Annotated in this window: 91 protein-coding genes and 2 tRNA genes (1 of these 93 cut by a window edge); 56 read left to right on the forward strand and 37 right to left on the reverse strand. The window is 65.0% G+C overall.

Annotation, left to right across the window (positions count from 1 at the left end):
- From U5A57_RS22840 to U5A57_RS22850, 3 genes are all read right to left on the reverse strand, one after another.
- A protein-coding gene (locus tag U5A57_RS22840) for an acetyl-CoA C-acetyltransferase (RefSeq protein WP_321913907.1) crosses the window boundary here: on the reverse strand, nt 1–982 show its 5' portion. 215 nt of this gene lie to the left of the window's left edge; the window shows 982 of its 1197 coding nt (coding positions 1–982); the start codon lies at nt 980–982; the stop codon falls past the left edge of the window.
- 63 nt (nt 983–1045) lie between these two features.
- Nucleotides 1046–2848, reverse strand: coding sequence for a bifunctional isocitrate dehydrogenase kinase/phosphatase (gene aceK, locus U5A57_RS22845; RefSeq protein WP_321913990.1), 1803 nt, complete (start codon nt 2846–2848; stop codon nt 1046–1048).
- Between the two features lie 31 nt (nt 2849–2879).
- Nucleotides 2880–3311 carry a MerR family DNA-binding transcriptional regulator gene (locus U5A57_RS22850; RefSeq protein ID WP_321913908.1) on the reverse strand — a complete coding sequence of 144 codons (432 nt, stop codon included), beginning with the start codon at nt 3309–3311 and terminating at the stop codon, nt 2880–2882.
- A 125-nt stretch (nt 3312–3436) separates the two neighbouring features.
- Between U5A57_RS22850 and U5A57_RS22855 the strand changes: the two genes are divergently transcribed.
- Nucleotides 3437–4507: an MBL fold metallo-hydrolase gene (locus U5A57_RS22855; RefSeq protein ID WP_321913909.1), complete on the forward strand. Its 1071-nt coding sequence runs from the start codon at nt 3437–3439 to the stop codon at nt 4505–4507.
- 71 nt (nt 4508–4578) lie between these two features.
- On the opposite strand, the gene lolA is transcribed toward U5A57_RS22855, so the two are convergent.
- Nucleotides 4579–5286, reverse strand: coding sequence for an outer membrane lipoprotein chaperone LolA (gene lolA / locus U5A57_RS22860; RefSeq protein WP_321913910.1), 708 nt, complete (start codon nt 5284–5286; stop codon nt 4579–4581).
- Nucleotides 5287–5367: 81 nt separating this feature from the next.
- Nucleotides 5368–7689, reverse strand: a complete 2322-nt coding sequence (locus U5A57_RS22865; protein ID WP_321913911.1) for a DNA translocase FtsK — start codon at nt 7687–7689, stop codon at nt 5368–5370.
- A gap of 416 nt (nt 7690–8105) precedes the next feature.
- On the opposite strand from U5A57_RS22865, the gene trxB reads away from it, so the two are divergent.
- Together trxB and U5A57_RS22875 are read left to right on the forward strand one after the other, a co-directional pair.
- A complete protein-coding gene (gene trxB, locus U5A57_RS22870) occupies nt 8106–9101 on the forward strand; it encodes a thioredoxin-disulfide reductase (RefSeq protein ID WP_321913912.1) in 996 nt (331 codons plus the stop codon).
- 201 nt (nt 9102–9302) lie between these two features.
- The gene (locus U5A57_RS22875; RefSeq protein ID WP_321913913.1) at nt 9303–10079 is read left to right on the forward strand and encodes a Smr/MutS family protein; all 777 of its coding nucleotides are present in this window, start codon (nt 9303–9305) and stop codon (nt 10077–10079) included.
- 99 nt (nt 10080–10178) lie between these two features.
- Here the strand turns inward: U5A57_RS22875 and U5A57_RS22880 are convergent, their stop codons facing one another.
- The 4 genes from U5A57_RS22880 to U5A57_RS22895 form a co-directional block, all read right to left on the reverse strand.
- Nucleotides 10179–11300, reverse strand: coding sequence for a sn-glycerol-3-phosphate ABC transporter ATP-binding protein UgpC (locus tag U5A57_RS22880; RefSeq protein ID WP_321913914.1), 1122 nt, complete (start codon nt 11298–11300; stop codon nt 10179–10181).
- A gap of 31 nt (nt 11301–11331) precedes the next feature.
- Nucleotides 11332–12189, reverse strand: a complete 858-nt coding sequence (locus tag U5A57_RS22885) for a carbohydrate ABC transporter permease (protein WP_321913915.1) — start codon at nt 12187–12189, stop codon at nt 11332–11334.
- Nucleotides 12179–13120 (reverse strand): sugar ABC transporter permease, encoded by a 942-nt coding sequence (locus tag U5A57_RS22890; RefSeq protein WP_321913916.1) that lies wholly within the window; start codon nt 13118–13120, stop codon nt 12179–12181. The genes U5A57_RS22885 and U5A57_RS22890 overlap by 11 nt, the downstream gene beginning before the upstream one ends.
- Before the next feature lie 133 nt (nt 13121–13253).
- Nucleotides 13254–14501 carry an ABC transporter substrate-binding protein gene (locus U5A57_RS22895; RefSeq protein ID WP_321913917.1) on the reverse strand — a complete coding sequence of 416 codons (1248 nt, stop codon included), beginning with the start codon at nt 14499–14501 and terminating at the stop codon, nt 13254–13256.
- A gap of 575 nt (nt 14502–15076) precedes the next feature.
- Here U5A57_RS22895 and zwf point away from each other — a divergent pair.
- The 3 genes from zwf to U5A57_RS22910 all read left to right on the forward strand — a co-directional run bounded on the left by zwf (nt 15077) and on the right by U5A57_RS22910 (nt 19238).
- On the forward strand, nt 15077–16546 hold the full coding sequence (zwf, locus tag U5A57_RS22900; protein WP_321913918.1) for a glucose-6-phosphate dehydrogenase: 1470 nt from the start codon (nt 15077–15079) through the stop codon (nt 16544–16546).
- A 93-nt stretch (nt 16547–16639) separates the two neighbouring features.
- The gene (gene pgl / locus U5A57_RS22905; protein ID WP_321913919.1) at nt 16640–17341 is read left to right on the forward strand and encodes a 6-phosphogluconolactonase; all 702 of its coding nucleotides are present in this window, start codon (nt 16640–16642) and stop codon (nt 17339–17341) included.
- Nucleotides 17322–19238: a bifunctional transcriptional regulator/glucokinase gene (locus tag U5A57_RS22910; RefSeq protein WP_321913920.1), complete on the forward strand. Its 1917-nt coding sequence runs from the start codon at nt 17322–17324 to the stop codon at nt 19236–19238. The genes pgl and U5A57_RS22910 overlap by 20 nt, the downstream gene beginning before the upstream one ends.
- Nucleotides 19239–19308: 70 nt before the next feature.
- Here U5A57_RS22910 and U5A57_RS22915 read toward each other — a convergent pair whose 3' ends face one another.
- On the reverse strand, nt 19309–20541 hold the full coding sequence (locus tag U5A57_RS22915) for a Bcr/CflA family multidrug efflux MFS transporter (RefSeq protein ID WP_321913921.1): 1233 nt from the start codon (nt 20539–20541) through the stop codon (nt 19309–19311).
- A 209-nt stretch (nt 20542–20750) separates the two neighbouring features.
- Here U5A57_RS22915 and U5A57_RS22920 point away from each other — a divergent pair, with 209 nt between their 5' ends.
- The 5 genes from U5A57_RS22920 (at nt 20751) to U5A57_RS22940 (ending at nt 26998) form a co-directional block, all read left to right on the forward strand.
- A complete protein-coding gene (locus U5A57_RS22920) occupies nt 20751–21380 on the forward strand; it encodes a hypothetical protein (RefSeq protein WP_321913922.1) in 630 nt (209 codons plus the stop codon).
- 178 nt (nt 21381–21558) lie between these two features.
- The gene (gene hemL / locus U5A57_RS22925) at nt 21559–22884 is read left to right on the forward strand and encodes a glutamate-1-semialdehyde 2,1-aminomutase (RefSeq protein WP_321913923.1); all 1326 of its coding nucleotides are present in this window, start codon (nt 21559–21561) and stop codon (nt 22882–22884) included.
- A 79-nt stretch (nt 22885–22963) separates the two neighbouring features.
- Entirely contained in the window at nt 22964–24082 is a 1119-nt protein-coding gene (ribD, locus tag U5A57_RS22930) for a bifunctional diaminohydroxyphosphoribosylaminopyrimidine deaminase/5-amino-6-(5-phosphoribosylamino)uracil reductase RibD (RefSeq protein ID WP_321913924.1), read from the forward strand.
- Between the two features lie 35 nt (nt 24083–24117).
- Complete coding sequence (locus U5A57_RS22935; protein ID WP_321913925.1) at nt 24118–24756, forward strand: riboflavin synthase; 639 nt, start codon at nt 24118–24120, stop codon at nt 24754–24756.
- A 406-nt stretch (nt 24757–25162) separates the two neighbouring features.
- Nucleotides 25163–26998, forward strand: a complete 1836-nt coding sequence (locus U5A57_RS22940) for an ABC transporter ATP-binding protein (protein WP_321913926.1) — start codon at nt 25163–25165, stop codon at nt 26996–26998.
- 28 nt (nt 26999–27026) lie between these two features.
- Here the strand turns inward: U5A57_RS22940 and U5A57_RS22945 are convergent, their stop codons facing one another.
- The gene (locus U5A57_RS22945) at nt 27027–27332 is read right to left on the reverse strand and encodes a HigA family addiction module antitoxin (protein WP_321913927.1); all 306 of its coding nucleotides are present in this window, start codon (nt 27330–27332) and stop codon (nt 27027–27029) included.
- An 11-nt stretch (nt 27333–27343) separates the two neighbouring features.
- Nucleotides 27344–27625: a type II toxin-antitoxin system RelE/ParE family toxin gene (locus U5A57_RS22950; RefSeq protein WP_321913928.1), complete on the reverse strand. Its 282-nt coding sequence runs from the start codon at nt 27623–27625 to the stop codon at nt 27344–27346.
- 235 nt (nt 27626–27860) lie between these two features.
- Between U5A57_RS22950 and ribBA the strand changes: the two genes are divergently transcribed.
- From ribBA to U5A57_RS22970, 4 genes are all read left to right on the forward strand, one after another.
- A complete protein-coding gene (ribBA, locus tag U5A57_RS22955; protein WP_321913929.1) occupies nt 27861–29027 on the forward strand; it encodes a bifunctional 3,4-dihydroxy-2-butanone-4-phosphate synthase/GTP cyclohydrolase II in 1167 nt (388 codons plus the stop codon).
- Between the two features lie 57 nt (nt 29028–29084).
- Complete coding sequence (gene ribH, locus U5A57_RS22960) at nt 29085–29600, forward strand: 6,7-dimethyl-8-ribityllumazine synthase (protein ID WP_321913930.1); 516 nt, start codon at nt 29085–29087, stop codon at nt 29598–29600.
- On the forward strand, nt 29597–30031 hold the full coding sequence (gene nusB, locus U5A57_RS22965; protein ID WP_028205233.1) for a transcription antitermination factor NusB: 435 nt from the start codon (nt 29597–29599) through the stop codon (nt 30029–30031). Before ribH ends, nusB begins: the two co-directional genes overlap by 4 nt.
- A gap of 83 nt (nt 30032–30114) precedes the next feature.
- The gene (locus U5A57_RS22970; RefSeq protein ID WP_321913931.1) at nt 30115–31308 is read left to right on the forward strand and encodes a pyridoxal phosphate-dependent aminotransferase; all 1194 of its coding nucleotides are present in this window, start codon (nt 30115–30117) and stop codon (nt 31306–31308) included.
- 81 nt (nt 31309–31389) lie between these two features.
- On the opposite strand, the gene U5A57_RS22975 is transcribed toward U5A57_RS22970, so the two are convergent.
- The gene (locus U5A57_RS22975; RefSeq protein WP_321913932.1) at nt 31390–32610 is read right to left on the reverse strand and encodes a lytic transglycosylase domain-containing protein; all 1221 of its coding nucleotides are present in this window, start codon (nt 32608–32610) and stop codon (nt 31390–31392) included.
- Between the two features lie 669 nt (nt 32611–33279).
- Between U5A57_RS22975 and U5A57_RS22980 the strand changes: the two genes are divergently transcribed.
- From U5A57_RS22980 to U5A57_RS22990, 3 genes are all read left to right on the forward strand, one after another.
- Nucleotides 33280–34857: a UbiD family decarboxylase gene (locus U5A57_RS22980; protein ID WP_321913933.1), complete on the forward strand. Its 1578-nt coding sequence runs from the start codon at nt 33280–33282 to the stop codon at nt 34855–34857.
- A gap of 172 nt (nt 34858–35029) precedes the next feature.
- On the forward strand, nt 35030–36502 hold the full coding sequence (locus U5A57_RS22985) for an NAD-dependent succinate-semialdehyde dehydrogenase (protein ID WP_321913935.1): 1473 nt from the start codon (nt 35030–35032) through the stop codon (nt 36500–36502).
- An 83-nt stretch (nt 36503–36585) separates the two neighbouring features.
- Nucleotides 36586–37260: a LysE family translocator gene (locus U5A57_RS22990; RefSeq protein WP_321913936.1), complete on the forward strand. Its 675-nt coding sequence runs from the start codon at nt 36586–36588 to the stop codon at nt 37258–37260.
- 127 nt (nt 37261–37387) lie between these two features.
- On the opposite strand, the gene U5A57_RS22995 is transcribed toward U5A57_RS22990, so the two are convergent.
- Entirely contained in the window at nt 37388–37702 is a 315-nt protein-coding gene (locus U5A57_RS22995) for a hypothetical protein (RefSeq protein WP_321913937.1), read from the reverse strand.
- On the opposite strand from U5A57_RS22995, the gene U5A57_RS23000 reads away from it, so the two are divergent.
- Nucleotides 37680–37982 (forward strand): hypothetical protein, encoded by a 303-nt coding sequence (locus tag U5A57_RS23000; RefSeq protein WP_321913938.1) that lies wholly within the window; start codon nt 37680–37682, stop codon nt 37980–37982. The two genes, U5A57_RS22995 and U5A57_RS23000, sit on opposite strands and share 23 nt — an antisense overlap.
- 148 nt (nt 37983–38130) lie before the next feature.
- Here U5A57_RS23000 and U5A57_RS23005 read toward each other — a convergent pair whose 3' ends face one another.
- Nucleotides 38131–38568, reverse strand: a complete 438-nt coding sequence (locus U5A57_RS23005) for a hypothetical protein (RefSeq protein ID WP_321913994.1) — start codon at nt 38566–38568, stop codon at nt 38131–38133.
- Nucleotides 38569–38894: 326 nt separating this feature from the next.
- Here U5A57_RS23005 and U5A57_RS23010 point away from each other — a divergent pair, with 326 nt between their 5' ends.
- The 5 genes from U5A57_RS23010 (at nt 38895) to trmB (ending at nt 41627) form a co-directional block, all read left to right on the forward strand.
- Entirely contained in the window at nt 38895–39215 is a 321-nt protein-coding gene (locus tag U5A57_RS23010) for an EthD family reductase (RefSeq protein ID WP_321913939.1), read from the forward strand.
- A gap of 105 nt (nt 39216–39320) precedes the next feature.
- Nucleotides 39321–39884 carry a YggT family protein gene (locus tag U5A57_RS23015; protein WP_321913940.1) on the forward strand — a complete coding sequence of 188 codons (564 nt, stop codon included), beginning with the start codon at nt 39321–39323 and terminating at the stop codon, nt 39882–39884.
- Nucleotides 39885–40003: 119 nt separating this feature from the next.
- A tRNA-Gly gene (locus U5A57_RS23020) sits at nt 40004–40078 on the forward strand.
- A 249-nt stretch (nt 40079–40327) separates the two neighbouring features.
- Entirely contained in the window at nt 40328–40537 is a 210-nt protein-coding gene (locus tag U5A57_RS23025) for a hypothetical protein (protein ID WP_321913941.1), read from the forward strand.
- A gap of 307 nt (nt 40538–40844) precedes the next feature.
- Nucleotides 40845–41627, forward strand: coding sequence for a tRNA (guanosine(46)-N7)-methyltransferase TrmB (gene trmB, locus U5A57_RS23030; protein WP_321913942.1), 783 nt, complete (start codon nt 40845–40847; stop codon nt 41625–41627).
- Nucleotides 41628–41688: 61 nt separating this feature from the next.
- Here the strand turns inward: trmB and U5A57_RS23035 are convergent, their stop codons facing one another.
- From U5A57_RS23035 to U5A57_RS23045, 3 genes are all read right to left on the reverse strand, one after another.
- Entirely contained in the window at nt 41689–42543 is an 855-nt protein-coding gene (locus U5A57_RS23035; protein WP_321913943.1) for an undecaprenyl-diphosphate phosphatase, read from the reverse strand.
- 87 nt (nt 42544–42630) lie between these two features.
- Entirely contained in the window at nt 42631–43218 is a 588-nt protein-coding gene (locus U5A57_RS23040) for a DUF1439 domain-containing protein (protein ID WP_415765252.1), read from the reverse strand.
- A gap of 79 nt (nt 43219–43297) precedes the next feature.
- Nucleotides 43298–43609: a YkgJ family cysteine cluster protein gene (locus U5A57_RS23045; protein WP_321913944.1), complete on the reverse strand. Its 312-nt coding sequence runs from the start codon at nt 43607–43609 to the stop codon at nt 43298–43300.
- Between the two features lie 244 nt (nt 43610–43853).
- Here U5A57_RS23045 and hemN point away from each other — a divergent pair, with 244 nt between their 5' ends.
- The 3 genes from hemN (at nt 43854) to U5A57_RS23060 (ending at nt 45862) form a co-directional block, all read left to right on the forward strand.
- Nucleotides 43854–45239 carry an oxygen-independent coproporphyrinogen III oxidase gene (gene hemN, locus U5A57_RS23050; protein WP_321913945.1) on the forward strand — a complete coding sequence of 462 codons (1386 nt, stop codon included), beginning with the start codon at nt 43854–43856 and terminating at the stop codon, nt 45237–45239.
- Between the two features lie 110 nt (nt 45240–45349).
- A tRNA-Leu gene (locus tag U5A57_RS23055) sits at nt 45350–45434 on the forward strand.
- 206 nt (nt 45435–45640) lie between these two features.
- On the forward strand, nt 45641–45862 hold the full coding sequence (locus U5A57_RS23060) for a hypothetical protein (protein ID WP_321913946.1): 222 nt from the start codon (nt 45641–45643) through the stop codon (nt 45860–45862).
- Between the two features lie 21 nt (nt 45863–45883).
- Here the strand turns inward: U5A57_RS23060 and poxB are convergent, their stop codons facing one another.
- Nucleotides 45884–47602, reverse strand: a complete 1719-nt coding sequence (gene poxB, locus U5A57_RS23065) for a ubiquinone-dependent pyruvate dehydrogenase (protein ID WP_321913947.1) — start codon at nt 47600–47602, stop codon at nt 45884–45886.
- Nucleotides 47603–47869: 267 nt separating this feature from the next.
- On the opposite strand from poxB, the gene U5A57_RS23070 reads away from it, so the two are divergent.
- Both U5A57_RS23070 and U5A57_RS23075 read left to right on the forward strand, forming a co-directional pair.
- Nucleotides 47870–48577 (forward strand): 16S rRNA pseudouridine(516) synthase, encoded by a 708-nt coding sequence (locus U5A57_RS23070; RefSeq protein ID WP_321913948.1) that lies wholly within the window; start codon nt 47870–47872, stop codon nt 48575–48577.
- A gap of 155 nt (nt 48578–48732) precedes the next feature.
- Nucleotides 48733–48921, forward strand: a complete 189-nt coding sequence (locus U5A57_RS23075; protein WP_321913949.1) for a hypothetical protein — start codon at nt 48733–48735, stop codon at nt 48919–48921.
- A 34-nt stretch (nt 48922–48955) separates the two neighbouring features.
- Here U5A57_RS23075 and U5A57_RS23080 read toward each other — a convergent pair whose 3' ends face one another.
- Nucleotides 48956–50041: an NAD-dependent epimerase/dehydratase family protein gene (locus U5A57_RS23080; protein WP_321913950.1), complete on the reverse strand. Its 1086-nt coding sequence runs from the start codon at nt 50039–50041 to the stop codon at nt 48956–48958.
- Between the two features lie 131 nt (nt 50042–50172).
- Between U5A57_RS23080 and U5A57_RS23085 the strand changes: the two genes are divergently transcribed.
- The 3 genes from U5A57_RS23085 (at nt 50173) to U5A57_RS23095 (ending at nt 53245) form a co-directional block, all read left to right on the forward strand.
- Nucleotides 50173–51204, forward strand: coding sequence for a CDP-6-deoxy-delta-3,4-glucoseen reductase (locus U5A57_RS23085; RefSeq protein WP_321913951.1), 1032 nt, complete (start codon nt 50173–50175; stop codon nt 51202–51204).
- A gap of 367 nt (nt 51205–51571) precedes the next feature.
- Nucleotides 51572–52756: an acetylornithine transaminase gene (locus tag U5A57_RS23090; protein WP_321913952.1), complete on the forward strand. Its 1185-nt coding sequence runs from the start codon at nt 51572–51574 to the stop codon at nt 52754–52756.
- Between the two features lie 18 nt (nt 52757–52774).
- Nucleotides 52775–53245, forward strand: coding sequence for a GNAT family acetyltransferase (locus U5A57_RS23095; protein WP_321913953.1), 471 nt, complete (start codon nt 52775–52777; stop codon nt 53243–53245).
- A gap of 95 nt (nt 53246–53340) precedes the next feature.
- On the opposite strand, the gene U5A57_RS23100 is transcribed toward U5A57_RS23095, so the two are convergent.
- The 7 genes from U5A57_RS23100 to U5A57_RS23130 all read right to left on the reverse strand — a co-directional run bounded on the left by U5A57_RS23100 (nt 53341) and on the right by U5A57_RS23130 (nt 59484).
- Nucleotides 53341–54057 carry an ABC transporter ATP-binding protein gene (locus tag U5A57_RS23100; protein ID WP_158758447.1) on the reverse strand — a complete coding sequence of 239 codons (717 nt, stop codon included), beginning with the start codon at nt 54055–54057 and terminating at the stop codon, nt 53341–53343.
- Nucleotides 54057–54833, reverse strand: coding sequence for an ABC transporter ATP-binding protein (locus tag U5A57_RS23105; protein ID WP_321913954.1), 777 nt, complete (start codon nt 54831–54833; stop codon nt 54057–54059). The genes U5A57_RS23100 and U5A57_RS23105 overlap by 1 nt, the downstream gene beginning before the upstream one ends.
- Before the next feature lie 15 nt (nt 54834–54848).
- Complete coding sequence (locus U5A57_RS23110; RefSeq protein WP_321913955.1) at nt 54849–56018, reverse strand: ABC transporter permease subunit; 1170 nt, start codon at nt 56016–56018, stop codon at nt 54849–54851.
- Nucleotides 56019–56034: 16 nt separating this feature from the next.
- Nucleotides 56035–56985 (reverse strand): branched-chain amino acid ABC transporter permease, encoded by a 951-nt coding sequence (locus U5A57_RS23115; protein WP_158758450.1) that lies wholly within the window; start codon nt 56983–56985, stop codon nt 56035–56037.
- 213 nt (nt 56986–57198) lie between these two features.
- On the reverse strand, nt 57199–57501 hold the full coding sequence (locus tag U5A57_RS23120; RefSeq protein ID WP_321913956.1) for a hypothetical protein: 303 nt from the start codon (nt 57499–57501) through the stop codon (nt 57199–57201).
- Nucleotides 57502–58051: 550 nt separating this feature from the next.
- The gene (gene ispH, locus U5A57_RS23125) at nt 58052–59023 is read right to left on the reverse strand and encodes a 4-hydroxy-3-methylbut-2-enyl diphosphate reductase (RefSeq protein WP_321913957.1); all 972 of its coding nucleotides are present in this window, start codon (nt 59021–59023) and stop codon (nt 58052–58054) included.
- Nucleotides 59024–59028: 5 nt separating this feature from the next.
- Nucleotides 59029–59484 (reverse strand): FKBP-type peptidyl-prolyl cis-trans isomerase, encoded by a 456-nt coding sequence (locus tag U5A57_RS23130; protein ID WP_201695416.1) that lies wholly within the window; start codon nt 59482–59484, stop codon nt 59029–59031.
- 189 nt (nt 59485–59673) lie between these two features.
- Here U5A57_RS23130 and radC point away from each other — a divergent pair, with 189 nt between their 5' ends.
- From radC to nadB, 4 genes are all read left to right on the forward strand, one after another.
- A complete protein-coding gene (gene radC, locus U5A57_RS23135; protein WP_321913958.1) occupies nt 59674–60495 on the forward strand; it encodes a RadC family protein in 822 nt (273 codons plus the stop codon).
- Between the two features lie 303 nt (nt 60496–60798).
- A complete protein-coding gene (gene rpmB / locus U5A57_RS23140; RefSeq protein WP_027794135.1) occupies nt 60799–61032 on the forward strand; it encodes a 50S ribosomal protein L28 in 234 nt (77 codons plus the stop codon).
- A gap of 10 nt (nt 61033–61042) precedes the next feature.
- Nucleotides 61043–61210, forward strand: coding sequence for a 50S ribosomal protein L33 (gene rpmG / locus U5A57_RS23145; protein ID WP_027817504.1), 168 nt, complete (start codon nt 61043–61045; stop codon nt 61208–61210).
- A gap of 282 nt (nt 61211–61492) precedes the next feature.
- Nucleotides 61493–63094 carry an L-aspartate oxidase gene (gene nadB, locus U5A57_RS23150; protein WP_321913959.1) on the forward strand — a complete coding sequence of 534 codons (1602 nt, stop codon included), beginning with the start codon at nt 61493–61495 and terminating at the stop codon, nt 63092–63094.
- Between the two features lie 90 nt (nt 63095–63184).
- Here the strand turns inward: nadB and nadC are convergent, their stop codons facing one another.
- The 5 genes from nadC to purN all read right to left on the reverse strand — a co-directional run bounded on the left by nadC (nt 63185) and on the right by purN (nt 69170).
- Complete coding sequence (gene nadC / locus U5A57_RS23155; protein WP_321913960.1) at nt 63185–64084, reverse strand: carboxylating nicotinate-nucleotide diphosphorylase; 900 nt, start codon at nt 64082–64084, stop codon at nt 63185–63187.
- A complete protein-coding gene (gene nadA / locus U5A57_RS23160; RefSeq protein WP_321913961.1) occupies nt 64085–65215 on the reverse strand; it encodes a quinolinate synthase NadA in 1131 nt (376 codons plus the stop codon).
- 175 nt (nt 65216–65390) lie between these two features.
- Nucleotides 65391–66587: an acyl-CoA desaturase gene (locus U5A57_RS23165; protein WP_321913962.1), complete on the reverse strand. Its 1197-nt coding sequence runs from the start codon at nt 66585–66587 to the stop codon at nt 65391–65393.
- Between the two features lie 535 nt (nt 66588–67122).
- The gene (locus U5A57_RS23170; RefSeq protein WP_321913963.1) at nt 67123–68514 is read right to left on the reverse strand and encodes an RsmB/NOP family class I SAM-dependent RNA methyltransferase; all 1392 of its coding nucleotides are present in this window, start codon (nt 68512–68514) and stop codon (nt 67123–67125) included.
- Entirely contained in the window at nt 68511–69170 is a 660-nt protein-coding gene (purN, locus tag U5A57_RS23175; RefSeq protein ID WP_321913964.1) for a phosphoribosylglycinamide formyltransferase, read from the reverse strand. Before purN ends, U5A57_RS23170 begins: the two co-directional genes overlap by 4 nt.
- 178 nt (nt 69171–69348) lie before the next feature.
- On the opposite strand from purN, the gene U5A57_RS23180 reads away from it, so the two are divergent.
- From U5A57_RS23180 to dut, 6 genes are all read left to right on the forward strand, one after another.
- Nucleotides 69349–70344: a bifunctional riboflavin kinase/FAD synthetase gene (locus U5A57_RS23180; protein WP_321913965.1), complete on the forward strand. Its 996-nt coding sequence runs from the start codon at nt 69349–69351 to the stop codon at nt 70342–70344.
- A 141-nt stretch (nt 70345–70485) separates the two neighbouring features.
- On the forward strand, nt 70486–73335 hold the full coding sequence (gene ileS, locus U5A57_RS23185; RefSeq protein ID WP_321913966.1) for an isoleucine--tRNA ligase: 2850 nt from the start codon (nt 70486–70488) through the stop codon (nt 73333–73335).
- Nucleotides 73335–73850, forward strand: coding sequence for a signal peptidase II (gene lspA / locus U5A57_RS23190; RefSeq protein ID WP_321913967.1), 516 nt, complete (start codon nt 73335–73337; stop codon nt 73848–73850). The genes ileS and lspA overlap by 1 nt, the downstream gene beginning before the upstream one ends.
- A 33-nt stretch (nt 73851–73883) precedes the next feature.
- Nucleotides 73884–75113 carry a bifunctional phosphopantothenoylcysteine decarboxylase/phosphopantothenate--cysteine ligase CoaBC gene (coaBC, locus tag U5A57_RS23195; RefSeq protein ID WP_321913968.1) on the forward strand — a complete coding sequence of 410 codons (1230 nt, stop codon included), beginning with the start codon at nt 73884–73886 and terminating at the stop codon, nt 75111–75113.
- A gap of 67 nt (nt 75114–75180) precedes the next feature.
- On the forward strand, nt 75181–76185 hold the full coding sequence (locus U5A57_RS23200; RefSeq protein WP_321913969.1) for an LLM class flavin-dependent oxidoreductase: 1005 nt from the start codon (nt 75181–75183) through the stop codon (nt 76183–76185).
- A 32-nt stretch (nt 76186–76217) separates the two neighbouring features.
- Nucleotides 76218–76664 (forward strand): dUTP diphosphatase, encoded by a 447-nt coding sequence (gene dut / locus U5A57_RS23205; protein ID WP_028205273.1) that lies wholly within the window; start codon nt 76218–76220, stop codon nt 76662–76664.
- Between the two features lie 54 nt (nt 76665–76718).
- Here the strand turns inward: dut and U5A57_RS23210 are convergent, their stop codons facing one another.
- The 3 genes from U5A57_RS23210 to clpS all read right to left on the reverse strand — a co-directional run bounded on the left by U5A57_RS23210 (nt 76719) and on the right by clpS (nt 80957).
- Nucleotides 76719–78134 (reverse strand): amino acid permease, encoded by a 1416-nt coding sequence (locus tag U5A57_RS23210; RefSeq protein WP_321913970.1) that lies wholly within the window; start codon nt 78132–78134, stop codon nt 76719–76721.
- A gap of 220 nt (nt 78135–78354) precedes the next feature.
- Entirely contained in the window at nt 78355–80646 is a 2292-nt protein-coding gene (gene clpA / locus U5A57_RS23215; RefSeq protein ID WP_321913971.1) for an ATP-dependent Clp protease ATP-binding subunit ClpA, read from the reverse strand.
- A complete protein-coding gene (clpS, locus tag U5A57_RS23220; protein WP_028213389.1) occupies nt 80643–80957 on the reverse strand; it encodes an ATP-dependent Clp protease adapter ClpS in 315 nt (104 codons plus the stop codon). Before clpS ends, clpA begins: the two co-directional genes overlap by 4 nt.
- Nucleotides 80958–81542: 585 nt before the next feature.
- Here clpS and cspD point away from each other — a divergent pair.
- Nucleotides 81543–81749 (forward strand): cold shock domain-containing protein CspD, encoded by a 207-nt coding sequence (gene cspD / locus U5A57_RS23225; RefSeq protein ID WP_017776809.1) that lies wholly within the window; start codon nt 81543–81545, stop codon nt 81747–81749.
- A gap of 79 nt (nt 81750–81828) precedes the next feature.
- On the opposite strand, the gene U5A57_RS23230 is transcribed toward cspD, so the two are convergent.
- Nucleotides 81829–83448, reverse strand: coding sequence for a multicopper oxidase family protein (locus tag U5A57_RS23230; protein ID WP_321913972.1), 1620 nt, complete (start codon nt 83446–83448; stop codon nt 81829–81831).
- A gap of 660 nt (nt 83449–84108) precedes the next feature.
- On the opposite strand from U5A57_RS23230, the gene U5A57_RS23235 reads away from it, so the two are divergent.
- Nucleotides 84109–84690: a lipid-binding SYLF domain-containing protein gene (locus U5A57_RS23235; protein WP_321913973.1), complete on the forward strand. Its 582-nt coding sequence runs from the start codon at nt 84109–84111 to the stop codon at nt 84688–84690.
- An 81-nt stretch (nt 84691–84771) separates the two neighbouring features.
- Here the strand turns inward: U5A57_RS23235 and icd are convergent, their stop codons facing one another.
- Nucleotides 84772–86028 (reverse strand): NADP-dependent isocitrate dehydrogenase, encoded by a 1257-nt coding sequence (gene icd, locus U5A57_RS23240; RefSeq protein WP_321913974.1) that lies wholly within the window; start codon nt 86026–86028, stop codon nt 84772–84774.
- On the opposite strand from icd, the gene U5A57_RS23245 reads away from it, so the two are divergent.
- From U5A57_RS23245 to U5A57_RS23300, 12 genes are all read left to right on the forward strand, one after another.
- Entirely contained in the window at nt 86027–86284 is a 258-nt protein-coding gene (locus U5A57_RS23245) for a hypothetical protein (protein ID WP_321913975.1), read from the forward strand. The genes icd and U5A57_RS23245 overlap by 2 nt on opposite strands.
- Nucleotides 86285–86463: 179 nt before the next feature.
- Nucleotides 86464–87045: a pseudouridine synthase gene (locus tag U5A57_RS23250; RefSeq protein WP_321913976.1), complete on the forward strand. Its 582-nt coding sequence runs from the start codon at nt 86464–86466 to the stop codon at nt 87043–87045.
- A 344-nt stretch (nt 87046–87389) separates the two neighbouring features.
- Nucleotides 87390–87590 carry a hypothetical protein gene (locus U5A57_RS23255; protein ID WP_321913977.1) on the forward strand — a complete coding sequence of 67 codons (201 nt, stop codon included), beginning with the start codon at nt 87390–87392 and terminating at the stop codon, nt 87588–87590.
- Between the two features lie 242 nt (nt 87591–87832).
- Nucleotides 87833–88351: a DUF192 domain-containing protein gene (locus U5A57_RS23260; RefSeq protein WP_321913978.1), complete on the forward strand. Its 519-nt coding sequence runs from the start codon at nt 87833–87835 to the stop codon at nt 88349–88351.
- Nucleotides 88352–88703: 352 nt separating this feature from the next.
- Nucleotides 88704–90812: an elongation factor G gene (gene fusA / locus U5A57_RS23265; protein WP_321913979.1), complete on the forward strand. Its 2109-nt coding sequence runs from the start codon at nt 88704–88706 to the stop codon at nt 90810–90812.
- Nucleotides 90813–90965: 153 nt separating this feature from the next.
- Nucleotides 90966–91484, forward strand: a complete 519-nt coding sequence (locus tag U5A57_RS23270) for a cupin domain-containing protein (protein ID WP_321913980.1) — start codon at nt 90966–90968, stop codon at nt 91482–91484.
- 31 nt (nt 91485–91515) lie between these two features.
- A complete protein-coding gene (locus U5A57_RS23275; RefSeq protein WP_321913981.1) occupies nt 91516–92535 on the forward strand; it encodes a HoxN/HupN/NixA family nickel/cobalt transporter in 1020 nt (339 codons plus the stop codon).
- 245 nt (nt 92536–92780) lie between these two features.
- On the forward strand, nt 92781–94457 hold the full coding sequence (locus tag U5A57_RS23280) for an ABC transporter substrate-binding protein (RefSeq protein ID WP_321913982.1): 1677 nt from the start codon (nt 92781–92783) through the stop codon (nt 94455–94457).
- A gap of 60 nt (nt 94458–94517) precedes the next feature.
- Nucleotides 94518–95519: an ABC transporter permease gene (locus U5A57_RS23285; RefSeq protein WP_415773912.1), complete on the forward strand. Its 1002-nt coding sequence runs from the start codon at nt 94518–94520 to the stop codon at nt 95517–95519.
- Between the two features lie 5 nt (nt 95520–95524).
- Nucleotides 95525–96436, forward strand: coding sequence for an ABC transporter permease (locus U5A57_RS23290; protein WP_415765267.1), 912 nt, complete (start codon nt 95525–95527; stop codon nt 96434–96436).
- Entirely contained in the window at nt 96433–98529 is a 2097-nt protein-coding gene (locus U5A57_RS23295; protein ID WP_321913984.1) for an ABC transporter ATP-binding protein, read from the forward strand. The genes U5A57_RS23290 and U5A57_RS23295 overlap by 4 nt, the downstream gene beginning before the upstream one ends.
- A gap of 547 nt (nt 98530–99076) precedes the next feature.
- The coding region (locus U5A57_RS23300; protein ID WP_321913985.1) for a hypothetical protein at nt 99077–99725 on the forward strand (649 nt) is incomplete at its 3' end.

The following is a 99725-nucleotide window of genomic DNA, read 5'->3' on the forward strand; positions in this document are numbered from 1 at the left end:
CCACGGCGAAGGCCTCGTTGATCTCGTAGAGATCGACATCGCTCGCTTTCCAGCCGGTCTTCTCGAACAGCTTCGTGATCGCACCCACCGGCGCGGTCGTAAACTTCGAGGGCTGTTGGGCGAAGGTGGAATGACCCGTCACGCGTGCGAGCGGCGTGAGGCCGAGCTGCTTCGCCGTCGATTCCCGCATCATCACGAGCGCCGCCGCACCGTCCGAGATCGACGACGAGTTCGCCGCCGTCACCGTGCCGGTCTTGCTGAACGCGGGCTTGAGCGTCGGGATCTTGTCGAGGTTGGCCTTGAACGGCTGCTCGTCGCGCTCGATGGTCGTTTCACCCGCACGCGAGGCGACCTTCACCGGCGCGATTTCCCACGCGAACGAACCGTCCTCGTTCGCACGCTTCGCGCGCTTGAGCGACTCGATCGCGAACGCGTCCTGGCGCTCGCGTGAAAAGTCGAACTCTCCCGCGCATTCTTCCGCGAACGTGCCCATCAGGCGGCCCTTGTCATAGGCGTCTTCGAGACCGTCGAGGAACATGTGATCGAGCACCTGGCCGTGGCCCATGCGCATGCCGGCGCGCGCCTTCGGCAACAGGTAAGGCGCGTTCGACATGCTCTCCATGCCGCCCGCGACGATCACATCGGCCGAGCCCGCCAGCAGCATGTCATGCGCGAACATCGCCGCGCGCATGCCAGAGCCGCACATCTTGTTGACAGTCGTCGCACCGGCGGCAAGCGGGAGCCCCGCGCCGAGCGCCGCCTGGCGCGCGGGCGCCTGGCCCTGCCCTGCGGGCAGCACGCAGCCCATCACCACCTCGTCGATCTGCTCAGGCTTCAGGCCCGCGCGCTCGACCGCCGCTGCGATCGCTGCCGCGCCGAGCTGCGGCGCAGTGAGCGACGCGAAATCGCCCTGAAAACCCGCCATCGGCGTACGCGCCGCCGAAACGATCACGATGGCGTCCTGCTTTTGTGTCTCACTCATGTTTCTGCTCCTTGATGAATCCGCTTGAATCCTTGTGAATCCGTTTTAATTCGTTAGCCACGCTCAAGCGACGCGCACCACCGGCGCGTCGTCACGCGTGAATCGTTCGGGGTAACGCACGCTAAACCGTATCGATGCGTCGTAGGGAAAGCAGTCCGGCACCTCGCCCGCGATGAGCTTCGCGCGGCTCTCCTGCCAGAGCGCGGGCTCGAAGAAATCTGCGTGATGCGCAAGAAATGCGCGCTTCACGCGCGGGTCGCCGAGCAGGAAGGTGCCGTACGTCTCGGGAAAAATATCGCGAGGGCCGACCGGATACCATGTCTCGCCCGATAATTCGTCTTCCTCATTACGCGGCGGCGGCACGGCACGCACGTTGCAATCGGTGAGATATTCGATCTCGTCGTAGTCGTAGAACACCACGCGGCCGTTGCGCGTCACGCCGAAATTCTTGTAGAGCATGTCGCCCGGAAAGATGTTCGCGCGCAGCAGGTCTTTAATCGCATTGCCGTATTCGCGAATGCCGTGCTCGACTTCGGCGTCGCTGCCGTTCTGCAGATAGAGATTGAGCGGCACCATGCGCCGCTCGATGTAGACATGGCGGATGACGAGGTTGTCGCCCTCGTACTCGATCATCGACGGCGCAAGCGTTTCCAGTTCGCGCACGAGCGCTTCGTCAAGGCGCGCAACAGGTAGCGCAACGCTCGAATATTCGAGCGTGTCGGCAAGCCGCCCAAGGCGATCGTGGCGCTTCACGAGCTGATACTTCTGCACCACCTGCTCGCGCGTGGTTTCCTTGGGAGCGGGAAAGCTGTCCTTGATGACCTTGAACACGTACGGAAACGAAGGCAGCGTGAACACGATCATCACCATGCCGCGTATGCCGGGCGCGATCATGAACCGGTCGCTCGAATGCCTGAGGTGGTGCAGCAAGTCGCGATAGAACAGGTTCTTGCCCTGCTTCTGCAACCCGAGCGACGTGTAGATCTCGCCCTTGGCCTTGCGCGGCATGATCGTGCGCAGAAACTCCACGTAGGCGGACGGCACTTCCATGTCCACCAGAAAATACGAGTGCGAAAAGCTGAAGAGGATGAGCAGTTGCTCGAGGCGCAGCAGCACCGTGTCCAACGCGAGCTTGCCCGCCTCCACGTGACGCACCGGCACGACGAACGGCGCAAGCAGATCGCCGTTGATGATGCGCCCGACGATATACGCGCCTTTGTGCCGGAAAAACAGCGACGAAAGCACGTGAATCTGGAAGTTCGGCTTGGGCTCGACTACGCCGAAGGTGTCGAGCATGGTCTGCATGATGCAGTCGACGTCGCGCCCGAGGTCTTCGAAGGGCGTTTCCAGCTGGAAGTTCGTGACGATGCGCTCGAGCGTCGCTGCGAGGCCGTCCTTGCCCGGATAGTACGCACGGTAGGTGGGCTTCGCGGCAGGTTCGTCGTTCTCGATGTATTCCGTCGAGATGGCAGGCCGCACGAAGATGAAATCGTTGTTGAAGTACGAGCGGTGCAGGATCTTGCAGCACACGGAGTTGAAGAACGTCTCCGCGCATTCGGGCTGCCGGTGCGTCGTAAGGAGGCCGATGTAGTGCAGTTTGATCTGCTGCCAGACTTCGCCGTCGATGCTCTCGGCGCCGTATTCGTCTTCGAGCACGACCACGCACTCCTTCACGCGTTCGTCATACGAAGCGATACGTTCGCGCGCGAGTTGCTGCAGCGCATGCCAGTCGGCGGCTTCGAAGAGCGTGCGCGCCCGCACGGCCGCTTCGCAGAAGTTGCGGTAGTGACGGTTGAAGCCGTCGAGCATGGTCTGCGCGACATCGAAGCCGATCTGCGAAGAGAGCAGTTTCGGGAAGTGTTTCATGGCGGCCATGCCCGTTTCGCAAGCGCGGGCGTCAGGTTTTCGCGGGAGCGCCGCTTTCGTGCGCCGCGCTCTCGTGCGCCGCATTCCGGTCGAGCAGCGCGCGCGCCTGGGTCTCGTACTGCGCGAGGTCTTCGAGCGTCGCGTCAAGGTCCGCGCGCTGGCGCTCGAGTATCTCGCGGTGATGGACCACCGTGTCGAGGAACGCCTGGAGCTGCGGGAGCGTGTCGGTCGGCGACTCGTAGAGGTCGAGCAGCGTGCGGATCTCCGAAAGCGTGAAGCCGAGCCGCTTGCCGCGCAGCGTCAGCTTGAGCCGCGTGCGATCGCGCCCCGAAAAGACGCGCTTCAGCCCCCCCGCGCCTTCGCGGCTCGGCGCAAGGAGGCCCTGGTCCTCGTAGAAGCGGATCGCGCGCGGCGTTACGTCGAATTCCCGGGCAAGTTCGGTAATCGTGTACTGGGTCGTCATGATGTGCGGAAGGCGGCTGGCCCGGCTGTGGTCTGCACGACAGCGCGAGGAACGATAGAATCGACGTTTACGTTATCGTCAAGTACGCGGTTGCGCAACCGGCGAGACAGGAGAAGACACCCACAATGAACGCCCTCGAACACCAACTCGACTATCCCTACGCCGACACCCTGCCGGAGCCTGGCCTTGCCTTCGACGTCGCGCCCGGCGTGAAATGGCTGCGCATGCCGCTGCCGTTCGCGCTCGACCACATCAACCTGTGGCTGCTGCGCGACGAGATCGACGGCCAGCAAGGCTGGACCGTGGTGGACTGCGGCATCACCAACGACACCATCAAGGAACGCTGGGAAGCGGTGTTCGAGAACCAGCTGGAAGGCCTGCCGGTGCTGCGCGTGCTCGTCACGCATTGCCATCCCGACCATATCGGCCTTGCTCACTGGATTTGCGCGGGCGGCGACAAGGCACGCTGGGACGTGCGCCTGTGGGCCACGCTCGGCGAATACATGCAGGCCCGCGTGATGGCCGCCGGCGACGGCTCGAACGCGGGCGGCGAAGGCGCGGCGCGCCATTTCGCGCGCCACGGCCTCACGGACGAAGCCTCGCTCGACAAGCTGCGCAACCGCCGCGGCTATTACGGCAGCCTCGTTCCCGCGCTGCCCACACAGTATCGCCGCCTGCGCGAAGCCGATACGGTGGCGATCGGCGGGCGCGGCTGGCGCGTCATCACGGGCTACGGCCATTCGCCCGAGCACTGCGCCCTCTTTTGCGAGGAAACCGGCGTGCTGATCTCCGGCGACATGGTGCTGCCGCGCATCTCGACCAATGTCTCCGTGTTCGACATGGAGCCGGAAGGCAATCCGCTCGGCCTGTACCTGGAATCGCTCGGCCGCTACGAAACGCTGCCCGAAAATACGCTCGTGCTGCCCTCGCACGGCAAGCCGTTCAGGGGCGTGCGCACGCGTATCGCGCAGCTGCGCGCGCACCATGACGCCCGCCTTGCCGAAGTGATGGAAGCCTGCGAGCGAGCGCCGCAAAGCGCCGCCGACATCGTGCCGATGATGTTCAAGCGCGAGCTCGACATCCACCAGATGACCTTCGCCATGGGCGAAGCGCTCGCGCACCTGAACTTGCTGTGGCTCGCGGGCAAAGTCACGCGCTCGACCGGCGCGGACGGGGTGATCCGGTTCGCCGCCTGATTACCTGGCGCACACAAAGTAAAACGGGCGGCCCGTAAGGAGCCGCCCGTTTTTACGTGGCGCGATGCGCGTTAGTTCGAGCCGCCCGTGATCAGATCGGCGCCTTGCGGCCGCACGAACTTGAAGGTCGAAGCCGGCAGCGACGGGTTCTTTTCGATGTTGGAGAACGTGAGCAGCGTCACGTTGCCGAACACATCGTGCAGTTCCATGGCTTCGAGGTTGCCGTCGCGAAAGCCGATGCCCACACTCTTGAACTGCGTGTCCTTCGACTTCGGAATCAGCTCCAGCCAGTCGATGCCGTTCTTCACGCCCGCATCCGAGAGCGTGAAGTTCTTGTCGAGATCGTTGCTGCCGAACAGGATCGCCGCCGGGCTCGCGCCGAGCGCGCCGCCGAGCTTGCGCTCGGTCACCTGGTTCAGGTCCTTGTCGTAGACGTAGAGGTTGTCGCCGTCCGACTGCAGCAGCTGCTGATACGGCTTCTCGTACGACCAGATGAACTTGCCGGGCCGCGCGAACACGAATGTGCCGCTCGACGTCTTGGCGTTCAGCGTGGCCGTGGCAATGGCGTCGCTGGCGTTCTTCGCACCCGAAGGCGCCTTCAGTTCGCGCTGCACGAAGCTGCCGCGCGCGGAGTGGACCTGCGAGACGAACTGCTTCAGTTGATCGGTGCCGCTCGCATACGCCTGCGAGACCATCAGGACCGACGCGCCAAGCGCAAGGAACAGCATGCGGCGCGCGGTGCGCGCAAAGCGGGTCGGAAGTCCAGCCGGATACTGCATCTATCGTTCTCCAAGAGGTGTGTCTTTGGCCGCCGGAAATGCCGGAAAGGTTGGCAAAGCGGCGGCCAGGCGCGGCGTGGCCTAGTCGGCGTCGCCGCGGTTGGGCACGAGGATCTCGCGGTTGCCGCTCGATGACATCGCCGAAACGAGCCCGGATTGCTCCATCTGTTCGAGCAGCCGCGCCGCGCGGTTGTAGCCGATGCGCAAGTGCCGCTGCACGAGCGAGATCGACGCGCGGCGATTCTTGATGACCACTTCGACGGCCTGATCGTACAGCGGATCGGACTCGTCGCCGGTGCCGCTGGTTCCCGCAGCCGTACCCTCGTCGCCCTCGCCTCCCACCGCGCCTTCGAGGATGCCCTCGATATAGTTCGGCTCGCCCTGCTCCTTGAGCTTCTCGACGACGCGGTGCACCTCGTCGTCGGAGACGAACGCGCCATGCACGCGCACGGGCATGCCCGAGCCCGGCGGCAGGTAGAGCATGTCGCCCATGCCGAGCAGCGACTCGGCGCCCATCTGGTCGAGAATCGTGCGCGAGTCGATCTTCGACGACACCTGGAACGCCATGCGCGTGGGCACGTTGGCCTTGATGAGACCCGTAATCACGTCCACCGACGGGCGCTGCGTCGCGAGAATCAGGTGAATGCCCGCCGCACGCGCCTTCTGCGCGATACGCGCGATCAGCTCTTCGACCTTCTTGCCGACCACCATCATGAGGTCGGCGAGTTCGTCGATCACGACCACGATATGCGGCAGCTTCTGGCACGGCTCCGGATCGTCCGGCGTGAGGCTGAACGGGTTCGGGATCTTCTCCTCGCGCTTGTTCGCCTCTTCGATCTTGTTGTTGTAGCCCGCGAGATTGCGCACGCCAAGCTTGCTCATGAGCTTGTAGCGGCGCTCCATCTCGGCCACGGTCCAGTTCAGCGCGTTGCCGGCCTGGCGCATGTCGGTCACGACCGGGCAGAGCAGATGCGGAATGCCCTCATAGACGCTCATTTCGAGCATCTTCGGGTCGATGAGGATCATGCGGACCTGCTCGGCGCTCGCCTTATACAGCAGCGAGAGGATCATCGCGTTGATCCCCACCGACTTGCCCGAGCCGGTCGTGCCGGCCACGAGCAAGTGGGGCATCTTGGCGAGATCGGCGCAAACCGGCTTGCCGCCGATATCCTTGCCAAGGCCCATGGTGAGCGCCGAAGGCGCGTCGGCATAGACCGCCGAGCCGAGAATCTCGGAAAGGCGCACGGTCTGGCGGCGCTGGTTCGGCAACTCCAGCGCCATGAAATTCTTGCCCGGAATCGTTTCCACCACGCGGATCGAGACGAGCGAGAGCGAACGCGCAAGGTCCTTCGCGAGGTTCACGATCTGGCTGCCCTTCACGCCCGTGGCCGGTTCGATCTCGTAGCGCGTGACGACCGGGCCCGGATACGCGGCCACCACGGCCACGTCCACGCCAAAGTCCTTGAGCTTCTTCTCGATCAGGCGCGAGGTGAATTCGAGCGTGTCGTCGGAGATGGTTTCCTGGGTGGCCGCAGCCGGGTCGAGCAGCGAGATTGCCGGCAGCGTGGAGTCGCCCGGCAGGTCCTTGAAGAGCGGCACCTGGCGCTCTTTTTCCACGCGCTCGGAGCGCTGCGGCGTGACCACCGGCGGCACGATCGTGACCGGCTCGTGCTCCTCGATCTTCACGCGGCCGCGCTCGACCTTGCCTTCGCGCTTCACGGCCGCCGCTTCGCCGAGCTTGCGGTCGCGGCCCGCCTCGCGGCGCAGTCTGGCCATGGTCACGGCGTTGATGATGGATTCGCCGACTTTTTCGGCAACCGAAAGCCACGAAAAGCGGAAATAGAGTGAAAGGCCGATCGCGAGCGCGAGCAACAGCGCGAGCGTGCCACCCGTGAAGCCGAGTGCGTGCGAAACGCCGCGCGCCACCGCCCCGCCCACCACGCCGCCGGGCGCCTGAGGCAATTGCACCTTGAGCGACCACATGCGCAGCGCCTCGATGCCGCAGCTCGACAGCATGACGAGCACGAACGACAAGGCTTCGGCGACCCAGCTGATGTCGCGCGGCTTGTCGTCGTCATCGTCGGCAATCGCCTCGTTGCGCGTGATGCGCTGATAGTTCGCCGAGATGAGGCGCGCGAGCAGCACGATCCACCAGTAGGCGGACAGGCCGAACAGCAGCAGCAGGATGTCCGAGACGCGCGCGCCGACGCGTCCCGCCCAGTTCGAGATGTGGTCGACCTGGGCCGCGTGCGTCCAGCTCGGGTCGTGGCGGCTGTAGCTGATGAGCGCCATCAGCAGGAACACGCCTAGCGCGACCTGCAGGATCCAGCGAATTTCGGTGAAAAGGCGCGACATGCGGTGAGGCAATGCCTGCGCCTGCGCGGAATAAGGAGCTTTGGCCATTGAATCCTGGGCTGATTCTTGATGCGTTTGCGGTCCGCCAGTGCTTCCGTATGCCCGAAACCCCGGGCAGACGGGCGCGGCCGCCGTCGTCCGATCCGGCCTATTGTAAACGCGTTGTTTCGGCCCCGGCGGCCCCACGCTGTAAATGACGGTAACTGACAACGGTGTGGGGGCGGCGTCAGGCTGCGCCAGATGCGGCGATCCGCCGCCCTGCGCGCGCCGCGACAGCACCCAGGCTATCGCTGCGATCAGTAAGCTTCATCGAGCGGCCGTCTTCCCCCGCCTTTATAATTGCGGGCTGATGCCCAACTACATGCGTGAGCCCCGCCACAACGCCGGGCGCGCCCAGGCCGGCCGCCCCTGAGCCGGCCGCCCGATATATCGCGCCACGCAGCGTCTTTCTACGGAATTCGATCATGTCTGCAACCAAACACGCCAAAGTTCTGATTCTCGGGTCCGGCCCCGCCGGCTACACGGCAGCCGTCTATGCGGCGCGCGCGAACCTTTCGCCGCTGCTCGTCACCGGCCTCGCCCAAGGCGGCCAGCTCATGACGACGACCGACGTCGAAAACTGGCCCGCAGACCCGAACGGCGTGCAAGGCCCCGAGCTGATGCAGCGTTTTCTCGAGCACGCCGAGCGCTTCAACACGGAAATCGTGTTCGATCACATCCACACGGCCAAGCTCAATGAAAAGCCCATCCGCCTGATCGGCGACTCGGCCGAGTACACCTGCGACTCGCTCATCATCGCGACCGGCGCGTCGGCGCAATACCTCGGCCTGCCGAGCGAAGAGCTGTACATGGGCCGCGGCGTCTCGGCCTGCGCGACCTGCGACGGCTTCTTCTACCGCAACCAGCACGTCGCCGTGATCGGCGGCGGCAACACCGCCGTTGAAGAAGCGCTGTACCTCTCCGGCATCGCGAAGAAGGTCACGGTCATTCACCGCCGCGACAAGTTCCGCGCCGAGCCGATCCTGATCGACCGCCTGCTGGAAAAGGAAAAGGAAGGCGTGGTCGACATCAAGTGGGATCACGTGCTCGACGAAGTGAAGGGCAACGAAGGCGGCGTGAACGGCCTGCGCATCAAGAACGTGAAGACGGGCGAGACCACCGACCTCGATCTGCAGGGTCTGTTCGTCGCGATCGGCCACAAGCCGAACACGGACATCTTCGAAGGCCAGCTCGAGATGAAGAACGGCTACATCATCACGAACGGCGGCCTGAACGGCAACGCCACCGGCACGAGCGTGCCGGGCGTGTTCGCGGCCGGCGACGTGCAGGATCACGTGTACCGCCAGGCGATCACGAGCGCGGGTACGGGCTGTATGGCCGCACTCGACGCGCAGCGCTACCTCGAGACCGTGAACGAGCTGGGTCAGGCGCATGTGATGAGCGCCGAAGCCGAACGCTAATTAGCGAACGGTGTGGCGCCCGACACTTCGATCGGGCGGTACGCAAACGCGCGGGGCGCCACGCCGCTAAAATAGCGGTCTGAAGCCCGGCGGCGCAGCAGCAACGAGGGCCGCGGCCAGCCAGCCGGCGGCCCTTTGCTTTTGCGACGGTTCGCGCGCAGCCAACGATTCACCCAGCCGATTTACCCAGCGTCTTTCGCCATGCCCAAGAACGTGCCCCATCCGGGCGAGCCCAAGCGCCCCGCCTCCGTACGCCCTACGCCGGCGCCCACGCCTGCCCCCGCAGCGGACGACGGCGTGCCCGGCAAGGCGGCTTCCGGCTTCGCCGGCCTCGGCAGCCTGCGCGACGCGCTTAAGGTGCAAACCCGTCAGCGCGAGCGCGAACGCGTGGCCGCGCAGGCGGCGCGCGTCGAAGCCGCCGCCGACAGCGACCTCTTTCGCCGCGAGATCGGCCAGATCGCGCCGCTCAAGCAGCCGGCTCGCGCGCAGCCGCGCCGCGAAGCCCCCGTGCCGCTGCCGCTGCAAACGCGCCTGGACGAGCAGGCCGTGCTGCACGAAGCGATCTCCGACGAATTCGACCCGGAAGCGCTGCTCGACACCGACGACTCGCTGTACTACCACCGCCCCGGCGTGACCGAAGAAGTCGTCAAGAAGCTGCGGCGCGGCACGTGGATCGTGCAGGCGCAGCTCGACCTGCACGGCATGCGCCGCGAAGAGGCGCGCGAGGCGCTGCAGAACTTCATCCGCGAAGCAGGCAAGCGCGGGCTGCGCTGCGTGCGCGTGATCCACGGCAAGGGCCTCGGGTCGGTCGGCAAGGAGCCGGTGCTCAAGGGCAAGGTGCGCGCGTGGCTCGTGCAGAAGGAAGAAGTGATCGCGTTCTGCCAGGCGCGGCCGCACGACGGCGGCGCGGGTGCGGTGCTCGTGCTGTTGCAGCCGCATCCGGTCGGGCACGGACAGCATCATCATCACGCGCCCTGACCGAACCCGTTATCGGCGTGTCGACATGAAAAAACCCCGTTGGCTGCGTGAGCAGCAACGGGGTTTTTTATCGCGCCAGCACTATCTGGCGAACGAAGATCAGGCGATGCGCGCTTCCGTCTTCGGGTCGAACAGCACGGCCTTCGAAACGTCGAACAGCAGCTCCATGCTGTTGAGCGGCTGCGGGTTCGAGCCCGGGTGCACGCGGCTCACGATACGCTTGCCGTTGACCTGCGCGAACACGAGCGTGTCCGGACCGGTCGGCTCGATCACGTCGACCTTCACCGAATGGCGCTGCAGTTCGTGGCCATGGCCGTCGTGCGAGCTGCGCGCGTCGGTGATGCGCTCAGGGCGCAGGCCCAGCACCACTTCCTGGCCGATGTAGCTGCGCAGCTTGTTCGCGTCGAACAGCGGCAGGTTCAGCACGTTGCGCGCCACGCCCGTGTCGAGTTCGATGCCGACGCCCGAGCCCTGCTCCACCAGCTTGCCTTCGATGAAGTTCATCGGCGGTGCGCCGATGAAACCCGCGACGAACAGGTTCGACGGCGAGTCGTAAATGTCCTGCGGCGCGCCGAACTGCTGCACGATGCCGTCCTTCATGACCGCGATACGGTCGCCGAGCGTCATCGCTTCGATCTGGTCGTGCGTCACATAGACAATCGTCTTGCCCACGCGCTGATGCAGCAGCTTGATTTCCGAGCGCATCTCGATACGCAGCTTGGCGTCGAGGTTCGAGAGCGGTTCGTCGAACAGGAACATGATCGGGTCGCGTGCGAGCGCGCGGCCCATCGCCACGCGCTGGCGCTGGCCGCCCGAAAGCTGGCCCGGCTTGCGGTCGAGCAGATGCTGGATCTGCAGCATGCTCGACACGCGGTCGACGATCTGTGCCTGTTCCGACTTCGGCACCTTGCGGATGTTCAGACCAAACGAGATGTTCTCGCGCACCGTCATCGACGGATAGAGCGCGTACGACTGGAACACCATTGCGATATCGCGATCTTTCGGCGAGAGGTTGTTCACCACCTTGCCGTCCATGCAGATCTCGCCCTTGGTCACGGTTTCGAGACCCGCGATCATGTTGAGCAGCGTCGACTTACCGCAACCCGAGCCGCCGACCAGAATCAGGAACTGGCCGTCTTCGATGTCGATGTTCACGCCCTTGAGGACGGGGACCCCGTTCGGGTAGGTCTTGTAGACGTCGCGAATGGAAAGGCTTGCCATGCTATGAATCCTTTTAATCGAATAGAGCTTCTTAGCCCTTCACCGCGCCCGCCGTGAGACCGCGCACAAAGTAGCGGCCGGCGATGACGTAGACGAGCAGCGTGGGCAGCGCGGCGATGATCGCGCCGGCCATGTCGACGTTGTATTCCTTCACGCCCGTGGACGTGTTCACGAGATTGTTCAGCGCCACCGTGATCGGCATCGAATCGACACCCGAGAACACGATACCGAACAGGAAGTCATTCCAGATCTGCGTGAATTGCCAGATCAGGCACACCATGAAAATGGGCAGCGAGATCGGCATCATGATGCGCGTGAAGATCATGAAGAAACCGGCGCCGTCGATGCGCGCGGCCTTCACGAGTTCAGCGGGCACGCTCACGTAGAAGTTGCGGAAGAACATCGTGGTGAACGCGATACCGTACACGACGTGCACCAGCACCAGACCGCCGATCGTGTTCGACAGGCCGAGGAAGCCTTCGAGACGCGCCATCGGCAGCAGGATGGCCTGGAACGGAATGAAGCAGCCCACCAGCAGCATCGTGAAGAGCGCGTCCGCGCCGCGAAAGCGCCAGTGCGTGAGCACGTAGCCGTTGAACGCGCCGATGATCGACGAGATCAGCACAGCCGGAATCACCATCTTCACCGAGTTCATGAAGAACGGCTGCATGCCGTCACAGCGTACGCCGGTACACGCTTCGCTCCACGCCTTGATCCACGGCGCGAAGGTCGGGCTCGTGGGCAGCGAGAGCATGGTGCCCGTGTGAATCTGGTCGAGCGACTTGAACGACGTCGACAGCATCACGTAGAGCGGGAACAGGAAGTACAGCGCGAACAGGATCAGCGCCGCGTACACGACCACGCGGCTCACAGTCATCTTAGGCTGCATTGCGCGTGCTCCTCGATTCCAGATACATGAGCGGCACGAGCACGGCCACGACAGTGGCGAGCATCATCATCGACGAAGCTGCGCCGACGCCGAGCTGCCCGCGGTTGAACGAAAACGTGTACATGAAGATGGCCGGCAGCGACGACGACGTACCCGGGCCGCCCGCGGTGAGCGCGACAACGAGGTCGAACGTCTTGATCGTGATGTGGCACAGGATCAGCAGCACGGAGAAAAACACCGGACGCATGCTCGGAATCACGATCTTGCGGTAGATCGTGGGCAGCGTCGCGCCGTCCACCTGGGCCGCCTTGAAGATTTCGCTATCGACACCGCGCAGGCCGGCCAGGAACAACGCCATGCAAAAGCCCGTGGATTGCCACACGGCGGCGACCACGATACAGAAGATGGCGCGGTCCGGGTTGTTGAGCCAGTCGAGCTGGAAGCTCGTCCAGCCGATGCTGTGCATCACCTGCTGAATGCCGAGGTCCGGATTGAAAATCCATTGCCAGGCCGTGCCCGTCACGATGTACGACAGCGCCATCGGATAGAGGAACACCGCGCGCAACGCGCCTTCCTGACGGATCTGCTGGTCGAGCAGGATCGCGAGGAACAGCCCGAGTGCCACGCAAATCGCGATGAACGGGATGCCGAACCATCCGAGGTTCTGCGCCGACGTCCACCAGACGTCGTTGGAGAACAGCTCGCGATAGCGGTCGAGACCCGCGAAGTCATAGCGCGGCATCAGTCGCGAAGTCGACAGCGACAGGTAACCGGTGATGAGGATAAAGCCGTAGACGAATACAAGGCTGATCAGAATGCTGGGCGAAAGCACCAGCTTCGGGATCCAGCGGTCTGCGAGCGCCGCCATCGGCGACGCGCGGCGGGTAGCAGGCGTAGCAGCCTTGCCGTTGCCGCTAAGAGAAGCAGTCACTGCGCAACTCCTGGTACGGTGCGAAAACATCTTCCGCACGATGATGGGGTTCAGAGGGTGAACCGTCATGCCCGGGGTGCGCCACGTGTGGCGCACCCCGTCTTACAGCACTAACCTTCTACGCTCACTTCGCTCACTTCGTCTTCGCAGCCTTCGCGAGCGCTTCCACCGCGCTCTTCGAATCCTGGTTCGAGTTCATGAACTTCGTCACGACGTCGGTGATCGCACCGGCCGTCGCGTCCGGCTGAGCCATACCGTGCGCGAGCGACGGCACATAGCCGCCGGCCTTGATCGCGGTTTGCTCATCCGCGTACGACTTCTTGGCGCAGTCGTCGAACTTGCTCATGTCCACGCCCAGGCGAACCGGGATCGAACCCTTGTACAGGCTGAACTGCTCCTGGAATTCCGGGCTCATGATCGTCTTGGCGAGCGCGAGCTGACCCGCCGTTGCAGCCTTCTGGCCCTTCTGCTGGAAGAACACGAACGAGTCGACGTTAAAAGTGTAGGCCTTTGCGGTGCCCGGCACTGCTGCGCAGACGTAGTCCGTGCCCGGCTGCTTGTTCGCGCTCGCGAACTCGCCCTTTGCCCAGTCGCCCATGAACTGCATGCCGGCCTTGCCGTTGATGACCATGGCCGTGGCGAGGTTCCAGTCGCGGCCCGTGCGGGCGTTATCCATGTACGACTCGATCTTGCGGACCGTGTCGAACACGCCGACCATCTGCTGCGACGTGAGGGTCTTCTGGTCGAGGTCGACGAGCGCCTTCTTGTAGAAGTCAGCGCCCTGCGAGAGGACCACGTCTTCCCACAGCGTCAGGTCTTGCCACGGCTGACCGCCGGCGGCGACCGGCTGGATGCCCGCGGCCTTGAACTTGTCAGCCAGTGCAAAGAATTCCGGCCACGTGGTCGGCGCCTTGCCGCCCACCTTGTCGAGCGCGGCCTTGTTGATCCACACCCAGTTCACGCGGTGCACCGAGAACGGTGCGCCGACATAGTGGCCATCCGCATGCATGATCTTGTCGATTTGCGGCGGGAGGTTGGCCTTCCAGTCGGTCGCGGCGGCGTCGATCGGCACCAGCACGCCCTGCTCCGCCCATTCCTGGATCAGCGGGCCCTTGATCTGTGCGGCCGTCGGCGCGTTGCCCGAGATCACCTGGGTCTTCAGTGCGGTCATGGCCGCCGCGCCCGCGCCACCGGCGACCGCGAAGTCCTTCCACACATAACCCTGCTTCGTCATGTCGTCCTTGAGCACGCCAACGGCCTTCGACTCGCCGCCCGAGGTCCACCAGTGCAGCACTTCGAGAGACTCGGCTGCTTGCGCCGTGGCGACGCCGCCCAACAGACCTGCTGCGCACAGGGCGCCCATGATCGCGCGGAATTTCATTGCTTATCTCCTCCAGACACCTGAACAAAAAACGATTGGCCCCTGATCGCCAGGGTGCGGTGGTTGGTCAAACAGGCAAAACAGGCAAAACACTGGACGGACGGGCGCCGGAGTGCCGCGCGCGCGTGCTTTTCGTTAGATGCGCGCGGGCCGCGTGCCGGTTACCGGCCGCAGGACGCTCAAGAGATGAGTGGATCTGAATGCAACTTGACTGTCTCCTCTTTTGATTTTCACCGGCCACCTGGCCGGCCGAGGCGCCGCTTGCGTCACACGGCCTTGAAGCCTCCGCACGCTGGGGAACCGGGCGCACGGCTCACTGGCAAGCCGGCTGAGTCCCGCGTGGTTCTCCGTTAACATGAGGGGGCATTCCGTCCGCTCGCGAATCCGCGCAAACCGCCTTGCTGGCTGCGTTTCACGCTTTTTTCATCGAATGAACGTTACCTCTTGATTTGGATTGTAGTTAAACTACAATTCAGTGTCAAAAAAAATTTTATCGGACTACGGCCGCCCGATCGCCCACATCGATGGACACCCGATGTACCCTGCAGCGGCCCCCAGGACTCTGACTGAGACTCATGCAAAACCAGATCGATTCAGGTTTCACGTTCGTGCTCTTCGGCGCCACCGGCGACCTGTCGATGCGCAAGATTCTCCCCGCCCTGTATGAAGCACACCGTTCAGGCATGCTCGCGGAGTCCGGCAAGATCGTGGGCGTCGCGCGCCACGAAGAGGATCGCGCGGCGTACATCCAGTGGGTCGACGAGCACGTCAAGCCGCATGTGACGAAGAACGGCGGCTTCGACGACAGCGCATGGGCCAGCTTCCTCGAGCGCATCGTCTATGTGAAGCTCGACCTCTCGCGCGCCGAAGACTTCACGCACTTGCGCGACGGCATCGCGTCGCTGCCCGGCATTCGTGTGTTCTATCTGGCTACGGGCCCGTCGCTGTTCGTGCCGATCTGCCGCGCGCTTGCCGCCGTCGGTCTGAACGAGAACTCGCGCATCGTGCTGGAAAAGCCGCTCGGCTACGACCTCAAGTCGTCCAATGCGATCAACGACGCCGTGGGCGAGATCTTCGCCGAAGGCCAGATCTACCGGATCGACCACTACCTCGGCAAGGAGCCGGTGCAGAACCTGCTCGCGCTGCGTTTCGGCAACGCGCTCTTCGAGCCGCTGTGGCGCCGCGAGTGGGTCGAGAGCATCCAGATCACGATTGCCGAGGAACTGGGCGTGGAAGCACGCGGCGATTTTTATGACAACACTGGCGCGCTGCGCGACATGGTGCAAAATCACCTGTTGCAACTGCTCTCGATCGTCGCCATGGAACCGCCGCATTCGATGGATTCGGATTCGGTGCGTGACGAAAAGCTGCGCGTGCTGCGCGCGCTCAAGCCGATCAACCCGCTCGACATCAGCAAGGTCGCGGTGCGCGGTCAGTATCACGCGGGCGTGATCCGCGGCCAGGCGGTGCCGGGCTATGCGACCGAGCATGGCGTGAAGCCCGAAAGCCACACCGAGACCTTCGTGGCGCTCAAGGTGGAGATCGAGAACTGGCGCTGGGCGGGCGTGCCCTTCTTCCTGCGCACCGGCAAGCGTCTTGCCGACCGCGTGGCCGAGATCGTCGTGAACTTCCGCCCGGTGCCGCATTCGGCGCTCGGCGCGCCGGCGCTGCGCCCCGGTGCGAACCGCCTCGTGATCCGCCTGCAGCCGAACGAGAACATCCGCCTCTACTGCCTCGCGAAGCAGCCCGGCGAAGGCATGAATCTCGCCAGCGTGCATCTGGATCTCGCGTTCGACCAGTTCTTCCGCGAAGGGCAGATGGAGGCTTACCAGCGCCTGCTGCTCGACGTGATCAACGGCCGCCTCGCACTCTTTGTGCGCCGCGACGAGCAGGAAGCGGCCTGGACATGGGTCGAGCCGATCCTGAACGAGTGGGCGGCTTCGCCGCGCGCGCCCAAGCCGTACGCGGCCGGCACGTGGGGACCCGCGGCGGCGAGCGCGATGCTCGCGCAGCACGGCACCTGCTGGCTCGAAGAAGAGAACTGATGGCATTGCATGGCTTCGCGCACCGCGAGCGCGAAGTCGGACCGGACAGATGAACGACCCTGTAGACCTACAAAAAAGCAGCATGGAGGAGAAGTGATCGAGCTTCACGTATTCGACGACCCGCGCGTCCAATCCGACGCGTTGGCGCGAGCCGTGGGCGACGCGCTACATGCGTCGCTCGCCGCTCAGCAAGCGGCGCCCGGTACTGCCGTGCGCCGTGCAACGCTTGCCGTCTCCGGCGGCACGAGCCCGCGCCCCTTCCTCGAGACCCTGTCGACGCACCGCTTCGACTGGGCGCACATCGACGTGACGCTCGTCGACGACCGCTGGGTGAGCGACACCGACTCCGCGAGCAACGCGCGCCTCGCGCGCGAGACGCTGCTCACGCACGAAGCGGCCAACGCGCGCTTCCTGCCGCTCGTCGATGTGGCGCAGGATCTCGACGCGCACGTCGCCGCGCTCAACGCCGACCCCGCCCGCAAGCTTCCGAACGTCGCCGTGCTCGGCATGGGCGAGGATGGCCACACGGCCTCGATTTTCGCCGACGCGCCAGAATGGCACGAAGCGATCACCACGGCGCGCCCGTTCGTGGCCGTGCATCCGCAGGCCGCGCCGCACGCGCGCGTTTCGTGGTCGATGCAGGCGCTGCGCCAGGTCGACCGGCTGTTCCTGCTGATCGCGGGACAGCGCAAGCTCGAAGTGCTGCAACAGGCCGCCGCGGCCGAACAAAACAACGCCATCTCGAAGCTGGCGAACGACAAGGGAGTGAGACTCGATGTCTACTGGTGCGCCTAATAAAAACGCCCCTGGCGCAGGCCAGCACGCCGACGGTCCGAGGCTGCTCGCCGACATCGGCGGAACCAACGCGCGCTTCGCGCTGGAAACGGGTCCTGGCGAGATCGGCCAGGTGCGCGTGTATCCGTGCGCGCAGTATCCGGGCGTTGCGGAAGTGATCCAGCAATACCTGAAGGACAACAAGATCGGCCGCGTGAATCATGCGGCCATCGCCATTGCGAATCCGGTCGACGGCGACCAGGTGCGCATGACCAATCACGACTGGACCTTCTCGATCGAAGCCACGCGCCGCGCGCTTGGCTTCGACACGCTGCTGGTCGTCAACGATTTCACCGCGCTCGCCATGGCGCTGCCCGGCTTGACCGACTCGCAGCGCGTGCAGGTGGGCGGCGGCCAGCGCCGCCAGAACAGCGTGATCGGCCTGCTCGGTCCGGGCACGGGTCTCGGCGTCTCGGGTCTCATTCCCGCCGACGACCGCTGGATCGCGCTTGGCAGCGAAGGCGGCCACGCCAGCTTCTCGCCGCAGGACGAGCGCGAAGACATCGTGCTGCAGTTCGCGCGCAAGAAGTGGCCGCATGTGTCGTTCGAGCGCGTATGCGCGGGGCCCGGCGTCGAGCTCATCTATCGCGCGCTCGCCGCACGCGACAAGAAGAAGGTGTCCGCGGACCTCAACCCGGCCGAAGTCGTGAAGCGCGCACACGAAGGCGAAGCGCTCGCGCTCGAGACCGTCGAATGCTTCTGCGGCATTCTCGGCAGCTTCGCGGGCAACATCGCGATGACGCTCGGCTCGCTCGGCGGCATCTATATCGGCGGCGGCGTGGTGCCGCGCCTGGGCGATCTGTTCACGCGCTCGTCGTTCCGTCAGCGCTTCGAGGCGAAAGGCCGCTTCGACACCTATCTCGCGAACGTGCCCACCTACGTCATCACGGCGGAGTATCCGGCGTTCCTCGGCGTGTCGGCCATTCTCGCGGAGCAGCTCTCGAATCGCGCGGGCGGCGGATCGTCGGCCGTGTTCGAACGTATTCGCCAGATGCGCGACGCGCTCACGCCCGCCGAGCGCCGTGTGGCCGACCTCGCGCTCAACCACCCGCGCTCGATCATCAACGATCCGATCGTCGATATTGCGCGCAAGGCCGATGTGAGCCAGCCCACGGTCATCCGCTTCTGCCGCTCGCTGGGCTGCCAGGGCCTCTCGGACTTCAAGCTGAAGCTCGCCACGGGCCTGACCGGCACGATTCCGGTGAGCCACAGCCAGGTGCATCTGGGCGACACCGCCACCGACTTCGGCGCCAAGGTGCTCGACAACACCGTCTCGGCCATCCTGCAACTGCGCGAGCACCTGAACTTCGAGCAGGTCGAGAACGCGATCACGCTGCTCAACGGCGCGCGCCGCATCGAGTTCTATGGGCTCGGCAACTCGCACATCGTGGCGCAGGACGCGCACTACAAGTTCTTCCGCTTCGGCATCCCGACCATCGCCTATGGCGACCTGTATATGCAGGCCGCTTCCGCCGCGCTGCTCGGCAAGGGCGACGTGATCGTGGCCGTCTCGAAGTCGGGCCGCGCGCCGGAACTGCTGCGCGTGCTCGACGTCGCGATGCAAGCGGGCGCGAAGGTGATCGCCATCACGTCGAGCAACACGCCGCTCGCCAAGCGCGCAACCGTGGCGCTCGAAACCGATCACATCGAGATGCGCGAGTCGCAGCTTTCGATGATCTCGCGCATTCTGCATCTGCTGATGATCGACATCCTCGCGGTGGGCGTCGCGATTCGCCGCGCTTCGCCCGATGCGGATCTCGGCAACGCCGTCGAAAAGGCGCGCGAACATGCCGACGACGACGCATCGGCCGTGCTCGACTGGCTGAGCCATGGCGCGTCGCCTACAGCGCGCGACTGAAGTCCGCTTAATCAAGCGATAAAAAATGGGACGCCTCGGCGTCCCATTTTCGTTTTGCGCTACGTCGACTTCACGGCGTGGCCGTTTGCACCGTGTCCGGCGCCGGCGTGCCGTGCCACTTCACAACGAGCGCGCGCCCCACCCACGTCATCAGGCCGCACACACCGATCGTCACGCCCATGCCGAACGGCGAGATACCCGGGAACCAGCCGACCACGGCGCTTGCGAGCGCGCCGAGGGCAAGCTGCGTCGCGCCGAATACCGCCGCTGCCGCGCCCGCGTTCTTCGGATAGCGGTACATGAGATCGGTCGCGCAGTTCGCGCCGAGCAGCCCCACCACGCTCACCACGAAGAAGAGGCCGAACACGATCGACCACAGGCCGCCCCAGCCGGTTACGCACATGAGCGCGACGAACAGCGACGCGACGATGCTCACGCCTGACGCCATCGACACCATGCGCAGCGTGCCGAGACGCCCGATGAAACGCGTGTTGAGGAAGTTGCCGAGCATGATGCCGAACACGTTCGCGCCGAAGAAGAACCCGTAGTGCTGCGGCGAAACGTGGAAATACTCGATGTAGACGAACGGCGTGGCGGAGATATAGGTGAACATCGAGGCGAACGCCATGCCGCCGCAGAGCATGTGCCCCCAGACGAGCGGATCGCGCAGCAAGCGTCCGTAAGCTGCGAACGAGCGCAGCACGGCTGCGCTTTCGCGCTTTTCCGGCGGCCAGGTTTCAGGCACGCGCAGGTAGGCCGCCACGGCGCACGCAAGGCCGAAGAGCGTGAGCACGACGAACACCACGCGCCAGCCGCCGATCAAAAGCAACTGTCCACCGATGAGCGGCGCGAGCAGCGGCCCGATCGCCGTGACGATCGCGACCATCGAGAGGACTTTGGCGGCGTCGGAAGGCTCGTGGGCGTCGCGCGCGATAGCCCGCGACAGCACCGAGGCCGCGCCCGCGCCGAGCGCCTGAAGGAAGCGGACGATCACGAGTTCGCCCACCGAGAACGAGAGCCAGCAGGCGATACTAGCCAGCGTGAAAAGCGCGATGCCGCCGAGCAGGACGGGGCGGCGGCCATAGGCGTCGGAAACCGGGCCGTAGAGCAGCATGCCGATCGAGAAGCCGGCCATGAAGCTCGTGAGCGTCGAGGCCGCGGCGGCGGCGCTCACGCCGAACGACTGCGCGATGGCAGGCAGGCTTGGCAAATACATGTCGGTGGCGAGCGGGCCACAGGCGGCGAGTGCGCCCAGCAACAGGATCAGCCGGCCATCGGGCCGGCGGCGCGGGGAATGGGACATGGTGTGTAGGGCGGCGGAGCGCGCGCGGCTCGCGCGTGCTCGATGTCATGGGCCGTTCTATCCGTCGCTGCGGGAGCGGACAAAACGGCAACGCAGTGCCGTCGAATTGTACCTGACGCCCTTTCTCCGCCCTTCGCCGCTCCCCATGCGGCATCGCCGCGGCTTTGCGCTAAGCTGCGCGCTTTCGCTCAACTTGCCACGTCGCCGACATGACAGCCTTCCTGCTCATCTGGAGCCCCAAGAAGTGGCCCTGGCCCGAACTGCCCGACTTCGCGCGCCGCGTGCGCGCCGGAGAAGCCGTCGCCGACACCTGGGGATGCGGTTTCGCGCGCGGCATCCTGCCGGGCGACCGGGTGTTCCTGCACCGCGTCGCCGCCGAGCCGCGCGGGCTCTTCGGTTCCGGCTACGTCACGCGCGCGCCCTACGAGGTGCCGGACGCCGCGTACAAGCGCGGCTACAGGCTGTGCATCGACTTCGTCTACGACTGGCTCGTCGACGCGGGCGAGGAAGTCGTCATCGCACGCGACGATTTACGTGCGCATCCGTTTTCAGTCCAAACCTGGGACGCACAGAGTTCGGGCACGGTCATCAAGCCGGTTGCCGAAGGCGCGCTGGAAAAGCGCTGGGCGGAGTTGACCGGGCGGCGGCCGATGCCGGTGCCGGCGCTCGCGGCCATGCAGGCGTGGCACGACGCGCACGCGGCATCGGCGGCGAACGATGCACCCGCACCGGGTGCAATTCGGCCCGCCCGCAAACGCGCAGCCGCCAAAGTCGAAGCGCGCGACACGGCGCCGCACCTCGTGCCGCCAGCGCGCAAACGCAGGCAGCCAACGCGCTGAATCCGGCCGCCCGGAGGTGCCCCGAGCCAACCCGGGGCTCCGGCCCGATCCGCGCGACTCCGGTACAATTTCGAGAGAACAGCCCCATCGCCCGCGCCCATGCGGCGCCGCATGGGTCCGTACGCCGGCCCCATTCGTCAGGGTCGCGCGCCACACCACTTTCGCAGGTCCAGCACTCATGTCCAGCACCCAGTCCAGCACGCAGAACCGCAACGAAGCCCTCTTCGAACGCGCCCAGCGCACCATTCCGGGCGGCGTGAACTCGCCCGTGCGCGCGTTCCGCTCGGTCGGCGGCACGCCGCGCTTCATCGAGCGCGCGCAGGGGCCGTACTTCTGGGACGCCGAAGGCAAGCGCTATATCGACTACATCGGCTCGTGGGGCCCGATGATCGTCGGCCACGTGCATCCGGAAGTGCTCGAAGCCGTGCAGCGCGTGCTCGCGAACGGCTTCTCGTTTGGCGCGCCCACCGAGGCCGAGATCGAGATCGCCGAGGAAATCTGCAAGATCGTCCCGTCGATGGAGCAAGTGCGCATGGTGTCGAGCGGCACCGAGGCGACCATGAGCGCGCTGCGTCTTGCGCGCGGCTTCACGAAGCGCGATCGCATCGTGAAGTTCGAAGGCTGCTATCACGGCCACGCCGACAGCCTGCTCGTGAAGGCGGGCTCGGGCCTGCTCACGTTCGGCAACCCGACTTCGGCCGGCGTGCCCGTGGACATCGCGAAGCACACCACGGTGCTCGAATACAACAACGTCGCGGCGCTCGAAGAAGCGTTCAAGGCCTTCGGCGACGAGATCGCCGCCGTGATCATCGAGCCGGTCGCGGGCAACATGAATCTCGTGAAGGCCACGCCCGAATTCATCCACACGCTGCGCGCCCTGACGTCGAAGCACGGCAGCGTGCTGATTTTCGACGAAGTGATGTGCGGTTTCCGCGTTGGCCTGCGTGGCGCGCAGGCGCTCTACGGCGTCGAAGCCGATCTGGTGTGCCTCGGCAAGGTGATCGGCGGCGGTATGCCTGCGGCCGCGTTCGGCGGCCGTCGCGAGATCATGGATCACCTCGCGCCCAACGGCACGGTGTACCAGGCGGGCACGCTCTCGGGCAACCCGATCGCGGTTGCGGCCGGTCTGAAGACGCTGCAGCTCATCCAGGCGCCGGGCTTCTACGAGCAGCTCACGGCGAAGACCGAACGTCTCGCGAAGGGGCTTACGGCAGCCGCGGGCGAAGCGAAGGTGCCGTTCGTGGCGGATTCGGTGGGCGGCATGTTCGGCCTCTATTTCGCGGACAAGGTGCCAGGCAGCTTCGCCGAAGTCACGAAGAGCGACATCGCGCGCTTCAACCGCTTCTTCCACCGCATGCTGGACGCGGGCGTCTACTTCGCGCCGTCGGCCTACGAGGCCGGCTTCGTCTCGAGCGCTCACGACGATGCGATCCTCGACGAGACGATCGCCGCGGCGCGCAGCGCGTTTGAAGCGGAAGCCGCGGCTGAAAACGTGACGCAGTAAGGCCTCACGCTATCGACAGCCGGCGCGCCACGCGCCCGCCGGCCCACCACCTGACCGCCGCCCGAGAGAAAGCCTGACGATGTTTTCGCAATCCGATTTCGTCCACATGGAGCGTGCACTCGCGCTCGCGCAGCGCGGCCTGTACACGACCGACCCGAACCCGCGCGTGGGCTGCGTGCTGGTGAAAGACGGCGTGGTGATTGGCGAGGGCTTCACGCAGCCGGCAGGACAGGATCACGCCGAAATCCAGGCGATGAAGGACGCCCGCGCGCGCGGCCACGACCTGCGCGGCGCGACCGCCTATGTGACGCTCGAGCCGTGCAGCCACTTCGGCCGCACGCCGCCCTGTGCGAACGCGTTGATCGAGGCGAAGGTCGGGCGCGTCATCGCTGCGATGGAAGACCCAAACCCGCTCGTGTCGGGCCGCGGCCTGTCGATCCTGCGCGACGCGGGTATCGACGTGCGCTGCGGGCTGCTCGCCAACGAGGCGCGCGAGCTGAACATCGGCTTCGTTTCGCGCATGACGCGCAAGCGCCCATGGGTACGCATGAAGGTGGCCGCATCGCTCGACGGCCGCACCGGCCTGCCCTCGGGCGAAAGCCAATGGATCACGGGCGAAGCCGCGCGCGCCGACGGCCACGCCTGGCGCGCGCGCGCCTCGGCCATTCTCACGGGTATCGGCACGGTGAAGGAAGACGATCCGCGCATGACCGTGCGCGCCGTCGACACGCCACGCCAGCCCAAGCGCGTGCTGATCGACAGCCGGCTCGACGTCTCGCCGCTCGCGCAGATCTTCGTGGGCGCGCCGACACTCGTGTTCTGCGCGGCGCTCGACGCGAGCAACGAAGAACGCGCCGAAGCGCTGCGCGTGCGCGGCGCCGAAATCGTTGCGCTTGGCAACGATCAAGGCAAGGTCGATCTGCCGGCCATGCTCTCGGAACTCGCCGCGCGCGGCGTGAACGAGCTGCACGTGGAAGCCGGCTACAAGCTCAACGGGTCGCTCCTGCGCGAAGGCTGCGTGGATGAGTTGCTCGTGTACGTGGCGCCGTCGCTGCTCGGCACGAACTCGCTCGGCATGATCGACATCGCCGCGCCCGCAACGCTCGACGAGCGCACGCGCCTCGCATTTCATTCCGTCGATCGTCTCGGCAACGACCTGCGCATTCTTGCGCGCGTCGTCACGACGCAAGACGCCTGACCCTCACTGATGCACTGAACACAAGGAACAGCACGATGTTTACCGGAATCGTCGCGGCAGTGGGCCGCATCGAATCGATCAAACCGCTCGGCACCGAAGCCGACGCCGGCGTGCGCCTGACCGTCAACGCGGGCGACCTCGGCCTCGACGACGTGCAGCTCGGCGACAGCATCGCGATCCAGGGCGCGTGCATGACCGTCATCGAGAAGTCGGCAACGAGTTTCGACGTCGATGTGTCGCGCGAAAGCCTGAACCGCACGGTGGGCCTCGCGGCAACCGGCGAAGTGAACCTCGAAAAGGCGCTGCGCGCGAACGACCGTCTGGGCGGCCACATCGTCTCGGGTCACGTGGACGGTCTTGGCACCGTCACGCGCTTTGCGCCCGTGGGCGAGTCGCACGAGCTGCGCATTCTCGCGCCGGCGGAAATCGGCCGCTATCTTGCCTACAAGGGCTCGATCACCGTGAACGGCGTGAGCCTCACGGTCAACTCGGTCGACGATCGCGCCGACGGCTGCGAATTCTCGATCAACCTGATCCCCCACACTGTGGATGTGACCACGCTCAAGCATCTTCAGGCTGGCACGAAGGTGAATCTCGAGATCGATCTGATTGCGCGGTATGTGGAGCGCATGCTCTCGGCCGACAAGGCAGCCGGTTCGGCCGCACAAGACTGAAAACGGCTGAGCCAGCGCAATGCCCCGGACGCGCGCAAGCACGCGCGCCGGGGCGCTGATAGAATCTAGCCTTTCCCTACGCGCTCGCCGCACGGCGTGCCGCGTTCCCGTCACCCGAATCGAACAAGGAGGCACAGTTGGCAACGATTGAAACGAGCGCCGCCATGCCGATGGTCCTCCGGGTGATGTTGCAAGTCGCGTCTCACCACGCAACCTTCCCGCTTCCAGCGCAGCCATAGCGCGTCCCGCGCGGCCTGTTTTCAAACGCCGCGCCGTGTATTTCCGAGAATTCGTGGTCAGGCCGTCCGGCAACGCATGCCAGGGCGCGCTGGTCCCGTTTTCCGTCTTAACGCTTCACGCTTCCTTCAGGAGAGTCTTCGGGCGCCACGTCCGGAGCATGCTGTCCATGACAGAGCTAAATAACAAACCCGAATCGGGCGGACAAACGTTCCGCAAGGTCCTCGGCTTCACCTTCCGGCACTGGGCGCGCCAGCCTGCGCGCGTGACGGCCGTGGCGCTCGCCTCGCTGCTCGGCGCGCTCGCGGACGTGCTTACGCCGCACTACGCAGGCCAGCTCGTCGACGCCCTCACCCACGACGGCGCCGCGAGCAGCGCCGCCGCATGGCATGCGGCGGTCGTCGCGTTCTGGGCGCTCACGGCGCTCGGGCTCGCCGGCACGATCATGCGGCAGGCCGCGTACCGCAACATCATCACGCTGACGCTGCGCATGATGAGCGAGATCGCCACGCAGGCCTTTCACCGCGTGCAGCGCTTCTCGACGGACTGGCACGCGAACAGCTTCGCGGGTTCCACGGTGCGCAAGGTCACGCGCGGCATGTGGGCGCTCGACCTGCTCAACGACACGCTGCTCGTTGCCCTCTTCCCGTCGCTCGTCATGCTGGTCGGCTCGACCATCCTGCTCGCGGTGCAGTGGCATGTGATGGGCCTCGTGGTCGGCCTTGGCTCCGCGGTGTATCTGGCGATCACGGTCTCGCTGTCGCTCTTTTACGTTGCGCCCTCGGCTCGGCTCGCGAACCAGTGGGACACGAAGATGGGCGGCGCACTCGCCGACGCCATTTCGTGCAACGCCGTCGTGAAAGCCTTCGGCGCGGAAACGCGCGAGGAAGCGCGGCTCGCGCGCGTCGTATCGAAGTGGAGCAGCCGCACGCGGCGCACGTGGCGGCGCGGCACGCTCAATGGCGGCGTGCAGGGCGCGCTGCTCGTTGGCATGCAGGCGGCCATCCTCGGCGCAGCGCTGCTGCTTTGGGCACGCGGTCTCGCGAGCGTGGGCGACATTACGTTCGCGCTCACGCTGTTCTTCCTGCTCAAGGGTTATCTGCGCGATGTGGGTATGCACGTGCGCAACCTGCAGCGCTCGGTCAACGACATGGAAGAGCTCGTCTCGCTCGACGCGGCGCCGCTCGGCATCGAAGACCTGCCCGATGCGCCGCCGATCGTCGTAGATCAAGGTGATATCCGCTTCGAGAACATGACGTTCCGCTATGGCGCGAACGCGGACGCGAGGGCGCTTTACGAGAACCTCACGCTACGCATCGCACCGGGCGAGCGTGTGGGCCTCGTCGGTCATTCGGGCTCCGGCAAGACCACGCTCATCAAGCTGATCCAGCGCCTTTACGACGTTTCCGGAGGGCGCATCACGATTGACGGCCAGGACATCGCGCGCGTACAGCAGGCGTCGCTGCGCTCGCAGATCGCCATCGTGCAGCAGGAGCCGGTGCTGTTCCACCGGTCGCTTGCCGAGAACATCGCTTACGCCCGGCCAGGCGCCACGCACGCCGAAATCGAGCGCGCGGCGAAGCTTGCTAGCGCCCACGACTTCATCGTGGCGCTGCCGCACGGCTACGACACGCTCGTGGGCGAACGCGGCGTGAAGCTCTCGGGCGGCGAGCGCCAGCGCGTGGCGATCGCGCGCGCGTTTCTCGCGAATGCACCGATCCTGATCTTCGACGAAGCGACCTCGAGTCTCGACAGCGAAAGCGAAGTGCTGATCCAGCAAGCCATGGAGCGACTCATGGAGGGCCGCACGACCGTGGTTGTCGCACACCGGCTTTCGACCGTGCGCGCGCTCGACCGGCTGCTGGTGCTCGAGCGCGGACGCGTAGCGGAGGAAGGCACGCACGACGCGCTCGTGCGCCGCGAGAACGGCCTGTACCGGCGCCTGTTCGAGCGCCAGGCGCTGGAACTGACAAAAGGGCTCGCCGACGACGTGATCCTGCGCTGACGCCGCCGCCCTCCCGCCGCAAACCAGCTCAGGCGGGAACGGCGCGCGCGTGCGGCGTGATGCGCGCGAGCACCTCGGCCAGCGCCTCGCTCGCGATTTCCGTGTCGTAGTGCGCCTGCAATTCCATCCAGCTGCGCGCGTCGGTGCCGAAATACACCGCAAGGCGCACTGCGGTGTCCGCCGTGATGGCGCGCTTGCCGAGCACGATCTCGTTGATGCGGCGCGGCGGCACGCCGATCGCCTTGGCGAGCGCGTACTGGCTGATGCCCATCGGCTTGAGCCACTCTTCGTTCAGAATCTCGCCCGGTGTGGCAAGCGGTACTTCACGTGCCATGGTTTTGCTCCTCAGTGATAGTCCACGATGCGTACGTCCGATGCCTCGCTGCCAGCGAAATGAAAGCAGATGCGCCACTGCCCGTTGATGCGGATTCTGTACCAGCCTTCCAGCTCCGCGGAGAGACTCTCCAGCCGGTTACCCGGCGGCGCCCTCAGGAACGCGAGCGTGGCGGCTGCGTGGATCTGCTGCAGCTTGCGCATCGCGACCGTTTCAATGGCAACGAAGCGGGCGACACGTCGCCCGGCGAAAAGCGCCGCGGTGTCGCGGCAGGCAAAGGAAGTAATCGGCATGGATAGTAACGTATCACGTTAATAACGTCAAGCGTTACTAGTGTGGAATCAGTGCGATTCGCGCACCAGTCGGCCGTTCAGCCAACACGGAAGCCCGCCCGCCGCCACGCAGACACGCCGGAACACAGGGCCACCAGGCAAAAGGCGTGGCGCTGTCCCGCGTTCTGGGCGACGCGCCCGCCCGCGTGGCGTAAAATGTGGCCTTTCCAGCCAGAATCGCAGCCAGAATCCCAACATGACGCTCGCCTCCACCCCTGAGATCATCGCCGAGCTCAAAGCCGGCAAGATGGTCATCCTCGTCGACGAAGAAGACCGGGAAAACGAGGGCGACCTCGTCATCGCTGCGGAGTTCGTCACGCCTGAAGCCATCAACTTCATGGCGAAGTACGGCCGCGGGCTGATCTGCCTCACGCTCACCCAGGAGCGCTGCAAGCTGCTCAACCTGCCGCTCATGACCTACCGCAACGGCACGCAGTACGGCACGGCGTTCACGGTCAGCATCGAGGCCGCAGAAGGCGTCACGACCGGCATTTCCGCCGCCGACCGCGCGCGCACGATCCAGGCCGCCGTTGCGCACGACGCGCGCGCCGAGCACATCGTGCAGCCCGGCCACGTGTTCCCGATCATGGCGCAGCCGGGCGGCGTGCTCGTGCGCGCGGGCCACACCGAAGCGGGCTGCGACTTCACGGCGCTCGCGGGCCTGACGCCTGCCTCCGTGATCTGCGAGGTCATCAAGGACGACGGCACGATGGCGCGCCTGCCCGACCTCATGGAGTTCGCACAGGAGCACGGCCTGAAGGTCGGCACCATCGCCGACCTGATCCACTATCGCAGCCGCACCGAATCGATCGTCGAGCGCGTGGCCGAACGCACCATGCAAACGGCGCACGGCCCGTTCCGCGCGATCATGTACGTCGATCACCCCACGCGCACGCCGCACATTGCGCTCGTGCGCGGCACGCCCAAGCCCGGCATCGATACGCCCGTGCGCGTGCACGAGCCGCTCTCGGTGCTGGACCTGCTCGAAACGGGCTCGTCCACGCACTCCTGGACGCTCGACGCCGCCATGCGCGAGATCGCCTCGCGCGACGTGGGCGTGATCGTCATGCTCAACTGCGGCGAACCCAAGGAACACCTGATCGACGTCTTCAAGGCGTTCGACCAGAAAGAGCGCGCGGAGGCGCTCGCGCGCCGGCCCGTGGACTTCAAGACCTACGGCATCGGCGCGCAGATCCTTCGCGAACTCGGCGTGGGCCGCATGCAGGTGCTCTCGAAGCCGCGCCGCCTCGGCAGCATGTCGGGCTACGGCCTCGAAGTCACCGGCTTCGTGCCGATGCCCGGCGGCAATGCAGAAGCGCCCTGCCCGCCGGAAGCCGCTGACCCTGCCTCGTCGCGCGCCTGAAGTCGCATCGCGCTCATTTCACGCGTCACCACGCTCAACCGAACTTACGGACACCACATGGAAATCGGACAATACCAACCGAACCTCGACGGCGACGGACTGCGCATCGGCATCGTCCAGTCGCGCTTTAACGAACCCGTCTGCAACGGCCTTGCCGACGCCTGCATCGAAGAGCTCGAGCGCCTCGGCGTGACGGGCGAAGACGTGCTGCTCGTCACCGTGCCGGGCGCACTCGAAATCCCGCTCGCGCTGCAAAAGCTCGCCGAAAGCGGCCAGTTCGACGCCCTCATCGCGCTCGGCGCGGTCGTGCGCGGCGAGACGTACCACTTCGAACTCGTCTCGAACGAAAGCGGCTCGGGCATCTCGCGCGTCTCGCTCGACTTCAACGTGCCTATCGCGAACGCCGTGCTCACCACCGAAAACGACGAGCAGGCCGTGGCCCGCATGACGGAAAAGGGTCGTGACGCCGCGCGTGTCGCCGTTGAAATGGCGAACCTGACGGTGGCGTTGGAGCAGCTTGACGGCGGCGACGACGAAGAAGAAGACGAGGAAGACGAAGAGGAACAGCAATGAAGAGCGCGCGCCGCCGCTCCCGCGAACTGGCCACGCAGGGGTTGTATCAGTGGCTGCTGTCGGGTGTGCCCGCCGGCGAGATCGACGCGCAACTGCGCGGTTCGCAGGGGTACGACAAGGCCGATCACGAGCATCTGGACGCGATCCTGCACGGCGTCATCCGCGAGTCGGACGAACTGTCCGCCTCCATCACGCCGTGCCTCGACCGTCCGATCGAGCAGCTTTCGCCGGTCGAACGCGCGGTGCTGCTCGTCGCGACCTACGAGTTCAAGCATCACGTCGACATTCCGTATCGCGTCGTGATCAACGAGGCGGTCGAGCTCACGAAGACCTTTGGCGGCTCGGACGGCTACAAGTACGTGAACGGCGTGCTCGACAAGCTCGCGGCGCAACTGCGCGCCACCGAAGCACAAAACGCCCGCAAGTCGTAAGAACGCGAGCCGCCGGGGCAAGCGGTGCGCCTGAGCGCCCTGCCCCGCGCGTCGCGTGATCTGTCAGTACTGGAAAGACCCGCATGAACATCGTTGCCGAACCGCTGCTGCGGCTAGCCGCGCGCGTCGACGAGATCCAGCCTTTCTACGTCATGGAACTGGCGAAGGAAGCCGCGAAGCTCGAGCGCGCCGGACGCGACATCATCCACATGGGCATCGGCGAGCCGGACTTCACGGCGCCCGAGCCCGTCGTCGAGGCCGCCGCAGCCGCATTGCGCCGCGGCGTCACCCAATACACGAGCGCACTCGGTATCCACGCGCTGCGCGAGGCGATCGCCGCGCATTACCAGCACGCCTACGGCCTCACGGTCGACCCCGCGCGCATCGTCGTGACGGCGGGCGCCTCGGCGGCGCTCCTGCTCGCGTGCACGGCGCTCGTCGACCGCGACGACGAAGTGCTGATGCCCGACCCCTGCTATCCGTGCAACCGGCACTTCGTGGCCGCCGCGGAAGGCAAGCCGGTGCTCGTGCCGAGCGGCCCGGAGGCGCGCTACCAGCTCACCGCCGCCGATGTCGAGCGCCTGTGGTCGCCGCGCACGCGCGGCGTGCTGCTCGCCTCGCCGTCGAACCCCACCGGCACGTCGATCGAGCCCGACGAACTCAGGCGCATCGTGCAAACCGTACGCGCGCGCGGCGGCTTCACGATCGTCGACGAGATCTATCAGGGGCTTTCGTACGACGCGCCGCCCGTCTCCGCGCTTTCATTCGGTGACGACGTGGTGACCGTCAACAGCTTCTCAAAGTACTTCAACATGACCGGCTGGCGCCTGGGCTGGCTCGTGGTGCCCCCTTCGCTGGTAGGTGCATTCGAGAAGCTCGCGCAGAACCTGTTCATCTGCGCGTCGGCGCTCGCACAGCATGCCGCGCTTGCCTGCTTCGAGGCGGACACGCTCAAGATCTACGAAGCGCGCCGGCTCGAATTCAAGCGCCGCCGCGACTTCATCGTACCGGCGCTCGAGTCGCTCGGCTTCACGGTGCCCGTGGTACCCGACGGCGCATTCTACGTCTACGCCGACTGCTCGAATGTCACGCACCCCGCCGCCGGCGACAGCGACGCGCTCACCCGCGCGATGCTGCACGACGCGGGCACGGTGATGGTGCCCGGCATGGACTTTGGCGTCGCCGCGCCGCGCCAATATGTACGGCTCTCGTATGCCACGGCGTACGAGCGTCTGGAAGAAGCGGTCGGCCGGCTGCATACGTTCTTCGGCCGCTGATCCGCGCGGGTCGACAAACAGAAAAAGAAAAAGGCACCCGAGGGTGCCTTTTTTGTTACGTCTGATCTTTCAGCCCGGTACTCAGGCACCCAGTTCCGACGAACCGTGTTTCTGAGCCGTCGTGCTCGTGCTGGCGTCGTCCTGCTCGGAACCGCTGTTCGCCGACGACTTCTCGACCATCGCGTGGGCGTTGTCGAGCGTCACGTGCACGCGCTTCTCGCCGTTGATGCTCGCCACCTTCTGCGGCGCAGGCGTGCTGGCCGTGCTGGTGACGGGCGCCTGCGGCGCGTTGATCGGCACGTTGCGGCCGCGTGCGACGTCGCGCAGACGCCCGCGCTCGGCCATTACCTTGGCGCCGTAGCCGCCGTCGTCGGGTGAACTCGAACCAACGTAGAGGCGCAGGCCGCCCGGCAGCGAACCGCCGCGCGCGATGCAATCCTTGAGCACCAGCGCACCGACCTTGATGTTCGCGAGCGGATCGAGCGCCGCCCTTTGGCCGCCGAAATACTGGAACTTGTCCGAGTGCACCTTCGACATGACCTGCATGAGGCCCTGCGCACCCACACCGCTTTCGGCGTAGGGGTTAAAGCCCGATTCGATCGCCATCACGGCGAGCAGCAGCAGCGGATCAAGCCCCACTTCACGGCCGGTGTCGAACGCCGCCTTTACGAGTTCGCCAACCGGTTCCTGCGCTACGCGGTAGCGGCGCGCCAGATAGGTAGCGACGAGCGCCTGTTCGCGCGCCGAGACGAGTACGCGGTCGTCGCGTGCGTCGGGCGTGATGCGCTGGGGCGGAATCATGCGCGCGAGCGAACCGACATTGCTCGGCAGAGCACGCGGATCGAGGCCGTTGAGCGCCACGGCGTCGAGTGTGGCGATGCCGCCGTTCGACACGGCGGTCGCAACCTTCGCGACCGGGCCGTTGGAGCCCGCGGGCGCAACGCCCGTGGCGCCAACAGGGCCGGCGGCACCGTTAGCGGGCGCAAGCGCCGTGGGCAGCATCGCGCCGTCGGCGTTGTCGTCGTTGATCGCAGCGCCGCGGGGCGCGAACGAGGGCAGCGGGTTGCCTTGCAGCAGGCGCGCCGGACCGGCCTGCACCGCCGCGGAAACGAAGGGCATCACGCGAGCGGCCAGCGTGCCGCGCCACGTGGGCAGCAGCCAGACGGCAAGCGCGAACAGAACGGCACAGCCGCCAACAATGCTGAACAGGTGATGGCTAAGACGCGTGCCACGACGCAGCAGCGCACGCAGACCCAGAGCTACACGCTCGTCGGCGCGCCACCACGATAACCAGGTATTCATCTACAGATCTCCCCATGTTGCATGATCCGGCAAAGGAGTCGGCACAAGGCAGACGGCCAATCACAGGATCAAGACACCGCGCGCCCTGGCTGGTGCGGCAGCGGTGTCGGGAAAACGGCAAGTCGCCGTGAGTGGAACTCCTCCTGGACAACCAGGCACGCAATGTGCGCGCGCCGGGAGTTCTCACACGAAAAGCCAGCGCAAAGGGGCGCTGACAAGAACAACCAATCTAGACCGTATGCAAGCCGTGCAGGGGTTCGGCAAAACGGCGACGCGTTGCGTCTGAAGGGCCGGGAAGGTGGTTAAAAATTTCAAACCCTGCAACCAGTGTGGACGGATTCTAGCAGCCTGTTATAGATCGTCAATACTATAGATTGTCAAATCTATAACTAATTGTAATGATGAACACCGTTCAATCGGTCGGAAACCGCGCGCCAAGGGGGTCTGCGGCTTGTTATGCGGATTGGCTATCAGCGTGCGCCAACCAACACAGGTAAAATCGACAATCGTTACGCCGCGTTTCGCCCGGCTTCAAGCGCCGGCCGTGAACCGCAGCAATCCTGCAACCGCCGTGCAGCTGTCCGATCCAGCCCCTGTACTGGCTGCGCGAGCCGCGCCTGCCGGGTTGCCCAGCGAGTTGCCCACTGAGTTGTCCAAGACTGGCCCCCAATGAAATACAAAGACCTGCGCGACTTCGTTGGTCGCCTGGAGACGCTCGGCGAATTGCGCCGCGTTCCGCAAGCTGTCTCTCCGGTGCTGGAAATGACCGAGCTGTGCGACCGCGTCCTGCGCGCCGGCGGCCCGGCCCTACTCTTTGAGAACCGTTCGACGCACGCGTTCCCGGTGCTCGGCAATCTGTTCGGCACACCCCGGCGCGTCGCACTCGGCATGGGCATCGACGCGCCGGAGAGCGGCGGCGACGGCGCCGCGCTGGAGTCGCTGCGCGACGTGGGACGCCTGCTCTCGGCGCTCAAGGAGCCCGAACCGCCGCGCGGACTGAAGGACGCGGGCAAGCTCCTCACGCTCGCCAAGGCTGTCTGGGACATGGCGCCGAAGACCGTGAGCGCACCGCCCTGCCAGGAGATTGTCTGGGAAGGCGATGACGTCGATCTCGCGAAGCTGCCGATCCAGACCTGCTGGCCCGGCGACGCTGGCCCGCTCGTCACGTGGGGCCTGACTGTCACGCGCGGTCCCAACAAGACGCGCCAGAATCTCGGCATCTACCGCCAGCAGCTCGTTGGCCGCAACAAGCTCATCATGCGCTGGCTCGCGCACCGCGGCGGCGCGCTCGACTTCCGCGAGTTCGCGCTGAAGAACCCTGGCAAGCCGTATCCGGTGGCGGTCGTGCTCGGCGCCGACCCCGCCACGATCCTCGGCGCCGTCACGCCGGTGCCCGACACGCTGTCCGAATACCAGTTCGCGGGCCTGTTGCGTGGCGCCCGCACCGAGCTTGCGAAGTGCCTGACGCCCGGCGTCGACACGCTCCAGGTGCCCGCGCGCGCCGAGATCGTGCTCGAGGGCTTCATCTACCCGCAGGCGGGCGAGCCCGGCCCCGCACCGGCTGGCGCGCCGCCGCGCCCCGCCAAAGGCGCGAGCGCCTCGTACGAGCACGCGCTCGAAGGCCCTTACGGCGACCACACGGGCTACTACAACGAACAGGAGTGGTTCCCCGTCTTCACGGTCGAGCGCATCACCATGCGCCGCGACGCGATCTACCATTCGACGTACACGGGCAAGCCGCCCGACGAGCCCGCCGTGCTCGGCGTGGCGCTCAACGAAGTGTTCGTGCCGCTCTTGCAGAAGCAGTTTCCCGAGATCACCGACTTCTATCTGCCGCCTGAGGGGTGCAGCTACCGCATGGCGATCGTGCAGATAAAGAAGAGCTACCCCGGGCACGCCAAGCGCGTGATGTTCGGGGTATGGAGCTTCCTGCGCCAGTTCATGTATACAAAGTTCATCGTCGTAGTCGACGATGACGTGGACATCCGCGACTGGAAGGAAGTGATCTGGGCGATCACCACGCGCATCGATCCGGCGCGCGACACGGTCCTCGTCGAGAACACGCCGATCGACTATCTCGACTTCGCTTCTCCAGTGGCCGGTCTCGGCTCGAAGATGGGGCTGGACGCCACCAACAAGTGGCCCGGAGAAACGGACCGGGAATGGGGCCGCGCCATCGAGATGGATGCGGCCGTGAAGACGCGCGTCGACCGTCTCTACGACGAGCTCGGCCTTGGCCGCAGCTAGCGCGCCGCGCCTCGCGACCCGGCGTTACCGGGCGTTGATTGCCAGGCGTGAAGCCTCGAGCGCCACGCCGGCCGATTGATCCGCGACGCCTTTTTCGCGACGCCGCGCTTACCGCGTCGCGCCTCGTGCATGGCACGAGCCGCGGCGCCAGTGAACCTGAGGAGACTCGAAGATGAGCTTGTCCGCATCGGAGCGCCTGACGCAACTGAACGATCCCGCCCTCTTCAAGACCCGCGCATACATCGACGGCGAGTGGAGTGGCGGAGCGGCCACGTTCGCCGTGCTCGACCCCGCCGACAACAGCGAAATTGCGAGCCTGCCCGACTTTGGCGCCGATGAGGCGCATCGCGCCATCGCGGCCGCGAATGCCGCACTGCCGGCATGGCGCGCGAAGACCGGCAAGGAGCGTGCGGCCGTGCTGCGGCGCTGGTTCGACCTCGTGATCGAACACGCCGACGACCTCGCCGCGATCATGACCGCCGAGCAAGGCAAGCCGCTCGCCGAAGCGCGCGGCGAAGTGATCTACGGCGCGTCGTTCCTGGAGTGGTTTGCCGAAGAGGCCAAGCGCGTGAACGGCGACGTGCTCGCGAGCCCTGCCAGCGACCGCAAACTCGTCGTGCTCAAGCAGCCGATCGGCGTGTGCGCCTCGATCACCCCGTGGAATTTCCCGATCGCGATGATCACGCGCAAGGTCGCGCCAGCCGTCGCCGCGGGCTGCACGATCGTCGTGAAGCCCGCCGAGCAAACGCCGCTTTGCGCACTCGCGCTCGCCGAACTGGCGCAGCGCGCGGGGGTGCCCAAGGGCGTGTTCAACGTGGTCACCGCCGACTCGGCGAACTCCATCGAGATCGGCAAAGCGCTGTGCGAAAGCGATATCGTGCGCCACCTCTCGTTCACCGGATCGACGCCGGTGGGCCGCATCCTGATGGAACAGTGTGCGCCGACGGTCAAGAGAATCGCCCTCGAGTTGGGCGGCCACGCCCCCTTCATCGTGTTCGACGACGCCGATCTCGACGCCGCCGTGGAAGGTGCAATGATCTCGAAGTACCGCAACGCGGGCCAGACCTGTGTCTGCACGAACCGCTTCTATGTGCACGACAAGGTGTACGACGCCTTCGTCGAGAAGCTCGCCGCCGCCTCACGCAAGATCACGGTGGGCAACGGCTTCGAGAATGGCGTGAACCAGGGGCCGCTGATCGACGACGCGGCCGTCGCCAAGGTCGTGCAGCACATCAGCGACGCAACCGCCCAGGGCGCGAGGCTCGTGGCGGGCGGCAAGGTCAGCTCGGGGCGCTATGTCGAGCCCACCGTGCTTGCCGACGTCACGCGCGACATGCTGATCGCGCGCGAGGAAACCTTCGGCCCGGTTGCGGCGGTCTTCCGCTTCAGCGACGAAGCCGAAGTCATCGGCCTCGCCAACGACACCGAATTCGGCCTCGCCTCCTACTTCTATAGCCGCGACATCGGCCGCGTCTGGCGCGTGGCAGAAGCGCTCGAGTACGGCATGGTCGGGATCAACACCGGACTTATTTCGAACGAGGTCGCGCCGTTTGGCGGCGTGAAGCAGTCGGGCCTCGGGCGCGAGGGGTCGAAGTACGGCATCGACGAATATGTCGAGCTGAAGTATCTGTGCATCGGCGTTTGAAGCTCGTTTGAGCCGCGACGCCCGCTTGCCTCCGATGCGGGCGCGTGCGGCACGCAGTCCCATACCAACAAGAAATCGTTTTCATGTCTCACGTTTCCCTGCTTTCCGACGGCTTTTTTCTGTCGCTTTCGCTTTGCCTCGACATCGGTCTCGTCAACGTCGCCATCATCTCGCTCACGCTCACGCACGGCTTCCGTTCGGGCTTCTGGCTGGGGCTCGGCTCGTGTCTCGGCGACCTCATCTATGCAGCGCTCGCGCTTGCGGGCATGGCCGCGCTGCTGCAGTTTTCGGCCGTGCGCTGGATCGTGTGGATCGGCGGCGCCGCCCTGCTGCTCATGCTCACGTGGAAGATGGCGCGCGAGGCGCTCAATCCGGCGTCGGCGCCGCCCGTGGAAGGCGAACCCGACAACGCCGCGCCGCTGCCCAACCCATGGCGCAGCTTCGGGCGCGGCGTGCTGCTCGCACTGTCGTCGCCGAGCGCCATTCTCTGGTTTGCCGCTGTCGGCGGCGCCCTTATCGCCAAGTCGGGGGCGACGAGCGCCGGCGCTGCCTCACTCTTTCTGCTGGGCTTTTTTGCGGGCGGGCTCGGCTGGACCTTGTTCCTTTGCGGACTGGCCAGTCACGGCCGCAAACGGGCCGGCACCGGCCTGCTGCGCGCCTGTCACGTGCTTTCGGCGCTGCTGTTCGCGTACTTCTCGTACAGCGTGATCGTGCACGGCTATCGCGACCTGATCCTGCAGGGCGCGGGCGCGACGTAATCCGCGTCACGCGCGCCGTGCAGGCGGCGAACGCGAACGCCAAAAAACAAACAGCGCAACGCGGCGTGAGCCGGCGTTGCGCTGTTCGTCAAACTTGCGGCCGGGCGGCGTGCCCCGCCCGTCACGCTCAACGACGGTAGTAGCCGCCGTGGCCGTAGTACCCATGGCCGTAATAGCCGCCGCCGCGGTAGTAGCCGTGATGCCAGTACGGACGGCCGTAGTAGCCGCCCACGACGACAGCAGGCGGCGGAGCGTACACCACCGGCGGCGGCGCATAGACCACGGGCGGGGGCGGCGGTGCGTAGACCGGCGCAGCATAGACGGGATAAACCGGGGCCACCGGAATGCCAATGCCGATACCCACCGAGACGTGCGCCTGGGCCGCGCTGACGAACCCCACACCCAGCGCGGCGGCAACGATGAACGATACGGTCTTTTTCACTTCTCTTCTCCTGGCGGCCGCCAGCGGCGACGCGCATATTACGGGCACTGCCCACGCATTCAATGTATCGAAAACGGCGGCCGGCATTGGTAGCCATTTGTTTCGAATTGCAATGCTACTTGGGGGGCGCTTAATCGCGCGTCAAGCCCAGTGGGCGCGGCTGCCGCGAAAAATCGCCGCACATGCGCCCGATCACGACGCCATTCGTTACAAAAACGAGGGCGCTGTCATTGTTACCTGCGAGAGGGCGTCGGGAGGCGAGTCTCCCGGTAATGTTTGATTACAAATTGGTTGGGCTGCCGACCTTCGAACTGCAGCCGCCTGCGCGCGGCGAGACTGTAAACGACGATGCCCGGTTCTGGAACCGGGCATCTCGTCCGACTTGCCGACGGCGCACACATCGCCGCCGCACTGGAACACACTCTCCGCTATCCGACCTTCACGTAGGTGAACTCGCGCGTGACGTTCGGTGGCACATAGGCGCCGCTGATGCGAACGCGCGGCGTCAGGCGCTTCTTCTGATCCCACCAGCGGCGACGCTGAAATGGCGTGAGAAACCGCAGATGCTTTCGGTAAGCGAAGATGCTCATGGTGGACTCCCCGAATCGGACTACCGACAGGAACAAACCCAATTGCACGACTGCAACAACGAAACCGAAACGATAAAAAGTATTGTGCTTAGATTCCGCGACAACAATGGCAGTGTTGCGAGATAGCCTCACGGGCGCCGTATACGCGCCGCGCACTGTTCGTTGCGGCTTCCCCGTGCTGGGCTCGGGTGCTGCGCACAGGCGCGCCCGCCAGCCATCAGCAGAAACCGTGCCGCGTGAAGCGACCAGTAGTGACGTCGCGCCCGTCAGTGTCATTTGTAGTCGCTCGGTCGGCACGTGCTCGGTACGAAAGCGAACATTTCTCGCACCGCGCGGCTGCGGCGCAACACTCGGGTCGTAAGGCCCTTGTCTGACGTGGTCTGTCGGAAACACTGTATCTGTTCGTAGAAAAGCCTGCTGCGAGTGCAGCCATTCTGTGCGGCGCGCACGCCGGAAACCGTACCTGCAGCTGCGCGCCAAACCTGTGCGGCTGGATCGTTCGCCCATACTGGCGAGGCGTGAGCCGTGGTAATGTGGCGACGGCGCGCGCATCGCAACCGCACGCAACGCGCGCCTTTGGGACTCACCGACGAGAACGCACAATGATCAAGGTCAGCATCCTCTATCCGTATCGCGAGAACGGGCGTTTCGACACCGGGTACTACTGCACGCACCACATGCCGCTCGCGGCGAAGCTCTTTGGCGAATCGCTCAAGGGCTGGTCGGTCGACATCGGCATCAATGCGGGGCCGCCGGGCACGCCGCCGCCGTACGTCGCGGCTGGACACTTTCTGTTCGAGACGATGGACGCGTTCTACGCGGCATTTCAGCCGAATGCCGACACCCTCCTCGACGACATTCCCAACTACACCGACGGCGGAAATGGCACCATTCTGATCAGCGAGGTCAAGGTGTCCGTCTGACGTGCTCCGCTCGGCCTGCTGGGACGAGCGGACTTCGACTAGACCTTTCATCGGCCGCCACACGCCAGGTGCGCCGCCACCCAACACAAGAAGGAAACAACACCGATGTTCGGCGATATCGCCCGCTTTCTGCTCAATACGGTCTTCACGCTGTTCGGCGCCGCCCTGCTGCTGCGCGCCTGGCTCCAGTACGTGCGTGTGCCGCCGTACAACCCCGTGACCCACGCGATCCAGCAGGTCACCAACTGGCTGGTGCTGCCGCTGCGGCACGTGATCCCCGGCGTGCGCGGCATCGACTGGGCAAGCGTGGTCGCCGCGCTGATCTCGGCCATTGCCTACGTGCTGCTCATGGTCTGGATCGCGGGCGTGGACCCGCTAGCTCTGTTGCCGACGCTTCTCATCGTTGCCGTGCTCACGCTGGTGAAGTGGGCGCTGAACCTGCTGATCTGGCTGACGATCCTGATGGCGCTGCTCTCGTGGCTCAATCCGCGCTCGGCGGCGATGCCGGTGCTGTTCCAGCTGACGGCGCCGTTCCTCAACCCGCTGCGCCGTATCCTGCCGAACCTGGGCGGCCTCGACCTCTCGCCGATTCTGCTCTTCGTGATCGTGCAGGTGCTGCTGATGGTGGTCACGCGCGCAGCTGTTTCGCTCACGCTGTTTGGTATCTGAGCGGCGTCCGGGGACGTATCCACGCACACGCCAGTGCACCGGCGGCGCGCCCAGCGCGCCGCGTCGTTTGACCGCAGCGTTGCGCAAAGCGGCCAAAACCGCGTAAAATGGCGCGCTCTGCGGGCGTCGTATAATGGCCATTACCTCAGCTTCCCAAGCTGATGACGTGGGTTCGATTCCCATCGCCCGCTCCACGTCGGCTTGCCGACCTCTCTTCGAGGCCAGGGCTTTCGAACTGCGCCCCTCCCGGGACGCCTTGCCCGCCCGACCGGCACATGCCGGGCACGACCTGAATTCCTCCGTTGCACTATGCACTTTGGCGCTCCTCGGGTCCTCCCGCACGCGCCGCGAGCAGGTCAGCCGCCACGCATTTCGCTCGACTGCCGCATAACGACTCGCTGCGCGCCCTATGGCGCATCAGTCCTCCGATGGATCAATTTTTCATGTCCCGGCCGAGCGCGATCGCCCTGATCGTGCGCTCGCGCCAATCCCTTCTCGCCGACGCCGACGAACGCCCATTAGCCGAAGCCGAGCGCCTGCGCGCCACCGCCGCCGACCTCATGCGCCTCCTGTTCGACGTGCGCGCCGGGCGTGTGAATGCGTTCGAGCTGAACGAACCCACGCGCATGCGGGTCGTCGTTTCGGCCGCTTGAGGTGCCGCTGCGAGGAGCAGCCACCCCGCCGCCGCCCGCCAGCCGCCGGACCCGTGCGAGCGCGCTGATATAATGCGCGACGGCTTTGGAGCCGCTGCGCTTCAAGTGCGCCGCGCCCGCCCCGCCGGGCCGATGGCCGCCGCCGGTTCTGGCGAACGCAAAAGCGGCCCACAAGGCATCAGGCCACACCGTAGCGCCTCGCGCCGGGCGGTATGCTGCCCTGAATAGCCCGCGAAATGGCCAGCACCAAGCCTGCCCCGATTATCGACAGCCGCGAAATCCGCCGCTCTCACACCCACCCGCGAAGATGAATCACGAACCCAACGACGCCGCCCGTCCCGACAGCACATCGTCAGACGCACAAGACGCCGCCTCCGACACGAACGAGCAATCCGGGTCGCCCGCCGGCGACGCGCTGCACCACCGCCGCATCCGCAGCTTCGTGACTCGCGCCGGCCGCGTCTCGACCGGCCAGCGTCGTGCGATGGACGAACTCGGCCCGCGCTTCGTCGTGCCCTACGCGCCGGAAGCCGCCGACTGGGACGCCGTGTTCGAGCGGCACGCGCCGCACATCCTGGAGATCGGCTTCGGGATGGGCGCGAGCACGGCGGAAATCGCCGCATTGCGCCCGGAGGACGACTTCCTCGGCGTCGAAGTCCATGAACCTGGCGTGGGAGCGTTGCTGAAGCTGATCGGCGAGCAGAATCTGGAGAACATCCGCATCATCCAGCACGACGCCGTGGAAGTGCTCGAGCACATGATCGCGCCGGCGAGCCTCGACGGCGTGCACATCTTCTTCCCCGATCCGTGGCACAAGGCGCGCCACCACAAGCGCCGCCTGATTCAGCCGAAGTTCGTCGCGCACCTCGTCTCGCGCATGAAGCCGGGTGCGTACCTGCATTGCGCAACCGACTGGCAGAACTACGCCGAGCAGATGCTCGAAGTACTCAGCGCGGAACCCGCTCTCGAGAACACGGCCGCCGACTACGCGCCGCGCCCCGACTACCGACCGGTGACGAAGTTCGAACGCCGCGGTCTGCGGCTCGGCCACGGCGTGTGGGATCTCGTGTTCCGCCGCCGCGCGGACTGAAACCAGGAACCCTGCAGTAAAACGACGGGCGCCGCGATATCACGCGGCGCCCGTTGTGTTTTTAGTCGTCCCAGCCGAGGCCGCCGCCATAGCCGAACAGCAGGATCACAAGACCGAAAGCGATGCGGTACCAGGCGAAAGCGGTGAAGTCGTGCGACGCGACGAAGCGCAGCAGCCAGCGCACACATGCGAACGCACTCACGAATGCGGCGACGAAGCCAACGCCGAAGAGCCCGAGCCAGTCCGCGGAAAGCTCGTGCCAGCTCTTGTATAGCTCATACACGGTTGCGCCAAAGATCACGGGAATCGCAAGGAAGAACGAGAACTCGGTCGCGACGCGCCGCTCGAGGCCGAACAGCATCGCGCCGATGATGGTCGAGCCCGAGCGCGACATGCCCGGAATCAGCGCGAAACATTGCGCGCAACCCACCTTGAACGCGTCGAGCGGCGTGATCTCGTCAATCGAGTTCACGCGCGCGCTGTGTTGCGCCGCGACCGGCAGTCCCTTCGGACCGCGCAGGCGATTTTCGACCCACAGGATGACAAGGCCGCCGCCCACGAGCGCGAACGCGACGGGCACCGGCGCAAAGAGAACCGACTTGATCGCCTTCTCGAACATCAGACCGAGCACGACTGCCGGAATGGTGGCGACGATCACGTTGAGCGTGAAGCGCCGCGCATCGGGCCGCGAAGGCAGCCCTACGACAACCTCGCCGATCTTGCGCCGGAACTCCCAGCATACGGCGAGGATCGCGCCGAACTGGATCACCACGTAGAAGGTCTTCGCATAGTCGCCTTCGAAGTTGAGCAAGCTGCCGACGACAATAAGATGCCCGGTACTCGAAACGGGCAGAAATTCCGTCAGCCCCTCGACGATGCCAAGAATCAACGCCTTGCAGGTCAAAATCCAGTCCATCCCTTTTATCCCTCTTTTTGAGCGTCGGGACGGCGCACGCCGCGCCACGCGACCGACGACGGCCGCGTGTGCCCGTGTTCCGTCTGCTTACTTCTCGACGATCTGCACGCGTATGCCGTTTGTAAGGATGGTGATTGTACCGGGTTCGTAGTTGACGCCGGCAAACTGGAGCTGGTCGGGCTTGAACGTGTAGACCGGATAGTTGTTGAGCAACTGCGTGGCGACGAGCGCGGCGACCGCGCTCACCTGCGACGCGTAGGCAGCGGCGTTGCCTGTCATGTCGACGCCATCGACCGAAGGCGAGCGCAGCACCACGGCGCGGCTCGCGCTGTCGTAGGCGAGTTCGCTCGACACCGTGAACGCGCCGCTCACGGGCTGCTGCATCAACGGGCTTTCGAGATGGGCATCGAGCCGCACGGCCACGCGGTTGCGATCGGGCTGCAGCGTGACCACGGGGTTCGTGAGCGAGACATCGAAAATCTGCTGCATCGAGCGGTGATAAGGAAACTTGCGCTGCACCGCGTCCTGCACCTGCTGTTGCGAAAACGTGTAGTGATCGGGAATGAACGGGAAAATCCCCGTCGCACACGCGCCGAGCGACATCGCCGTTCCCGCCGCAGCGCAGGCTGTGAACAGGAAGGCGCGCCGGGAAACGCGCGTTGCGGTGTGGACCATGCGAAATCTCCTTGTTTGGCCGGGTTTGATGCGCCGTCATTCTGGCGCATCACGGCTGGCCGCCGCAGTTTGCGCCGGTTCAGCGCGTGGCCGGCGTCTGCGATTGCGGTTGGGTTTGCGCCTCGAGACGCGTGAGCCAGACGATGGCCTCCTCGCGCGATGCTCCGCACATCTCGGGCTGCGGCTGCAGGCCCGAGCAGCATGCCGGGCGCAATGGCGAGCCGAAGATCATGCAGCGCAGGTCGGCGCCGAGTTGAACGCAGCGCACGCCGGCCGGCTTGCCTGCGGGCATGCCCGGAATCGGGCTCGTAATGGACGGCGCGATGCAGCACGCGCCGCAACCGGGGCGGCATGCATGCACTGAGACATCAGCGGAAAAAACGGTACTCACTTCGGCTTCCTGGAACTCTGACAAATTGTTTCCGAGGCGCTGGAGACTACGACACCATGCCGCGACGGACCAGACGCATTGTGCCATCGCCCGCATGCGACCTTTTTACACAATCGCTTCTTCCTACCCGCTCGTACACTTTGTCAATCTGGCGCTGTAGGACAAAGGACAGGCCACCTGTGCGCGGCGTTCCGCGGCGCCGGACGCTGCCCACCCGTGCGCCGCCCTTCCAAGTGAGCTTTGCATGAGCGACGCAGACCTGCTCTTTCGCCCCGACCTGCTTGCCAAATACGGCGCCAACGGCCCACGCTACACGTCCTACCCCACCGCCCTGCAGTTCCGCGACGACTTCGATCCCGCCGACTACCGCCGTGCGGCTGCCGATCCGGGCGCAAGCGATACCGACCTCTCGCTGTACTTCCACGTCCCGTTTTGCGACACCGTCTGCTTCTATTGCGGTTGCAACAAGGTCATCACGAAGAACCGCGGCCGCGCGAAACCGTATCTCGCGCAGATGATCCGCGAGCTGGAGCTGCAGGCCGCCCTCTTCGACACGAAGCGCCCGGTTTCGCAGCTGCATTGGGGCGGCGGCACGCCCACCTTCCTCTCGCTGGACGAAATGAGCGCGCTCATGGCCGCCACGCGCGAGCACTTCGCACTGCAGCCCGACGACGCGGGCGAATACTCGATCGAGATCGACCCACGCGAAGCCACGGCGCAGACCATTGCGCATCTGCGTTCGCTCGGCTTCAACCGGCTGAGCCTCGGTGTTCAGGACTTCGATCCGGTTGTGCAGAAGGCGGTCAACCGCATTCAGCCGCTCGAGCTGACGGTCGACGTCATGAACGCCGCGCGCGCGAACGGGTTCGAATCGATCAGCGTCGATCTGATCTACGGCCTGCCGCACCAGAACGTCAAAACATTCGGCCGCACGCTCGAGACGATGCTGCTGCTCGCGCCCGATCGCATCTCGGTGTTCGGCTACGCGCACATGCCGCATTTGTTCAAGATGCAGCGTCAGATGGATGAAGCCACCTTGCCCTCGCCCGCCGAGCGCATGGCGTTGTTGAGGCTCGTGATCGAGCAGCTCACCGAGGCAGGCTACGTCTACATCGGCATGGATCATTTTGCGCTGCCCACCGACGAGCTCGCGCGCGCCCAGGCGCAACGCACGCTGCATCGCAATTTCCAGGGTTACAGCACGCGCGCCGACTGCGACCTGATCGGCTTTGGCGCTTCGGCGATCGGCAAGGTTGGCGACGTCTACGCGCAGAACGCGAAGGACCTGATCGGCTATGGCGCGGCCATCGACGCGGGCAAGCTCGCGACTGCGAAAGGCGTGCGCCTCACTGCCGACGACCGTCTGCGCCGCGACATCATTACGGAACTCATGTGCAATCTCGAACTGCGCTACGACGAGTTCGAGGCTGCCTACGGTGTACGGTTTCCGACGACCTTTGCGACCGAGCTCGAACGGCTGCGCGAGTTCGAGCGCGACGGTCTCGTCGCGCGCAGCGCCAACCGGCTCGAGGTACTGCCCGCTGGGCGCATGCTCGTGCGCAATATTGCGATGGTGTTCGACCGCTATCTTGGCGCACAACAGCCCGAACGGTTCTCGCGGACGATTTGAGGGCTTGCGGCCGCCGTGTAGTTGCCCGGGCGGACAATTTGCGTCATAATCTAAGGCTACTTCGAGCGCATGCACGTGTGCGCTCGGTTGCTCGCAGCACGCAAGCACACGCCTCGGTGGTGAAATTGGTAGACGCGCCGGACTCAAAATCCGGTTCCGAAAGGAGTGCCGGTTCGATTCCGGCCCGAGGCACCAGAATACTTTCCGGCAGGTTTCAGCACTTGCCGCCGGAATCCAGAAACCCGCGAAAGCTCACGGCTTCGCGGGTTTTTTCTTGCCCGCTCGAATACGACACGCCTGTTATTGGACGAAGATCAAGCGTCTCGCAGATGCCGCGTGTCTCGCCGCACCCCGCTGCTATCGTTATCGGTGTTATTGATATAGCACGCCGGGAGCGCACGATGGACCGCATTTTCATGACACGAGAGGAAGCCATACGCATCCTCATCGAGGCCCACGAGTCCGTCTCTGGACGCACCGCAGCGACGCTGATCAAATCGGGCAACGACCGATCCGCCAGGCTCGAAGTGCTGGACCGGTTGCTGCTCGACGTGCGCGCTGGCCGGGTCGATGAATTTATCACCCACCCCGAGGACAGCACCTGCGTCTCGATCACTGACTGACGCAGGTCTGCCGCACGAGCCTCAGCGCAAATTCGTCTGCGCCAGCTCCACCACCTCGTCTCCGCGCCCGCTCAGCACCGCGCGCAGCATGTAGAGACTGAACCCCTTCGCCTGCGCCCACTGCAGCTTCGGCGGCATGGCCAGTTCATGCTTCGTCGTCACCACGTCGACGAGCGCCGGTCCTGCGTGCGAGAAGGCCGCGCGCAACGCCTCATCGAGCGCTTCGGACGTCTCCACGCGCACACTGAAGAGCCCCGCGCCTTTCGCAATATCCGCAAAGTTGGTCGCGACCAGATCGGTGCCCGTCTCCACGTAGCCGCCAGCCTTCATCTCCATGGCGACGAAACCGAGCGAGCCATTATTCAGGACAACGATCTTGATCGGCAAATCGAGCTGGCGCGCCGTGAGAATGTCGCCGAGCAGCATCGAAAGACCGCCGTCGCCGGAGAGCGAGACCACCTGGCGTCCGGCGTGCGCCGCCTGCGCGCCGAGCGCCTGCGGCATGGCGTTCGCCATCGAGCCGTGGTTGAACGAGCCATGCAAACGGCGCCGGCCGTTCATCGTCAGGTAGCGCGCGGCCCAGAGCGTGGGCGTGCCAACATCGACCGCGAAGATCGCATCGTCCTCGGCGAGCGCATCGAGCCGCGACACCACGTACTGCGGATGCAGCGGCTTGCCCGCGGCAGCCGGGCGCGCGAGTTCGTCGAGCCCCTTGCGCGCGCTCGCGTAGTGCTCGCGCGCGCGATCGATAAAGCGCCGGTCGGTCTTGCGCGTGAGCTTCGGCGTGAGCGCGCGCAGCGTTTCGCGCACGTCGCCGACGAGTCCGAGTGTGAGCGGCGCGCGCTTGCCGAGCGCGGCCGCGTCGCGGTCGATCTGCACGATGTTCGCGTGCTGCGGATAGAAGTTGCGATACGGGAAGTCGGTGCCGAGCATGACGAGCGTGTCGCACGAAATCATCGCGTGGTAGCCCGAGCTGAAGCCGATCAGCCCGGTCATCCCCACATCGTATGGGTTATCCCATTCGACATACTGCTTGCCGCGCAGCGCATGCACCGTCGGTGCGCCGAGCGCGTCTGCGAAGGCCACCACTTCGTCGTGTGATCCCTTGCAGCCGCTTCCGCATAGCAGCGTCACCGCTTCGGAGCGATTGAGCAATTCGGCGAGCCGGTCGATATCCGCCGACGAAGGCAAGGTCGCCGGACGCGCCGCCTGGGCCCACGCCGGCTCCTCGTCGGACGCATCCAGAAGCGCCACGTCGCCGGGCAGCACGATCACGGCGACGCCCTTCTGGTCGATCGCCGTGCGCAGCGCGGTGTCGAGCACGCGCGGGAACTGCGATGCGTTCGTCACGAGTTCCACGTAATGGCTGCACTCGCGGAAGAGTTCGGTCGGGTGCGTTTCCTGGAAATAGCCGAGGCCGATTTCCGTCGACGGAATGTGCGCCGCAATCGCGAGCACCGGCGAACGGTTGCGATGGCAGTCATAAAGACCGTTGATGAGATGCAGGTTGCCGGGCCCGCAACTGCCCGCGCACACGGCGAGCCGGCCGGTTGCCGCGGCCTCGGCGCCCGCCGCGAAAGCAGCGACTTCTTCGTGCCGCGTATGCATCCAGCGGATCGTGCCTAGCTTGCGCAGACTCGCCGACAACCCGTTCAGGCTGTCGCCCGTCACGCCCCAGATGCGCTCGACGCCAACCGCCTCGAGCGTTTTTGCCAGATGATCCGCTATCGTCTTCGCCATGGTGTTCTCCACGTGAGCCGTAACGCGCAGCGCGCGCACCGAGGCCGGGCGCTGCACGAGAAGATACTTGGGGGGTCAAATACGTAGGCGTCCAGGCCCGGCAACCGGGCCGGGCCTGCCAATACCTCGCGCTACGTTACGCCATCCGCCCGAAATACGTGGTCAAGCCGTGCGCGGCAAATTGGCAGGGCGTGCCTGGATCGCGCGGGGGCGCGCTGCACGTCGCGACGGATAAAATACCCCGCTCTACGCTGTTCGCCGTCCGTCATGAATCTCGAAAGCATTCTCTTCACCCAAGGTTTCGGCTCACGCCGCCAATGCCGCACGCTCATCGCCGACGCGCGGGTCGCCGTCGCGGGCGAGCCGTGCACCAACCCGCTCGCCACGTTCGACACGGCGGGCCTCGTCTTCAGCGTGGACGGCACGCCGTGGCCGTTTCACGAGCTCGCGTACATCGCGCTCAACAAGCCCGCGGGCTATGAGTGCTCGCGCGATCCGCAGCATCACCTGAGCGTGTTTCATCTGCTGCCGCCACAGTTCGCCGAGCGCAACGTGCAATGCGTCGGCCGCCTCGATCAAGATACGACCGGCCTCCTGCTGCTTTCCGACGATGGCCAGTTCGTGCACGCCTTCACGTCACCCAAGCGCAAGGTGCCGAAGCTCTACGTGGCGACGACACGCCACCCGCTCGACGAAACCCAACTGCACGCCCTGCGCGAAGGCGTGCTGCTGCACGGCGAGCGCCAGCCGAGCGCCGCCGTCGCGGCCAGCGCACGGGCGGACCACGAGCTGGAGCTAACCGTGCTCGAAGGCAAATATCACCAGGTCAAACGGATGGTGGCGGCGGCCGGCAACCGCGTCGAGGCGTTGCACCGCGAGCGCATCGGCGGCTTTTCCCTGCCCGCTGGACTGGCTCCCGGCGCCTGGCAATGGCTCGACGACGACGCGCTCGACGCGTTGCGCAACAAGGGGTAAACCACCACCGGGCGGCGCGAACGCCCGCCGCTCAGTGTGCTGACGCACCGATGCTTGCAAACTGGCACCGTTATCGCCGCGCCGCAGCATGTCCTTGCCGAGCTTCCGCCCTATACTCGTTTGTAGAACGATTACAAGTTGCAAGGAGGGGCATCATGATCATCAACGGCTCATTCGAAATCTCACTCGTGTTGATGGCCTTCATGGCGCTTGGGGCGGTTCTGATTGGGGGCCTGCTCGCGTCGATGCATATGCGACATCAGTACCATCCGAACCTCATCGGGGCGCTTATCGGAGCGCTAATGTGCTTCCTCCTGCTCGAAGCGCTGCCGGCCATCACGTGAACGGCACGCTTTGCGCCGCGCCGCCCGCCCGAAGTCACGGGTGCGGCGGCAGCGTGCGCAAGAAAGCATCGACATCCGGATAACGCAAACGCACGCCCAGTTCGCGCTTCAGACGCGTATTGGCGAGCCGGCGCGACTCGCGCATGAACGACAGCAAGACGGGCTCGAGTTCGCGCTCGGCCTGCGCGCGACTCACGCGTGGTGCGCGCGCAAGGCCGAAGGCATCGGCTACGCGGTCGAAATACTCGCCCATCTTCAGTTCGCTGTCGTCCGTCGCGTGGATCGTGCGCCCCGGGCGGCCATGTGTCGCGAGGCGCAGGAGAATCGCCGCAAGATCGTCCGCGTGGATGTGGCTCGTGTAGACGTCGTCGCTCGCGACGAGCGCCGGCGTGCGCTTCGCGAGGCGTGCGAGCGGGAGGCGGTTCGCTGCGTAAATGCCGGGAATGCGCGCGATCGTGGCGCTCAGCGCGCCGCCGCGCGCCGTTGCGCGCCGCAGTTGCCGTTCGGCCGATACCCGGCGTTTGGCGCGGGCGTTAGCTGGCTGCACCGTGCGAGTTTCGTCGATGCGCGCGCCACCGCAATCGCCGTACACGCCCGTCGTGCTTGCGTATACGAGCTTCGTGCGTTCGAGGCGCTGGCGCCGGGGGCGAGAAAACCGCCGGATGCGCTCGGGTACAATAACGGATGCTCCCGCGCCTGTGGCGGGGTCGAAAGCGCTGCGGCGCATGCGGCCCACGAGAGCACGTAATGGGGGCCGCAATGCGCGCGGCGCCACACCCGCCAGCACAGGCCGCGCCCTCGCACGGCGGCGCGCCGCGAGTGCTGCGAGCAGGCGGCGCGTGCGCAGGTCGTCGTCGCCGGTTTTTTGCGGCGGCGCCAGGTGCAGGACGGTGCCAGCCAGGCCCGCGATCCGCGTGAGGCTCGTGCGGAAATCGAGGTCGCCGCGCACCGGCGTTGCGCCCGCGGCCCGTACCGCGTCTGCGCGCTCGGATCGGCGCGTGAGCGCAAAAACGCGCGCGCGGTCTGGCCGCTCGCGCAACTGGGTGACGCAGCGCAGGCCGACGTCGCCGCAACCGACAATCAGGATGCGCGCACGGCGCAAGGTTCGTGTGGCAATCATGGTGGAACCATTTTAGCGGCCCGGGCCTCGCGGCGAAGGCCGGCAAGCAAACGCGGACACTAGCCGGAAAAGTCCGGAACTGGCCCGCACCCGGAATCAACCCTCGGATACAGACTTACGCTTCCCTGAATATGGCTTTCAACGTAACGCTCAAGCAAAGCGGCCGGCAATTCCAGGTCGAGCCCGACGAACCCATTCTCAACGCGGCCCTGCGCCAGGGCATCGGCCTGCCGTATGGCTGCAAGAACGGCGCGTGCGGCTCGTGCAAGGGCACGGTCTGCCACGGCGAAGTGGAGCAGCGCGCTCACGCGGCTTCGGCGCTGTCCAATGACGAAAGGACGCGCGGCATGGCTCTCTTCTGCTGTGCGACGGCGCAAACCGACCTCGAAATCGATATCCGCGAAGTGGCGGGCGTGGGCGACGTGCAGGTGCGCAAGCTGCCTACCCGCATCGCCGCCATCGAACGCAAGGCCGACGACGTCGTCGTCCTCAAGCTGCAGCTGCCCGCCAACGAGCGTCTGCAGTATCTCGCCGGCCAGTACCTCGAATTCATCCTCAAGGACGGCACGCGCCGCAGCTACTCCATGGCGAGCGCGCCGCACGAGGAAGGCCCGATCGAGCTGCACATCCGCCACATGCCCGGCGGCAAGTTCACCGACCACGTTTTCTCGCAGATGAAGGAGCGCGACATCCTGCGCTTCGAAGCACCGCTCGGCACCTTCTTCCTGCGCGAAGAGTCCGACAAGCCCATCGTGCTGCTCGCTTCGGGCACCGGCTTCGCGCCGCTCAAGGCGATTGTCGAGCACGCGGTCCACAAGAACCTGAACCGCCCGATGACGCTCTACTGGGGCGCGCGCCAGAAGAAGGACCTGTACCTGATGGATCTCGCCGGTCAATGGGCGAAGGACATCCCGAACTTCCGCTTCGTGCCGGTGCTCTCCGAGCCCGCCGCCGACGACAACTGGACCGGCCGCACGGGCTTCGTGCACCGCGCCGTGATCGAGGATCTGCCGGACCTTTCGGGCTATCAGGTCTATGCGTGCGGCGCACCGGTGATGGTCGAGTCGGCGCAGCGCGACTTTACGCAACATCACGGTCTGCCCGAAGACGAGTTCTACGCGGACTCGTTCACGAGCGCCGCAGACCTCGCGAACGCCGTCTGAGCGTTGTTGGGGCGGGTCGTTGCGTGCACAATGCAATGACCCGTATCGACCGGCAAAGCTGGCCGTCACGAAAAATTCTTCGGCCGATTGGACAAAATCGGCACATTGACGGTTTACATCGCCGTTCGGCTTGTCGTATTCTTGCGCCCATGAACTGCATCCTGTCCGCCCTCCGACGTCGCCGCTCGCCCCATCTTTAGGGCCTGGCTACTCGCGGACGCGCGTTGCACTTCGCAACGCACAGCAAGTTCGAATCACGAAAGCCACGGCCAGTCCGTGGCTTTTTGTTTTTCCGCCGTATCGTTTGCAACCCCGTTTGCAACCCCGTTCTCAACCCTTTAGCAGCCCCAACGCGGAGCCCGTTGCCATGAATTATTCCGAGTACCCGATCGAGTCGCTGATGTACATCACCAACCGGCCCGAAATCGTTTTCACGCATGGCAAGGGGTCGTGGCTCTACGACAACGAAGGCAAGCGATACCTGGACTTCATCCAGGGCTGGGCCGTCAACAGCCTCGGGCACTGCAACGAAGGCATGATCGAGGCGCTGGAAAAGCAGTCGCGCCTGCTCATCAACCCGTCGCCAGCCTTCTACAACGAGCCGATGGCGAAGCTCGCGGGCCTGCTCACCGAGCACAGCTGCTTCGACAAGGTGTTCTTCGCCAACAGCGGCGCCGAAGCCAACGAAGGCGCGATCAAGCTTGCGCGCAAGTGGGGCAAGAAGCATCGCGACGGCGCCTACGAGATCATCACGTTCGACCACAGCTTCCACGGCCGCACGATCGCGACGATGTCGGCGAGCGGCAAGCCGGGCTGGGACACGATCTACGCGCCGCAAGTGCCGGGCTTCCCGAAGGCGGACCTGAACGATATCGCCTCGGTTGAAAAGCTCATCAACGCGAAGACCGTCGCCGTGATGCTCGAGCCGATCCAGGGCGAAGGCGGCGTCATTCCCGCCACGCGCGAATTCATGCAGCAACTGCGCGCGCTCACGAAAAAGCACGGCATCCTGCTGATCGTCGACGAAGTGCAAAGCGGCTGCGGTCGTGCCGGCACCCTCTTCGCCTACGAACTTTCGGGCATCGAGCCGGACATCATGACGCTCGGCAAGGGCATCGGCGGCGGCGTGCCGCTCGCGGCGCTGCTCTCGAAGAAGGAAATCGCCGTGTTCGAAGCGGGCGACCAGGGCGGCACGTACAACGGCAACCCGCTGATGACGGCCGTGGGCTATTCGGTGATCTCGCAACTGGTTGCGCCCGGCTTCCTCGAAGGCGTGCGCGCGCGCGGCGAATATCTGCGTGAAAAGCTGCTCGAACTTTCGGCCGAACGCGGCTTCCAGGGCGAGCGCGGCGAAGGCTTGCTGCGCGCGCTGCTGCTCGGCAAGGACATCGGCCCGGAGATTGTCGAGAAGGCGCGCCTCATGCAACCCGATGGCCTGCTGCTCAACGCCGCGCGTCCGAACCTGCTGCGCTTCATGCCGGCGCTGAACGTGACGACGCAGGAAATCGACCAGATGATGGCGATGCTGCGCACGATTCTCGACTCGCTGTAATCGGACGGAGCACGGGCGATGTCCATCACGATCCGCGTGTTCAGCGAAGCCGATACGGAAGCGGTGATCGCGCTTTGGCTGCAGGCGTTTCCCGAGTACAACGACACGAGCCGGCCGCACCGCAATCCGCGGCTGTCGATCGCGAACAAGCTCGGCACGCAGCCGGAGCTTTTCTTCGTCGCGATTCGCAGCGACGGCGACGTTGACGGCGCACTCGTCGGCACGGCGATGGCCGGTTACGACGGGCATCGCGGCTGGCTCTATTCGGTCGCCGTCGCGCCCGAAGCGCGGCGTCACGGTCTCGGCACGCGGCTCGTGCGTCACGCGGAAGATGCGCTCGCCGCGATGGGCTGCCTGAAGCTCAACCTTCAGGTGCTCACCGACAAGGCCGAGGTGCTCGCGTTCTACGAGCGGCTCGGCTATCGCGCCGACGCCGTGGTGAGTCTCGGCAAGCGACTCGCCGTGCAGGAGTCCGAAGCGCTCGCCTGAGCCTGATTCGTCGATGGCATGAAAAAAGCCGCATGGGTGACCCACCCATGCGGCTTTTGTTTTATGCGGCCGCGAGGACCGCAACGCCGTGCAGCTTACTCGCCCAGGTACGCGGCGCGCACCTTCGGATCGTCGAGCATCTGCTTGGCTTCGCCTTCCATCGTCACGAGGCCCGAGTCCATCACGTAACCGCGGTTCGCCGCCTGCAGCGCGAGGCGCGCGTTCTGCTCGACGAGCAGCACCGTGATGCCTTCCGACGAGATCGTGCGCACCACCTCGAAGATCTTCTCGACCATGATCGGCGAGAGACCCATCGACGGCTCATCGAGCAACAGAAGCTTCGGCTTGCTGATGATCGCGCGCGCCATGGCCAGCATCTGCTGCTCGCCGCCCGAGAGCGTGCCTGCGAGCTGCGTGGCGCGTTCCTTCAGGCGCGGGAAGAAGCCGAACATGCGGTCGACGTCCTTCTGGATGCCATCGTTGTCGCTGCGCAGGTACGCGCCCATCTGCATGTTTTCGAGAATCGACATGCGCGCGAAGATGCCACGGCCTTCCGGCACCATCGCGAGACCGCGCTTGAGCAACTCGTACGCCGGCACGCCCTTGATCGACTGGCCCATGTACTCGATGTCGCCCGCCGAGTACGGCTTCAGGCCCGTGATGGCCTTCATGGTCGTGGTCTTGCCTGCGCCGTTCGCGCCGATCAGCGTGACGAGTTCGCCCTGGCGAACTTCCATGTCCACGCCCTTGACCGCCTGGATCCCGCCGTAGTTGACCTGCAGACCCTTGATTTTCAGAACCGATGTCGACATCAGTGAACCCCCGCACCCAGATATGCCTCGATCACCTTCGGGTCCTTCTGCACGTCTTGCGGCAGCCCTTCGGAGATCACCTTGCCATAGTCGAGCACTGTCATCCGGTTGCACAGGCCCATCACCAGTTTCACGTCGTGCTCGATCAGCAGGATGGTCTTGCCATCGGCGCGGATCTTGTCGAGCAGGCGCGTGAGTTCGACCTTCTCGGTCGCGTTCATGCCGGCCGCCGGCTCGTCGAGCGCGAGCAGCTTCGGATCGGTTGCGAGCGCGCGCGCAATTTCCAGACGGCGCTGGTGGCCGTACGAGAGATTGCGCGACGTGTAGTCCGCGTACTGCGCGATGCCCACGTATTCGAGCAGTTCGATCGCGCGTTCCTTGATCTCGCGTTCTTCCTGCCGCTCCGACGGCGTCTGGAACACCGCGCCGAGCAACCCGTGCTTCGTACGCACGTGACGACCGACCATCACGTTTTCGAGCGCGGTCATGCCACCGAACAGGCGAATGTTCTGGAACGTACGCGCAATGCCGGCCTGCGCCACCTGATAGACGGCGGTCGGCGTATAGGCCGTGCCGTCGAGCTTGAACTCGCCCGAATCAGGCGTGTAGAGACCGGTGATCACGTTGAAGAACGTGGTCTTGCCGGCGCCGTTCGGACCGATCAGGCCGTAGATCGTGCCTTCCTCGATCTGCAGGCCGACGTCGGACAGCGCCTGCAGGCCGCCGAAGCGCTTGTTCACGCCCTTCACGGACAGGCGAATGGATTTGTTGCTCATAGTCTGTTCTCCCCGTTATGCGCGAATCGGCTTCTTGCTGGCGCGCTTGGCGATCTTGGCGATCTTGTCCTCGTGCTTCGCCGCGGGCCACAGGCCTTCCGAGCGATACAGCATGATGACGACCATGGCGAGGCCGTAGAGCAACTGGCGGATGACTTCCGTATCGACGATTTCGTGGCCGAACAGCATGTGCTGGAGCGGGCCCATGGTCGAGCGCAGGAACTCGGGGAAAATGGCGAGCAGCACGGCGCCGAGAATCACGCCGGGGATGTGGCCCATGCCGCCCAGCACCACACAGGCGAGCACGACGACCGATTCCCAGAACGTGAACGATTCCGGCGACACGAAGCCCTGGAACGCACCGAACATCGCGCCCGAAAGACCGCCGAACGACGCGCCCATCGCGAACGCGAGCAGCTTGACGTTACGGGTGTTGATGCCCATGGCCTTGGCGGCGATTTCGTCTTCGCGGATCGCGGCCCATGCACGGCCGATACGCGAGTGCTGCAGACGCGTACACACCCAGATCACGAGCAGCGCACAGATCACGAACACGTAGTAGTACATGTACACCGACGTGAAGGTGAAGCCGAGGATCTCATGCGGCTGCGCGAGGTTGAAGCCCATGACCTGCAGCGGCGCGACGCCAGTGATACCCTGCGGCCCGTTGGTGATGTTCACCGGACGGTCGAGGTTGTTCATGAAGATACGAACGATTTCCCCGAAGCCCAGGGTCACGATGGCGAGGTAGTCGCCACGCAGACGCAGTGTCGGCGCGCCGAGCAGCACGCCGAAGAGCGCGGCGAGCGCCATCGCGCACGGAATCACGATCCAGTACGGCGTATGCATCCCGCCCGGGAACATGTTCGCGATCCAGGCGAACTGATTCGCGAGGTGCGGCGAAGTCAGCAGCGCGGCCGTGTAGGCGCCCACCGCGTAGAACGCGATATAGCCCAGGTCCAGCAGGCCGGCGAAGCCCACCACCACGTTCAGGCCCAGCGCGAGCATCACGTACAGCATCGCGAAGTCGAGCACGCGCACCCAGTAGTTGCCACCCGTGGCGCCGACCACGAAGGGCAGCGCGGCCACGACGATGGCCGTCACGATACCCACCGCGAGGGTCTTCGTCGTGTTCTTTTCGGGGATGAGCGTCGTCGACGGCTCGATCGGTTGAATTGAAGTCATGTTGTGCTACTCCCTCTTATGCGCGGTCCGCGACACGTTCGCCCAGCAGCCCCGACGGACGGAACACGAGCACGACGATCAGCACGATGAATGCGAAGACGTCCTGGTAGTTACTGCCGAACACCCCGCCGGTCAGGTTGCCGATGTAGCCTGCGCCGAGCTGCTCGATCAGACCGAGCACCACGCCGCCGACCATCGCGCCGCCGAGGTTGCCGATACCGCCCAGCACGGCCGCCGTGAAGGCCTTCATGCCGGGGATGAAACCCATGTAGAAGTGCGCGTTGCCGTACTCCGAGGCGATCATCACGCCGGCGAGGGCCGCGAGCGCCGAGCCGATCATGAACGTGGCCGAGATCACGAAGTTCGGGTTCACGCCCATCAGCGAGGCATTGTTCGGGTTCTCGGCGATCGCGCGCATGGCGCGGCCGAGCTTGGTCTTGTGCACGAGGAGCAACAGACCCGCCATCACGAGGAACGCGACCACGATGATGACGATTTCCGTCATCGAGATCACGGCGCCCACGCCGGTTTCAGTCGGCTTGATGACGTTGATCGGGTCGGTCGAGATGAGCTGGGGGAACGCGAGCGGGTTACGGCCCCAGATGATCATGGCGAGCGTCTGCAGCAGGATCGACACACCGATGGCGGTGATCAGCGGTGCGAGGCGCGGCGCCCGGCGCAGCGGCCGGTACGCGACCTTTTCGATCGTGTACCCGACGCCCGCACACACGACCGCGGCGACGGCCAGGGCGATGCACAGCGTGGGGATGTTCCCGAGGCCCGGGAAATGATTGTGGAGCACATTGATCGCGGAGAGCGCGACCATGGCGCCCACCATGAGCACGTCGCCGTGCGCGAAGTTAATGATGCCCAGAATCCCGTACACCATGGTGTAGCCCAGAGCGATGATGGCGTAAATGCTGCCAAGCACCAGCCCATTCAGGATCTGCTGGATGAAAATATCCATTTAATGCTCCTTAGCCCGTGCAACCGGATTCGCGCTCGTCATCGGCCGGTGGGCGATGTTTTACGGAACCACAACGACACTTTCGGGTATTGAAGTAAAAACCGGTAACGGTTGGCCGCCCTGGTTCGCGTTGCCGCTGTGTTGCAGCGGCAGGCTCGCCAAAAGCGGATGCAAAAACGGCACCGTCGGATGGTTCGGTGCCGTCGGGTTCAATCAACTACGCGTCATATTCACGTTGGCGTATTCACGGCGAGCCTCGCGGCCCGCAAACGCGAATGCGTCAAACGTCATGACTCCCTCTCCCCGGCCGCCCACGCGCTTCAGGATCTCACCTGCGAGATCCATCGCACCCAGGCGGCGAACCGGCATGACAACGCCGGAGCATGCAAAAGCAATCTGCATGCCAGGAATGATCGATGTTGCGCTCATACCCGTCTCGACATTGCGGCTGTGCCACGTGTTGCGTAGCGCAACCGCATTAATCGATGACGCGGAAAAAGCAGACTTGAATTGCATTAATCAGGTCTCCTGCGCCTTCCGAAATGCTTGCCTGATGGCCTTCTCAACGATGTCCAGCCTTCAGAACGCGCGCATTGTAACGCCAATTATGCGACGGGCAATATTGTTGAACCGGCAGGGTTTTCCTGCATTGCAACCATATTTTTAGATAACAGCCTGTATCGGGTTGCACCGTAGGTTGCGCCGCATTTTCGTGCACCAGTTGCACCAAAAATCCGCGGGTTTCGCATCATGTGTTGCGAATAATGGCCGCAATGCCTTGTCAGGCGGGCATTGGTTCAAATGAACGGTATTTAAGGGAGAGCATAAAAATGCCGCCCCGACGCGGTGCATGCGTGTCGAAAGCGTGTCAATTACCTCATACATTTGGGGTCATACCACGCAATTCGATGCCCCACTCTAGCGAAAACACTAATAAGAACACCCGGCCAATGTGAGGTTAACCTCTCTTTTCTGGCAATATGACCCTTATTAATGACGCCCTGCGTCCGTCGCGGGCATAAAAAAACGCGCCGGATGGGCGCGTTTTTGCAGGGAGCGGGAAGCTTCAGGCCGGCTGGCCGAGTCCACGCGGCAAGGGGAACGCAATGTTCTCCTCGATGCCTTCGAGTGCACGCACGTTGCGCGCACCAAGTTCGTGCAGACGGCGAATGATTTCCTGCGCGAGCGCCTCGGGAGCCGACGCTCCAGCCGTCAGACCGATCCGGCGTTTGCCGACGAGCCACTGGGGGTCGATCTGCTCGGGGGCATCCACCATATAGGCGGGAATGCCGCGCTTCTCGGCCACTTCGCGCAGCCGGTTCGAATTGGAGCTGTTCGGGCTCCCCACCACGATCACGACATCGCACTGCGGCGCCATGAACTTGACGGCGTCCTGGCGATTCTGCGTGGCGTAGCAGATGTCCTGCTTCTTCGGCTCGCGAATCGCCGGAAAGCGCGTCTTGAGCGCGGCGATGATTTCCGCGGCGTCGTCCACCGACAGCGTGGTTTGGGTGACGAACGCCACGCGCTGCGGATCGCGCAGCTTGAGCGCCTCGACGTCGGCAATGTCTTCGACGAGGTACATGCCCTCGGCCACCTGCCCCATCGTGCCCTCCACTTCTGGATGGCCCTTGTGCCCGATCATGACGATGTCGAGCCCTTCGTCGCGCATCTTCGCGACTTCCACGTGCACCTTCGTGACGAGCGGGCAGGTCGCGTCATACACGCGCAGTCCGCGCGCCTCGGCATCGGCACGCACCGACTTGGAGACGCCGTGCGCACTGAAGATCACCGTGTTGCCGGACGGGACCTCATCGAGCTGCTCGATGAAGATCGCGCCCTTCTTGCGCAGGTCTTCGACGACATACGCGTTGTGGACGATTTCGTGACGCACGTAGATCGGTGCGCCGTGAAGCTGGATCGCGCGTTCGACGATCTCGATGGCCCGATCGACGCCGGCGCAGAAGCCACGCGGCTGGGCGAGCAGGATTTCCGCTTCCGTCAGGTCTGCGATGAGGGACGTGTCCGTGTTGGTCATGGGCTTTAAAGGATTCCGATGATTTGCACTTCGAACGCAACCGCCTGGCCAGCGAGCGGATGGTTGAAATCGAACAGCGCGGAGGTCTCGTTCACTTCCTTGAGCACCCCCGCGTAGCGGCCGCCGTTGGGCGCATTGAACTCGATCAGGTCGCCCGGGCTGAACTCCTCGCCGATCATGCCGTTCTCGCGCAGGGTCTTGAGCGAGACGCGCTGGATCAGGTCGGGGTTGCGCTGGCCGAAAGCGACGCCCGGTTCTAGCTGAAAGGTCGAGTGGTGCCCCACCTTCAGGCCCTGCAAAATATCTTCCAGCGGCGGCGCGAGCTGGCCAGCTCCCATCAGCAGAGTGGCGGGACGGTCGACAAAGGTATTGACGATTTCGGTGCCATCGGCGAGCGAAAGCCGGTAATGCAGCGTCACGTGGGAACCGGGTTTCACTTCGGAGATGTCGATGATGCTCATGCGTAACTCTTTTCGTCGGAACGCGCGCTTCGCGCGTGCGCGCCGCAAGGCGCCGGTCCGGCTTGCCTTGGGCGGCCGGAAAACATCTATTGTAAGCCACTTGGCCGGGGCGGTCGCGGCACGATTGTGCGCTGCCACCACCCGCGCTCGCGTACGCCGCGCGCTCCTTATTTGTCTGTGGAGATTGCCATGACCGAACTTGCCTGCCTGCCAGACACGGCGCCCAGCACGATTGCCGGCACCTTCGCCGGCCGCCCGCACGGCCTGGGTTGCGCGGAGCGCGGCCCAGGCGACGCCGCCCTTCCCGCACCGGCTACGCCTGCGGTGCCGGTTCGCAACAGCGGGGCTGCGGCACGACGCCGCGACATGCCACGCGAGCGGCTGCGCACGGCGGGCGCGGCCGCGCTATCGGACGCGGAACTGCTAGCAATCCTGCTCGGCTCCGGCTTGCCGGGCCACGATGTCTTCGAAGTGGCCCGCACGCTGCTGGCCCAATTCGGATCGCTGCGCGCCATGCTCGACGCGCAGCGCGAAGAATTCCTGGCCTTGCGCGGCATCGGGCCCGCGAAAGCCTCGATGCTGCAGGCGGTGACCGAACTTGCGCGGCGCGCGCTCGCCGAAGCGCTCGACGACAAGCCGCTCGTCGACTCTCCGGGCGCGGTCGAGGACTATTTGCGTCTCTTGATCGGCGGGCGGCCGCACGAGGTGTTCATCTGCCTCTTTCTGGATGCGCGCCATCGGCTGATCCGCTCGGAGGAAAGCTCGCGCGGCTCGCTCACGCGCATGGCGGTGTATCCTCGTGAAATCGTGCGGCGTGCGCTAACCCTTAATGCCGCGAGCCTCATCGTCGCCCATAATCACCCTTCGGGCGCGGTGCAGCCGAGCGCGAGCGACCGGCGCCTCACGCGGGTGTTGCGCGAAACGCTGGCGCTCGTGGAGGTTCAACTCATCGATCACCTGGTCATTGGCACGCGCGAGACGTTTTCCTTCGCGCGCCAGGGCTGGAGCTGAGGCTGCCGCGCACGCGTGGTGGCACCCGCGGCGACCGCAGACAGCTGCAGGAAACTGCGAGCAACCGCGGCAGCGCACAACGATATCCGCAAATCGTGTTTGATTTTCCTGGTATTTTTCTGCTAGACTCACGGTTTGCCTATTTCCAACCCTGTTCCGAAGCCCATCGAGGTCTTCCAGGGGAAATACGGCCTGGGTTCGAGGTTGTCTCTCATCCATACGTGAGCGCGCTCTTATTCCGGCCATTTCTCGCCTGGGAAACTTAAGCGGCTCTCGAACTCAGAATTTCCGTAGGAGTGTCTCATGGCACGTGTATGCCAAGTCACTGGGAAAGCGCCGATGAGCGGCAACAACGTTTCCCACGCTAACAACAAAACCAAGCGCCGTTTCCTCCCGAATCTGCAAAACCGCCGTTTCTGGGTTGAAAGCGAAAACCGTTGGGTGCGCCTGCGCATCTCGAACGCAGGCCTGCGCCTGATCGACAAGAACGGCATCGATTCCGTGCTCGCAGACCTGCGCGCACGCGGCGAACTGTAAGGAGTAAATCATGGCCAAGGGTATTCGCGACAAGATCAAGCTCGAGTCGACCGCAGGCACGGGTCACTTCTACACGACCACGAAGAACAAGCGCAACATGCCGGAAAAAATGTCGATCAAGAAGTTCGACCCGGTTGTTCGCAAGCACGTCGAGTACAAGGAAACCAAGATCAAGTAATTGATCGGTTTCGAGCCTGACGAAGACAGAAAAACCCCGCTTTTTAGCGGGGTTTTTCTTTTTGCGCGCCGGTCCTGGACACCACCGCGCCTAGGTTCGCGCCGTGCAAAGGTGTTTTAACTGCAGCGCCCAAACTGCCGCTACCCCTTCGCTCGTCTCTCGGAGTATGCTTCCCGCTTTATACCGGCTGCCACACGCGTGTCATACGTCCGCGACGGCGCAGGACCGCGGCAAATGCGGCGGCCAGAATGCGTAGAACAAGAGAGACGGAGAAGCAGGATCATGAATTTCGATGTAGCGATCGTCGGCAGCGGCCTCGCAGGACTGAGCGTCGCGCTGAATCTCGCCGACTCGCGTCGTGTGGTCATCATCGCCAAGCGCGCGATGACCGAAGGCGCGAGCGACCGCGCGCAAGGCGGCATTGCCGCCGTGCTCGACTCGGCCGACAGCGTGGAGAACCACGTGGACGATACGCTCGTCGCCGGCGGTGGCTTGTGCGACGAGGCGGCCACGCGCTACATCGTCGAGCATGGCCGCGAGGCGATCGAATGGCTGATCGCCCAGGACGTGCCGTTCACGAAGGACGCCGCCGCCGAACTCGGCTTTCACCTCACGCGCGAAGGTGGCCACAGCCATCGCCGCATCATCCACGCTGCCGACGCCACCGGCCACGCGGTCGTGCAAACGCTGCTCGAGCGCGCCCGCTCGCACCCGAACATCACGATCCTCGAAGACCATCAGGCAATCGACGTCATCACGTCCGACCGTCTGGGACTGCCGGGCCGTCGCTGCCACGGACTGTATGCGCTCGATCTGAAGAACGACCGCACGGTGACGATCCAGGCGCCGCACACGGTGCTCGCCACGGGCGGCGCGGGCAAGGTCTACCTCTACACGACGAACCCCGACACGGCCACCGGCGACGGCATCGCCATGGCATGGCGCGCGGGCTGCCGCGTGGCGAACATGGAGTTCATCCAGTTCCACCCCACTTGCCTTTTCCATCCGCATGCCAAGTCGTTCCTGATTTCGGAAGCCGTGCGCGGCGAAGGCGGCGTGCTGCGCCTGCCCGACGGCACGCGCTTCATGCCCGAGCACGACGAGCGTGCCGAACTGGCGCCGCGCGACATCGTCGCCCGCGCGATCGACTTCGAGATCAAGAAGCACGGCATCGACTGCGTGCATCTCGACATCAGCCATCAGCCGCCGGCGTTTCTTGAGGAGCACTTCCCGACCATCCTCGCGCGCTGCCGCGAGTTCGGCATCGACATCACGAAGGAGCCGATTCCGGTCGTGCCCGCCGCGCACTACACCTGTGGCGGCGTCGTCACCGATCTGGCCGGGCGCACTGATCTCGCGGGCCTGTACGCCGTGGGCGAGACCTCGTACACCGGCCTGCACGGCGCGAACCGGCTCGCGAGCAATTCGCTGCTGGAGTGCCTCGTGATCGGCCGCTCGGCGGCCGAGGCGATCGAGGAAGAAGGCTTCAGCGCTGGCGCGCATGCACCGCTGCCCGACTGGGACGAAAGCCGCGTTTCCGATTCCGACGAGGAAGTCGTCGTTGCCCACAACTGGGACGAGCTGCGCCGGCTGATGTGGAATTACGTCGGCATCGTGCGCACTGACAAGCGCCTCGAGCGCGCGCAGCATCGCATCGCCCTGCTGCGCGATGAAATTCTCGAGTACTACGCGAATTTCCGCGTCACGCGCGACCTGCTCGAATTGCGCAACCTCGTCGAAGTCGCTTCGCTGATCGTGGAAAGTGCGCGCTCGCGCCGCGAGAGCCGCGGCCTGCACTACAGCCGCGACTGGCAGAACTCGCTGCCCAAGGCGCTGCCGACCGTGCTCGCACCGGAGCGCGTGCGCAATCGCACGGTTTCTTAAGACCTACATAGCAAGCGCGCCGCAAAAACAAAGGCCGCCTCATCGCGAGGCGGCCTTTTTGTTTCAGTTCAGCTCAGTGAGCTTGCAGACTCAGACAATGCGCATCGAGAAGTCCGTCGCGCGCACGTCTTTCGTCAATGCGCCAATCGACACCCGGTCCACGCCCGTTTCCGCAATCGTGCGCACCGTGTCGAAGTTCACGCCGCCCGAGACTTCGAGCACCGCGCGCCCCGCCGTGAGCTTCACCGCGTCGCGCATCATGTCGAACGAGAAGTTGTCGAGCAGAACCGACTTGGCGCCGTGCGCGAGCGCCGTTTCGAGCTGTTCGAGCGTCTCGACTTCGATCTGGATCGGCACGCCTGCATCGAGCGCGAGCGCAGCATTCATCGCCGCGTCCACGCCGCCCGCCGCCGCGATGTGGTTTTCCTTGATCAGGATGCCGTCGTAAAGCGCGAGGCGCTGGTTTGCGCCGCCGCCCACGCGCACTGCGTACTTCTGCGCGAGGCGCAGGCCGGGCAGCGTCTTGCGCGTGTCCAGAATACGCGTGCTCGTATGCGCGATCATGTCGACATAGCGGCGCGTCACGCTCGCCACGCCCGAAAGAAGTTGCAGGAAGTTCATCGCGTTGCGCTCGGCCGTGAGCAGCGAGCGCGCCGGACCGCGCAGCGAGCAAACGGTCGTGTCGGCGGCCATGCGGTCGCCTTCGCGATAATGCCAGCGCACCTCGATGCGCGGATCGACCTGCTTCACTACGCCGTCGAACCAGAGCACGCCGCACAGCACGGCCTCTTCGCGCACGATGATGCGTGCGTCGCGCATTTCGTCGGCGGGCACGAGGCGGCCGGTCTGGTCGCCAGGGCCTACGTCTTCCTCTAGCGCGTCGGCCACATTGCGCACGATCGCGGCGTCGAACGCTGCGCCGTACTGCGCGCGCACTTCATCGAGCACGGGCGAAACGGCATCGACTGCGAGCAATTCGAGTGCACCCATTTACGCCGCCCCCACTTGCGAGAACAACGCGGTGTCGCGCGCAAGGTCGCCGCTCGCCTGCACGCGGCGCTTGTGCTCCGCCGCGAACGCCAGCATGCGGTCGATCGGCAGACGCGCGCGTTCACCGATCGCGGTGTCGACGTGAATCTCGTTGTGGCCGCGCTCGAGCACGTCGGCGAGATTCGCGAGGCCGTTCATGGCCATCCACGGGCAATGCGCGCAGCTCTTGCAGGTGGCGCTGTTGCCGGCCGTGGGCGCTTCGATGAAGGTCTTGCCCGGCGCCGCGAGACGCATCTTGTGCAGGATGCCTAAATCGGTCGCGACGATGAAGCGCTGCGCGTCGAGCTTCACGGCGGCGTCGATCAGCTGCGTGGTCGAGCCGACCACATCCGCAAGCGCAACGACCCCTTCCGGCGATTCGGGGTGGACGAGAATCTTCGCGTCCGGGTATTCCGCGCGCAGCAGATCGAGCTCGATGCCCTTGAACTCGTCGTGCACGAGGCACGAGCCCTGCCACAGCAACATGTCCGCGCCGGTCTTCTTCTGGATGTAGCTGCCCAGGTGGCGGTCCGGCGCCCACAGAATTTTTTCGCCCTTGGCGTGCAGGTCGGCGACGATCTCGAGGCCGATGGACGACGTGACCATCCAGTCCGCACGCGCCTTCACAGCCGCACTCGTGTTCGCATAAACGACGACGGTACGGTCCGGATGCTCATCGCAAAACGCGGAAAATTCGTCGATCGGGCAGCCGAGATCGAGCGAACAGGTCGCATCGAGATCGGGCATGAGAATGCGCTTGTTCGGACTCAGAATCTTCGCCGTCTCACCCATGAAGCGCACGCCCGCCACGACGAGCGTCTGTGCCTCGTGGTCGCGGCCGAAGCGCGCCATCTCGAGCGAATCGGCCACGCAGCCGCCCGTTTCGTCGGCGAGCTCCTGCAATTCGGGGTCCACATAATAGTGCGCGACGAGCACCGCCTTCTCGCGCTTGAGCAACGCGCGAATCCGCTCCTTCAATGCAACGCGCTCTGCCGTGGACGGTGCGTCGGGCACGCGCGCCCAAGCCTGTCCAACGCTGCAGACGGCACCCTGCGGCCGGTCGTATTCGACCTTCCTGATTGCCTGACTCATGATCTCCTGCCCCTACCGATCGCCGCGCCATTGAAGCCATTGTGGGGACTCCGGCTTTTTTGCGGCCCAAAAAGAAAAACCCCGCCAGCGCGGGGTTTTGTGACGTCTCGTCATTCTAAAGGATTTTCTTACGCCCTACTGAGGGGCCAAAATCCCCTCCGGACGATGAGGCCAATCAGGCGTAACGGCGCAGACGCGACGCGAATTCCTGCAGCGCCTTGATACCGCTTTGTTCAGCGCGATGGCACCAATCCTGGAGCTGTGTGAGCAGTTGTTCGCGCGAGGCGCTCGAACGTTCCCAGATTGCGGCCAGTTCGTTGCGCAGTTCGATGTACGTGCGCAGCTTCTGGCTGTTCGCGAAAATTTGCGGAAGCTGGCGCTTCTGCGGCTCGTTCAGGCTGGCTTCTTCCTTGTCGAACCACTTGCGTGCACCACGCATGACCTTGTACTTCTCGCGCTCGCCCACTTCCTTGAGGTGCGCGAGTTCCTGGCGGTACGCCTGCTTCACGGCCTTGCCGTAACGCGCCATCACTTCGTAGCGATTGGACAACACGGCCTGCAGCGTTTCGTGATCCGGCACCAGCTTGCCCTTGGTCAGGCGCGGCGTGGGCGCGACCTTCTTCACCTTGGCAAGACCCACCGCTTGCATCATGCGGATGTACATCCAGCCGATGTCGAACTCGTACCACTTGTTCGAGAGCTTCGCGGAAGTCGCGAACGTGTGGTGGTTGTTGTGCAGTTCCTCGCCGCCGATGATGATGCCGAACGGAAGAAGGTTCGTGCTTGCGTCGGACGAATTGAAGTTGCGGTAGCCCCAGAAGTGACCGAGGCCATTCACGACGCCAGCGGCCCAGAACGGGATCCACGCCATTTGCACGGCCCACACGGTCAGGCCGACCGCGCCGAACAGCGCGACGTCGATCACCATCATGATGCTCACGCCGAGAATGGGGTAGCGCGTGTAGACGTTGCGCTCCATCCAGTCGTTGGGCGTGCCGTGGCTGAAGCGGCGCAGCGTTTCTTCGTTCTTCGCTTCGGCGCGATAGAGTTCGGCGCCCTCGAGCAGCACCTTCCAGATGCCGCGCGTTTGCGGGCTGTGCGGATCTTCTTCCGTTTCGCACTTGGCGTGGTGCTTGCGGTGAATCGCCGCCCACTGGCCCGTGAGCATGCCCGTGGTCATCCACAGCCAGAAACGGAAGAAGTGGCTCGCAATGGGGTGCAGGTCCAGCGCGCGGTGCGCCTGGCAGCGGTGCAGGTACACCGTCACGCCGATAATCGTGATATGGGTGACCACCGCCGCGAACAGCACGATCTGCCACCACGAGAAATGGAGCACGCCGTGGGCGAGGAAATCAAGCAGGGAGTTCAACAAGGCATTTACCTGTGAAGCGAAGCGCGTCGGCCTTTCAGCCCGGCGCCGGTGTCAAGAAAGTGAAAGCGACTAGATGCGTTGGACGGCATTCTACTAGAACCGTTCCAAGTGTTTGTAACAAAGGAAGATTTTTTTCTTTAATGGTTACGGCGTCAACGTCTGAAGGACGTTTTGAGGCGCTTTGCCGCACCCCAACCGGCCCTTTCCGAAGTATCTGTCCCCATCTAATCTTTCACTGCAATCCGCACCTCGCGTTGAGCAGCGGTATCGCGATCCCATGTTCCGCGCCTTCTAACCAGAATTCTGGCTCAAGTTGGGTGGCGTCGCGCGAAAATTCAATGGGATGCGATGGTCGTCGGGAATCAGGTCTCGATGCCACATCCACATCCCAACCTGAATACCGCCTGCCTGACGGTGTCGCCAATACGCAACGAGGGGTCAGCCGTGACTCGGCACGACCTCGCGTACCCGCTATCTCGGACCGCCCGGCCTGTGTAGGCCGGACGGTCCCGCATCGCGGCTGCCTGCCGTGCGCTTACTCCAGCGCGGCGTCCGGCTCGGCAGCTTCGCTTTCCTGCGCCTTCGCGATTGCGTCGGACGTTTCCTGCACCGCCGCGGCTTCTTCAGGCGTGGTCTGCGCGCCGGCCGCCTTCGTCTTCGGCTTCGCATCGCCGCGCCGTTCCAGCACGGCGGCAAAGAAACCGTCGGTGGCGTGGCGGTGCGGCCACAGCGAGAGGTAGTCGCCCGTGTCGAGGCCCACACGCTGCTCGGCCAGCACGTCGCGCGCGCTCACCAACACGTAGTCGGGGTGCGCCTCGAGGAACTGCTTCACGACCGCTTCGTTCTCGGCGTCGAGAATGCTGCAGGTCGCGTAGACGAGACGGCCGCCGCGCTTGAGCAGGCGCGCGGCACTCGTGAGAATCGACAGTTGCTTGGGCGCAAGCTCGGCAATCGACTCGGGCGACTGGCGCCACTTGAGGTCGGGGTTGCGGCGCAGCGTGCCGAGGCCCGAGCACGGCGCGTCCACGAGCACGCGGTCAATCTTGCCGATCAGTCGCTTGATCTTGGCGTCGTGCTCGCTGTCGATCAGCACCGGATTGACGTTCGACAGGCCGCTGCGCGCGAGACGCGGCTTGAGCTTGGCAAGGCGCCGGTCGGACACGTCGAAGGCGTAGAGCCGGCCCGTCGAGCGCATCATCGCGCCGAGCGCCAGCGTCTTGCCGCCCGCGCCCGCGCAGAAGTCCACGACCATCTCGCCGCGGCGCGGCGCGAGCAGCGTGCACAGCAGCTGGCTGCCTTCGTCCTGCACCTCGAACCAGCCGTCCTTGAACGCGTCGAGTTTCGAGAGCGCGGGCTTGCCCGTCACACGTACGCCGAACGGCGCGAACGGCGTTTCGCCGCCTTCGATGCCCGAAGCGGACAGCGCACGGATCAGTTCCTCGCGGTTCGCCTTAATGGGATTGGCGCGCAGATCGAGCGGCGCCGGGTAATTCAGCGCGGCGGCCAGTTGCGCGAGTTCGGCCGGCTCGAAGCGCGTTTCCAGCGCCTTCATGATCCACTCCGGCAGATTCAGCTGCACGCGCTGCGGCAGGCTCGCCGGGTCGATCTTCGAAACATGCTCGAGCCAGCTGGCCTCGGCGTCGGAAACGAACGGACGGATCGCCGAGCGGCCCGCCGTCGCCATGAGGCCAAGCAGCGTGAGGCGGCGCGTCGGGCTGCCCGAGCCGCTTTCGGCCAGGTGCGCGAACTCCATGCGCCGGCGCAGCACGGCGAACACGGCTTCGGCGATCACGCCGCGCTCGGCGTGGCCGAGCTTCGGATGCTCGCGGAAAAAACGGCTCGTCACCGCGTCGGCCGGGCCCGTGAATTTGAGGACGTCGGCGAGCAACGTTTCAGTCTGTCCAATCAGAAAACCATGCAGTCTCATGCGCCCTCCCCGGCGGCTTGCGAGTCGTCAAAGAAGAGCCACTGTGGCTCGGCCGGCGTGAGCGTCACGCGTTCGCCGTCGAGCGCGAGGCGCCCTTCGACGAACCAGCGCACTGCGCGCGGATACATTACATGTTCGGTCTTGAGCACGCGCGCGGAGAGCGCCGCGGCGTCGTCGCCCGCGCGCACCGGCACCACCGACTGCGCGACGATCGGGCCATGATCCAGCGTGGGCGTCACGAAATGCACCGTCGCGCCGTGCACGCGGCAGCCCGCGTCGAGCGCCTGCTGGTGCGTCTTCAGGCCCGGAAACATCGGCAGCAGCGAGGGATGGATATTGAGCATCCGACCCGCATAATGGCCGACAAACGATTCGGTCAGCACACGCATGAAACCCGCCAGCACGACGAGGTCCGGCGCATAGCCGTCGATAACTTGAGAGAGCGCCGTATCGAAGCTGGCGCGATCGGGAAACTGGCGGTGATCGACGACCGCCGTGGCAATGCCGTTCGAAGCCGCGAACGCGAGGCCCGCGGCGTCAGGACGGTTGGCAATCACGGCGGCGATGCGCGCGCCCCAAGCCTCTTGCGCGCAAGCGCGCACGATGGCTTCCATGTTGCTGCCCCGTCCCGAAATCAGGATGACGAGATTTTTCATCCGCGGATTTTATCATCGGGGGGCCTGCTCGACGCTCGTGCGGCGGCGATCGTCGCCTCGTGCGTTTATAATCTTCTGTTTCGTCGCGGTCTTTGGGCCGCGAATGGCCAAGTCAGAAGGTCCTTAGCACGCGCGCTGCGCCAGCGCGCTTTTTGAGGTTCCACCAGGTTCCGCTATCGTGAGAGTCTTCCGCGGTCTTCCCAATGCCGAAAGCCGCGCGCCCTGCGCGCTGACCATCGGCAATTTCGACGGTGTCCACCGCGGGCATCAGGCATTGCTCGCGCGCGTGCGCGCGGCAGCCGACGCGCGCGGCCTGCCCGTCTGCGTGATGACCTTCGAGCCGCATCCGCGAGAGTTCTTCAACCCGGCCAGCGCCCCGCCGCGCATCGCCATGCTGCGCGACAAGCTCGAGGCGCTGCGCGAAAACGGCGTGGACCGCGTCGTGGTCGAGCATTTCAACCACACGTTCGCGAGCCAGTCGCCCGAGGCGTTCGTCGAGCGCATCATCGTGGGCGGCCTGCACGCGCGCTGGATGATGATCGGCGACGACTTCCGCTATGGCGCGAAGCGCGCGGGCGACTTCGCCTCGCTGCAGGCCGCGGGCGCGCAGTACGGCTTCGAAGTCGAACAGATGGCGACCGTGGCCGACCCGTCGGGCGTGCGCATTTCCAGCTCCGCCGTGCGCGCGCAACTGCACGCGGGCGACCTCGACGCCGCGCGCGCCTCGCTTGGCCGCGGCTATCACATCAGCGCGCACGTCACGCATGGCCTGAAGCTCGGCCGCGACCTCGGCTTCCCCACGATGAACCTGCTGATCGGCCACAAGCGGCCGGCGCTCAAGGGCATTTTCGTCGTGATGGTGCATGGCATCGCCGACCACCCGCTGCCCGGCGTCGCGAGCCTCGGCCTGCGCCCGACCGTGGACGACTCGGGCCGCGTGCTACTCGAAGTGCATCTGCTCGACTGGCACGGCGACGCCTACGGCAAGCTCGTGCGCGTCGAGTTTCTCAAGAAACTGCGCGACGAGGAGAAGTTTCCCGACCTCGAAACGCTCACCGCCGCGATCGCCCGCGACGTGGCGAACACCCGCGCGTGGTTCGCCGCCGCGGGCGCCAGCGTGGCCGGCGGCGCGTCCACCGGCTTCGCCACCTCGGCCACCGACCGAATTAGGTGACCTGCGGCCCGCATGCGCGGGCTGCCCCGCCCCCAGGCGCCGCGTGCGGAACGCACGGCATGCAGCGCCCGAGGCGACGGTTGCGCGGCATCGGCCGCAACGCTGACGCCATGCATCCCCCGAATTCCACGTGATCTCACCATGAGCGACAAGAAAGCATCCTCCGGCAAGCCGCAGAAGTCCGAATCGAAGTACCCCGTCAATCTGCTCGACACCCCGTTCCCGATGCGCGGCGATCTGCCCAAGCGCGAGCCGCAATGGGTCAAGGAGTGGGAGGAGAACCAGGTCTACGAGAAGATCCGCGCGGCCTCGAAGGGCCGCAAGAAGTTCATCCTGCACGACGGTCCCCCGTACGCGAACGGCGACATCCACCTCGGCCACGCGGTGAACAAGATCCTCAAGGACATGATCGTCAAGGCGCGCAATCTCGCGGGCTTCGACGCGGTCTATGTGCCGGGCTGGGACTGCCACGGCATGCCGATCGAAATCCAGATCGAAAAGCAGTTCGGCAAGTCGCTGCCCGCCCAGGAAGTGATGCAGAAGGCGCGCGAATACGCGGCCGGCCAGATCGAGACGCAGAAGAAGGGCTTCAAGCGCCTGGGCGTGCTCGGCGACTGGAACAACCCGTACAAAACCATGAACTTCGCGAACGAGGCCGGCGAGATCCGCGCACTCGCGAAGATCATCGAGAAGGGCTACGTGTTCCGGGGCCTGAAGCCCGTGAACTGGTGCTTCGACTGTGGCTCGGCGCTTGCCGAAGCGGAAGTCGAGTACAAGGACAAGACCGACCCGACCATCGACGTGCTGTTCACGTTCGCGCAGCCGGCTGAAACGGCGGCCGCGTTCGGCCTCGCCGCCCTGCCGCGCGAAGAAGGCGGCATCGTGATCTGGACCACCACGCCCTGGACGATCCCGTCGAACCAGGCGCTGAACGTGCATCCGGAAATCGACTACGCGCTCGTCGACACGCAACGCGGCCTGCTGATCCTCGCGGTCGAGCGCGTGGAAGCGTGCATGAAGGAATTCGGCCTCGAGGGCAAGATCGTCGCCACGACGAAGGGCGAGAAGCTCTCGCTGCTGCGCTTCAACCACCCGCTCGCCTCGGCGCACCCGGGCTACAAGCGCACCTCGCCGATCTATCTCGGCGACTATGTGACGACCGACACCGGCACGGGCATCGTGCACTCGGCGCCCGCCTATGGCGTGGAAGACTTCGTGTCGTGCAAGGCGCACAACATGGCCGACTCGGACATCATCAGCCCGGTGATGGGCGACGGCCGCTATATCGAGTCGCTGCCGCTCTTCGGCGGCCTCTCGATCTGGGCGGCGAACCCGAAGATCGTCGACGCGCTCGACGCCGCCGGCACGCTCCTGCGCAGCGAAAAGTACCTGCACAGCTACATGCACTGCTGGCGCCACAAGACGCCCATCATCTACCGCGCCACGTCGCAGTGGTTCGCGGGCATGGACGTCACGCCCAAGGACGGCGGCAAGACGCTGCGTGAAACCGCGCTCGAAGGCATCGAGGCGACGGCGTTCTACCCGTCGTGGGGCAAGCAGCGCCTGTATTCGATGATCGCCAACCGCCCGGACTGGACGCTCTCGCGCCAGCGCCAATGGGGCGTGCCGATGGCGTTCTTCGTGCACAAGGAAACTGGCGAACTGCATCCGCGCACGCTGGAGCTGCTCGAACAGGTCGCGCAGCGCGTGGAAAAGGCGGGCATCGAAGCGTGGCAAACGCTCGACCCGCGCGAGCTGATCGGCGACGACGCGAACCTGTACGAGAAGAACCGCGACACGCTCGACGTGTGGTTCGACTCGGGCACGACGCACTGGCACGTGCTGCGCGGCTCGCACAAGGACGAGCTGCAGTTCCCGGCCGACCTGTACCTGGAAGGCTCGGACCAGCACCGCGGCTGGTTCCACTCGTCGCTGCTCACGGCTTCGATGCTCGACGGCCGCCCGCCCTACAACGCGCTGCTCACGCACGGCTTCACCGTGGACGGCGAAGGCCGCAAGATGTCGAAGTCGCTCGGCAACGGCGTCGATCCGCATGAAGTGGCGAACCGCCTGGGCGCGGAAATCATCCGTCTGTGGATCGCCTCGACCGACTATTCGGGGGAGCTTGCCATCTCGGAAGAGATCCTGAAGCGCGTGACGGAAGGCTATCGCCGTATCCGCAACACGCTGCGCTTCCTGCTCTCGAACCTGTCGGACTTCGACTTCGAGAAGCACGCGCTGCCCGCGAGCGAATGGCTCGAGATCGACCGTTATGCCGTCGCGCTCACACACACGCTGCAAAACGACGTGCTCTCGCACTACGACCGCTATGAGTTCCACCCGGTCGTGGCCAAGCTGCAGACGTTCTGCTCGGAAGACCTGGGCGGCTTCTATCTCGACGTGCTGAAGGACCGCCTCTACACGAGCGCGGCGGACTCGAAGGCCCGCCGCGGCGCGCAAACGGCGCTGCACCACATCACGCATAGCCTGTTGCGCATCCTCGCGCCGTTCCTTTCGTTCACGGCCGAAGAAGCGTGGAAGGTGTTCCAGCCGCAAAGCGAAACCATCTTCACCGAAACCTTCCACGCCTTCCCGGACGTCGAAGGCGCGCCGGAGCTGATCGCCAAGTGGACGCTGCTGCGCGAAGTGCGCGGCAACGTGACGAAGGCGCTCGAAGAGGCGCGTGTGGCGAACCAGATCGGCTCGTCGCTGCAAGCCGAAGTGCGCATTCTCGCAAGCGGCGCGCGTTACGACGCCCTCACCTCGCTCGGCGACGACCTCAAGTTCGTGCTCATCACCTCGGCGGCGGAAGTCGTGAAGGTGGAAAGCGAAGCGGAGGAAGGCGTCGAAGTGGTCACCTCGAAGTACCTCAAGTGCGAGCGCTGCTGGCACTACCGCGAGGACGTCGGCGCGAACGCGGAGCATCCGGGCCTGTGCGGCCGCTGCGTCGTGAATCTGTTCGGCGACGGTGAAAAACGGAGCGCGGCATAATGGCAAAAACGCTGCCGAAGCAAACCCGGTCGAACGGCGCAAGCGGCACGCTCGCGCCGTGGCTGGGCATCGCGGTCATCGTGATCCTCGCCGACCAGCTCACGAAAATCGCCATCAACAAGGTGTTCAGCTACGGCGAAGGCCGCGTGATCACGCCGTTCTTCAACCTCGTGCTGGTCTACAACAAGGGCGCGGCGTTCAGCTTCCTGTCGGCGGCGGGCGGCTGGCAGCGCTGGGCGTTCACGGCGCTCGGCGTGGTGGCGGCGCTCGTGATCTGCTATCTGCTCAAGCGCCACGCCACGCAGAAGCTCTTCTGCACCGCGCTCGCGCTCATCATGGGCGGCGCGCTCGGCAACGTGATCGACCGCCTGCTCTACGGCCACGTGATCGACTTTCTCGACTTCCACGTGGGCGGCTGGCACTGGCCGGCATTCAACCTGGCCGACAGCGCGATCTGCATCGGCGCGGCGCTGCTGGTGTTCGACGAACTGCGGCGCGTGCGCGGCGCGCGCTGAGCGTGCCCGCTGCACGGTTAAAGGAGCTGTGACTTGAACACGTCCGCTGCAAACCCAGGCGAACTGGCCGGCCGCCACCTCGTGCTCGGCATGACGGGCGGCATTGCCTGCTACAAGATCGCCGAGCTCACGCGCCTCCTGACCAAGGCAGGCGCGACCGTGCAGGTCGTGATGACCGAGGCGGCCACGCAGTTCATTACGCCGGTCACGATGCAGGCGCTCTCGGGCCGCCCCGTCTACACGAGCCAGTGGGATGCGCGCGTGCCGAACAACATGGCGCACATCGACCTCTCACGCGAGGCCGACGCCATCGTCATCGCGCCTGCCTCCACCGACTTCCTCGCCAAACTCGCGCACGGTTTCGCCGACGACCTGCTCTCCACGCTGTGCGTGGCGCGCGACTGCCCGCTGCTCGTCGTACCCGCGATGAACCGGCAGATGTGGCAAAACCCGGCAACGCAGCGCAACGTCGCGCAGCTGCGCGCGGACAGCATCGAAACGCTCGGCCCCGATTCCGGCCCGCAGGCGTGCGGCGAGATCGGCGACGGGCGCATGCTCGAACCCGAAGCCGTGTACGAGGCGATCGTCTCCTTCTTCGCGCCGAAGGTGCTCGCGGGCCGCAAGCTCCTGATCACCGCCGGCCCGACCTTCGAGCCGCTCGATCCCGTGCGCGGCATCACCAACCGTTCGAGCGGCAAAATGGGCTTCGCGCTCGCGCGCGCCGCGCAGCAGGCGGGCGCCGAGGTGCATCTGGTCGCGGGCCCGGTCGCGCTGCAAACGCCGTGGGGCGTGTATCGCGAAGACGTTCAGACCGCCCGGCAGATGTACGACGCGGTCATGCGCGCCGCCACCGACGCCGATGTCTTCATCGGCGTGGCGGCTGTGGCCGACTGGCGCGTCGACCATGTCGCCGAGCACAAGATCAAGAAAACGGCCGAGCACCGCATGCCGACGTTCACGTTCGTCGAGAACCCGGACATCCTCGCCTCGGTCGCGGCCCTGCCGAATCCGCCGTACTGCGTGGGCTTCGCCGCCGAAAGCGGCAATCTCGACGTGCACGGCGAAGAAAAACGCGCACGCAAGAAAGTGCCGCTCCTGATCGGCAATCTCGGCCCGCTCACCTTCGGCCAGGACGACAATGAAGTCGTGCTGTTCGAGGCGGCCGGCCGCACGCCGCTGCCGCGCGCGGCCAAGCAGGCGCTCGCGCAGACGATCGTCGCCGAGATCGCGCGGCGTCTGCCCGACCAGAGCATCATCTCGTGACGCACGCGCCGGCGCACCCGTGTGCCGGCGCGCGGCGCCGCGAACACAGGCAAGGAGCAGTAATGCCATGACACTGCTTTCCGTACTCGACCAGTCGCCCGTCATCGCCGGGCACAGCGCGGCGGATGCCATCGCCGCCACCATCGAACTCGCGCAGCTTGCCGACGACCTCGGCTACACGCGCTACTGGTGCGCCGAACACCACGGCCTGCTGGGCGTGTGCAACCCCAGCCCCGAAGTCATGCTCGCGCGCCTTGGCAGTGTGACGAAGCGCATCCGCATCGGCTCGGGCGGGATCATGCTGCCCTATTACAGCCCGTTCAAGGTCGCCGAGCAGTTCATGATGCTCGAGGCGCTCTTTCCGGGACGCGTCGATCTCGGCGTCGGTCGCGCGCCGGGCGGCGACATGCGCACCGCGCAGGCTGTGGCTGCGGGCGCCTACAACCGCGGCGACCAGTTCACGCAGCAAGTGCAGGATCTCGTCGGCCTGATGGACGGCAACCTCCCAGCCGACCACCTCGCGCACGGCGTGGTGCTGCAGCCGCAAATCGACACGCGCCCGCAGCTCTGGGTGCTCGGTTCGAGCGACTTCGGCGGCATTCTCGCCGCGCAGCTCGGGCTGCGCTTCTCGTTCGCGCACTTCATCAACGCACACTTCGGGCATCTCGTGGCCGAGGCATATCTCGACCGCTTCAAGCCGGGCCACGAGGCGAAGCCGTATCTCGCGTGCGCCGTGTTCGCGATCTGCGCCGACACCGAAGCCGAAGCCGCCGACCTCGAAAAGGCCGTCGACCTGCGCCGCGTGCAGATGGCCTACGGGCTGAACGCGCCAATTCCGAGCCTCGAGCAAGGGCGCGCGCAGGAATACGGCGAGCGCGAGCAGATCGTGATCGACCGTGAGAAGCCGCGCAGCGTGATCGGCACGCCGGAGAGCGTCACGGAGCGCCTTCTTGCGATCAAGGACAACTTTCGCGCCGACGAACTCATCGTGCTGACCGTTGCGGGCAGCTACAAGGCTCGTCTGCGCTCTTATGAACTGCTTGCCGAGGCGTTCCAGCTGCCTCGCGCCTGAGCGAACCACCACCGCCCCATCACCCTGACTTCATGAAAATCGACATCAAGATCCTGAACGAGCGCATGCGCGACCAGCTGCCCCATTACGCCACGCCAGGCAGCGCCGGCCTCGACCTGCGCGCGTGCCTCGACGCGCCGATCACGCTCGAACCGGGCGAAACGAAGCTCGTGCCGACGGGTCTCGCCATCCACGTGGCCGACCCCGGCTACGCGGCACTGATCCTGCCGCGCTCGGGTCTTGGCCACAAGCACGGCATCGTGCTCGGCAACCTGGTCGGCCTGATCGACTCCGACTACCAGGGCGAACTGATGATTTCGACCTGGAACCGCGGCCACACCACCTTCACGCTCAACCCGCTGGAGCGCCTCGCGCAGCTCGTGATCGTGCCGGTCGTGCAGGCGCAGTTCAACATCGTCGACGACTTCGAGGCGAGCGAGCGCGGCGCGGGCGGCTTCGGCAGCACGGGCAAGCACTAAGCCCAGCGGTTGCGCCGGCAACAAAAAAGCACGCCTTGGCGTGCTTTTTTGCGTTTAGGCGGAGGCTTCGGTTCGCTGCGTGGCACCCGGACGCCGGCGATACCAGAGCGCATAGACCACCACGAGCACCGCGAGAAACGCGAGGCCGTAGACCAGCGTCATGCGGAATTCGCGCGTAAAGGCCGTACCAGCCAGAATGCCGAGCATCAACAGCGCGCCCAGCACGCTCGTGAACGGGAAACCCCACATGCGGAACGCGAGCGGCGTGCCGCCTTCACGCGCCTGGCGCACGCGGAAAAAGATCTGCGTGACGAAGATCATGAACCACGTAAACATCGCGCCGAACATGGCGATCGACATCATCAGCGTGAACGCCGCCTGCGGCCAGAGTGCGTTGAGCACGGCCGCCACCGCGATGCCGATAGTGGACAGCGAAAGCGCAGCGGTCGGCACGCCGTGGCGTGTGAGCCTCCCGAACGCCGCGGGCGCATAGCCCGCGCGCGAAAGGCTGAACATCATGCGCGTGGTGATGTAAAGCTGGCTGTTCATGGCGGAGAGCGCCGCCACGAGCACGATGAAGTTGATCGCGCCCGCTGCATAAGGCACGCCGGTCGCGGCCATCACCTTCACGAACGGGCTCTCGTTGCCGCCCGCCTGAGTCCACGGCACGATGGCGAGCATGAGCGCGAGCGTAAGCAGATAGAACAGCACGAGCCGCAGCACGGTTGCGCGAAACGCACGCGTGACGGCGCGCTGCGGGTCCTGCGCCTCGGCGGCCGCCACGGCGATCGTCTCCACGCCGAGGTAGCTGAAGAGCGAGACGATCGTGCCCACCCACACGCCCCACCATCCTCGCGGCAGCAAGCCGCCGTGCTGCGTGTAGTTCGCGAAGCCCACGCCCGAGCCGGCTGGTGCCCGCCAGACGAACCAGGCGCCCAGCACGATGAACGCAACGATGGCTGCAATCTTCAGGCTCGAAAACAGGTATTCGATGGTGCCGTAAGCGCGCACACTCATTGCATTCACAACGATCAGCGCTGCTGAGAATCCGATGATCCAGTAAAGCCCCGGCACGTGGGGAAACCAGAACTTCATGTAGATGGCGATTGCTGCAACCTCGGTGCCGACAGCCAGCACATACGCCGACCAGTACGCATAGCGCACGACGAAGCCGGCGAGCGGCCCGATGTAGTGTTCGGCATAGGCGCCGAACGAGCCCGACACGGGATGCGCAACGGTCATTTCGGCCAGTGCGCCCATCAACAGCAAGGCGATCAGCGCGCCGATCGCGTAGGAAATCAGCACGCCAGGCCCGGCGAAAGAGATCGCAAAGCCGCTGCCGAGAAAGAGCCCGGTGCCGACTGCGCCGCCGATGGCGATCATCGTCATCTGCCCGGCGGACAAGCCCTGGCGCAGCCCTTGTTCGCGCTCGACGATGGCTTCGAACGCGCCCGATTTACGTGGTACCACTGTTACACCCCTGCTTCGCGCAAGACGCTACTGAAGCGCTGCGCATCAAGAAAACGCCGGCGGCGGGACAAACGCGTATTTTACCGGCTGACGGCTCGGCCACTTGCACGGCATGGCGCGACACCTGAACCGGCCAGCCAGCCCAAAAGAAAAAACGGCGCAGTCCTCTCGGACTGCGCCGTCTTGCCTGAAGGCTCTGTGCGCGCTTTCGCGCTGCCGCTTACTCCACTTCCACCGCTTCCGGATTGCGCGGCGCCGGCTGCTCGTCGAACGTGAGCTGGACCTTGTCGTCCGCATCGACGTCCACGGTCACGCGGCCGCCGTTCATGAGCTTGCCGAACAGCAGTTCGTCGGCGAGCGCACGGCGGATCGTGTCCTGGATCAGGCGCTGCATCGGCCGCGCGCCCATGAGCGGGTCGAAGCCATGCTTTGCCAGATGCTTGCGCAGTGCGTCGGTGAAGACCGCGTCGACCTTCTTCTCGTGCAGTTGGTCTTCCAGTTGCATGAGGAACTTGTCGACCACGCGCATGATGATTTCCTCATCGAGCGCACGGAAGCTGATCGTCTGATCGAGCCGGTTGCGGAACTCCGGCGTGAACAGGCGCTTGATATCGGCCAGCTCGTCGCCCTGCTCGCGCCGGGTCGTGAAGCCGATCGTCGACTTGTTCATCGCCTCGGCGCCCGCGTTCGTCGTCATGATGATGATGACGTTGCGGAAATCCGCCTTGCGGCCGTTGTTGTCGGTCAGCGTGCCATGGTCCATGACCTGCAGCAGCACGTTGAAGATGTCCGGGTGCGCCTTCTCGATTTCGTCGAGCAGCAGCACGCAGTGCGGCTTCTTCGTGACGGCTTCGGTCAGCAGACCACCCTGGTCGAACCCGACGTAGCCCGGCGGCGCGCCGATCAAACGGCTCACCGCATGGCGCTCCATGTACTCGGACATGTCGAAGCGGATCAGCTCGATACCGAGCGTGAACGCGAGCTGGCGCGCCACTTCGGTCTTGCCGACGCCGGTCGGGCCCGAGAACAGGAACGAGCCGATTGGCTTGTCCGTCTTGCCGAGACCCGCGCGCGCCATCTTGATCGAAGCCGAAAGCGCATCGATAGCCGGATCCTGGCCGAACACCACGGCCTTCAGATCGCGGTCGAGCGTTTGCAGCTTGCTGCGATCGTCTTGCGAGACGCTTTGCGCCGGCACGCGCGCGATCTTCGAGATGATCTCTTCGATCTCGCTCTTGCCGATGGTCTTCTTCTGCTTCGACTTCGGCAGGATGCGCTGGGCCGCGCCTGCTTCGTCGATCACGTCGATTGCCTTGTCGGGCAAGTGACGGTCGGTGATGAAGCGTGCCGACAGTTCAGCGGCCGCGTTCAGCGCGCCCGACGAATACTTCACGCCGTGGTGCTCTTCGAAGCGCGACTTCAGGCCACGCAGGATCGCCACGGTCTGCTCGACAGTCGGCTCGACCACGTCGACCTTCTGGAAGCGCCGCGACAGCGCCGCGTCCTTCTCGAAGATGCCGCGGTATTCCGTGAACGTCGTCGCGCCAATGCACTTGAGCGTGCCCGACGAGAGCGCCGGCTTGAGCAGGTTCGACGCATCGAGCGTGCCACCCGACGCGGCGCCTGCACCGATCAGCGTATGAATTTCGTCGATGAACAGAATGGCGTGCGGACGCTCTTTCAGTTCCTTGAGCACCGTTTTGAGGCGCTGCTCGAAGTCGCCGCGATACTTCGTGCCCGCAAGCAGTGCACCCATATCGAGCGAGTAGACTTGGGCGTCTGCGAGAATGTCCGGCACTTCGCCGCGCGTGATGCGCCAGGCGAGCCCTTCCGCGATCGCGGTCTTGCCGACACCGGCCTCGCCCACGAGCAGCGGATTGTTCTTGCGGCGGCGGCACAGCACCTGCACCACGCGCTCCACTTCCAGTTCGCGACCAATGAGCGGATCGATCCGGCCGTCCTTCGCCATCTGGTTCAGGTTCTGCGTGAACTGGGCGAGCGGGGTTTCCTTCTGGCCGGCGGCGTCTTCGGCTTCGGCGTTCGCGTCGCTGGCCTTGGCGGCTTCGCCGCTGCCCGTCTTCGCGATACCGTGCGAAATGAAATTCACTACGTCCAGACGCGTGACGCCCTGCTGCTGCAGGTAGTACACCGCGTGCGAGTCCTTCTCGCCGAAGATGGCGACCAGCACGTTCGCGCCCGTCACTTCCTTCTTGCCGTTGGAAGTGGACTGGACGTGCATGATCGCGCGCTGGATCACACGCTGGAACCCGAGCGTCGGCTGCGTATCGACGTCATCCGTGCCGGGAACCGTAGGCGTATTGTCGTGAATGAAGTTGCGCAGGTTCTGTCGCAGGTCTTCGATATTGGCGGCACACGCACGCAACACTTCCGCCGCTGTTGGGTTGTCCAACAGCGCCAGCAGCAGATGCTCGACCGTTATGAACTCGTGCCGTGCCTGACGTGCTTCCATGAACGCCATGTGCAGGCTGACTTCCAGTTCCTGGGCAATCATGCTTCCTCCATCACACACTGCAGCGGATGCCCGGCCTGCCGTGCATGGGTAACGACTTGCTCAACTTTGGTCGACGCGATGTCTCGCGTATAGACCCCACAAACGCCCCTGCCCTCGCGATGCACCTTCAACATGATCTGCGTTGCGGTCTCGCGGTCCTTATTGAAATATTCCTGCACGACCATCACGACGAATTCCATCGGCGTGTAGTCGTCATTCATTAGCACGACCTTGTACATGGAGGGCGGTTTGACCTTTTGCTCCTGCCGCTCCAGTACGGTTGAATCCTGCTTGTCCGGGATAATCGCCATACACCCATTCTAAACAACTCGGACAGGCCCGCAATCCTGCCGTAACCTGACCGGCCGGCCGGTGAACCCGGCGCTCCCGACCTGCGACCCGCTGCAAGCAATTCATGCACCCTGGCCCGGCCCCGATCCCTTGGACCGGCTGCGGGGCCGGTACACAATCCTGCACTGAGCAGCTTTCACGCCACCGTTGAATCGAGTATCGCACAACCTTGACGTTGTCGTGGGAAGCGACTGTAGGCGCCCGCACGCTCAGTGTCAGATTCCATGGTGCGGTGCATCGCATATGCGTCGCTCGCGTGCTTTTTCAAGATGGCTCATGCACACCACTTTGTGCACCGGCGCCCAGCGTCGGCGAAAAGCAGGAAAAACCCTGGAAATGCGCTCTTTACAACGCGTCAAACAGCGTCTCAAAATATTCTTGACAGCAGAATAAAGACCCTCAACAATCAAGCTGGCACTTTTTTCAACCGCCTTAAATTCGAAAAAATGCCGTTGGTGAGCTTGTGAGGAGGGGGCGATCGCACCGCGATCGTTTAGCTTTTCGAACTGCTCGTGGTAGTGACATGAGTTACAGGGGAAGTTGGTATGGCAACCGGTACGGTCAAGTGGTTCAACGACGCGAAGGGTTTCGGGTTCATCACGCCGGATGAAGGCGGCGAGGACCTGTTCGCTCACTTTTCGGCTATTCAAATGAATGGCTTCAAGACCCTCAAAGAAGGTCAGAAGGTGAGCTTCGAGGTCGTGCAAGGCCCGAAGGGTAAACAGGCATCGAACATTCAGGCAGCCGCCTGATCTGTTCGGTACCCGTACCTTGGAAACCCGGCTTCGGCCGGGTTTCTTTTTGGCGTCATCGTTTTTTAACGTTTGAGTGTTAGCTCACGCGTAACGTGCCCATCATGCCGAGATCCTCGTGCTCGAGGATGTGGCAATGAAACATGCGGTCGCCCGCCTCGTGCTGGACGGTTGCGATGTGCACCGTTTCGCCCGGCCGCACGTTCACCGTGTCGCGCCAGGCCAGCAGTTCCTCTTCCTTGCGCACGCCGCCACGCTCGCGCGCCATCACCTGAAATTGCGTCCCGTGCAGATGAAACGGATGATCCATGTCCGTGCCGTTTGCGATCGCCCAGTGCTCGACTTCGCCGCGCCGGCTCGCCAACGTCACGCGCGCCGGATCGAAGACCGCTCCGTTCACCATGAACTGCATGCCGCGCGGCATCGCCTGCGCGGACGCACCCGGTGCGTGCATCGCTTTCATGTCCATGGCTTCGCTGAACACCACGCTTTTTTTCGGAATCGTTAGCGGACCTGATGAAACGAGCGGCGCAAGCTTGCGCAGTCGATCCGGCAACGGCGGTTGCGCTGTTGCGCCTGCCGGTGTGAAGCCAACGTTCGCCAGGATCAGCGATGGCCCCGCAGGCAAACTGCCGTGTGTCATCGCCATCTTGTGGCGATCGTATTGCGCGGCGATCAGCGACGCACGCGAGGCGCCCTGCCCCACGCGCACGATCAGTTCCGCGCGCTCACCCGGTGCCAGCAAAAGCGCGGTGACGCCCTCGCGCGGCGCGCCCAGCAGCCCGCCGTCCGTGCCCACCTGCGCGAAAGCGCGGCCGTCATCGAAGGCGAGTTGCAGATAGCGCGCGTTACAGCCATTCCAGACGCGCCAGCGCTCGTCGCGCACGACCTCGATGTGCGGCTCGCGCGCCCCGTTCACGAGCACGTACTGGCCTTCGCGGCCGTTCATCCAGTCCATCATGCTGTTCGCGGGAATCGTGCCGTCTGCCGCGAGCTTCAGGTCGGAAACGAACAGATGCCGCTCAGGCCACGACGCTGCGAGCGGATCGCCCGCGGCGCGCACGATGAACGGGCCCGCCAGCCCGCGGAACACCTGCTCCGAACTCAGCATATGGGGATGCGGGTGATACCAGTAGGTGCCCGCACTGCCCTGCGGCAGCGTGAAGCGATAAACGTGCTGCTCGCCCGGCGCGACAGGTTTCGACGGATTGCCGTCCTGATCGGGCGGCACGGGCAGGCCGTGCCAGTGGATTGTCGAAGGCTGCGGCAGCCGGTTCACGAAAGTGATTTCGACGGTATCGCCCTCGCGCACGTCGATCAACGGACCGATGACGGGCCCGTCGTTTTCCGTCGCGGCTCCCGCGCCGAGCGCGTCGTATTGCCAGAAGACCGTTTGCGGTTTTCCGGGCAGCAGCGCACGTGCAGCCGGCTGCGCGATCAGCGTCGCGCGAAACTGGCCCGGCTCGCGGCCCTGATTGGCAAGCGTGCGCAGCGCGGCAAGCGGCGCGCCGGCGGGCAACGCATCGGCAGCGGCTAGCGGCGTTTGCGCCTGCATCATGGCGCCCGACATCGATGGCATATCCGACATGCCGTGCATCGCGTGCATGCCATCGTCCGCACCTAGCGCGAATGCGCGGCGCGCGAACAGGGTCGCGGTGGCGGCGCTCAACGCGCCGGAAATAAATGCTCGTCGTTTCATCGATGAATTCCTCATACCTCGTTCATGCCAGAGCACGTGGCGCGCAATAGCAGGCACGCCGCGCGTGCGGCCGTTCGCTTCGCGCATGCGAAGCACTTCGAACGACTCAGACGATCGGAGGAGGTAATGGAGGAGCGTGGGTAATCCCGGCACGTAGCAGGGCCGGAAGAACATTGAGCGCGGAGCCATCGGGCGCTTGCATACCCAATGCCAACGCAACGGGCGGCGCACCGCAATGCACGCCGCAGCCCACGACACAGCAACTCGTGCCGCACACACCGTGCGAGCCGTGGCCGCTCGTGTTCGGCATATCGCCGGATTTCGCCGTGCCGCAATGAGCGGCGGCCACCACCATGCTGTGCGCCGCCAGCCCGATTCGCTGCGAATGCTCGCAAGCCGTCGCGCCGCGCACGGCAAAGAGCGCGAACAGGCAAGCAAGAAAGAGGCGGCACAAAAAACGCATGCGACTTGGGCGAAGGACTAACCAGGTTGATACGCATCATCATATCGCACAGCAGACATCGCGACGCACGCGACAGCGTGCCGCGCACCGTGTCCAGGACAAAGACAACGGCATGAAAGGCCGCCAGGATCGCTCAAGCCCTGCCCGCACGCACGACGCGGGCCGGTGCCGCACAGATAACACTGGGAAGATCCACCATGTCACGAAAAATCCTGCGCATTGCCGCTGTTCTCGCCACGCTGCTCGTCGCGGCTTGCTCCATGCCTAACCCCATGACCTCGGCAAGTTCATCAAGTAGCGCTGACTCGCGCACGCAACTCGTTCACGATGCCCGCCAGGCCATGAACAGCCTGTATGCCAGCACACCGCACGCGAAGTCGTTGGCCGACAATTCATTCGGTATTCTTATTTTCCCGGGAATTCTTAAAGCAGGCTTCCTGGTTGGCGGCGCGGGCGGCGATGGTGTGCTGTTTTCGAAGGATGGCAGAGTGCTCGGCTATTACAACGTCAGCGCCCTCTCCTATGGATTGCAGGCCGGAGCGCAAAACTTCTCGGAGGCGATGTTTCTCATGACGCCTGGCGCGAAGCAATATCTCGATAGCAGCGACGGCTGGTCGGTCGGCGCGGGCCCGAGCGTCGTGCTCGCCGATACGGGCATGGCCAAAGACTTTTCGACCACCACGGTGCGTTCGGATGTGTATGCGTTCGTCTTCGGCCAGACCGGGCTGATGGCCGGGCTCGGCGTGCAAGGGCAGAAAATTACGAAGCTCACGGAGTGAGGCGCAAATAGAAAAACCCCGGTGAACCAGAGGTCCGCCGGGGTTTTTGCATTCCGTCCTGCTTGAATCTAGCAAATTCTCTTACATATTCTCGATCATCACCTGCCCGAAGCCCGAGCACGACACTTGGGTCGCCCCTTCCATCAGCCGTGCGAAGTCGTAAGTCACGCGCTTCTGCAGAATCGACTTCTCCATCGACGCAATGATGAGATTCGCCGCTTCAACCCAGCCGAGATGGCGCAGCATCATTTCCGCCGAGAGAATCTCGGAGCCCGGATTCACATAGTCCTTGCCCGCATATTTCGGCGCCGTACCGTGAGTGGCTTCGAACATCGCGACGGAGTCCGAAAGATTCGCACCCGGTGCGATACCGATGCCGCCCACTTGCGCCGCCAGCGCGTCGGAAATGTAGTCGCCATTCAGGTTCAGCGTGGCGATCACGTCGTATTCGGCCGGGCGCAGCAGAATCTGCTGGAGGAAGGCATCGGCGATCACGTCCTTGATCACGATATCGCCACCCGTCTTCGGATTCTTGATCTTCATCCACGGGCCGCCATCGATCAGTTCCGCCGCGAACTCCTTCTGCGCGAGCGCATAACCGTAGTCGCGGAACGCGCCTTCGGTGAACTTCATGATGTTGCCCTTGTGCACGAGCGTAACGGAACGGCGCTCGTTGTCGATCGCATACTGGATCGCCTTGCGCACGAGGCGCTCCGTGCCCTCGCGCGACACCGGCTTCACGCCCACGCCCGAGCTGTCCGGAAAGCGGATCTTCGCCACGCCCATCTCTTCGCGCAGGAACTTGATGAGCTTCTTCGCGCCTTCGGATTCGGCGGGCCATTCGATGCCCGCATAAATATCCTCCGAGTTCTCGCGGAAAATGACCATGTTGACCTTCTCCGGCGCGCGCACCGGCGAAGGCACGCCCTTGAAGTACTGCACCGGGCGCAGGCACACGTACAAATCGAGTTGCTGACGCAGCGCGACGTTCAGCGACCGGATGCCGCCGCCAACAGGCGTCGTGAGCGGCCCCTTGATCGACACCACGTAATCCTTCACCACTTCGAGCGTTTCTTCGGGCAGCCACACGTCGGGACCGTACACCCGCGTCGCTTTCTCGCCCGCGTAAATTTCCATCCAGTGAATCTTGCGCTTGCCGCCGTAGGCCTTTTCAACCGCTGCGTCGACCACCTTCAGCATGACCGGCGTGATGTCCACGCCCGTGCCATCGCCTTCGATGTACGGAATGATTGGCTGATCCGAGACGTTGAGCGAGAAGTCCGGATTGACGGTGATCTTTTCACCGCCGGTCGGAACCAGGATGTGCTGATACGGCATGATCGACTCCAGTAAGGGCAAGGCTGTTGTAGCGGGTTTGACGCGGCGCCCGGCGCCTCGCGGCGGCGGCGAAGCCGTTTCGCCCGGCAAGAGCGGTATCTCGCCGATGCGGCTTCTCGACGACCGGCGCGCTCGACACGCGGTCAATATTCGCAGCAAGACTGTCCAGGAACACGCGGCGCACTGCGCGCAACCGAGCGGAGCAAGCGGCTTCACGAGCGGCTTGCCACGCGGCGCGAGCGGCCCGTCGGCGTGAGGGTCTGGCGGCTATTCTAGCCCACGCCTCGCGCCAGCGTGCCGCACACTTCACACGGACGCCAGCGCGAGGCGCGCCCATGTCTTATGTCTTATATAAGATATAAAAATCGGCGATGCGCAATATGCATTAAGATCACGGCGCTAACCAGTCCTCCATCCGTACCCGTCGCCTCCGTCATGCGTTTGATCGCCCTCAATAAACCGTTCGGCACGATCTGTCAGTTTTCGCCGCACGAAACACGCCAGTCACTCGCGGACTGGGTGAAGGTGCCGGGCGTCTATCCGGCAGGCCGGCTTGACTCCGATAGCGAAGGTCTCCTGCTCCTCACCGACGACGGCGCATTGCAGGCGCGCATTGCCGAACCGAAACGCAAACTCGTGAAGCGCTATTGGGCGCAAGTGGAAGGCGAGCCCGACGCGGCTGCGCTTGCCGCGCTCGAGCGCGGCGTCGATCTCGGCGACTTCGTGACACAACCGTGTCGAACAAGAATCATTGCTACGCCAGAGCATTTGTGGCCGCGCAATCCGCCGATTCGTTATCGCGCGTCAATACCCACCACGTGGGTGGAGATTGCGATCAGCGAAGGCAAGAACAGGCAGGTGCGACGCATGACCGCGGCAGTCGGCTATCCAACGTTGCGGCTCGTACGCGTCGCGATTGGTGCTCTCGATATTTTTTCGCTTGGTCTCGCGCCCGGCGAAAGCATCGACGTGCCCACCAATGCGCCCTGGCAAAACGTGTCTCGTAAACACAAGTGATTGTTGCGCAAGCACTTTTCACTTTCTGACCGATTTTTTTCGAATCACGCGACACGTCCCCCACCTTTCTGTTGCGTCTCGTTACGAAGCAAATAACAAGTTTGCGTCAACCGTCTCGCGAGACCGTGCGTTATTCGACGCAGATGCCGCCAGAAGCTGTCCGGCATTCAGCCTTCCGGGTCCTCGCAGCAATGCACGGTCCTGACCGCTGGCAGAAGCAGAAATCAAATTCACGCGAATTTGTCGAAAGCGACTGTCAACCGAAAGGTGGATGGCACGTTTACCGACCTGACTCCAAAAACCGGGTCATTTGGTTAATTAACTCAAGCTTGAGGATTCACAACATGAACAAACTGATCGCTGCTCTGGTCGCTGGCCTCTTCGCATCGGCTGCATTCGCACAAGCTTCGGCTCCGGAAGCTGCTTCGGCTGCTCCGGCTGCTGCTGCTTCGGCTGCTCACAAGTCGGCACACAAGAAGTCGCACAAGAAGTCGTCGCACAAGAAGGCAGCGAAGGCTGAAGCCGCTTCGGCAGCTTCGGAGTAAGCTTGCTGTAAGACGCACCGAGGAACGGCATTCGCTGCCGCTCTTCAGCGCGACGAAAGGCAGAGCGCCGCAAGGCGTTCTGCCTTTTTGTTTGGCTGCATGATTTACAGGCTTTTTTGACATGCGCGCTCACCGCATCACGTCGATGACACGAAAGACGACGTGAACCGCGCCGCGCATTTTGACCCGTTCTGACCTGGTCGCGTAACATGCGCGGATTAACCTACAGCAAGGAGTCTCTCGTGCGATTTTCCCTGCGCTCGTTCTTCGTGCGCTGCGCGCTTGTCGTCGCATTGCCATTCGCCGCTTTCTCGGCGCTCACGCTCACCGCGGCGGCGACGTCGAATATCGCGCTGGCGCAGCAAATGCCGCCGGGGGCCAAGCAGCCCAGCGAATTTCCGCGCGTGAAGCTCACGGCAGGCATGTTCGTGATCGACGCCGCGGTCGCCGCCAACGACGCGGACCGCGAACAAGGCCTCATGTACCGCTCGCAGCTCGGGCCCAATGAAGGCATGCTGTTCGTGTTCGGCGAAAACGCCGTGCACTGCTTCTGGATGAAGAACACGCTGATCCCGTTGTCGATCGCCTTCATTCGCGCCGACGGCACGATCACCGACATCGACGAGATGCAGGCCGAAACGACCAACAACCACTGCCCGCGCAATAACGGCACCTTCGCGCTCGAAATGCCCAAGGGCTGGTTCACGGCCAAGGGCATCAAGCCCGGCATGGTGATTCAGGGACTGCCGCCGCTGCAGTAAGCGGTTGCCCAACGCGCGCAGCGCGAAAAGCACAAGCCGGCCCCGCACGCACGCGGCGCCGGTTTTTTTGCGCCCGCGTTGCGCTTCACGCATGGCACCCAGAAGCGCCACGCCGGCGCCCGCACGCGCGGCGCCCCGCCGGGCGCGGGAGCGCTCGGCGGCGCCTCGCTGCGCCCTCCTTCCCGCGCTGCGACATGCGCCCTGCAAAACCGGCGCGCAAGCGCTATCCTATTAATCCCCCCGCATCGCGCGTGCCAAGACCGCGCGCGCCGTGCGGCGCATCGGGCCGCGCGCTGGCCGCGCCGCGTGCCGCCCGGCAGCTTCCATGGCGCGTCATTCCAAGGAGATCACCGTGCCTCGCAAGACCCCCATCGAGCGCTATCGCAACATCGGGATCAGCGCTCACATCGACGCCGGCAAAACCACGACGACCGAGCGCATCCTTTTCTACACCGGCGTGAATCACAAGCTCGGCGAGGTTCACGACGGCGCGGCGACCATGGACTGGATGGAGCAGGAACAGGAGCGCGGCATCACGATCACCTCGGCCGCGACCACCGCGTTCTGGAAAGGCATGGCCGGCAACTACCCCGAACACCGCATCAACATCATCGACACGCCGGGGCACGTGGACTTCACGATCGAAGTGGAGCGCTCCATGCGCGTACTCGACGGCGCGTGCATGGTGTACGACTCCGTGGGCGGCGTGCAGCCGCAGTCGGAGACCGTGTGGCGCCAGGCGAACAAGTACAAGGTCCCGCGCATTGCGTTCGTCAACAAGATGGACCGCGTGGGCGCGGACTTTTTCCGCGTGCAGCGGCAAATCGGCGAGCGCCTCAAAGGCGTGGCCGTGCCTATCCAGATTCCGGTGGGCGCGGAAGATCACTTCCAGGGCGTGGTCGACCTCGTGAAGATGAAGGCGATCGTGTGGGACGACGAGAGCCAGGGCGTGAAGTTCGAGTATGAGGACATCCCCGCGAATCTCGTCGAGCTTGCGCATGAGTGGCGCGAGAAGATGGTCGAGGCCGCCGCCGAAGCCGACGAAACACTGCTCGAAAAGTATCTTCACGACCACGAGAGCCTGACCGAAGAGGAAATCAAGGGCGGCCTGCGCAAACGCACGATCGCCAATGAGATCGTGCCGATGCTTTGTGGCAGCGCGTTCAAGAACAAGGGCGTGCAGGCCATGCTCGACGCCGTGATCGACTATCTGCCCTCGCCGGTGGACGTGCCCGCGATTCTCGGCCACGACCTCCACGACAAGGAAATCGAGCGCCACCCGAGCGACGACGAGCCGTTCTCCGCGCTCGCCTTCAAGATCATGACCGACCCGTTCGTCGGGCAACTGATCTTCTTCCGCGTCTATTCGGGCGTGGTGAATTCGGGCGACACGGTGCTCAACGCGACCAAGGACAAGAAGGAGCGCCTCGGCCGCATCCTGCAGATGCACGCGAACGAGCGCAAGGAAATCAAGGAAGTGCGCGCGGGCGACATCGCGGCCGCAGTGGGCCTGAAAGAAGCGACGACGGGCGACACGCTCTGCGACCCGGCGCATGCCATCGTGCTCGAACGGATGATCTTCCCCGAGCCCGTGATCTCGCAGGCCGTCGAGCCGAAGACCAAGGCCGACCAGGAAAAGATGGGCATCGCGCTCAACCGTCTTGCGCAGGAAGACCCGTCGTTCCGCGTGCAAACCGACGAAGAGTCGGGCCAGACCATCATCTCGGGCATGGGCGAGCTGCACCTGGAAATTCTCGTCGACCGCATGAAGCGCGAGTTCGGCGTGGAGGCGACGGTCGGCAAACCGCAGGTCGCGTATCGCGAGACCGTGAAGAACAAGGTCGAAGATGTGGAAGGCAAGTTCGTGAAGCAGTCGGGCGGGCGCGGCCAGTATGGCCACGCCGTCATCACGCTCGAACCGCAGCCGCCGGGCAAGGGCTACGAGTTCGTCGACGCCATCAAGGGCGGCGTGATTCCGCGCGAGTTCATCCCGGCTGTCGACAAGGGCATTCAGGAGACGCTGAAGGCCGGCGTGCTCGCGGGCTACCCCGTGGTCGACACGAAGGTCACGCTCACGTTCGGCTCGTACCACGACGTGGACTCGAACGAAAACGCCTTCCGCATGGCCGGTTCGATGGCCTTCAAGGAAGCGATGCGCAAGGCCAAGCCCGTTCTGCTCGAACCGATGATGGCCGTGGAAGTGGAAACGCCCGAGGACTTCATGGGCAACGTGATGGGCGATCTCTCCAGCCGCCGCGGCATCGTGCAGGGCATGGAGGACATCGCGGGCGGCGGCGGCAAGATCGTGCGCGCCGAAGTGCCGCTCTCGGAGATGTTCGGCTACTCCACGTCGCTGCGCTCGCTCACACAAGGCCGCGCCACGTACACGATGGAGTTCAAGCACTACGCGGAAACACCGCAGAACGTGGCCGAAGCGGTCATCAACGCGAAGAAGGCGTAACGTAGGCAAAGCGCCGGCAACGTGCAGGCGTTGCCGCGCACACGAAAGCCCGTCCCCTTGCGGACGGGCTTTTTTACATGCGCACGGCGCAATTTTGACCGTGCCACAATGCGGCGATAACGCTGCGACGCACACAGTCAAGGAGACACGACGATGAGTCACGACCCCGACCATGAGCATCCTCATGACCACCCTCACGACAACGCACCGGTCGACTGGCGCGAAAACGGCGTCAAGGTGATACGCGGCGATCAGCTCGACACGAACACCGCACAAACGCCCGGGATGAACCGCGCGGCCGCGATCAACGCGGCGCGCGTGGGCGCGCAAAAGATCTGGGCAGGCACGGTCACGATCCATCCGAACGCGAAGACGGGCGCGCATCATCACGGCGCGCTGGAAAGCGTGATCTACGTCGTGCGCGGTCACGCGCGCATGCGCTGGGGCGAGCATCTGGAGTTCACGGCGGAGGCGGGCCCAGGCGACTTCATCTTCGTGCCGCCCTACGTGCCGCACCAGGAGATCAACGCGAGCACCGACGATCCGCTCGAATGCGTGCTCGTGCGCAGCGACAACGAGGCCGTGGTAGTGAACCTGAACATCGACGCGGTCGAAGCGCCGGAAACCGTGTACTGGGTCGATCCGATCCACCGCCATCCGCACGACCATTGAACGCCCGGCCGCAAGCGCCCCTACTTACGCGATGACGACACCCACCGCCTCGCTACGCCCTCGCCTGATTGCGCTTTATGCCGCGCTCATCGCCGCCAATCTCGGCGCGTGGGCGTGGGCGCTGATCGCGTTTCGCCACTACCCGCTGCTGCTCGGCACGGCGTTGCTCGCCTACGGCTTCGGCCTGCGCCACGCGGTGGACGCCGACCATATCGCCGCCATCGACGCCGTCACGCGCAAGCTCATGCAGCGAGGCGAGCGCCCGCTCGGGGTGGGACTCGCGTTCTCGCTCGGCCACTCCACGGTCGTGATCGCCGCCACGCTCGGCATCGCGCTCACGGCGCTCTCGCTGCATGGCCGCTTCGAGCGGTTCCACGAGATCGGCTCGACGATCGGCACGCTCGTTTCGTCGACATTCCTGCTCGTGCTTGCGGGCGTGAACCTCGTGATCCTGCGCGACGTATGGATGCGCTACCGGCGCGCGCAACAGGGCGACGACGCGACGCTCGCGGCCGCCGCCGCTCCCGCTCCCGCCGGCCTCTTTTCGCGCGCACTGCGTCCGCTCTTCGCGCTCGTCACGAAGAGCTGGCATCTGTATCCCGTGGGTGTGCTGTTCGGCCTCGGCTTCGACACGGCCACCGAAATCGGCCTGCTCGCCATCGCCGCCGCCGAAGCGGGCAAGGGCTTGCCGATGTATTCGATTCTCGTGTTCCCCGCGCTTTTCACCGCGGGCATGACACTCGTCGACTCCACCGACAATGTGCTGATGGTCCACGCCTACGGCTGGGCCATGGACGACCCGAGGCGCAAGCTCTACTACAACGCGAGCATCACATTCGTCTCCGCCCTCGTGGCGATCGTGATCGGCGGCGTGGAAGCGCTCGGACTCATCGCCGACAAGCTCGGCGCCAGCGGCGGCGCGTGGACGCTCATCGCCGGCCTGAACGCGCGCTTCGGCGAGCTGGGCTACGGCATCGTCGCGGCGTTCATCGCGTGCTGGATCGGCTCGGTGCTCTTCCATCGCTGGCGCCGTCCCGCTGCGGTCCGCTAAAACGCACGCGCTGTTTCTCGCTCGGCGCGCAACCCCGCGAAACCCCTACCCTTCGCCTCGATTGCCGAAAGCGCGTAAACTAGCCCCCAGCTATTGCGCGCAATAGACTCATCAATCGTTTCGCTCAGTTTCAATTCGCTGCCTTAGCTGCACCCCTTCGTCGTCTGCCGTACCGCATGCCGCCGTCGCGCACGCCCCCGGGCCTCGCGCGTCCCCTGAACGGAATCGCACGGAAACCCGCACCGATGAAACGACCGCAGTCCCGCCGTCCGCTCCTCTGCCGCCTCGAAGCGCTGCGCCCTCAGGCCGGCGACCATGGCAATCATGCTCTCGACGAATTCGCCGCCGGGCGCCTTACGCGCCGCGAGCTGCTGCGCTATGCGAGCGCGGTCGGCCTCACGGCGCTGCCCGCTTTTGCGGGGCTCGGCGTGCCACGCAGCGCGCACGCCCAAGGCGCGGGCAAGCCCGGCGAGCAAACGATCCGCGTGGCCCACCTCATGCCTGCGGGCGCTGTCGATCCGCTCACCGTGACCGATGCGGGCGCGCTGTGTCTCTTGAACCAGACCGGTGAATTCCTCGCCAACGACGACGCGCAAGGCCATCTGCAACCCGCCCTCGCGCTCTCGTGGCAAGCCAACGCGAAAGCAGACGTCTGGACGTTCAAGCTGCGCCCCAACGTGAAATTCCACGACGGCCAGCCGTTCGGCGCGAAAGACGTGGTGGCGACCTTCGATCGTCTCGCCGATCCGGCAACCGGCTCGGCGGCGCTCTCGGTGCTCAAGGGCGTGCTTTCAAAAGGCGGAACGAAGGCCATCGACGACCACACGGTCGAGTTCCATCTCGACGCGCCCAATGGCAACTTCGCCTACTACGTTTCTTCGGACAACTACAACGCCGTGATGCTACCCGCCAACTATGCGGGCAATTACGAAAAGAGCTTCATCGGCACGGGACCATTCAAGCTCGGCAAGTTCGAAGCGCGGCGCGGCGCGAGCTTCGTGCGCAATCCCGACTACTGGGGCGACAAGGCGCTGCCCGCGCGCCTGGAATTCGCGTTCTACGCCGACGAGCAGGCGCAACTGCTCGCGCTGCAAGGTCACCAGGCCGACGTGATGGGCACGTTCACCGTGCAGGGCGGCATCGGCATCCTGAACAATCCCGACTTCAAGGTGATCGGCGTGCGCTCGAGCGCGCATCGCCAGATCCACATGCGCAACGACTCGCCCACGTTCAAGGACAAGCGGGTGCGCCAGGCGCTTGCGCTGGCGCTCGATCGCGACGTGCTCGTGCGCGGACTCTTCAAGGGCCGCGCCGAGGTGGGCAACGACAGTCCGTTCGCGCCCATCTTTCCTTCTACGGCAACCGACGTGCCCCAGCGCAAGATCGATGTCGCGAAGGCCCGCCAGTTGCTCGCGCAGGCGGGCGTGGCCAACGGCTTCGACGTGACGCTCACCACCGAAAAGTACATGGAGATACCGGACCTCGCCGTGGTCGTGCAGAACGCGGCGAAGGCGGTCGGCATTCGTATCACGCTCAAGGTGGAGAGCCAGTCGCAGTACTACGGCGCGGGCACGTTCGGCAAATCGGACTGGCTCGACTCGCCGCTCGGTATAACCGACTACGGGCATCGGGGCGTGCCGAACGTGTTTCTCAACGCGCCGCTCACCTCGGGCGGCACGTGGAATGCTGCGCACTTTCGCAACGCCGAGTACGACAAGCTGGTCGCGCAGTTCGCAGCAACGCTCGACGTGGCGGCCCAGAAGCAGGTGGCGCGGCAGATCCAGACGCTGTTGCTCGACGAGACGCCCGTGATCATCCCGTACTTCTACGACCAGTTGATCGCGCAGCGCGCCGTGCTTTCCGGCGTGCGCTTCACGGCGCTCGCCCAGCTCTACTTCGACCGCGCGACGCTCGCCGCCTGAGCCGGCACGCGAGGCTGGCGCACCCGCAACGGAGGTCCGATGGCTACTCCGCTCCCGCCCATGTCGAAGCCGACCGGCGCCGCGCGCGCATTCGCCCCGCGTGCGGGCATCGCGCGCTTTCTTGGCAGGCGCGCTGCGTGGGCGATCTACACGCTCTGGCTGCTTTCGGTGCTCGTGTTCGCGGGCGGCCAGCTGCTGCCAGGCGACATCGGCCGCGCCGTGCTCGGCCCCCTCGCCGACGCGCGCGCCGTGGCCGCGCTCAATCACGAACTGGGCGCCGACCGGCCCGTGCTCGATCAGTACGCCTCGTGGATCACGCATGCGCTGCGCGGCGACTTCGGCATGTCGTGGAGCTACAAAGAACCCGTGGCGCCGTTCGTGGGCGACGCGCTCCTGCAGTCGGCGAAGCTCGGCCTGCTCGCGTTCGTGGTCGTGGTGCCGCTCGGCATTGCGGGCGGCGTGTGGGCGGCGCTCCACGAAGGCCGCCTGATCGACCGCGCGATCAGCACCGGCGGCCTATGCGCGAGCGCCGTGCCGGAGTTCGTCTCGTCGATCGTGCTGATCCTCATTTTCGGCGTGTGGCTGCGCTGGCTGCCTATCGAAGCCACCGCGCCCAGCGGCGCGGGCGCGCTCGAACAATTGCGTCACCTCGTGCTGCCCGTGCTGCCTCTCGTGCTGGTGTTCTTCGGCTATCTCGCGCGCATTGCGCGCGCAGGCACGATCACGGCGCTCGATGCCGACTACACGCGCACCGCGATTCTCAAAGGGCTGCCGAGCCACGTCGTGATCGTGCGACACGTCCTGCGCAATGCGCTCTTGCCCAGCGTGACCGTGGCGGCCACGCAGCTCGGTTATTTGATCGGCGGGCTCGTCGTGGTCGAATCGCTGTTCCGCTATCCGGGTGTAGGTTCGCTCATCTTCAACGCTGCGAAAACCAAGGACTTCCCGTTGCTCGAAGCGGGCGTGCTCGCGGTGGGCGCGGTCTACACCCTCGCCAATCTCGCCGCCGATGCGCTGCACGCGCTCCTTGACCCGCGCCTGCGCACGCCGGGAGGCGCATAGACGATATGGCATCCGAATCAATTTCCTCAGGCGGCAAGCCGTCCGATGCGCAGCCGCCCGGCGAGCCCGGCGAAGAAGCGCTTGCCGACACGCGTTTGCGCGACACGCTGCATCTCCTGCTGCGCTCGCCCTCGTTCGTCGCGGGTGCGTTGATCCTCGTGTGGTGGATCGTCTGCGCACTCGCGGGCCCGTGGTTCGCGCCGCACGACGCCTACGCGTCCGACCCGCTCAGCTCGCTCCTGCCGCCCGACCACACGCACTGGTGCGGCACCGATCAGCTTGGCCGCGACATCTGCTCGCGCGTGATCGTGGGCGCGCGCGACATCCTCACGATCGCGCCGCTCGCCACGCTCGTCGGCACGCTCGCAGGCGCAGCGCTCGGCCTGGTGACGGGCTATTTCGAAGGCGCATTCGGCACCCTCGTCGCGCGCACGCTCGACGCGGTACTCGCGCTGCCGCTCGTGATCGTCGCGCTGCTCGTGCTCGCGGCCGTGGGTGCCTCGAATCTCGCCGTGGTGCTCGTGATCGGCATTACGTTTGCGCCGCTCATCGCACGCACAGTGCGCGCGGCCGTGCTCGCCGAGCGCCATCTCGACTACGTGGCGGCGGCGCGTTTGCGCGGCGCGAACGCGCTCGACGTGATGTTCAGCGAGATCCTGCCGAACGTCTGGCCGCCCATCGTCGTCGAAGCGACGGTGCGCCTCGGCTATGCGATCTTCGCGGTGGCGACGCTCTCGTTCCTCGGCTTCGGCATCCAGCCGCCTTCCGCCGACTGGGGGCTCGCGCTCGCCGAGTCGTACACGCTGCTCGCGGGCGGCGCCTGGTGGACCGTGGCATTCGACGCGCTCGCCATCGCCTCGCTCGTGGTGGCCGTGAACCTCATTGCCGACAGCCTGCGCGAGGTGCTTCAATCGTGAACCGCCCCGCCTCTTCACGCCCTGCTCTCGCCACCTTTAGCGCGCCGCGCGACGACGACGCGCTTGCGCTCGTCGGCCTCACCGTCGCTTACCGCGTGCGCGGGCGCGAGCGCGACGTGCTCACCGACGTCTCGCTGTGCATCCGGCGCGGCGAAGCGTACGGGCTCGTCGGCGAATCGGGCTGCGGCAAGTCGACGGTCGCGCTCGCCGCCCTGCGCTATCTCCCGCGCAACGGCCGCGTGAAGGCCGGGCGCATCGCGATTGCGGGCGACGACGTGCTCGCGCTCGACGCCGACGGCCTGCGTACGCTGCGCGCCAACGCCGTGTCGATGGTCTATCAGGACCCCGCCAGTGCGCTCAATCCCACGCTCACGATCGCCCGCCAGTTGAACGAAGCGTTCGAAGCCGCGGGCGCCGACGCGAGCGTGGCCCGTTCGCGCTCGCATGCGATGCTCGAACGCGTGCGCATCGCCGATCCGGGCCGCGTGCTGGCGAGCTATCCGCATCAGCTATCGGGCGGCATGCAGCAACGCGTGGTGATTGCGATGGCGCTCGCGTCGAACCCCGCGCTCCTGATCCTCGACGAACCGACCACGGGCCTCGACGCCACCGTCGAGGCCGAGGTGCTCGACCTCATCGCCAAGCTGCGCGCGGAGCTGGGCATGGCGGTGCTGCTCATCAGCCACGACCTCGCGGTGATCGGGCGCATGTGCGAACGCGTGGGCGTGCTCTACGCGGGGCGGCTGGTCGAGGAAGGCATCACGCGCGACGTGTTCGAGCGCGCGCGGCATCCGTACACGGTGGGCCTGCTGCGCTGCCTGCCGGCGCATGGGCGCAACAAGCACGCAGGCGCGCTCGACACGATACCGGGCGAGTTGCCGGCGCCCGGCGCGAGCGCGCCCGGCTGCATCTATGCCCCGCGCTGCCGCCTCGCCGACACGCGTTGCCACGTGGAAGCGCCGCCGCCGCATCGCATGACGTCGCCGCACGGTGAGCAGATGTCGCGCTGCCACTACCACGAGCGCGCGATCGAATTGCCGTTCGGCAATTTGATCGGCGGCGGCGAGGGCTCGCTGCCATCGAGCCATAGCCCAACGAACGCCGATACCGAACCGCGCGTCGTACTGCGGGCGCTCGACGTCTCGCGCACCTTCGGACACGGCGCGCAAGCCGTGCGTGCGCTCGACGGCGTGTCGATCGAGCTGCATGCGGGCGAGACGCTCGGCCTTGTAGGCGAATCGGGCAGCGGCAAGACGACACTCGCGCGCATGTTGCTCGGCCTGCACGCGCCCGACGCGGGGGGCGCCGTTGAACTCGACGGCAAACGCCTGCACGCTCACGTCGCGCGCCGTCGCGCCGACGAACGTGCGGCGCTGCGCGTCGTGTTCCAGCATCCGGACGCCTCGCTCAATCGTGCGCTGCCGGTGAAACGGCTGATCGAGCGTGCGCTTTCCCGGCCGCGTGAGGACACGGCGGCAGACCACCAAGCCTCAGACGAATCGCGCATCGCGGGGCTGCTCGAAGCCGTGCGCGTGCCGGCGCGCTATCTCGTGGCACGTGCACGGCAACTGTCGGGCGGCCTCAAGCAGCGCGTGGCGATTGCCCAGGCGTTTGCGGGCGAGCCGCGCATCGTGATCTGCGACGAGCCCACTTCGGCGCTCGACGTCTCCGTGCAGGCCGCGATTCTCAACCTGCTTGCACGCCTGCAGCGCGAGCGCGGCGTGAGCTACCTGTTCATCTCGCACGACCTCGATGTCGTGCGCTATCTCGCCGATCGCATCGTCGTGCTCTACGCGGGCCGCATCGTCGAAAGCGGGCCCGCTGGCGCGGTGTTCGACGGCCCGTGGCATCCGTATACAGAAACGCTGCTGGCCGCGCGCGCGCTGGGCGTGGCTTCGGCAAACGGCACGCAGGCCACAGGGCGCGGCTGCATTTTCAGCGCGCACTGCCCGCGCAAAGTCGGCGCCATTTGCGATGAAGCGCCGCCGCCGATCGCCGATGCGGGCAGCGGTCATCGCATTCTTTGCCACATTCCCGTAGACGAATTGCGTGCGCAACAGCGCGCCACCACGTCCACACAAGCGGCAACCTGAACGTGCGATAGCGCTCGTATCGCGCGCCCGGTTCGTTGCGCTGTCCGCTTTCGCAACGCAAATCGCGCCATTCGGCGCGCGCGTTTCATCGCCGTAACGTTTTCCGCGTTTTTTCTGCCACGCGGGTGACACATCAATTGTTAAATCCACCCTGCACGCCCCTCCCCGGCCGATGGCACAAAACTGGCTACATCGGCACCAGGCATCCGACCGCTGCAATCCAGTGCAATCCGCCCCGACACACGCGGGGTGTCGCACCGGGCGAACGGATGACCGGCCGCTCGACGCGCTTGTAATCTGCCGTCCCACACCATGGGTCCCGACAATCCACAAGTAGTCCTGCACAAACCGGTCGTCCTGCGCGCGGCCTGACCGGGTGCCTTTTGTTTGGCGAGTACCGCGCGAGCCGGATCGAAACATTATCCACGCCGGCGCAAAGCGGGTTGCGAGCCTGATGGAGTCGGCGCACGCGCACAAGGCGTGCAGCCTGCACGGGGGCATGAGGGAAGGCAGGGCATCACCACTGCCGCCTCGCGGGGAGAACAAGATGAACAAGACGAATAATCATCAGTACTACTACTGGATAAGTCGGGGAGCGGGAATGTGTGCGGTGGGCGCGGGTGTTCTGTTCACCGCGGTCACCGCCCGCGCCGCAGGCGACACCATCAATCCGGTGATCCTGCTCGCGGACGCACCCATGCCCGCGAGCGGGGCGGAAGGCTTCGGGGCCTTCAGCGCGCCGGTTGCTGAGGAGTCGCCTGCTGCAGGTTCGCCTGCTGCAGGCACCTTATCGAAAACTGATTCGGACTCCGATTCAACCATCCTGGCGAGCGACGTTTCTACCGTGTTCGCGCCGAACGATTGCATTAGCCGTACGACAGGCAGCGCGTGTTTTCGAGGCAACGGCGGCGGCCACGGCGGCTCGGGGTCGTCGAGCGGCAGCAACGGAAGCAGCGGCGGCGGCGCGGGCGCCGCTACGGCCAGCACGGGAGGGCTTGGCCGCAGCGGCAGTTCTGGCGTAGGAGGGACGGGACCGAGCGGTTCGGGAGGCGGTTCCAGCAACTCCGGTGGCGGGAAAGGCGGTGGTGGCAACAACGGCGGCGGCAACAACGGTGGTGGTAACAACGGTGGTGGTAACAACGGTGGTGGTAACAACGGCGGTGGTAACAACGGTGGTGGTAACAACGGTGGCGCCA

This window comes from Paraburkholderia sp. J11-2, from assembly GCF_905220185.1.
Lineage (GTDB): Bacteria > Pseudomonadota > Gammaproteobacteria > Burkholderiales > Burkholderiaceae > Paraburkholderia.

What these genes read in the sequence shown, in the direction of transcription:
- U5A57_RS22985 (WP_321913935.1), top strand. Translation starts at nt 35,030, where the DNA reads ATGAGCTTGTCCGCATCGGAGCGCCTGACGCAACTGAACGATCCCGCC.
- U5A57_RS22915 (WP_321913921.1), bottom strand. Translation starts at nt 20,541, where the DNA reads ATGTCCCATTCCCCGCGCCGCCGGCCCGATGGCCGGCTGATCCTGTTG.
- U5A57_RS23090 (WP_321913952.1), top strand. Translation starts at nt 51,572, where the DNA reads ATGAATTATTCCGAGTACCCGATCGAGTCGCTGATGTACATCACCAAC.
- U5A57_RS23290 (WP_415765267.1), top strand. Translation starts at nt 95,525, where the DNA reads ATGGCATCCGAATCAATTTCCTCAGGCGGCAAGCCGTCCGATGCGCAG.
- lspA (WP_321913967.1), top strand. Translation starts at nt 73,335, where the DNA reads ATGGCAAAAACGCTGCCGAAGCAAACCCGGTCGAACGGCGCAAGCGGC.
- icd (WP_321913974.1), bottom strand. Translation starts at nt 86,028, where the DNA reads ATGCCGTATCAGCACATCCTGGTTCCGACCGGCGGTGAAAAGATCACC.
- nadB (WP_321913959.1), top strand. Translation starts at nt 61,493, where the DNA reads ATGAATTTCGATGTAGCGATCGTCGGCAGCGGCCTCGCAGGACTGAGC.
- U5A57_RS23245 (WP_321913975.1), top strand. Translation starts at nt 86,027, where the DNA reads ATGATCGACTCCAGTAAGGGCAAGGCTGTTGTAGCGGGTTTGACGCGG.
- U5A57_RS23230 (WP_321913972.1), bottom strand. Translation starts at nt 83,448, where the DNA reads ATGAAACGACGAGCATTTATTTCCGGCGCGTTGAGCGCCGCCACCGCG.
- U5A57_RS22970 (WP_321913931.1), top strand. Translation starts at nt 30,115, where the DNA reads ATGAACATCGTTGCCGAACCGCTGCTGCGGCTAGCCGCGCGCGTCGAC.
- cspD (WP_017776809.1), top strand. Translation starts at nt 81,543, where the DNA reads ATGGCAACCGGTACGGTCAAGTGGTTCAACGACGCGAAGGGTTTCGGG.
- U5A57_RS22875 (WP_321913913.1), top strand. Translation starts at nt 9,303, where the DNA reads ATGCCCAAGAACGTGCCCCATCCGGGCGAGCCCAAGCGCCCCGCCTCC.
- U5A57_RS23070 (WP_321913948.1), top strand. Translation starts at nt 47,870, where the DNA reads ATGAATCTCGAAAGCATTCTCTTCACCCAAGGTTTCGGCTCACGCCGC.
- purN (WP_321913964.1), bottom strand. Translation starts at nt 69,170, where the DNA reads ATGAAAAATCTCGTCATCCTGATTTCGGGACGGGGCAGCAACATGGAA.
- U5A57_RS22990 (WP_321913936.1), top strand. Translation starts at nt 36,586, where the DNA reads ATGTCTCACGTTTCCCTGCTTTCCGACGGCTTTTTTCTGTCGCTTTCG.
- rpmG (WP_027817504.1), top strand. Translation starts at nt 61,043, where the DNA reads ATGGCCAAGGGTATTCGCGACAAGATCAAGCTCGAGTCGACCGCAGGC.
- ribBA (WP_321913929.1), top strand. Translation starts at nt 27,861, where the DNA reads ATGACGCTCGCCTCCACCCCTGAGATCATCGCCGAGCTCAAAGCCGGC.
- clpS (WP_028213389.1), bottom strand. Translation starts at nt 80,957, where the DNA reads ATGGCGATTATCCCGGACAAGCAGGATTCAACCGTACTGGAGCGGCAG.
- ileS (WP_321913966.1), top strand. Translation starts at nt 70,486, where the DNA reads ATGAGCGACAAGAAAGCATCCTCCGGCAAGCCGCAGAAGTCCGAATCG.
- U5A57_RS22950 (WP_321913928.1), bottom strand. Translation starts at nt 27,625, where the DNA reads ATGCCGATTACTTCCTTTGCCTGCCGCGACACCGCGGCGCTTTTCGCC.
- U5A57_RS22850 (WP_321913908.1), bottom strand. Translation starts at nt 3,311, where the DNA reads ATGACGACCCAGTACACGATTACCGAACTTGCCCGGGAATTCGACGTA.
- ribD (WP_321913924.1), top strand. Translation starts at nt 22,964, where the DNA reads ATGTTTTCGCAATCCGATTTCGTCCACATGGAGCGTGCACTCGCGCTC.
- U5A57_RS23040 (WP_415765252.1), bottom strand. Translation starts at nt 43,218, where the DNA reads ATGGTCCACACCGCAACGCGCGTTTCCCGGCGCGCCTTCCTGTTCACA.
- trmB (WP_321913942.1), top strand. Translation starts at nt 40,845, where the DNA reads ATGAATCACGAACCCAACGACGCCGCCCGTCCCGACAGCACATCGTCA.
- U5A57_RS23075 (WP_321913949.1), top strand. Translation starts at nt 48,733, where the DNA reads ATGATCATCAACGGCTCATTCGAAATCTCACTCGTGTTGATGGCCTTC.
- ispH (WP_321913957.1), bottom strand. Translation starts at nt 59,023, where the DNA reads ATGACCAACACGGACACGTCCCTCATCGCAGACCTGACGGAAGCGGAA.
- nusB (WP_028205233.1), top strand. Translation starts at nt 29,597, where the DNA reads ATGAAGAGCGCGCGCCGCCGCTCCCGCGAACTGGCCACGCAGGGGTTG.
- U5A57_RS23255 (WP_321913977.1), top strand. Translation starts at nt 87,390, where the DNA reads ATGAACAAACTGATCGCTGCTCTGGTCGCTGGCCTCTTCGCATCGGCT.
- U5A57_RS23250 (WP_321913976.1), top strand. Translation starts at nt 86,464, where the DNA reads ATGCGTTTGATCGCCCTCAATAAACCGTTCGGCACGATCTGTCAGTTT.
- nadC (WP_321913960.1), bottom strand. Translation starts at nt 64,084, where the DNA reads ATGGGTGCACTCGAATTGCTCGCAGTCGATGCCGTTTCGCCCGTGCTC.
- U5A57_RS23000 (WP_321913938.1), top strand. Translation starts at nt 37,680, where the DNA reads ATGAACGATACGGTCTTTTTCACTTCTCTTCTCCTGGCGGCCGCCAGC.
- clpA (WP_321913971.1), bottom strand. Translation starts at nt 80,646, where the DNA reads ATGATTGCCCAGGAACTGGAAGTCAGCCTGCACATGGCGTTCATGGAA.
- U5A57_RS22945 (WP_321913927.1), bottom strand. Translation starts at nt 27,332, where the DNA reads ATGGCACGTGAAGTACCGCTTGCCACACCGGGCGAGATTCTGAACGAA.
- trxB (WP_321913912.1), top strand. Translation starts at nt 8,106, where the DNA reads ATGTCTGCAACCAAACACGCCAAAGTTCTGATTCTCGGGTCCGGCCCC.
- U5A57_RS23060 (WP_321913946.1), top strand. Translation starts at nt 45,641, where the DNA reads ATGGACCGCATTTTCATGACACGAGAGGAAGCCATACGCATCCTCATC.
- hemN (WP_321913945.1), top strand. Translation starts at nt 43,854, where the DNA reads ATGAGCGACGCAGACCTGCTCTTTCGCCCCGACCTGCTTGCCAAATAC.
- U5A57_RS23005 (WP_321913994.1), bottom strand. Translation starts at nt 38,568, where the DNA reads ATGACACTGACGGGCGCGACGTCACTACTGGTCGCTTCACGCGGCACG.
- U5A57_RS23200 (WP_321913969.1), top strand. Translation starts at nt 75,181, where the DNA reads ATGACACTGCTTTCCGTACTCGACCAGTCGCCCGTCATCGCCGGGCAC.
- U5A57_RS23235 (WP_321913973.1), top strand. Translation starts at nt 84,109, where the DNA reads ATGTCACGAAAAATCCTGCGCATTGCCGCTGTTCTCGCCACGCTGCTC.
- U5A57_RS23130 (WP_201695416.1), bottom strand. Translation starts at nt 59,484, where the DNA reads ATGAGCATCATCGACATCTCCGAAGTGAAACCCGGTTCCCACGTGACG.
- U5A57_RS23275 (WP_321913981.1), top strand. Translation starts at nt 91,516, where the DNA reads ATGACGACACCCACCGCCTCGCTACGCCCTCGCCTGATTGCGCTTTAT.
- U5A57_RS23015 (WP_321913940.1), top strand. Translation starts at nt 39,321, where the DNA reads ATGTTCGGCGATATCGCCCGCTTTCTGCTCAATACGGTCTTCACGCTG.
- U5A57_RS23270 (WP_321913980.1), top strand. Translation starts at nt 90,966, where the DNA reads ATGAGTCACGACCCCGACCATGAGCATCCTCATGACCACCCTCACGAC.
- zwf (WP_321913918.1), top strand. Translation starts at nt 15,077, where the DNA reads ATGCAAAACCAGATCGATTCAGGTTTCACGTTCGTGCTCTTCGGCGCC.
- U5A57_RS23035 (WP_321913943.1), bottom strand. Translation starts at nt 42,543, where the DNA reads ATGGACTGGATTTTGACCTGCAAGGCGTTGATTCTTGGCATCGTCGAG.
- U5A57_RS23100 (WP_158758447.1), bottom strand. Translation starts at nt 54,057, where the DNA reads ATGTCGACATCGGTTCTGAAAATCAAGGGTCTGCAGGTCAACTACGGC.
- rpmB (WP_027794135.1), top strand. Translation starts at nt 60,799, where the DNA reads ATGGCACGTGTATGCCAAGTCACTGGGAAAGCGCCGATGAGCGGCAAC.
- radC (WP_321913958.1), top strand. Translation starts at nt 59,674, where the DNA reads ATGACCGAACTTGCCTGCCTGCCAGACACGGCGCCCAGCACGATTGCC.
- nadA (WP_321913961.1), bottom strand. Translation starts at nt 65,215, where the DNA reads ATGAGTCAGGCAATCAGGAAGGTCGAATACGACCGGCCGCAGGGTGCC.
- U5A57_RS23010 (WP_321913939.1), top strand. Translation starts at nt 38,895, where the DNA reads ATGATCAAGGTCAGCATCCTCTATCCGTATCGCGAGAACGGGCGTTTC.
- U5A57_RS23280 (WP_321913982.1), top strand. Translation starts at nt 92,781, where the DNA reads ATGAAACGACCGCAGTCCCGCCGTCCGCTCCTCTGCCGCCTCGAAGCG.
- U5A57_RS23105 (WP_321913954.1), bottom strand. Translation starts at nt 54,833, where the DNA reads ATGAGCAACAAATCCATTCGCCTGTCCGTGAAGGGCGTGAACAAGCGC.
- U5A57_RS22975 (WP_321913932.1), bottom strand. Translation starts at nt 32,610, where the DNA reads ATGAATACCTGGTTATCGTGGTGGCGCGCCGACGAGCGTGTAGCTCTG.
- U5A57_RS22940 (WP_321913926.1), top strand. Translation starts at nt 25,163, where the DNA reads ATGACAGAGCTAAATAACAAACCCGAATCGGGCGGACAAACGTTCCGC.
- poxB (WP_321913947.1), bottom strand. Translation starts at nt 47,602, where the DNA reads ATGGCGAAGACGATAGCGGATCATCTGGCAAAAACGCTCGAGGCGGTT.
- ribH (WP_321913930.1), top strand. Translation starts at nt 29,085, where the DNA reads ATGGAAATCGGACAATACCAACCGAACCTCGACGGCGACGGACTGCGC.
- U5A57_RS23285 (WP_415773912.1), top strand. Translation starts at nt 94,518, where the DNA reads ATGTCGAAGCCGACCGGCGCCGCGCGCGCATTCGCCCCGCGTGCGGGC.
- U5A57_RS22935 (WP_321913925.1), top strand. Translation starts at nt 24,118, where the DNA reads ATGTTTACCGGAATCGTCGCGGCAGTGGGCCGCATCGAATCGATCAAA.
- U5A57_RS23085 (WP_321913951.1), top strand. Translation starts at nt 50,173, where the DNA reads ATGGCTTTCAACGTAACGCTCAAGCAAAGCGGCCGGCAATTCCAGGTC.
- U5A57_RS22895 (WP_321913917.1), bottom strand. Translation starts at nt 14,501, where the DNA reads ATGAAATTCCGCGCGATCATGGGCGCCCTGTGCGCAGCAGGTCTGTTG.
- lolA (WP_321913910.1), bottom strand. Translation starts at nt 5,286, where the DNA reads ATGCAGTATCCGGCTGGACTTCCGACCCGCTTTGCGCGCACCGCGCGC.
- aceK (WP_321913990.1), bottom strand. Translation starts at nt 2,848, where the DNA reads ATGAAACACTTCCCGAAACTGCTCTCTTCGCAGATCGGCTTCGATGTC.
- U5A57_RS22910 (WP_321913920.1), top strand. Translation starts at nt 17,322, where the DNA reads ATGTCTACTGGTGCGCCTAATAAAAACGCCCCTGGCGCAGGCCAGCAC.
- U5A57_RS22885 (WP_321913915.1), bottom strand. Translation starts at nt 12,189, where the DNA reads ATGCAGCCTAAGATGACTGTGAGCCGCGTGGTCGTGTACGCGGCGCTG.
- U5A57_RS22865 (WP_321913911.1), bottom strand. Translation starts at nt 7,689, where the DNA reads ATGGCCAAAGCTCCTTATTCCGCGCAGGCGCAGGCATTGCCTCACCGC.
- U5A57_RS22920 (WP_321913922.1), top strand. Translation starts at nt 20,751, where the DNA reads ATGACAGCCTTCCTGCTCATCTGGAGCCCCAAGAAGTGGCCCTGGCCC.
- U5A57_RS23120 (WP_321913956.1), bottom strand. Translation starts at nt 57,501, where the DNA reads ATGCAATTCAAGTCTGCTTTTTCCGCGTCATCGATTAATGCGGTTGCG.
- U5A57_RS22880 (WP_321913914.1), bottom strand. Translation starts at nt 11,300, where the DNA reads ATGGCAAGCCTTTCCATTCGCGACGTCTACAAGACCTACCCGAACGGG.
- U5A57_RS23170 (WP_321913963.1), bottom strand. Translation starts at nt 68,514, where the DNA reads ATGAGACTGCATGGTTTTCTGATTGGACAGACTGAAACGTTGCTCGCC.
- U5A57_RS23110 (WP_321913955.1), bottom strand. Translation starts at nt 56,018, where the DNA reads ATGACTTCAATTCAACCGATCGAGCCGTCGACGACGCTCATCCCCGAA.
- hemL (WP_321913923.1), top strand. Translation starts at nt 21,559, where the DNA reads ATGTCCAGCACCCAGTCCAGCACGCAGAACCGCAACGAAGCCCTCTTC.
- U5A57_RS22855 (WP_321913909.1), top strand. Translation starts at nt 3,437, where the DNA reads ATGAACGCCCTCGAACACCAACTCGACTATCCCTACGCCGACACCCTG.
- U5A57_RS23095 (WP_321913953.1), top strand. Translation starts at nt 52,775, where the DNA reads ATGTCCATCACGATCCGCGTGTTCAGCGAAGCCGATACGGAAGCGGTG.
- U5A57_RS23115 (WP_158758450.1), bottom strand. Translation starts at nt 56,985, where the DNA reads ATGGATATTTTCATCCAGCAGATCCTGAATGGGCTGGTGCTTGGCAGC.
- U5A57_RS23080 (WP_321913950.1), bottom strand. Translation starts at nt 50,041, where the DNA reads ATGATTGCCACACGAACCTTGCGCCGTGCGCGCATCCTGATTGTCGGT.
- U5A57_RS23025 (WP_321913941.1), top strand. Translation starts at nt 40,328, where the DNA reads ATGTCCCGGCCGAGCGCGATCGCCCTGATCGTGCGCTCGCGCCAATCC.
- U5A57_RS22980 (WP_321913933.1), top strand. Translation starts at nt 33,280, where the DNA reads ATGAAATACAAAGACCTGCGCGACTTCGTTGGTCGCCTGGAGACGCTC.
- dut (WP_028205273.1), top strand. Translation starts at nt 76,218, where the DNA reads ATGAAAATCGACATCAAGATCCTGAACGAGCGCATGCGCGACCAGCTG.